The organism is Nodosilinea sp. FACHB-131 (genome assembly GCF_014695395.1).
In the GTDB taxonomy this organism is placed as follows: domain Bacteria; phylum Cyanobacteriota; class Cyanobacteriia; order Phormidesmidales; family Phormidesmidaceae; genus Nodosilinea.
In genome coordinates this window covers 57,672-148,908 of the sequence record NZ_JACJOF010000003.1, presented here as the reverse complement: position 1 = coordinate 148,908, position 91,237 = coordinate 57,672, and the positions used below count along the sequence as shown (strand labels likewise).

General features: G+C 56.5%; 95 protein-coding genes, 1 tRNA gene, 1 rRNA gene and 1 pseudogene (1 of these 98 running past the window's edge). 41 read left to right on the top strand and 57 right to left on the bottom strand.

Annotation, left to right across the window (positions count from 1 at the left end):
• A 5S ribosomal RNA gene (gene rrf, locus H6F75_RS00900) occupies nt 1–106 on the top strand; the annotation flags it as partial.
• A gap of 438 nt (nt 107–544) precedes the next feature.
• On the opposite strand, the gene H6F75_RS00895 is transcribed toward rrf, so the two are convergent.
• Complete coding sequence (locus tag H6F75_RS00895; RefSeq protein ID WP_190748314.1) at nt 545–952, bottom strand: hypothetical protein; 408 nt, start codon at nt 950–952, stop codon at nt 545–547.
• Nucleotides 953–1,213: 261 nt separating this feature from the next.
• Here H6F75_RS00895 and H6F75_RS00890 point away from each other — a divergent pair, with 261 nt between their 5' ends.
• The gene (locus tag H6F75_RS00890) at nt 1,214–3,388 is read left to right on the top strand and encodes a pentapeptide repeat-containing protein (RefSeq protein WP_190748312.1); all 2,175 of its coding nucleotides are present in this window, start codon (nt 1,214–1,216) and stop codon (nt 3,386–3,388) included.
• A 71-nt stretch (nt 3,389–3,459) separates the two neighbouring features.
• Nucleotides 3,460–3,813: a DUF565 domain-containing protein gene (locus H6F75_RS00885; protein ID WP_190748310.1), complete on the top strand. Its 354-nt coding sequence runs from the start codon at nt 3,460–3,462 to the stop codon at nt 3,811–3,813.
• On the opposite strand, the gene H6F75_RS00880 is transcribed toward H6F75_RS00885, so the two are convergent.
• From H6F75_RS00880 to H6F75_RS00860, 5 genes are all read right to left on the bottom strand, one after another.
• A complete protein-coding gene (locus H6F75_RS00880; protein WP_190748308.1) occupies nt 3,810–4,460 on the bottom strand; it encodes a bifunctional 4-hydroxy-2-oxoglutarate aldolase/2-dehydro-3-deoxy-phosphogluconate aldolase in 651 nt (216 codons plus the stop codon). The two genes, H6F75_RS00885 and H6F75_RS00880, sit on opposite strands and share 4 nt — an antisense overlap.
• A gap of 62 nt (nt 4,461–4,522) precedes the next feature.
• On the bottom strand, nt 4,523–5,338 hold the full coding sequence (locus tag H6F75_RS00875; RefSeq protein ID WP_190748306.1) for an ABC transporter permease: 816 nt from the start codon (nt 5,336–5,338) through the stop codon (nt 4,523–4,525).
• Nucleotides 5,339–5,506: 168 nt separating this feature from the next.
• Complete coding sequence (locus H6F75_RS00870) at nt 5,507–6,361, bottom strand: ABC transporter permease (RefSeq protein ID WP_190748304.1); 855 nt, start codon at nt 6,359–6,361, stop codon at nt 5,507–5,509.
• Nucleotides 6,362–6,494: 133 nt separating this feature from the next.
• Complete coding sequence (locus H6F75_RS00865) at nt 6,495–7,799, bottom strand: extracellular solute-binding protein (RefSeq protein WP_190748303.1); 1,305 nt, start codon at nt 7,797–7,799, stop codon at nt 6,495–6,497.
• Nucleotides 7,800–7,872: 73 nt separating this feature from the next.
• Nucleotides 7,873–9,048 (bottom strand): ABC transporter ATP-binding protein, encoded by a 1,176-nt coding sequence (locus tag H6F75_RS00860; RefSeq protein WP_190748301.1) that lies wholly within the window; start codon nt 9,046–9,048, stop codon nt 7,873–7,875.
• Between the two features lie 467 nt (nt 9,049–9,515).
• Here H6F75_RS00860 and ptsP point away from each other — a divergent pair, with 467 nt between their 5' ends.
• From ptsP to H6F75_RS00770, 18 genes and pseudogenes are all read left to right on the top strand, one after another.
• A complete protein-coding gene (ptsP, locus tag H6F75_RS00855; protein ID WP_190748299.1) occupies nt 9,516–11,966 on the top strand; it encodes a phosphoenolpyruvate--protein phosphotransferase in 2,451 nt (816 codons plus the stop codon).
• Nucleotides 11,963–12,919 (top strand): 1-phosphofructokinase, encoded by a 957-nt coding sequence (pfkB, locus tag H6F75_RS00850; RefSeq protein ID WP_190748297.1) that lies wholly within the window; start codon nt 11,963–11,965, stop codon nt 12,917–12,919. The genes ptsP and pfkB overlap by 4 nt, the downstream gene beginning before the upstream one ends.
• A 190-nt stretch (nt 12,920–13,109) precedes the next feature.
• Entirely contained in the window at nt 13,110–14,939 is a 1,830-nt protein-coding gene (locus H6F75_RS00845; RefSeq protein WP_190748295.1) for a PTS fructose-like transporter subunit IIB, read from the top strand.
• A 238-nt stretch (nt 14,940–15,177) separates the two neighbouring features.
• Nucleotides 15,178–15,327: pseudogene (locus H6F75_RS00840) on the top strand (SulP family inorganic anion transporter); the annotation flags it as partial.
• A 216-nt stretch (nt 15,328–15,543) separates the two neighbouring features.
• Entirely contained in the window at nt 15,544–16,905 is a 1,362-nt protein-coding gene (locus H6F75_RS00835; RefSeq protein WP_242019564.1) for a cation:proton antiporter, read from the top strand.
• A 264-nt stretch (nt 16,906–17,169) separates the two neighbouring features.
• Entirely contained in the window at nt 17,170–17,505 is a 336-nt protein-coding gene (locus H6F75_RS00830; protein WP_073611014.1) for a cation:proton antiporter subunit C, read from the top strand.
• Nucleotides 17,502–18,935 (top strand): cation:proton antiporter, encoded by a 1,434-nt coding sequence (locus tag H6F75_RS00825; protein ID WP_190748289.1) that lies wholly within the window; start codon nt 17,502–17,504, stop codon nt 18,933–18,935. The genes H6F75_RS00830 and H6F75_RS00825 overlap by 4 nt, the downstream gene beginning before the upstream one ends.
• Nucleotides 18,932–19,321 carry a cation:proton antiporter gene (locus H6F75_RS00820; RefSeq protein ID WP_190748286.1) on the top strand — a complete coding sequence of 130 codons (390 nt, stop codon included), beginning with the start codon at nt 18,932–18,934 and terminating at the stop codon, nt 19,319–19,321. Before H6F75_RS00825 ends, H6F75_RS00820 begins: the two co-directional genes overlap by 4 nt.
• A complete protein-coding gene (locus H6F75_RS00815) occupies nt 19,318–19,578 on the top strand; it encodes a hypothetical protein (RefSeq protein ID WP_190748285.1) in 261 nt (86 codons plus the stop codon). Before H6F75_RS00820 ends, H6F75_RS00815 begins: the two co-directional genes overlap by 4 nt.
• A 64-nt stretch (nt 19,579–19,642) precedes the next feature.
• Nucleotides 19,643–20,146, top strand: coding sequence for a hypothetical protein (locus H6F75_RS00810; protein ID WP_190748283.1), 504 nt, complete (start codon nt 19,643–19,645; stop codon nt 20,144–20,146).
• Between the two features lie 83 nt (nt 20,147–20,229).
• Nucleotides 20,230–20,523, top strand: coding sequence for a monovalent cation/H(+) antiporter subunit G (locus H6F75_RS00805; RefSeq protein ID WP_190748281.1), 294 nt, complete (start codon nt 20,230–20,232; stop codon nt 20,521–20,523).
• Nucleotides 20,513–21,109: a hydrogenase subunit MbhD domain-containing protein gene (locus tag H6F75_RS00800; protein WP_190748279.1), complete on the top strand. Its 597-nt coding sequence runs from the start codon at nt 20,513–20,515 to the stop codon at nt 21,107–21,109. Before H6F75_RS00805 ends, H6F75_RS00800 begins: the two co-directional genes overlap by 11 nt.
• Nucleotides 21,106–21,771, top strand: a complete 666-nt coding sequence (locus H6F75_RS00795; RefSeq protein ID WP_190748277.1) for a Na(+)/H(+) antiporter subunit B — start codon at nt 21,106–21,108, stop codon at nt 21,769–21,771. The genes H6F75_RS00800 and H6F75_RS00795 overlap by 4 nt, the downstream gene beginning before the upstream one ends.
• A gap of 636 nt (nt 21,772–22,407) precedes the next feature.
• The gene (locus H6F75_RS00790) at nt 22,408–24,096 is read left to right on the top strand and encodes a SulP family inorganic anion transporter (protein ID WP_190748275.1); all 1,689 of its coding nucleotides are present in this window, start codon (nt 22,408–22,410) and stop codon (nt 24,094–24,096) included.
• Between the two features lie 357 nt (nt 24,097–24,453).
• Nucleotides 24,454–24,648 carry a hypothetical protein gene (locus H6F75_RS00785; RefSeq protein ID WP_190748273.1) on the top strand — a complete coding sequence of 65 codons (195 nt, stop codon included), beginning with the start codon at nt 24,454–24,456 and terminating at the stop codon, nt 24,646–24,648.
• Nucleotides 24,649–24,665: 17 nt separating this feature from the next.
• The gene (locus H6F75_RS00780) at nt 24,666–25,400 is read left to right on the top strand and encodes an N-methyl-D-aspartate receptor NMDAR2C subunit (RefSeq protein ID WP_190748271.1); all 735 of its coding nucleotides are present in this window, start codon (nt 24,666–24,668) and stop codon (nt 25,398–25,400) included.
• A gap of 69 nt (nt 25,401–25,469) precedes the next feature.
• Nucleotides 25,470–25,886, top strand: coding sequence for a VOC family protein (locus H6F75_RS00775; protein WP_190748268.1), 417 nt, complete (start codon nt 25,470–25,472; stop codon nt 25,884–25,886).
• A gap of 87 nt (nt 25,887–25,973) precedes the next feature.
• Nucleotides 25,974–26,408, top strand: a complete 435-nt coding sequence (locus H6F75_RS00770) for a VOC family protein (protein WP_190748266.1) — start codon at nt 25,974–25,976, stop codon at nt 26,406–26,408.
• Between the two features lie 133 nt (nt 26,409–26,541).
• Here the strand turns inward: H6F75_RS00770 and H6F75_RS00765 are convergent, their stop codons facing one another.
• Nucleotides 26,542–27,849: an ATP-binding protein gene (locus H6F75_RS00765; RefSeq protein ID WP_190748264.1), complete on the bottom strand. Its 1,308-nt coding sequence runs from the start codon at nt 27,847–27,849 to the stop codon at nt 26,542–26,544.
• A 191-nt stretch (nt 27,850–28,040) separates the two neighbouring features.
• Nucleotides 28,041–28,358 (bottom strand): DUF1825 family protein, encoded by a 318-nt coding sequence (locus tag H6F75_RS00760; protein ID WP_190631724.1) that lies wholly within the window; start codon nt 28,356–28,358, stop codon nt 28,041–28,043.
• A 435-nt stretch (nt 28,359–28,793) separates the two neighbouring features.
• Between H6F75_RS00760 and H6F75_RS00755 the strand changes: the two genes are divergently transcribed.
• From H6F75_RS00755 to H6F75_RS00725, 7 genes are all read left to right on the top strand, one after another.
• Nucleotides 28,794–29,138 (top strand): YbaB/EbfC family nucleoid-associated protein, encoded by a 345-nt coding sequence (locus tag H6F75_RS00755; protein WP_073611026.1) that lies wholly within the window; start codon nt 28,794–28,796, stop codon nt 29,136–29,138.
• A gap of 18 nt (nt 29,139–29,156) precedes the next feature.
• Nucleotides 29,157–29,645, top strand: a complete 489-nt coding sequence (locus tag H6F75_RS00750; RefSeq protein ID WP_190748262.1) for a low molecular weight protein-tyrosine-phosphatase — start codon at nt 29,157–29,159, stop codon at nt 29,643–29,645.
• Between the two features lie 38 nt (nt 29,646–29,683).
• Nucleotides 29,684–31,432, top strand: coding sequence for an alpha/beta hydrolase (locus tag H6F75_RS00745; protein ID WP_206754657.1), 1,749 nt, complete (start codon nt 29,684–29,686; stop codon nt 31,430–31,432).
• A gap of 41 nt (nt 31,433–31,473) precedes the next feature.
• Nucleotides 31,474–31,965: an ATP-dependent zinc protease gene (locus H6F75_RS00740; protein ID WP_190748258.1), complete on the top strand. Its 492-nt coding sequence runs from the start codon at nt 31,474–31,476 to the stop codon at nt 31,963–31,965.
• Between the two features lie 14 nt (nt 31,966–31,979).
• Complete coding sequence (gene rimK, locus H6F75_RS00735) at nt 31,980–32,900, top strand: 30S ribosomal protein S6--L-glutamate ligase (protein ID WP_190748256.1); 921 nt, start codon at nt 31,980–31,982, stop codon at nt 32,898–32,900.
• A gap of 204 nt (nt 32,901–33,104) precedes the next feature.
• The gene (locus H6F75_RS00730) at nt 33,105–34,412 is read left to right on the top strand and encodes an HhoA/HhoB/HtrA family serine endopeptidase (RefSeq protein WP_242019555.1); all 1,308 of its coding nucleotides are present in this window, start codon (nt 33,105–33,107) and stop codon (nt 34,410–34,412) included.
• Between the two features lie 253 nt (nt 34,413–34,665).
• Complete coding sequence (locus H6F75_RS00725) at nt 34,666–35,316, top strand: TIGR04282 family arsenosugar biosynthesis glycosyltransferase (RefSeq protein WP_190748255.1); 651 nt, start codon at nt 34,666–34,668, stop codon at nt 35,314–35,316.
• On the opposite strand, the gene H6F75_RS00720 is transcribed toward H6F75_RS00725, so the two are convergent.
• The gene (locus H6F75_RS00720) at nt 35,313–35,837 is read right to left on the bottom strand and encodes a rhodanese-like domain-containing protein (RefSeq protein WP_190748253.1); all 525 of its coding nucleotides are present in this window, start codon (nt 35,835–35,837) and stop codon (nt 35,313–35,315) included. The two genes, H6F75_RS00725 and H6F75_RS00720, sit on opposite strands and share 4 nt — an antisense overlap.
• Nucleotides 35,838–35,878: 41 nt before the next feature.
• Here H6F75_RS00720 and H6F75_RS00715 point away from each other — a divergent pair, with 41 nt between their 5' ends.
• Entirely contained in the window at nt 35,879–36,586 is a 708-nt protein-coding gene (locus H6F75_RS00715) for a DUF547 domain-containing protein (RefSeq protein WP_190748251.1), read from the top strand.
• Here H6F75_RS00715 and H6F75_RS00710 read toward each other — a convergent pair.
• The 6 genes from H6F75_RS00710 to H6F75_RS00685 form a co-directional block, all read right to left on the bottom strand.
• Nucleotides 36,576–36,857, bottom strand: coding sequence for a hypothetical protein (locus tag H6F75_RS00710; RefSeq protein WP_190748249.1), 282 nt, complete (start codon nt 36,855–36,857; stop codon nt 36,576–36,578). The two genes, H6F75_RS00715 and H6F75_RS00710, sit on opposite strands and share 11 nt — an antisense overlap.
• Before the next feature lie 75 nt (nt 36,858–36,932).
• Entirely contained in the window at nt 36,933–38,420 is a 1,488-nt protein-coding gene (locus H6F75_RS00705) for a sulfite exporter TauE/SafE family protein (RefSeq protein ID WP_190748247.1), read from the bottom strand.
• Nucleotides 38,420–39,760, bottom strand: coding sequence for a tetratricopeptide repeat protein (locus H6F75_RS00700; protein WP_190748245.1), 1,341 nt, complete (start codon nt 39,758–39,760; stop codon nt 38,420–38,422). The genes H6F75_RS00705 and H6F75_RS00700 overlap by 1 nt, the downstream gene beginning before the upstream one ends.
• Before the next feature lie 165 nt (nt 39,761–39,925).
• A complete protein-coding gene (locus tag H6F75_RS00695; protein WP_190748243.1) occupies nt 39,926–41,149 on the bottom strand; it encodes a DUF4331 domain-containing protein in 1,224 nt (407 codons plus the stop codon).
• Between the two features lie 111 nt (nt 41,150–41,260).
• Nucleotides 41,261–43,063 carry a DUF4394 domain-containing protein gene (locus tag H6F75_RS00690; protein WP_190748241.1) on the bottom strand — a complete coding sequence of 601 codons (1,803 nt, stop codon included), beginning with the start codon at nt 43,061–43,063 and terminating at the stop codon, nt 41,261–41,263.
• Between the two features lie 383 nt (nt 43,064–43,446).
• Nucleotides 43,447–44,187 carry a TIGR04283 family arsenosugar biosynthesis glycosyltransferase gene (locus H6F75_RS00685; protein WP_190748239.1) on the bottom strand — a complete coding sequence of 247 codons (741 nt, stop codon included), beginning with the start codon at nt 44,185–44,187 and terminating at the stop codon, nt 43,447–43,449.
• A gap of 215 nt (nt 44,188–44,402) precedes the next feature.
• Here H6F75_RS00685 and H6F75_RS00680 point away from each other — a divergent pair.
• Nucleotides 44,403–44,475: transfer RNA gene (locus tag H6F75_RS00680), tRNA-His, on the top strand.
• 59 nt (nt 44,476–44,534) lie between these two features.
• Here the strand turns inward: H6F75_RS00680 and H6F75_RS00675 are convergent.
• Together H6F75_RS00675 and H6F75_RS00670 are read right to left on the bottom strand one after the other, a co-directional pair.
• The gene (locus H6F75_RS00675; protein ID WP_190748237.1) at nt 44,535–45,908 is read right to left on the bottom strand and encodes an EAL domain-containing protein; all 1,374 of its coding nucleotides are present in this window, start codon (nt 45,906–45,908) and stop codon (nt 44,535–44,537) included.
• Entirely contained in the window at nt 45,905–46,261 is a 357-nt protein-coding gene (locus tag H6F75_RS00670) for a hypothetical protein (protein WP_190748235.1), read from the bottom strand. Before H6F75_RS00670 ends, H6F75_RS00675 begins: the two co-directional genes overlap by 4 nt.
• Nucleotides 46,262–46,565: 304 nt before the next feature.
• On the opposite strand from H6F75_RS00670, the gene H6F75_RS00665 reads away from it, so the two are divergent.
• Both H6F75_RS00665 and H6F75_RS00660 read left to right on the top strand, forming a co-directional pair.
• Nucleotides 46,566–47,099: a hypothetical protein gene (locus tag H6F75_RS00665; protein WP_190748233.1), complete on the top strand. Its 534-nt coding sequence runs from the start codon at nt 46,566–46,568 to the stop codon at nt 47,097–47,099.
• A 10-nt stretch (nt 47,100–47,109) separates the two neighbouring features.
• Nucleotides 47,110–47,697 (top strand): hypothetical protein, encoded by a 588-nt coding sequence (locus H6F75_RS00660; protein ID WP_190748231.1) that lies wholly within the window; start codon nt 47,110–47,112, stop codon nt 47,695–47,697.
• Nucleotides 47,698–47,880: 183 nt separating this feature from the next.
• Here H6F75_RS00660 and H6F75_RS00655 read toward each other — a convergent pair whose 3' ends face one another.
• The gene (locus H6F75_RS00655; RefSeq protein ID WP_190748230.1) at nt 47,881–48,606 is read right to left on the bottom strand and encodes a D-Ala-D-Ala carboxypeptidase family metallohydrolase; all 726 of its coding nucleotides are present in this window, start codon (nt 48,604–48,606) and stop codon (nt 47,881–47,883) included.
• A gap of 54 nt (nt 48,607–48,660) precedes the next feature.
• Nucleotides 48,661–49,008, bottom strand: a complete 348-nt coding sequence (locus H6F75_RS00650) for a hypothetical protein (protein ID WP_190748228.1) — start codon at nt 49,006–49,008, stop codon at nt 48,661–48,663.
• Between the two features lie 391 nt (nt 49,009–49,399).
• Between H6F75_RS00650 and H6F75_RS00645 the strand changes: the two genes are divergently transcribed.
• The 6 genes from H6F75_RS00645 to H6F75_RS00620 all read left to right on the top strand — a co-directional run bounded on the left by H6F75_RS00645 (nt 49,400) and on the right by H6F75_RS00620 (nt 54,208).
• A complete protein-coding gene (locus H6F75_RS00645; RefSeq protein WP_190748226.1) occupies nt 49,400–49,843 on the top strand; it encodes a hypothetical protein in 444 nt (147 codons plus the stop codon).
• Between the two features lie 221 nt (nt 49,844–50,064).
• Complete coding sequence (locus tag H6F75_RS00640) at nt 50,065–50,595, top strand: hypothetical protein (RefSeq protein ID WP_190748224.1); 531 nt, start codon at nt 50,065–50,067, stop codon at nt 50,593–50,595.
• Complete coding sequence (locus H6F75_RS00635) at nt 50,592–51,545, top strand: hypothetical protein (RefSeq protein WP_190748222.1); 954 nt, start codon at nt 50,592–50,594, stop codon at nt 51,543–51,545. The genes H6F75_RS00640 and H6F75_RS00635 overlap by 4 nt, the downstream gene beginning before the upstream one ends.
• 9 nt (nt 51,546–51,554) lie before the next feature.
• Complete coding sequence (locus H6F75_RS00630) at nt 51,555–53,447, top strand: hypothetical protein (protein WP_190748220.1); 1,893 nt, start codon at nt 51,555–51,557, stop codon at nt 53,445–53,447.
• A gap of 3 nt (nt 53,448–53,450) precedes the next feature.
• Nucleotides 53,451–53,654: a hypothetical protein gene (locus tag H6F75_RS00625; RefSeq protein ID WP_190748219.1), complete on the top strand. Its 204-nt coding sequence runs from the start codon at nt 53,451–53,453 to the stop codon at nt 53,652–53,654.
• A gap of 140 nt (nt 53,655–53,794) precedes the next feature.
• Complete coding sequence (locus H6F75_RS00620) at nt 53,795–54,208, top strand: DUF2227 family putative metal-binding protein (RefSeq protein ID WP_190748217.1); 414 nt, start codon at nt 53,795–53,797, stop codon at nt 54,206–54,208.
• Between the two features lie 52 nt (nt 54,209–54,260).
• Here H6F75_RS00620 and H6F75_RS00615 read toward each other — a convergent pair whose 3' ends face one another.
• The 13 genes from H6F75_RS00615 to H6F75_RS00560 all read right to left on the bottom strand — a co-directional run bounded on the left by H6F75_RS00615 (nt 54,261) and on the right by H6F75_RS00560 (nt 64,731).
• Nucleotides 54,261–54,599, bottom strand: a complete 339-nt coding sequence (locus tag H6F75_RS00615; RefSeq protein WP_190748215.1) for a hypothetical protein — start codon at nt 54,597–54,599, stop codon at nt 54,261–54,263.
• Entirely contained in the window at nt 54,596–54,724 is a 129-nt protein-coding gene (locus H6F75_RS28375) for a hypothetical protein (RefSeq protein ID WP_277874208.1), read from the bottom strand. Before H6F75_RS28375 ends, H6F75_RS00615 begins: the two co-directional genes overlap by 4 nt.
• A 2-nt stretch (nt 54,725–54,726) precedes the next feature.
• Nucleotides 54,727–55,128 carry a hypothetical protein gene (locus H6F75_RS00610; RefSeq protein ID WP_190748213.1) on the bottom strand — a complete coding sequence of 134 codons (402 nt, stop codon included), beginning with the start codon at nt 55,126–55,128 and terminating at the stop codon, nt 54,727–54,729.
• Entirely contained in the window at nt 55,128–56,792 is a 1,665-nt protein-coding gene (locus H6F75_RS00605) for a hypothetical protein (RefSeq protein WP_190748210.1), read from the bottom strand. The genes H6F75_RS00610 and H6F75_RS00605 overlap by 1 nt, the downstream gene beginning before the upstream one ends.
• The gene (locus tag H6F75_RS00600; protein WP_190748208.1) at nt 56,789–57,733 is read right to left on the bottom strand and encodes a hypothetical protein; all 945 of its coding nucleotides are present in this window, start codon (nt 57,731–57,733) and stop codon (nt 56,789–56,791) included. Before H6F75_RS00600 ends, H6F75_RS00605 begins: the two co-directional genes overlap by 4 nt.
• The gene (locus H6F75_RS00595) at nt 57,733–58,923 is read right to left on the bottom strand and encodes a hypothetical protein (RefSeq protein ID WP_190748206.1); all 1,191 of its coding nucleotides are present in this window, start codon (nt 58,921–58,923) and stop codon (nt 57,733–57,735) included. The genes H6F75_RS00600 and H6F75_RS00595 overlap by 1 nt, the downstream gene beginning before the upstream one ends.
• A 2-nt stretch (nt 58,924–58,925) precedes the next feature.
• A complete protein-coding gene (locus H6F75_RS00590; RefSeq protein ID WP_190748204.1) occupies nt 58,926–59,345 on the bottom strand; it encodes a hypothetical protein in 420 nt (139 codons plus the stop codon).
• Between the two features lie 18 nt (nt 59,346–59,363).
• A complete protein-coding gene (locus H6F75_RS00585; protein WP_190748202.1) occupies nt 59,364–60,251 on the bottom strand; it encodes a hypothetical protein in 888 nt (295 codons plus the stop codon).
• Nucleotides 60,242–60,403: a hypothetical protein gene (locus H6F75_RS00580; RefSeq protein ID WP_190748200.1), complete on the bottom strand. Its 162-nt coding sequence runs from the start codon at nt 60,401–60,403 to the stop codon at nt 60,242–60,244. The genes H6F75_RS00585 and H6F75_RS00580 overlap by 10 nt, the downstream gene beginning before the upstream one ends.
• Nucleotides 60,404–60,528: 125 nt before the next feature.
• Nucleotides 60,529–60,975 (bottom strand): phage protein Gp36 family protein, encoded by a 447-nt coding sequence (locus H6F75_RS00575; RefSeq protein WP_190748198.1) that lies wholly within the window; start codon nt 60,973–60,975, stop codon nt 60,529–60,531.
• Between the two features lie 200 nt (nt 60,976–61,175).
• On the bottom strand, nt 61,176–62,306 hold the full coding sequence (locus H6F75_RS00570) for a hypothetical protein (RefSeq protein ID WP_190748196.1): 1,131 nt from the start codon (nt 62,304–62,306) through the stop codon (nt 61,176–61,178).
• Nucleotides 62,307–62,350: 44 nt separating this feature from the next.
• Nucleotides 62,351–63,235, bottom strand: a complete 885-nt coding sequence (locus tag H6F75_RS00565; protein ID WP_190748195.1) for a hypothetical protein — start codon at nt 63,233–63,235, stop codon at nt 62,351–62,353.
• A 59-nt stretch (nt 63,236–63,294) separates the two neighbouring features.
• The gene (locus tag H6F75_RS00560) at nt 63,295–64,731 is read right to left on the bottom strand and encodes a hypothetical protein (RefSeq protein ID WP_190748193.1); all 1,437 of its coding nucleotides are present in this window, start codon (nt 64,729–64,731) and stop codon (nt 63,295–63,297) included.
• Between the two features lie 126 nt (nt 64,732–64,857).
• Here H6F75_RS00560 and H6F75_RS00555 point away from each other — a divergent pair, with 126 nt between their 5' ends.
• A complete protein-coding gene (locus H6F75_RS00555) occupies nt 64,858–65,106 on the top strand; it encodes a hypothetical protein (protein WP_190748191.1) in 249 nt (82 codons plus the stop codon).
• 16 nt (nt 65,107–65,122) lie between these two features.
• Here H6F75_RS00555 and H6F75_RS00550 read toward each other — a convergent pair whose 3' ends face one another.
• The 3 genes from H6F75_RS00550 to H6F75_RS00540 form a co-directional block, all read right to left on the bottom strand.
• A complete protein-coding gene (locus H6F75_RS00550; RefSeq protein WP_190748189.1) occupies nt 65,123–65,413 on the bottom strand; it encodes a hypothetical protein in 291 nt (96 codons plus the stop codon).
• Nucleotides 65,406–68,027, bottom strand: a complete 2,622-nt coding sequence (locus H6F75_RS00545) for a minor capsid protein (RefSeq protein ID WP_206754656.1) — start codon at nt 68,025–68,027, stop codon at nt 65,406–65,408. Before H6F75_RS00545 ends, H6F75_RS00550 begins: the two co-directional genes overlap by 8 nt.
• A 255-nt stretch (nt 68,028–68,282) precedes the next feature.
• Nucleotides 68,283–68,783, bottom strand: a complete 501-nt coding sequence (locus H6F75_RS00540; RefSeq protein WP_190748185.1) for a hypothetical protein — start codon at nt 68,781–68,783, stop codon at nt 68,283–68,285.
• Nucleotides 68,784–68,904: 121 nt separating this feature from the next.
• Between H6F75_RS00540 and H6F75_RS00535 the strand changes: the two genes are divergently transcribed.
• Complete coding sequence (locus H6F75_RS00535; protein ID WP_190748183.1) at nt 68,905–69,129, top strand: helix-turn-helix transcriptional regulator; 225 nt, start codon at nt 68,905–68,907, stop codon at nt 69,127–69,129.
• Between the two features lie 376 nt (nt 69,130–69,505).
• A complete protein-coding gene (locus H6F75_RS00530) occupies nt 69,506–70,144 on the top strand; it encodes a hypothetical protein (protein WP_190748181.1) in 639 nt (212 codons plus the stop codon).
• Between the two features lie 65 nt (nt 70,145–70,209).
• On the opposite strand, the gene H6F75_RS00525 is transcribed toward H6F75_RS00530, so the two are convergent.
• The 22 genes from H6F75_RS00525 to H6F75_RS00425 form a co-directional block, all read right to left on the bottom strand.
• The gene (locus H6F75_RS00525) at nt 70,210–70,617 is read right to left on the bottom strand and encodes a hypothetical protein (protein WP_190748180.1); all 408 of its coding nucleotides are present in this window, start codon (nt 70,615–70,617) and stop codon (nt 70,210–70,212) included.
• Between the two features lie 301 nt (nt 70,618–70,918).
• Nucleotides 70,919–71,425, bottom strand: coding sequence for a hypothetical protein (locus H6F75_RS00520; protein WP_190748178.1), 507 nt, complete (start codon nt 71,423–71,425; stop codon nt 70,919–70,921).
• 3 nt (nt 71,426–71,428) lie between these two features.
• Nucleotides 71,429–72,568: a hypothetical protein gene (locus tag H6F75_RS00515; protein ID WP_190748176.1), complete on the bottom strand. Its 1,140-nt coding sequence runs from the start codon at nt 72,566–72,568 to the stop codon at nt 71,429–71,431.
• Nucleotides 72,565–73,341, bottom strand: coding sequence for an acyltransferase family protein (locus H6F75_RS00510; protein ID WP_190748174.1), 777 nt, complete (start codon nt 73,339–73,341; stop codon nt 72,565–72,567). The genes H6F75_RS00515 and H6F75_RS00510 overlap by 4 nt, the downstream gene beginning before the upstream one ends.
• Before the next feature lie 2 nt (nt 73,342–73,343).
• Nucleotides 73,344–74,150, bottom strand: a complete 807-nt coding sequence (locus tag H6F75_RS00505) for a hypothetical protein (protein ID WP_190748173.1) — start codon at nt 74,148–74,150, stop codon at nt 73,344–73,346.
• A 5-nt stretch (nt 74,151–74,155) separates the two neighbouring features.
• Nucleotides 74,156–77,092: a collagen-like protein gene (locus H6F75_RS00500; protein WP_190748171.1), complete on the bottom strand. Its 2,937-nt coding sequence runs from the start codon at nt 77,090–77,092 to the stop codon at nt 74,156–74,158.
• Between the two features lie 244 nt (nt 77,093–77,336).
• Nucleotides 77,337–77,495: a hypothetical protein gene (locus H6F75_RS00495; RefSeq protein ID WP_190748169.1), complete on the bottom strand. Its 159-nt coding sequence runs from the start codon at nt 77,493–77,495 to the stop codon at nt 77,337–77,339.
• A gap of 2 nt (nt 77,496–77,497) precedes the next feature.
• Nucleotides 77,498–77,947: a hypothetical protein gene (locus H6F75_RS00490; protein WP_190748167.1), complete on the bottom strand. Its 450-nt coding sequence runs from the start codon at nt 77,945–77,947 to the stop codon at nt 77,498–77,500.
• An 85-nt stretch (nt 77,948–78,032) separates the two neighbouring features.
• Nucleotides 78,033–78,212, bottom strand: coding sequence for a hypothetical protein (locus H6F75_RS00485; RefSeq protein WP_190748165.1), 180 nt, complete (start codon nt 78,210–78,212; stop codon nt 78,033–78,035).
• Nucleotides 78,213–78,410: 198 nt separating this feature from the next.
• Nucleotides 78,411–78,605 carry a hypothetical protein gene (locus H6F75_RS00480; RefSeq protein WP_190748163.1) on the bottom strand — a complete coding sequence of 65 codons (195 nt, stop codon included), beginning with the start codon at nt 78,603–78,605 and terminating at the stop codon, nt 78,411–78,413.
• Nucleotides 78,606–79,270: 665 nt separating this feature from the next.
• Nucleotides 79,271–79,438 (bottom strand): hypothetical protein, encoded by a 168-nt coding sequence (locus H6F75_RS00475; RefSeq protein ID WP_190748161.1) that lies wholly within the window; start codon nt 79,436–79,438, stop codon nt 79,271–79,273.
• 259 nt (nt 79,439–79,697) lie between these two features.
• Entirely contained in the window at nt 79,698–82,430 is a 2,733-nt protein-coding gene (locus H6F75_RS00470; protein WP_190748159.1) for a hypothetical protein, read from the bottom strand.
• Between the two features lie 5 nt (nt 82,431–82,435).
• On the bottom strand, nt 82,436–82,705 hold the full coding sequence (locus tag H6F75_RS00465) for a hypothetical protein (RefSeq protein WP_190748157.1): 270 nt from the start codon (nt 82,703–82,705) through the stop codon (nt 82,436–82,438).
• 2 nt (nt 82,706–82,707) lie between these two features.
• Nucleotides 82,708–83,259, bottom strand: a complete 552-nt coding sequence (locus H6F75_RS00460; RefSeq protein ID WP_190748155.1) for a hypothetical protein — start codon at nt 83,257–83,259, stop codon at nt 82,708–82,710.
• 330 nt (nt 83,260–83,589) lie between these two features.
• Nucleotides 83,590–84,048 carry a hypothetical protein gene (locus tag H6F75_RS00455; protein ID WP_190748153.1) on the bottom strand — a complete coding sequence of 153 codons (459 nt, stop codon included), beginning with the start codon at nt 84,046–84,048 and terminating at the stop codon, nt 83,590–83,592.
• Between the two features lie 3 nt (nt 84,049–84,051).
• Nucleotides 84,052–84,351 carry a hypothetical protein gene (locus tag H6F75_RS00450; RefSeq protein WP_190748151.1) on the bottom strand — a complete coding sequence of 100 codons (300 nt, stop codon included), beginning with the start codon at nt 84,349–84,351 and terminating at the stop codon, nt 84,052–84,054.
• A 26-nt stretch (nt 84,352–84,377) separates the two neighbouring features.
• Nucleotides 84,378–85,418 (bottom strand): hypothetical protein, encoded by a 1,041-nt coding sequence (locus H6F75_RS00445; protein WP_190748149.1) that lies wholly within the window; start codon nt 85,416–85,418, stop codon nt 84,378–84,380.
• A 65-nt stretch (nt 85,419–85,483) separates the two neighbouring features.
• Nucleotides 85,484–85,633, bottom strand: a complete 150-nt coding sequence (locus H6F75_RS00440; RefSeq protein WP_190748147.1) for a hypothetical protein — start codon at nt 85,631–85,633, stop codon at nt 85,484–85,486.
• Between the two features lie 6 nt (nt 85,634–85,639).
• Nucleotides 85,640–85,891 carry a hypothetical protein gene (locus H6F75_RS27885; protein WP_206754655.1) on the bottom strand — a complete coding sequence of 84 codons (252 nt, stop codon included), beginning with the start codon at nt 85,889–85,891 and terminating at the stop codon, nt 85,640–85,642.
• An 89-nt stretch (nt 85,892–85,980) separates the two neighbouring features.
• The gene (locus tag H6F75_RS00435) at nt 85,981–89,454 is read right to left on the bottom strand and encodes a tape measure protein (RefSeq protein WP_190748145.1); all 3,474 of its coding nucleotides are present in this window, start codon (nt 89,452–89,454) and stop codon (nt 85,981–85,983) included.
• A gap of 571 nt (nt 89,455–90,025) precedes the next feature.
• On the bottom strand, nt 90,026–90,727 hold the full coding sequence (locus tag H6F75_RS00430; protein ID WP_190748143.1) for a hypothetical protein: 702 nt from the start codon (nt 90,725–90,727) through the stop codon (nt 90,026–90,028).
• Nucleotides 90,728–90,750: 23 nt separating this feature from the next.
• Nucleotides 90,751–91,237: the 3' portion of an HNH endonuclease signature motif containing protein gene (locus tag H6F75_RS00425; protein ID WP_190748141.1), read on the bottom strand. The gene runs 254 nt beyond the window's last position; 487 of the gene's 741 nt are visible here — the last part of the coding sequence; the start codon falls outside the window, past its right edge; it ends in the stop codon at nt 90,751–90,753.

Here is a 91,237-nt window from a genome sequence, read left to right as displayed (position 1 = left end):
TGGCGCTGTGGTCCCACTCTGACCCATCCCGAACTCAGTCGTGAAACGCAGCTGCGGCGAAGATAGTGAGGGGGTTGCCCCTTGTCAAAATAGCTCGATGCCAGGTCCTTACTCTAACCCCTACCATCACTCCTCGGAGAAATGGTAGGGGTTTTTAATTGATACATGCTATTCTCAGCCTCTGGCTCATCGATTTGCGAGAAAGGGTTACTGACGCCATGAACTTGATGGCAAGAGGAAGAAAGGAGCCAGTGCCGTCTTTAGGATTAGCCACAACACTATCAACTTGTGGTTAAAGCGTAAAGTCGCTAATGGCAACTTAGGCCTTCTAGGTTGATTCAGTGCATCCCATCCGCAACGGATTATGGAATGGATTGAGACACATTTCGTAATTTTGGTTCTGAAGGTAGTCGCGCTTTTTCTTCTGCTTCTGTGACCTACCTTCATTAATGCGAATTTTTGTTTGCTCCTCATTCACACAACCAAGACCGCCTGAATCAACTCAATTAACTCAGGCAGTTTTGGTTGTGTTTGGGTAGCGAAATTAATTTTCTCGGATGGTGAGGTTATAGCTAGTGGGGGTAGGGCCACTATTGCCAATGAAGAAGGAGTAGGTACCCTGATTTAGCAGCCCCGGTGCATTAATGGTACCGCCACCGCCAGTGTGGCATTCGCTGAAGCCATTGCTGCCTTGAATAAGCAAGGTGAGACCGCTAGTGCCATTTACGGCAATATCAACGGCGGCAAAGTCTTGATTGACCTGCAAAATTTGGACTGCACTATCGCCCAGAACACCACAACTGGAGGAGCGGCTAGGATTGACAGAACCGCTGGTTTGTATGGGCTGACTGAGAGGAGTTTGGGCAACGGACTGGGCTGAGGCCACGCCTGTGCCCAAAGCCAAAGCAAGGGCGGCGGCGGGCAGAGAAAAGGATTTAAGCATATTTTTCATGGCGTGTCCTCCAATTAGGAGCATTTGTCTATATCTCTATAATATTCAGAGATATAGGCGGATGTGACGGTAAATGTGCCAGATTTTAAGGTGCCTAGGCTCTATATAAATGGTTGAAATGTCGAGAGTTAAAATCCGCCGAAATGGGAGGCCTTCGCTATTATGAAGGGCAATTGTGGTGGAAAACTAGGGCCAGTTTTCGGGCGTCGCTTGCTTAGTATTCCTTAGTAAATTCAAAACCTGGATTGTATCGGGCTCTCTATGGCACAGCCTTCTCGTTCTCAGCCGATCTCAGCGCAGGTGTCTGTCGCTCGGGTACAAGGGCGGTTATCGGTAGCCCACAGTTTATCTCTGCGGCGACTGGCGGCTTGGAGCCTAGAGGTGGGGTTGCTGGTGGGGAGTATAGCGCTCCCCTGGGGTGCAGGAGAGCTTGTCCGGCGGCATTCTACCTCAGAGTTAGTGCCTGTAAATTCGGCGGTAGTGGTTGCCGAGAGTTTGATTGCGCGTCCATTGGGGCAACCGCGCCAACGGTTGGTGACGGAGGTGCCACCCCTAACCAATGTGCTGTGGTTTGGCACCTTGGTGTTGCCAGGGGTCTTTGTGGGTAGTCAACTTTATGGTCTGGCAACCCGGGGCAAAACCTGGCCGAAGGGTTGGTTGGGAATACAGGTGGTGGCAAGCGATCGCCCACTACCTAGTGCCCGCAAGGTTTTGGTGAGAGAGCTGGGTCGTTGGGGGTTGCCCACAGTAGTGGCCTATGGAATTTGGCTGGGTAGCGGAGCGTTTCCGAGTTTGCCGTGGCTAGGTGGGCTCGCTCTCGCCTGTGGATTGGGGGCAGGGACTATAGGGCAGACAAGTCGTTCTCGATGGACCTGGTATGACAATCTGGCAGGCACTCGGGTTGTGCTATTACGGGGCGGGCAGATACTAAGTCGGTACCATCCTGCAGCTGACAGTCAGAGTAATGTTTCCTTCAACGGAGATGCTTCAGCTTCGCTAACTTCGTCACTGCTAGCGAGATTGACCCCAGAAGAATATAGCGGGCTTAGGGCCATTGCGATGTCTCCAGCTGAGTCAGCGATGTTAGGGCTGCGGGGTTGGCGGCAACATTTGCCTGTGATTAGCGCTTTGGCTGGAGTGGTTATGCTGGGTGGCCTAGGAGCTGTGTGGCTAGATCGACGGCTGCCCCAGGCTAATCAAAAGGATGCGCTGTTTTTGGCCTTAGTAGAAAATCTTAGCCGCAATGCCACCTCCTTCAGCGATCGCCAAGCGGCTGCTCTAGCGCTAGCCAGCAGTCAGGATGTTCGCGCTATACCACTACTAGTGGATATGCTAGCTCAGACCAGTGACCATAGCTTGCTCGATACCCTACAGCAGGCTCTGGTTACCCTGGGACCTCCGGCTATCCCTTATCTGCAGCGGCTCAATTTGGCTCTGGCCAATGATTTGCTGGCCCTACCCCCCGAGCAAAGGCTAATTTCACAGTTGCGGCAGCGCACGGTGAAACAAACCTTGACTAAAATTTTGGTGTTGCACAGCGGCAATCTTAATCAGGTTGACCTCAGCGGCACCAATTTGAGCTACATAATCGAGAGTCCCGACGCGTTTACTATGGTGTTGGAGCAGCAGAATTTGGCGGGAATTACCTGGCGCAATGCCGTGCTGTCAGGGGCGCGAATGCGTAAAGCCAAGCTTTTTGATGCGGGGGCAGATGGTCACGAGGACACCTTTGATGATTGGACGACTGACTTTAGTGGATCAGACTTAACAGAAGTTAGTCTGGTGGCTGCCCATCTGCGCTATACGGTGTTTCGAAATACCAGTCTGCTGCGGGCCAACCTGAGTAATTCCTTTGCAACCTATGCAGATTTCTCTGGGGCCAATGCCAGCAGCGCCTGGTTTATTGCTGCTGATGTTAGCCACGGCAAGTTTGACCGTACCAGTCTGGTGGGGGCAGATTTGACTGACGCTAATTTGACTCAGACCAGCCTTGTAGATGCCCGCCTGCGGCAGGCGTATCTGGCTGGGGCGACTCTGACCTCTGCGGATCTAACTCGCGCGGATTTGGCGGACGCCAACTTAAGCGAGGCGAACTTAACGTCAGCTAACCTGCGGCAAGCTAATATCACCCATAGCTCTTTGCAAGGGGCTGATCTTAGCCAAGCAAACTTGGAGGGAGCAAACCTGGAGGGCGCTAATCTGGAGGGGGCAGTATTGGCGAAAGCAAACTTGGCTGGGGTAAACCTAGCTGGGGCACGATTTTTTACGCCGGAGCGATCGCAGGAAGATGCGTTTGTGACCACCATTGTGGCGCCAGAAACTACCGAACTGCTGGTGGGAGTAGACTTTTCTCAGGCGTTAAATCTTGAGGGCGAGCAGCTAGAGTATATCTGTGGTCAGGGGGGCATTCACCCTGCGTGCCGGGTTGAGTTTTAGTTTTTGTAGAACGGCAAAACATTGCTTGTGAGTGGTCCCATATGGCAGAGGCATTTTAAGGGGAAAAACCTATGCAGCGCACCCGCTTAAGTACCCTGATTGACGACCTCGGTGATCAGTTTAGTCAGTGGCTAATCAACCCATGGCGGCGGGTATCACTAGTGTTGCTGAGCCTGCTGCTGGGCTATTTTTTTACGGTGTCTCTGGCGGCGATCGCCGGTCAAGCCGCTGCGCAAGATACCGTTGTCTCAGCGTTTCTAGTGCTGGTGGCAGAGCTGATCAGCTGGCTTGTGTATAGTCGTCGCTGGCGTGACCCAGCCTTGACAAATACGGTGCCAAAACCGGTTTGGCTAGACTGCATCAACAGCTTCAAGATTGGGGTTATTTACGCCGTGAGTGTGGAGGCCTTTAAGCTAGCCAGCTAGAACGAGGAATCCACAATGGTTAGGTTATCTACCAACTGAGTAGCCAGGGCCGTTACGGCTGTCCAGTTTTGCTCAGCTACGGCAGTTTTGGGAAACAGGCTGGTGGAGAGGCCCACGGCGATCGCCCCGGCCTTCAGCATATCCCCGGCATTCTCAACGGTTACCCCACCGGTAGGAATGAGAGGAATGTGAGCCAGCGGCCCCTGAAGGCTACGGATATAGCTGGCTCCACCCACAGCGTTAACCGGAAACACCTTAACGGCTGTTGCTCCAGCTTGCCAGGCGGCGACCACTTCGTTAGGCGTTAAAGCACCGGGCACGATAGGGATTTCAACCTTTTGGGCCAGCCTAGTAATGGACAGATCGATGTGAGGGCAAAAGCAAAACTGCGCTCCAGCCCCAGCAGCATCTCTGAGGTCGGCTTTAGATAGGATAGTGCCAACGCCGATGGTGCAGTAGGGCAATCGGTGCCTGAGCTTGCTGACCAGATCCTCGGGATGCCAGCTATTCCAGGTAATCTCAATCAGGTGAATACCACCGGCGGCAGCAGCTTCTGCCATGGCAAGTCCCTGATTGAGATTAGGGGCGCGGATAACGGCGATCGCCCGGTGCTGTCGCAGCAGGACCAAAAAAGCATCTCTGTCCATTGGCCCATCCTAAAAGGTGTCGGCAGAGGATGGGGCGGGGGCAGCACCTTTTGTAACGTAGCCTAGGCTTTACCCCGCTGACGCCTGACCACAGCATTGTAGGCAAAGAAAGCAATCAAAATCAGCGACGCCGAGAACAGGGTTGTCAACGTGCCCAGAGCGTAAAGGGCGGGCGAAGTAACGTTGGTGGTCATACCAAAGATTTCCAGCGGCAGAGTGTTGCTCTGGCCAGACACCAGTGATGTGCGGGTAAATTCGTCGTAGGAGAGGGTAAAGGTGAGCAGCCCTACCCCCAGCAAGCTGGGAGCGATCAAGGGCATGACAATTTCCCAGAAGGTTTTAGAGTCGGTGGCCCCCAGATCACGGGCGGCCTCCTCGTAGGAAGGGTTAAAGCGGTTGAAAATGCCCAGCATGATCAAAAAGGCAATGGGCAGAGTCCAGGTCAGGTGAGCCCCTAGGCCGGAAGTGAACCAGTTGGTGGGCCAACCCATTACCTGAAACACAACCCCGATGCCCAGAGAAACCAGGATGCTCGGCACAATTAGACTGGCAATGGTCATGTAGAAAATCACTGTGGAGCCCTTAAACCGCTGGCGAAACCCCATGCTAGCTAGCACTGAGGCGGCAATGGTAATAGCCATGACGGCAGCGCCTAGAATGAGCGATCGCACAAACGGCTCAATGAAATTACCCACCCGCTGCTCTTGAAACACCTGCCCTAGCCAATAGAAGCTAAAGCCTCGCATGGGGAAGGTTAATCCACCATCCGGGCCCTGCATGGACAGCATAAAAATGGTGATCATCGGGCCGTAGAGAAACAGCACGAACAGGCAGAAGAATGCCAGCAGTAGGTAATAGGTCAGTGAGCGTTTTTGCATAGGTAATGGCTGGGGATTAACTGTAGGATTTTCTGTCGATTTCGCCTAGGGAACGCAACTGACCTAGCCTGACTTCCACGGAACTTTAATCAGGAGAAATTTCGTTGGTTTTTCCCTTCTAGAAACTCAAGGTAAATAACTCCGTTCAGGTAGGGAAATTGTTTGTACCTATAACTCCTTACGGATATCTAGCACTCGTAGAATTGAGATAATAATCAGCATCGTCACGGCCAGCAGCACGATTGCATTAGCCGCTGCTAAAGGATATTGCAAACTACCGATCTGCGTCTGAATTAGCTTGCCAACGGACGCCGATTGCCCTCCTCCCATTAGACGAACGGTGACAAACTCGCCCATGACCAACGTGACAATGAAGATCGAGCCAATCGCAATACCCGGTGCCGACAGGGGCAAAATCACTTCCCTAAAAACCTGTAGGCCAGAAGCGCCAAGGTCTTCAGCGGCGGTTACTAGGGAGCGCTCAATTCGCATCAGGCTGTTAAAAATGGGCGCAATCATAAAAATGATGTAGAGGTGCACCATGCCCAGCACCACCGCAAAATCGGAGTAGAGCAAAAACTCCATCGGCTGCTGGATCAAACCAACGCCCATAAACATTTGGTTGACCAATCCCTCCCGCCCCAGCAGCGGCACCCACGAGATCATGCGAATGATATTTGAAGTCCAAAACGGAATTGTGCAGACTAAGAACAGCAAAATTTGCCACTCTAGCTTGGGCACATGAAACGCTAAGAAATAGGCCACTGGGTAGCCAATCAAGAGCGTAGCCAGCCACACCATCCCTAAAAACTTAAACGTATTTAGATAGGTCTTAAACGTAACATCGGTCAAAATACCCTGGTAGTTAGCCAGGGTAAATGCCGGAGTCATCGAGTAGCCGTTGAACTCCCAAAAACTCACTACCCCAATCATGAGAATGGGGAACACCAAAAACAGTAGAAATACCAATGTCTGCGGCGTAATCAACGCGTAAGGCTTGAGGGTTTTCCAAGTTTCAGACATAGGAGAGGGGGAGAGTAATGGAGTAGGGGAGTGACGAGGACGGGAAGGTAGAGAGGATAGGGAAGGTTGGGGAGATGGGGGAGACTAAAGCTTCCCTATCTTCCCCATCTCCCCTATTCCCTTCGCTCTCTTCCTAGGACGCAATAAACTCGTTCCACTTCTGCACCAGGTAGGTGTTTTCTTCCATAGTCGAGTTCCAGCAGACGATGTTGCCAAAGCGCTCGTCAAAGGAGCCGCCGTCGCGGCTGACACCAGACTTAGCCAGGGTTTTGCCAAAGGGGTCAACGATGTCTTCGGCAGCGGGCTTGCCTTCGTACCAGAAATCCCACTCGGAGGTAGACATGAATTTGCGGGCAGTTTCGGGGGCGGCGCTGTAGTAGCCCTGGCGCCCGAGGAATGCGCCGACCCAGCCGTCGAGCATCCAGTTGATGTACTCGTAGGCGGCATCGAGGTTAACCCCCTCCAGGTTTTTGGAAAGGCCAATGCCGCCGCCCCAGCCTCGATAGCCTTCCTTGAGGGGAGCGTAGATGCACTCAGTGCCCTGGGACTGCACCGCCGTCACCGCCGGTGACCACATGGATTGCAGCACGACTTCCCCAGAGCTCATCAGGTTAACCGACTCGTCAAAGGTCTTCCAAAAAGCGCGGAACTGGCCGTTGGCCTTTTGCTCTTTGAGAATCTCGATGATCTGGTCAATTTCGGCCTTGGTCATGTTGCCTTTGTCCGCAAAGGTCATTAGACCTAGCGACTCGGCCACCATGGCCGCATCCATAATGCCGATTTGCGGAATGTCGAGAATGGAGGTTTTGCCCTTAAACTCCTCGTTGAACAGTTCGCCCCAGCTCTCAATAGGGCGACCGACTAGGTCGGGACGGTAGCCCAGGGTGTCGGCGTTGTACTGAAAGGGAATCAGGGTGGCGTAGTCGGTGGGGGTGGCCGAAAACTCCTTGGAGTCGGCGCCCGTGAGGTACTGCACCTTGAAGGGAGCGGTACCCTGAGATTTTTCGACCGGCATGCCCTTGAACTCGCCGGTTCTAAAGAAGGAGACAATCTTGTCGTAGTTGGTGATGCGCTTAATATCGATGGGCTGAAGATTGCCCGAGGGCACCACTAGAGGCAGGCTGAAGTATTCACCATCAAAGATGTCGTACTGGCCAGGCTGGGTAATGGCGATCTGGTTGTTTTCTTCGGTACTGAGGGCTCGCATGTCGAACTTAAAGCCCAAGTCTTCCTGGGCTTTGTCGCGGATGTCGTTGATTTGCGACACGCCAGTGCCAATTAGCCGCAGAGTGACATCTTTACTTTGGTTGGTGTTGACCTGAGGGCCAGAGGCAGGGTTGTTGGGGGTGCCTGAGGGGGCGGCACAGCGGGTGGCGGTCAGGAAAGCTCCGGCAGCGAGGCTGGTGCGAATCACTTGGCGGCGAGAAAACTTACCCATGGTTAGCAATTCAGTAACAACGAATGGTTGAGAACATGGTGGGAGGAGAATGCTGTATTCATCCGGCCCAAAACTAGTGAGGCAGAAAAACGCAGTCGGTGGCGGCCCAGTCGAGCACCACCACCTGTCCTTCTGCAAAGGTGGTGGTGAGCCAGTCGGGGGTACGGGCTTTGTACAACACTTCCACGCCGCTGCGCTCGAGCACTAGCGAAACGCGGGTGACGTAGCCCGTAAACTCTACGGCGGTAATGCGAGCGGTGAGGCGGTTGGTGGCCGGGCCGCAGACCGATGTTTCGGCATCGGCGAGGGATTTGATCTGCATCAGGTCAGCGCGAATACAGCAGGCGGCTTCAGTTCCCACCTGGGCGTAGTCACCGAGGCACAGCAGAGTGCCGAGGGCGGGGATATCGAGCTGAATCAGCTGGCCGTTGGTGTCTTGCACGGCGCTGGTGACGGTACCTGGGAAAATGTTGTTGTCGCCGGTAAAGCGGGCCACAAACTTTGACAGGGGTTTAGAGAAGATCTCAGCGGGGGTGCCGACTTGATCGACGCGGCCGTGATCCATCACCACAATTTGGTCGGAGAGGGAGTAGGCCTCGTCTTGGTTGTGGGTGACTTGAATAAAGGTCATGCCAAACTGGCGCTGGAGCTTGCGCAACTCGCCGCGGGTTTTGACTCGCAGCGATTCGTCGAGGGCGCTGAGGGGTTCGTCGAGCATGAGCACCTGGGGCCGAGTGACGAGGGCGCGAGCGAGGGCAACCCGCTGTTGTTGGCCGCCGCTGAGCTGAGCGGGTTTGCGATCGCTAAAACTGCTTAACCCCACCACCTCTAGCATTTCGCCTACGCGATAGTGCCGGTCTGCTTTAGTCATGCCGCGCATTTTGAGGCCAAAATCGACGTTATCCCACACGGTTTTGTGGGGAAACAGCGCATAATTTTGGAACATCATGGCGGTGTTGCGCTGGGTAGCAGGAATGTCGTTGATACGCGTTTCGCCAATATAAATGTCGCCCTCAGAAATGTCTTCGTGGCCCGCGATCATGCGCATGGTGGTAGTTTTGCCGCAGCCGCTGGGGCCGAGCAAGCAGGTATATGAACCGGCTGGAATATCAAGCGTGATGTTTTGAACCGCTGCAAACGAGCCATATTTCTTCGTCACATCCCGCAGGGAAACACCCTTAGCGTCTGCCTGAAGCTCCTCAGGCACCGCCTCAACGGTAAGCACGGGTTCGATCTGAATATCTTGCATAGTGGGACCGTGATTTAGAGCGGAATGGAGCGGAAAAATAGCTCAATAAAGACAACTTCACCTCAGCGGTAGTTAGCCCCACTTATAAAATTCTCTCCGAACGTATACTGTATGCAGGGATACAATATTGTCAGGAGAGTAGCAGGTTGGGGAGTTGTTTTGTGCCGGTGTCATATTCCCAAGGAAGGGTTTGTGGCCAAATTATAGGGCCAATGAAGCTGATTTTTGTGAACCTCGACGGGCTGGCTCTTAGGCAATACAAATCTTTAAGCAATGTCTAAGGAAATATGACAAAGCTCTCCCAGGTCGCCTTTGGTCTTGAACAATTAAGACATTAGAAAACGTCTTGCAGGTATTGATCCCTGACCCGGAATGTCGAGATTCTGGATAGGTTTTGTGCGTTTTAAGCTTGCTCAATTAGCCGCTTGAATTTCTTTATAGATAACCCCCATAGAGAGATGATTTGAATGATCAACCTAACGCCGGAGGATGTGCGGCTTAAGGCCACCGCCAACAGCAAAGAAGACGCAATTCGACAGGCAGGAGAACTGCTGGTTGCCAGTGGTCGCATTCAGCCGGGCTACATCCACAGCATGCTGGCACGGGAGACCCAGGCCAACACCTACCTGGGCAACAGCATCGCCATTCCCCACGGCCAGCCCGCTCAGCGCGACTTGATTGTGACAACGGGCATTGCGGTGCTGCAAATTCCCGCCGGGGTGGAGTGGAACCCAGGCGAGGTGGTGCGGCTGGTAGTGGGTATTGCGGCGAAATCGGATGAGCACTTGCAAATTCTCACCAACCTGACCCACGTACTGGATGATCCTGCCGCTGTGCAGGCGTTGGTAGATACGGAGGACGCGCAGGTAATTTGCGATCGCCTCACCGGCAAGTCATCTTCCAGCAGCAAAGGACTCGACACCGAGGGCTTTGACCAGTTTTTCGATGTCACCATCGACGCGCCAACGGGGCTGCACGCTCGCCCCGCTACCGTGTTTGCGGATTTGGCGAAATCTTTTAGTGCCGAGGTGCGGGTGCGCTACGGCGACCAGGTGGCCAACGGCAAAAGCCTGATGTCGCTGCTGAAACTGGGGGTCGAGCGAGATGGCATGGTGCGGGTGCTGGCTAGGGGCAGTGACGCCACCCAGGCGCTCAATGCTCTGCAACAGGCGGTGGAGGACGGGCTGGAGGAAGAAGAGGAAGCGGCGGCAAGTCCGGCTTTGAAACTGCCGGCGCTGAACCTGGAAAGTCTTGCTCTGTCTGGGGTGGCAGCATCCCCTGGGCTGGCGATCGCGCCCCTGTACCGCTTCCGCCATACCAAACTAGAGTTTGCCGAAACCGCCAGCGACCCCACCGCAGAGCAGGATCGGCTGAGGGATGCGATCGCCCTGGCCGATATTGATCTAACCGACCTCTACACCACCATTAAAGAACGCTCCGGCAAAGCTAAGGCCGCGATCTTTCAAGCCCACCGGGAGTTCTTAGCCGATCCAGAGCTACAGCAGGAGGCGCTGAACCGGATTCCGCCTAACCACAGTGCGCCCTGGGCCTGGCAGCAGGTGATCGAGGCCAAAGCGAAGGAATTAGAAGCGCTAGCCGATCCGGTCCTGTCGGGCCGAGCGGCGGATGTGCGCGATGTAGGGCAGCGGGTGCTGGCGCGGCTGGTGGGTGGGGGTAACGCGGGGGCGGGCCTACCGGATCATCCCGTGATTCTGATTGCCGACGATCTGGCTCCCTCGGATACAGCGGGGCTAGATCCAGCCAAAATTCACGGGTTCTGCACGGCGGCGGGTGGGGCGACCTCGCACACGGCGATCATTGCGCGATCGCTCAACATTCCCGCGATCGCCGGTGCTGGGACAGGCATTCTGGATCTGCCGGAGGGAGCAACGGCCATTCTAGACGGCGATCAGGGTCAGCTCTACGCCAACCCAACTGAGGCGGATCTGGCGAAGGCAAGACAGGCGATGGGCGATCGCGCCCAGCTCCGCGATGTCGAGCAGCAAACCCGTTTCCAGCCCGCTATCACCACCGATGGCCACCGCATTGAGGTAGTGGCTAACATCGGTGCCCCAACAGAAGCTGCCCCAGCGGTCAATGCCGGGGCGGAAGGGGTCGGCCTGCTGCGCACAGAATTCCTTTTCCTGAACCGTAGCTCTGCTCCTACCGAAGACGAGCAGTATGCTGCCCTCAGCCAGATGACCCAGGCCCTCAACGGCCTGCCGCTGATCGTGCGCACGCTGGATATTGGCGGCGACAAGCATGTGCCCTACCTCAACCAGCCCGCCGAAGAAAATCCCTTCCTCGGCATTCGCGGTGTACGTCTGTGTCTGGAGCGCACCGATCTGTTTGAGACTCAGCTGAGGGCGATTCTGCGGGCGGCTCGTGGTGGCTACATCCGCATCATGTTCCCCATGATCGCTACTCTGGAAGATATTCGCGCTGCCAAGACGGTGCTGGAGTCGGTGCGGGTGGCGATCGATGGGCCACCCGTAGAAATCGGCATGATGGTCGAGGTGCCCAGCGCCGTGCTGATGGCGGCGGAATTTGCCCAGGAAGTCGACTTCTTCTCGGTGGGTACCAACGACCTGACTCAATACCTTTTGGCGATGGATCGGGGCCACCCCACTTTGGCCAAACAAGCTGATGCCCTGCATCCTGCCGTGCTGCGGGCAATTTATCAGACCGTGCAGGGGGCCAAACTGTCCGGTAAGTGGGTCGGTGTCTGCGGTGGTTTAGCCGGAGAACCTCAGGGCGCGATGATTCTCGCCGGGCTGGGGGTGAAAGAGCTGAGCATGGATATCCCCAGCATCCCGAAAGTGAAGGCGCGGCTGCGGGGAGCTTCGATGAAGCAGATGAAGCGGCTGGCTCAAAAAGCGATCGCCTGTCGCACCGCTGAGGAGGTCAGAGCGCTATGACCCACCCCCCCAAAGCGCAACGGATTGCGACAGTGACGCTCAACCCGGCGATCGACCAAACCGTCTCGATTCCAAACTTTCGGGCCGATGCGGTGAACCGGGTCGATTGGAAGCAGGACGATGCCGGCGGCAAAGGCGTGAACGTGGCCTCGTTTTTGGCAGAGGCAGGCCATAGGGTCAGCGTTAGTGGCTTTTTGGGTTGGGAGAATGACGCCTTATTCAAAACACTTTTTCACCAAAAGGGTATTGACGACCACTTTGTCTATCTGCCCGGCGAAACCCGCGTCAACATCAAAATTGTGGACGATGCCCAGGGACAAGTCACCGACATTAACTACCCTGGCCAGTCGCCCACCCACCAGGATGTCGATGGTTTAAGAAAAGCAGTCCATGCTTTGGCCGAGAGCTGCGACTGGTTTGTCTTCTCGGGCAGCGTGCCAGCGGGGCTGTCCACCGACATTTACGACGAGCTGATCGGCCCCCTAAAGGCCCAGGGCAAAACCGTGATTCTCGACACCAGCGGCGACGCGCTGCGCTTTGGCCTGCCTGCCAAGCCCGACCTAATCAAGCCCAACCGGGTGGAACTGGAGGAGGTGCTGAACACCCGTTTGGAGAGCCACAGTGCGATCGTTGCGGCTGCCCGCGAATTGATTGAATCCGGCATTCGCTATGTAGTGGTGTCGATGGGGGGTGAGGGGGCGTTGTTTATCGATCGCACCCAAGCCTTTCACGCTCAGCCCCCGGCGGTTGAGATCAAAAGCACCGTCGGTGCTGGCGACGCCATGGTGGCGGGTACGGTGGCGGGATTGTTGGGGGGGGAATCATTGCGAGAGTGCGCCACCATGGCTACGGCCTTTTCGATGGGGGCGCTGAGCCGGATCGGCCCACGACTGCCGCCGATGGAACAGATTCAGGCCATGCGGCAGCTCGTGACCGTGCGGGAGGTGAAGTGACCTCCTAGGTAGGGTGGGCATTGCCCACCACCCACCTTGCAAAAGGCATTACCGACCATTCGCTCAGAAGCAGCACAGTCCTACCCACTTGAACTAGGAACTGTTGCCGAACTTAAAAGGTGGGCATTGCCCACCCTACGCCTCTTAAAAAAGCTTTTGAATCAGGTATTCACAGACCAGTAGGAAACCTATGACAAAAATTGTTGCCGTTACTGCTAGCACCGCTGGCGAGGCCCATACCCAGATGGCGGCGGAGGCCCTCAAGCGCACGGCCCAAGCAATGGGCCACGAGATTGTGACCGAGGCCCAGGGTGGCGCTGTCGTCACAGCCCTCAGCCCCAACGACATCCAGCAAGCCGATGTGGTGATTGTGGGGGCCGACGGGGCGGTGGAGCGCGATCGCTTTGCCGGCAAACCCGTTTACGCCGTCTCCACCAGCGAAGCGATTCGCAACACCGAGATGGTAGTGCAGAGTGCTGTGGCCTTGGTGGGGCAAGTCCCTAGCCTGGGGGCGATCAGAACTACGCCCCACCCCCACGACCCATTGCCAGGGGAACTGCTCACCGTTGATAGGGGAGTTGAGACAGGATCCGTAGCTACCCCAGTAGCCGCCCCGGCCAGCAAGTTCTTTGTGGGCATTACCTCTTGCCCCACGGGCATCGCCCACACCTTTATGGCCGCTGAAGCCTTGAAACAGGGAGCCCTTAAGCTGGGTCACGACATTAAGGTCGAAACCCAGGGTTCCGTTGGGTCGCAAAATGCCCTCACTGATGACGAAATCGCCCGCGCTGAGGCGGTGATTATTGCCGCTGATACCCACGTCGATCTGTCGCGCTTTGGTGGTAAGCGTCTGTACGAAACCTCAACTAAAGCGGCAATTCACAACGGGGCAGACGTCGTGACTGCGGCGATGGATGCGCCCGTGGCTGGCGGGGGCAAAGGCGGGGGCAGCTACGTTGACGAGGTGAACCGGGCCAAGGCCGATCGCTCCGAAAGCCGCTCTGGCCCCTACAAGCACCTGCTGACGGGGGTGAGCTATATGCTGCCGGTGATTGTGGCCGGCGGCTTGATCATCGCCCTGTCCTTTGTGTTTGGGATTAACCCTGCAGAGGGCACCTTTGGCGACGCGCTGATGCAGATCGGCGGCGGGGCAGCCTTCTCGCTGATTGTGCCGGTGCTGTCGGGCTTTATTGCGTTTTCCATTGCCGATCGCCCCGGCATTGCCCCTGGCCTGATCGGCGGTATGCTGGCCGCCAACCTGGGGATGGGTTTTCTGGGCGGCATTCTCTCGGGTTTTCTGGCCGGTTATGTCGCCAAGTTTGTGCGCGATAAGGTGAATCTGCCCGCTAACTTTGAGGGGCTCAAGCCGGTGCTAGTGATACCTCTGCTCGCCACGCTAGTGGTGGGGCTGCTGCTGGTCTACGTCTTTGGGGGTCCGGTGCGGTTCATTATGGAGGGTATGACCGCCTACCTGGAAGGGTTAACCGGCACCAACGCCCTGCTGCTGGGCCTGATTCTCGGCGCAATGATGGCGGTCGATATGGGCGGTCCGGTCAACAAAGCCGCCTATACCTTTGCGGTGGGCCTACTAGCTAGCAACCTTTACGCGCCGATGGCGGCGGTGATGGCGGCTGGCATGACCCCGCCTCTGGGCTTGGCCCTGGCCACCTTTGTCTCTAAAAAGCACTTCAACCAGGCGGAGCAGGAGGCTGGGAAAGTGGCTTCGGTGCTGGGTATCTCCTTTATTACTGAAGGGGCGATTCCCTTTGCGGCCAACGATCCGCTGCGGATTTTGCCCGCCTGCATCGCCGGGTCGGCGGTGACGGGGGCGCTATCGATGGTCTTTGGCTGCACTCTGCGGGCTCCCCACGGCGGCATTTTTGTGCTGGCGATACCCAACGCAGTGGAGCATGTGGGACTGTATATTGTGGCGATCGCCGCCGGCACCCTGGTCACCGCCCTAGCGACTGTGCAGCTCAAACACTTCTTTCCCCGTAAAAAGGTCGCTGCCGCAGCCTAGGCTAGCTCAAATTCTCAATACGCCATAGAGCCAGGGAGTGGATGAGTTATCCGTCTGTTCCCTGGCTCTATCTATAGCTGACGAGGCTCTAACCCTGCCTTGTCAGTGCTATTAGAAAAACCAATCACACCCTTGATGAGATTCTGAAGCAAAAATGATACAGTTCTTCCATAGACTTTTCTCGATGCCAAATTCTTAATCATTTATCTAACTCAATAAAGGAAATTAAGTGTTGGTGATGGGCATCACAAATCGGATCAACTTCCGCTGTATGCGCGGAGACATGTTTGGGGGCGTTACCGCTGCGGTAATTACCCTGCCATTGGCCCTGGCCTTTGGGGTGGTCTCGTGTGCTGGAGCGGCCTTAGGCCTCTACGGAGCGGTCATTGACTGACCAATTTTCTTGCTCTTAACTCATCTCTCGCTTTCGGTTAAAACACGCCGTTAAACCATGTCCAGAGGCCCTGTCTCTAGACGGGTGGAACCGCCTACCCACACTCGGTTGAATCTGTCGTAATCGTCTTTGACGCAAGGTTGGGAAGTATCTATGCTGTTGTCTCATGCTGTTTCTGCACCCTGGCTGCTTTGGTCAGGATCTTCATGGATGGCGCCTCTGGTGGCGGCGACCCCAGAAGCCGAGATCGGCTCTATGGTCTTGGCCGGGGTACTGCTCAGCTTGGTGGTCATTTACGTGGCCAGCAAGCTAGGGGGCGAAATTTCTAAGCTGTTAGACCTGCCTCCGGTGCTGGGAGAACTGGTGGCCGGTGTGGTGGTCGGTACGTCAGCCTTACATCTGATTGTGTTCCCTGAAAGTGGGGCGATCGCAGCGGATTCTCAGCTGATGGGGCTGTTGCAGTGGCTGGGCGGGCTCACCCCTGAGGCTGTGACTGAGGTGTTTCGCAGCCAGAGCGAGGTGGTCTCGGTGCTGGCCGAGCTGGGGGTGATCATTCTGCTGTTTGAGATTGGTCTGGAGTCTGACCTGCGAGAACTACAAAAGGTGGGCTACCAGGCGGCGATCGTGGCAGTGGTCGGGGTGGCTGCTCCCTTTGGCCTGGGCACGGCGGGGTTAATGCTGCTGTTCCATGTGCCGACGATTCCGGCAATTTTTGCCGGGGCGGCGCTGACGGCGACCAGCATTGGCATCACCTCGAAGGTGCTGTCGGAGATTGGTCAGCTGAAGTCGGCGGAGGGACAGATTATTGTCGGGGCGGCGGTGATTGACGATGTGCTGGGCATCATCGTGCTGGCGGTAGTAGCTAGTCTGGCCAAGACCGGCGAAGTGGATGTGATGAATGTGGTGTATCTGATCATCAGCGCCACGGGGTTTTTGTTGGGGGCAATTTTCTTAGGCAAGTTTTTTAATAGCTCGTTTGTGGCGATCGCAGACAAGCTGCAAACCCGCGGCAACCTGGTGATTCCGGCGATTACCTTCGCGTTTTTGATGGCCTTTTTCGCCAATGTGATTCACCTAGAGGCGATTTTGGGGGCCTTTGCGGCGGGCCTAGTGCTCGATGAAACCGACAAGCGCAAGGAACTCGATCGCCAGGTCATGCCCATTGCCGATATTTTGGTGCCGATCTTCTTTGTGACGGTGGGGGCCAAGGCGGATCTGGGTGTGCTCAACCCCGCTGTTGCGGCCAACCGGGAAGGGTTGGTGATTGCGGTGTTTTTGCTGGCGGTAGCGATCGTGGGCAAGGTGATCACGGGCTGGACGACGTTTGGGCAGCCGCTGAACCGTCTGGCGATCGGCATTGGTATGGTGCCGCGGGGTGAGGTAGGGCTAGTGTTTGCAGGCATCGGCTCGGCCAGTGGGGTGCTGACAAAGCCTTTGGAGGCGGCGATTATCATCATGGTGATTGCGACGACGTTTTTGGCTCCGCCGTTTTTGCGGATTGCATTTAAGGGCAGTGAGGTGGATACGATCGCGGAGGTGGCTGCGCCTGAACCGGCTGATGTGGCGTCTTAGCATTTATCCCGTAGTTGTTGCCTAGGGGTTGGGCGGCGCACAGTTGGGGGTTAAGCCAAATCTGCTGCTGGGGCCATTTTGCTGGCCCCAGACCCCCATCAACCAGGACGTTCCGTCGTCCTGGACCTCACGGAAAGGATTGATTGATCATCGGTTTAAACCCCTGTTCTGCGAATGGGCCTTTTTGCTGCTGCGATCGGCCTCATGCACTTTCCCACACCCTCCTACCCTTCTACTTCCCACCCTCCTACTCTCCTCAGACCCATGCTCTACGCCTGTGTTTACGCCACCATTCTTTTAGGTTTCTTTGGCATTTTGCTGAAGGAAAATTTGGTGATGAAAATTATCGCGATGGATGTGATGAGCACTGGGGTGATTGCCCTGTTTTTGCTGGTTGCGGCTCACGATGGTACCTACACGCCTATTGTCAACGGTGCGCCTCCAGCAGCCTACGCTGATCCGGTGCCTCAGGCGGTGATTTTGACGGCGATCGTGATTGGCTTTTCGATTCAAGCGCTGATGCTGGTGGGGGTGATGAAGCTGGCGCGGGATAACCCGACGCTGGAGACCCGCGCGATTGAGCAGGAGTATCGGCCATGACGCTCTGGACAATGCTGTGGATGGCGCTGCCGTTTTTTGTGGGCTTTAGCATTTATTTGCTGCCCCAATGCGATCGCATCCTTTCTCTAGGGGTTGCTCTGGTGTCTCTGGCCTATGCGATCGCACTGTTTTGGCTGGCTGCGCCGTTCAATTGGCAGCTGCTCGACAGCTTTGGCGTTACGCTGATGGCCGACCAGCTCAGCGCTTTTTTCATTCTCACCAATGCCCTGGTGACGGCGGCGGTGATTCTTTACTGCTGGTACAGCGGCAAAACTACCTTTTTTTATACCCAGGTCATCATCCTTCACGGCAGCGTCAATGCTGCGTTTATCTGCGCCGATTTGATTAGCCTGTACGTGGCGCTGGAGGTGATCGGCATTGCGGCATTTTTGCTGATTGCCTATCCGCGCAGCGATCGCAGCTTATGGGTAGCCCTGCGTTACCTGTTTGTCAGCAATACTGCCATGCTGCTCTATCTGATAGGCGCGGCGCTGGTCTACCAAACTAACCAATCCTTTGCGTTTTCGGCGCTGGGAGGGGCTCCGACCGAAGCCCTAGCCCTAATTTTCTTGGGTCTGCTGACCAAGGGGGGCATCTTTATCTCGGGGCTGTGGCTGCCCCTTACCCACTCCGAGTCAGAAACGCCGGTTTCGGCGCTAATGTCGGGTGTGGTGATCAAGGCGGGGGTGTTCCCCCTAGTGCGCATCGCTTTGATGCTGGAGGAACTCGACCCGATCGTGCGGATTTTTGGTGCTGCTACGGCGCTGCTGGGGGTCGCCTACGCTGTGTTTGAAAAGGACACCAAGCGTATGCTGGCCTTTCATACCGTGTCGCAGATGGGGTTTGTGCTGGCAGCCCCCGAGGTCGGTGGTTTCTACGCGCTCACCCACGGTCTGGTGAAAGCAGCCTTGTTTCTGATTGCCGGAGCTTTGCCGAGCCGCAACTTTAAGCTGCTGCACAGTCAACCCATCCGCACCCCGATTTGGGTGGCTCTCGTGATCGCTAGCTTTTCAATTTCTGGCTTTCCGCTGCTCTCAGGCTTTGGGGCCAAGGTGCTGACCATGAAAAACCTGCTGCCCTGGCAGGTGATTGCCATGAATATTGCCGCCCTGGGCACCGCCATTTCCTTTGCCAAGTTTATCTTTTTGCCCCAAGGCCCAGACCCAACCCAAACGGTGAAGCGAGGGTTTTGGCCAGCGGTGCTGCTGCTGCTGGCGGGGCTGGTGGTGGCCAATGTGGCTTATTACGATGCCTATTCGTTAACGAATATTGTTAAACCTCTGGCGACCATTGGGCTGGGCTGGCTGGCCTACCGGCTGATCTTTCAGCGAGTGGTGGTGAAGCTGCCCCAGGTGCTAGAAGAGTTCGAGCATTTGATCGGAATCATGAGTTTGATGCTGATGGTGTTGTTTGGCATGGTGTTTGCATGACCGGCTACCTAAACATAATTTTGCGGTTGACCATGTGGTTTTTGCTCACCGCCGACCTCAGCTGGGCCAACATTTTAATTGGGGTGAGCATCGCCCTGTTGCTGCCCCATCGAGAAAAACATCCTGGCCTGCTGAAGGATTGGTTGCGCACGCTTTGGGAGGTGGTCGTGGCAATTCCTCAGTCCTATAAAGAAGCGTTTGAGATCATGCTCTACCCGCACCATCGAGAAACTGTCACCGTAGAGCGGGCTAAACCTCGGCGCACCCCTAGCCTGATTTTCCTGGATATTTTTCTGATTACCTTTACGCCCAAAACAATTGTGCAGCGCTACCACAATCACGGCTGGTACGAAGTTCACCACATTCAGCGGGGGAAACTGCCATGACCCTGGTGCTGATTGCGATGATTGGAGCGCTGTTGATTCCCATGATTGAAGCGCTGCGCGATGAGGATATTTGGCAGCGAATGCTGGCCTTTGCCAGCATTGCCACCAAAACCTCGGTGATGATTTTGGTGATTGCGGTCTTGCAGGATGACTGGATGATCGGCGTGGTGGGTGTGCTAATTCTCAGCGTGGGCAATGCGGCGCTGATGCTGCTGGCCCACATTATTAAACGCCTCAGCGATGCCATAGAGGGATAATACAAAAGTATTTAGTGCTATTCCATGATTTTAATTTACTAATTAAGTTGCTGGAGAAATTGAGATGGGCGACGATGCAGAGTATTGGATTGAGCAACAAGCGGAAGAATTAACTTTTGAAAAGTTTGAAAATCCTAATTCTGGCCTCAAAAGCTTGGTTTGCTGGCTGGACGACGTCGAAACTGAAATATGGAATTGGGCTCCAGGATGCCGAGTACCTGAATGGGTTTATCTACTTTATAAAGATCTGAAAGTTGGCGGTGATTTTTTTCTGGCTAAAAGCATTCAGGCTGACACTGATCAAGATGTTCATCCTCCCGCCCAAAATCCTTTCCGGGCAATCAATGGCATCGTCTATGAATTATCCAATGACAATACAGAGGCGCATTTTGAGGTCATTGTAATTTCTCGCCAAGAACTAAGCAAGATCAAAGAAACTGCGGAGAGACTGAAAAGTCAGGCAAGCAACTTGAAAGAAGAGTGCTTTGCGGAAATGGTAGATGAAATTGCTGTTTTCATAGAGGAAGAGTCATATATTGAGTCTTTCGTTTTGCACATGGAAATATAGTTTGAAGATGAATTAGATAGATTTGAAAGACAGCTAATGTCTGGTTGATTGTTTAGGAAAATTTGAATAACTAGGAGTTGAATATGATAAATACCCTCAGCTATATCTGTATTGTCATTGGCCTAGTGTTTTGGTTTTGGGGCACTTGGCCGCTGTTGGGGCGGCGATCGGTGCTCTACAAGCTGCACGGGCTGTCGGTGGCCGATACTCTGGGGTCGATGGCGATCGTGGTAGGGCTACTGCTGCGCATTCCCCACGAGTGGCCGCTGCTGGTGTTGGCCCTGCTGTCTCTGGCGATTTGGAACACGGTGTTGGGCTATGTGTTGGCCTATTGCGCTACCGATGAGACGGGGCGGGAGGTCAGCGGTGGACAATAGCTATGTCTACGCGATTGTGCTGCTGCTGCCGCTGTCGGCGGCGATGGTGGTTTTCCAGGCGAACCCTTACCAGGCGCTGATCATGCGGGGCATTTTGGGATCTCTGGCCGCGCTGATCTATGCCATGTTGGGCGGGGCCGATGTGGCTTTGACCGAGGCGCTGGTGGGCACCATGCTAGCGGTCACCCTCTATGCGGTGGCGGTGCGATCGTCCTTGGTGATGCGGCTAGGGGTACTACAGGAGGAGGGCATGAAGCCCAGTCTTCAGGGGCAACCGCTGCTCGATTACCTGCGATCGCTGCTCAAGCGCTATCAACTGCGTCTAGAGCTAGTGTCCTACACCGATCAGCGCACTCTGCACCAGGCTTTAGCGGCTAAGGAGGTTCACGGTATCTGTCTACCGTCTGCTGTAGAGCAAACCTACGACAGCGATGGGGATGCTCCCTGCATCTTGCTCCGGGTGCCGCGGCTGTACGAAATTTTTGCGGCTGAGCTGCCGGGGGCGATCGCCGAGAGCCGCCTTTATAGCCCTGAGGATGCCGCGCCTTTGCCCAAAACCCCAACTCTAACGGAGGAGCACGGATGATCTGGGTTTATCTGGTGGCGGGGGTACTGTTCTTTATCAAGGTGCTGATTTTGCCCGACCCGGTGGTAGCTGGGGTGGACTTGGCGGTGGTGGATGCGATCGCCGCCGATACCGGCATTCCCAACGCAGTGTCGGGGATTATTTTTCGCAATCGTCTCTACGACACCATTTTTGAAGTGGTGGTATTTACCATCGCCATCATGGGAGGCAAGTATCTGCTAGCCAATGAAACTCCTGTAGCTACGTTTCACCGGTTTACCGATCGGCCCTCCATTGTGTTGGCCAGGCTGGGGGCGACGATCGCCGCTCTGGTGGGCATAGAGTTAGCGATTCGCGGCCATCTTAGCCCGGGGGGTGGGTTTGCGGCAGGGGTAGCAGGGGGTACAGCAATTGGCCTGGTTGCGATTACGGCGGCCTCACCCGAATTGATGCAGGCTATCTACGAACGCTGGCACGCCGCCGCCTGGGAAAAGGTGTCAGTGCTATTTTTTATCGTGCTGGCAGTGCTGACCCTGGTGGGGATTGAGCTGCCCCCTGGCCAGTTTGGCACCCTGCTCAGCGGCGGCGTCATTCCCCTGATGAATATTTTGGTGGCGCTTAAGGTAGCTCTAGGATCTTGGGCCATAACGCTGCTGTTTATTCGCTATCGAGGGTTGTTGTAGAAAGAAACCACTTTCAGTCAGCCAGTGCATATTGGCCTAATGGTTCTATGGATGATCTCGTCTTAATGGTCTAGGGAGGGGGGTAAGACTGTGTATTGCATCTGGGCAACAAACCCAACTCCTAGGCTGTCAAAGCGCGATGCTTGAGGTGTGGGCAATGAATCGGTATATTGCTGCTTGAGATGAGTTCGGAGATTGTATAGATTGCCTGGCTGTGGATACACCTTATGCTCTAACTATTTGACCGTAAATAGCTATTTTGGTTATCTACGGTCAGACATTTTTTGTCCTAAGCCTTTGTTCAGCTCTAGAACCCAGGACTCCTTTGAGATTGCTAAGCTCTTTTGACAATCTCAAGGGAAAACTATGGTTTTAAGCATAAATCAAGTCCACATTGAGAACCGTGGTTCTGCCCCTCATCCCCACCTCTCTCGCCTTCTAGGAAAGAGGTAGGGATGAGGGGCAGTTTCGGTCTTCAAGTAGGCAAGGTTGCCAGAACTTTTCACCGCTTTCGGAAAGATTAATTGCGCCTCGATCGCTTTCTAACATAGAGATGCTATTGTTCTTCCATAGATTTTGTCCCATGAAAAAAGTCTTTAATATTTGCAAAAGTAAATGAAAAAATTAGGTGCTGCGATGGGCATCACAAATCACATTCACTTTCGTAATGTGCGAGGAGATATTTTTGGCGGCGTCACCGCTGCGGTGATTGCTCTGCCCCTGGCCTTAGCCTTTGGGGTGGCCTCGGGGGCAGGAGCGGCTTCGGGCCTATACGGAGCTGTGATCGTGGGTTTCTTTGCGGCGCTGTTTGGGGGCACGCCGACGCTAATTTCAGAGCCCACTGGGCCAGTGACCGTGGTGTTTACCGCCGTCATTGCTCAGCTAATCGCCGCTGACCCCCAAAACGGCATGGCGATGGCCTTTACCGTAGTGATGCTGGCCGGGGCGTTCCAAATTCTGTTTGGCTTTCTCAAGCTGGGCCGCTACATCACGATCATGCCCTACACCGTCATCTCTGGCTTTATGTCGGGGATTGGCATTCTTCTGATCATTCTGCAACTGGGGCCGTTGTTGGGCCACGCCACCCCTAGGGGCGGCGTGGTTAATACCTTGGCTAACTTGCCGACGATGGTGAGCACCCTCAACCCGCCGGAGGTGGCCCTGGGAGTGTTGGCCCTGGCGGTGCTATTTCTCATGCCCAAGCGGTCTAAGCGTTGGGTGCCACCGCAACTGGTGGTCTTGGTCGGTGGCACGCTGCTAGCGCTGGTGCTATTCCCCAACGCTGGGCTGCGGTTAATTGGCGAACTTCCTACTGGGCCGCCGACCCTGCGATGGCCCACCTTTCAGCCTAGTCAGGTGCAAACCATTTTGGTGAATGGTCTGGCGCTCGGCATGCTGGGCTGTATCGACACCCTGCTGACCGCCATGATCGCCGACAGCATTACCCGTACCCAGCACGACTCCAACAAAGAGTTGGTCGGCCAGGGCATTGGCAACCTGATGTCGGGCTTTTTGGGGGGCATGCCTGGGGCCGGAGCTACCATGGGCACGGTGGTAAATATTCAGGCTGGCGGCAAAACGGCGCTGTCGGGCATGGTGCGCGCGGGCCTTTTGCTGGTGGTGGTGCTGTGGGCCGCGCCCTTGACCAAAGTTATTCCTCTGGTGGTGCTGGCGGCGATCGCGGTTAAAGTCGGCTTCGACATTTTGGACTGGAGCTTTTTGAAGCGAGCCCACCAGGTCTCGTGGAAGGGGACGGCCATTATGTATGGCGTGATGTTTCTCACCGTATTTGTGGATTTGATTGTGGCGGTGGGGGTCGGTGTGTTTATTGCCAATATTCTCACCATCGATCGACTCAGCAAGCTTCAGTCTGATGTGAGGACTATTACCGACTTTGACGACGACCTGACCATGACCCCCGAAGAGCAGGCGCTGATGGATCAGGCTAAGGGGAGAATTCTAGTGTTTCACCTCAGCGGCCCAATGATCTTTGGCGTGGCACGGGCCATTTCTCAAGAGCAGATGGCCATGGCTAACCACGATGTGCTCATTCTTGACTTACAGGATGTGCCTCACCTAGGAGTGACGGCGGCATTGGCCCTAGAAAGCGCTATTCAGAATGCTCAATACGCCGGACGGTCAGTATTTTTGGTGGGGGCGCGGGGCAAAACTTTGAGCCGATTGCAAAAACTCGGAGCGCTCCAATCCGTGCCTGCTGCCCACCAGGTTGACACTCGCACCGAAGCCCTCAAGTTATCCCTGCTGCTGCTGGGTGCGATCGACAGGGGAGACTTTGTGCCAACTCGGACTGTGATGCCTTCGTAGCCGTGTGCCTATGGTGCTGCATAGCTAGAGATTATGCTTTGAGCACTGGACCCAGGGGCTAGGAGTTTTTTGTCGCGTTGGGGATGTTGTCATATCCTCACTTCAAATGTTTTGGCTGCTCCCAAAGTTACGCTGGGGTCGTGACCCATCACGCTTCTTTTATTTGATATCAAGGTTTTATTTAGGGCTCAAATGCACTGAGCACAATACTTTTGAATGGGTTTAAAGCCTTCAAAACGAGTTGATCCCCGGTTGATCTCTCTCTGTGGAGTTACCTTACCCCTATCTCTAGGGAGATCAAATTTAAGGTCTGGTCTGACTAATATGCATACATAACTTCATTGGGAGAACGCCACTATGGCTAATACTGAAAACGATCAAAAGACTCAAGCTCCTGAGTCCAGCGATGGGTATAACACCCCCATTGATGAAAGCCAACGTCATACCGGCATGTACCAAGCCACCGACGCCGGAGAAAACGCGAAGCCTGAAAGCGGCACCAGTGCCACTGGCCCAGAGGGTGCGCCTAACCAGGGCACCGAAAAGCGCTAAGGCTGAGCCTCTGAGGCTTGCTCCTGGCTAAGGCGCAGGGGGCGATCGCAGCTAGCGCGATCGCCCCTTTTACGTTTTTAGGTACAGACAGTTGGGCTAAACTGGGCCTAGGTCTGCTGAGAACTGTGATATCGGCTCGTTGGTCTGCCCTCTGGCACAAGCTAAATTTGCCTGTACCCAAACCGACGGTGCTTTCGGGGTTGTGCGATCGCTACAGCGAACCCCAGCGCGCTTACCACACCCTTCAACACCTGATCGAATGCCTTGACTGGTGCGATCAAACTGGCGATCTGGCCGAAAACTCAGCAGTGGTAGAGCTTGCCCTCTGGTTTCACGATGCCGTTTACGAAACGCACAGAGCAGATAACGAGCAGCAAAGCGCTGATCTTGCTGTGCAGGTAATCGATAGTGTGGGCGGTGAAGACTTACTCCAGCGATCTGTCCATGACTTAATTCTGGCCACAAAGCACGACGCTATACCAAGCACAGTAGATATGGGCTTGGTCGTGGACATTGATCTGGCTGTTCTAGGAGCGGAAGTGGATCGCTTTGCACAGTACGACGCTCAGATTCGGCAAGAGTATGCTTGGGTGCCTGAGGATGTGTTTTGTCAAAAGCGGGCTGAGATTCTTCAGAGCTTTCTCAATCGACCTGCAATTTTTACCACCAACTTTTTTCAGGAACGGTTAGAGCACCAGGCTCAGCGCAATCTGCATCGGTCGTTGACCGTTTTGATGAAAGGCTCTGGCTAATTTTGAGCTGTCCAATCCCAGGGCTCACCTACTAAGAGCGCATTCTACTGATGTATGAGTGATCCAGCTATGGACGTTTTGATCAATATAGATGTTAACGATCTGGCCGCTGCAGAAAAATTTTATGGCGATGCCTTTGACCTGAAGCCCAGCCGTCGCCTAGGTGACACCATCGTGGAGCTGGTGGGCGGCACATCGAGCATCTTTCTGCTGCAAAAAGAAGCGGGCTCCCAGACGTCGCCGCAGACCAGCGAACAGCGCCGATTTGAGCGCCATTGGACCCCGGTGCATTTAGATTTTGTGGTCGAGAACATCGAAGCGACGACAACCCGCGCCGTGGAGGCAGGAGCGGTACAGGAGTCACCCATTCAGCAAACTGCCTGGGGCAAAATTGCGCCTATGTCCGATCCCTTTGGCAATGGCTTTTGCATCATTCAATTTGTGGGGCAAGGGTACGACGCTATCTGCGATCGCTGCTCCGACTAAACCTTCAACGTTAATTAACTTCAGAAAGAGATTGGTATGCCTGAACTATTATGGTGACTTGCTACCGCAGAATTCTGAGGTTTTCCTATGGCGACCGATAGCCCGAGCATTCTGTCTCACATTTCCCTTGGCACCAACGATTTTGAAAAGGCAGTGGCCTTCTACGATCGCATTTTGCCCACCCTGGGCTGCAAGCGCATTATGGAGCACCCTGGAGCGATCGCCTATGGCAAGGTCTATCCCGAATTTTGGATCGGGGTGCCCCACGACAACCAGACCGCTACCGTGGGCAACGGCACCCATATCGGGTTCATCGCCCCCACGAAAGAATCGGTGCATGCTTTCTATGAGGCAGCGATCGCTGCCGGAGCCCAAGATGATGGTCCCCCTGGTCCCCGGCCCGACTACGGCGAGCCTTACTACGGCTGCTTTGTGCGCGACCTCGACGGCCACAAGATTGAGGCCTCCTACTGGGATCTGGCGCTGATTGAAGAACTCTATGGGGTGCCTGCTCCGAGTTGAGGAGTGGATGGGTAAGGGGGTGGATGGGTGGATGGGTGAGGCGCTGGGGCCACTTACTAAGACCTACCGCTGTTGAGTTGTACTGCGTTTCACCCAATCCATAGGATTCTTAGCTCTTTGATTTGATCAGGGCCTAAGGCGATCGCTTACTCAAACTTAGATCTGCGGTGAGCCAGTCGATAAACTGCCGCGCCGTGCGGCCGGATCGCCCGTTGTGGCGGGTGGCCCACTGGAGGGCGCGGGCGGTGAGGTCTGCCTCGGTGAGAGAAATGTTGGCCTGCTGAGCCAGGTGGTGGACGATGGCAAGATAGGTGGGCTGGTCGGCGGGTTCAAAGGTGAGGGTAAGGCCGAAGCGATCGCTGAAAGAGAGCTTTTCTTGCATCGTATCCCACGACTGCACTTCGTCTTGGTCTTTGGGGCGGGGGCGATCGCTGAAGAATTCGCGCACCAGATGGCGGCGGTTGGAGGTGGCGTAGACCACCACGTTGGCGGGGCGGGCAGTGGTGCTGCCCTCTAGCACTACCTTGAGCGCTTTGAAGGTGTCGTCGTCGTCCTCAAAGGAGAGGTCATCGACGAAGATGATAAATTTTTGGGGACGCGATCGCACCTCGCCTACAATCTGCGGCAGGGCTTGCAGGTTGGCCTTGGCCACCTCCACTAATCGCAGCCCCTGGTCGGCGTACTCGTTCACCAGAGCTTTGACCAGGGACGATTTGCCCACGCCGCGACTGCCGTAGAGCAGCACGTTAAGCGCTGGGTAGCCTTTGAGCAGCGCCAGGGTGTTTTGCACCAGCTGCTGTCGGGGGTGATCGTAGGCGGTGAGGTTCCCTAAGCGAATGGGGTCGGGGTCAGTAATGCCGCAGAGCTGGTCCTGGTGCCAGGTAAAGGCGCGGTACTGGGCCAGCAATCCTGCACCATGGCGGCGATAGTGGGCAGCCAGTGAGGCGACGGCATCGGCCCAGGGCTCGTCTTGAGGAAGCGTCAGCGGCGGTGGAATGATCTCATTTATGGCCCAGGCTACCGGGGCATGAGGGACTTGGGCGATCGCCTGCACCCACCCTGCCACGGTGTCGCCACCAAGCTGATAGAGCGCCTGAAGGGCGCTCAAATCATGGCGGGCGGCCTCTGCCAAAGGACCAGGCAACTGGGCAAAATCCGTGCGCTGGGATTGAAGCGTAAATGGGTTCTCGGCGTAGGCGATCTGCCGCAGCAGATAGCTACTCCAACTGGCTTCGCTAGCGGCCAGCGCCTGAAACCAAGTGCCGTAGGCGCGCAAGCTAAGGGCTGCATTCCCCGACTCTAAAGCTTTCAGCAGCGCCAGAAAGGTCGCTCCCACGGGTGGATCGAACACCGACCGATAGAGCAGTAGCCCGTCGATCAGCTGGCTATATTGCTGCACCTCACTCTGGATGGTGGCTAACTCTGAGGTGCGATCGCGCATTCCAACCATGCTTTGCGTGAATAACTTTTTTGGAAAAGCTCGCCTAACGGAGAACTTTAAACTCCAGCTTTCCTCAGGATATAGATTCCGGGCAGGTTGCGCGAGGCCCAAGCTAAGCGGCTTATCATACCGGCGTAGCGGCGCTAGATGCTCCAGCCGCCAGTCTCAATAAAGATGGACTTAGCTGGGGGCTATGTCCCGATCTCAGCCTTCATGCGCTCTAGGGTCTGCTGCATTTGCTGAAACATCATGTCAGGGGTCATGCCAAACTGGCCCAGCTGGGTCTTGAGTTGTTCGACTGTCATTTGGGCCTGAAAGTCTTCGGAGAGCTCAAAGCGCTTCATAAAGATGTGGTAGCGCTCCATCATGGCTTCCATCTGGGCAATGTACATCTTCTTGCCCTCGCGATCGAACTTACCGTAGCCGCTCCCTAGCTGCACCAGCGACTGATAGTCCTGAAACAGCTGCATAGCCTCTTGTTGAACAATCTCTGAGTCAAAAAATCCCATGGTTCTGCGCTTAGCCCTAGCGTGAGCAACTGCGACACACTCGCGGGCTACCGAATGTATCTCTACTTATAAAGCCTAAGGTTTAGCTCAACCCCCGGCCAAGGGTAGATAACCCTACTTAGAGGGTTTCAGGTTCACAACCTGTCTCAAACCCGATACCTCAAATCCTAAACCCTTCAGGCGCTAGAGCTTACCACAATCCAGCTTGGTCAAATACCAGGCTCGCAAGCGCCCCAATCAGCTGACGCTTACTCTACCTATCTGTAGTTTCGACGCAGCTAGCCCGTTGGGCCGAGCCACGTCTCTCAACAGGAGGTTTTTTTAGACGAAATACTCTCAAACTCTAAGATTTTGCCGCTGGGCGCTAGAATCTAATAGCTGATTGGCACCACAGGATTCACGCCGCCAGCGCGCTGTACGTTTGAGAGAAACTCCATGTCACAAGGTCAAGGATTTGGGTTTGGGTTAGGCAAGATGAAGGAACTCACTGAGGCCTTCAAGAAAGCCCAGCAGATTCAAGAAGGGGCCAAGCAGCTGCAAGAAGAGCTGGAACAAATGGAGATCCAAGGAGAGTCGGGCGGTGGCCTGGTCAAGGTCACCATGAGCGGTAACCAGGAACCAAAGGGCGTGACCATTGCCCCCGAAGCCCTCAATGAAGGAGCGGAGGTGCTCTCTGACCTGGTGGCCACAGCCATGAAAGACGCCTATGAAAAGTCGACGGCCACCATGCGCGATCGCATGGAGGTGCTGACCGGCGGCCTCAACCTGCCCGGTCTGTAAAGCTCGGCGGCCAGTGCTATGACAACGCGCCTTTTATTCGTGTGCCTGGGCAACATTTGTAGGTCGCCCTCGGCAGAAAACATTATGAATCACCTGATTGAGCAGCGGCAGCTGAGCGATCGGGTGATGTGTGACTCGGCAGGCACCGCCAGCTACCATGTGGGCAGTGCCCCCGATCGCCGCATGACCCAAGCTGCCAAAGCCTACGGCCTTGACCTGGTGGGTCGCGCTCGCCAGTTTGACACCGTTGACTTTGACCGCTTTGACTACATTTTGGCGATGGATCGCCAAAATTACCGCGATATTTTGGCCCTCGACCCCGCTGGCCAACATCGCGATCGGGTGCGGTTGATGTGTGACTTTTGCCGCACCCACCCCGACAAAGACGTTCCTGATCCCTACTATGGTGGCCCTGAAGGGTTTACCTACGTCATTGAGCTCCTGCTAGATGCCTGCGAAGGGCTGCTTGACCACATTTCAGCACAGCCTGTGGCTATTCTCCATTAGCGGCTTCTCTGCGCACCGTGACCTGCAAAGGCCCTGCCATGCTTTCTTTTATGAAAACCGCGCGCCCCTGGCGACGGCTTGGGCTGTCTTGGGCTCTAGGGCTTTTAGGGGCACTGGCGACGGCCCTGCCGAGCGCCGCTGCCGAAAACCTGATTGTGACCTTCGGCATTTTGCAGCGCTCCATTCCGATCGCTGATTTAGAACGGTTTGCGGCCACGGGCGAACTCACGCCTCAGCTGCAAGCCTATCGACGACAGCTTCAGATATCGGATGAGCAGCTCGGCCAAATTCGAGAGGTGTTGAGCACCCCAGCGGGGCTGAGCCCGGTGGCGGTGGCCCAGTTTCTCTACACCGAGCAGGGGGTGCTGCTGCTGGAGCAGATTGGTCGGGTGGTGCAAACCCCCGTGCGCCAAGCTAACGTGCAGGCCCTGCGCGGGGCTCTGATCTTGGCCGCTGCTGACCCCGAGGGCGGCTTTACCCTGGTCAACGTGCTCAAGACCTACCCCACCGAGGCCATGCGCATCGACCTGATCGAGGGGCTGGCGATCGCCCAGGAGATCAACCAGACAATTTTGCAGTCGGAGGCGGCCTTTAACCAAGTGCAGGCGATCGCCACCGCCGAGGCCGCTGCCAACCCAGTCGATGTCAACGCGCTGCTGCAACTGGTGCAGAGCGAGCGTCAGTACGGCGTCGATCGCATTCAGGTCGTGGTGCCGGGGTTGCCCAGCCCGGTGCAGCTCTACCTGCCCGAGGTGCTGCCGGGGCGAGCAGGGGTACCGGCCACAGGGTTTCCCCTGGTGGTGATCTCCCACGGGCTGGGGGGCACCCTGAACAGCTACAGCTATCTGGCGGAATATTTGGCTGCTGGGGGCATTGCGGTGGCTACCCTGGAGCACCCCGGCAGCAACGATCAGCAACTCTATGCCCTGCTGGCGGGGCGCTCAGACGCGGTGGTGCAGGACGAAGAGTTTTTGCGTCGGCCGCGGGATGTGTCGCTGACCCTCAACACTCTGGATCGGCTCAACCAGAGCCCCTCCCCCATTCGCAGGCGGCTCGATCTAGATCGAGTGGGGGTGATTGGTCAGTCCTTTGGGGGCTATACGGCCCTGGCCCTGACCGGAGCGAGCTTTGATGAGGCGGGGCTGGCAACGGCCTGCCCCCCCAGCACGCTGTCGTTTAATCCGTCGCTGCTGTTGCAGTGTCAGGCGGCGCGGTTGAGCAACCCGGGCAGCAGTTTGGGCGATCCCCGCGTCAAGTCGGTGTTTGTGATGAACCCCATCGGCAGCGCTCTGTTTGGGCCCACTGGCTACGGCCAGATCGAGGTGCCGATCATGGTGGTAGCGGGCACGGCTGATACGGTGGCACCCGCCTTTCCAGAACAGATCGAGCCCTTTACCTGGCTGACCGCCCGCGATCGCTACCTGCTGCTGATCAATCGAGGCACTCATTTCTCGACGATTGGGGATATCGCCCAGAGCGATCAGCCGCTCACGATTCCGCCAGAGCTTGTCGGACTCAATCCCGAGCTGGTGTGGTCCTACATGCAGGTGTTGGGATTGGCCTATTTCAAGCTCACCCTGGAGGGCGATCAGCGTTTTCAGCCCGCTCTGACTCCCGCCTTTGCGGCGGCTCTCGGCGGTGAGCCCTACCTGCTGAGCTTGCTGGCTACTCTCACCCCCGAGAGCCTGCAAAATTTACCCGATCGCAATCCTGAACCGGCGAGCGACTCCCCAGACCCGCTGCCAGACCAGCCTTTGACCCCTCTTCCCCAGACGGGGAGCCCCTAGGCTAAAACCGTCCCCTGTCCTGTTATGCTCTCAGAGGTGGTATGCGTTCTGGTGCTGCAACGGCTGCAATTATTGGTTGGCGAGAGTGGATAGCCCTGCCGACGCTGGGAGTTCAGGTCATCAAAGCTAAGATTGATACCGGAGCGCGGTCATCGGCTCTCCATGCCTTTGCTGTGGAGCGCTTTGAGCAGGCAGGCAGGGCTATGGTGCGCTTTCACGCCCATCCCATCCAGCGCAATGACGACTATATTGTTACCGCCGAGGCCACTCTGCTAGAGGAGCGCATGGTGCGCAACTCAGGAGGGCAGGAAGAGCTGCGACCGGTGATTGAAACCCTGGTGCAGGTAGGCGGCGCGGTATGGGCAATTGAGCTGACGCTGACCAATCGCGACGACATGGGCTTTCGCATGCTGCTGGGTCGCCAGGCGGTGCGCCGTCGCTATTTGGTGGATCCGGGGCGATCGTACCTGCAACCCCTGCCCGAACAAACCCCTTTGCCGACATCTACCCCCAAGCACAACCCCCAAGGATGACTCCTAGAAGCGTCATGAAAATTGCGATTTTATCCAGGGATGCCACCCTCTACTCGACGCGGCGACTGAAGCAGGCGGGGGAAGAACGTGGCCACGAAGTACAGGTGATTGACCACCTGCGCTGCTACATGAACATCACCTCCCACCAGCCCAAAGTGATGTATCAAAGCCAACCCCTAATTGATATTGATGCGGTGATTCCCCGCATCGGAGCGTCAAACACGTTCTACGGCACGGCGGTGGTGCGCCAGTTTGAAATTATGGGGGTGTTTACGGCCAACACCTCTATGGCAATCTCCAGATCACGCGACAAGCTCAGATCGCTGCAAATTATGGCCCGTCGAGGCATTGGCCTACCGGTGACCGGCTTTGCCCACTCCACCAAAGACATTGACGGCCTCGTCGATATCGTCGGCGGTGCTCCCCTGGTGATCAAGCTGCTGGAAGGCACTCAGGGCATTGGCGTGGTGCTGGCCGAAACCCAGCAGGCGGCCAAGTCGGTGATTGAGGCCTTTCGCGGCCTCGACGCCAACATTTTGGTGCAGGAATTTATCAAAGAAGCGGGCGGCATGGATATTCGCTGCTTTGTGATCGGCGACAAGGTAGTGGCCGCCATGAAGCGCCAGGGGGCGCCAGGGGAGTTTCGCTCCAACCTGCACCGGGGTGGATCGGCCAGCCGCGTGCGCCTCACCCCCGAGGAACGCAGCACCGCCATTCGCGCCGCCAAGGCCATGGGCCTGCGGGTGGCTGGGGTAGATCTGCTGCGCTCCAACCACGGCCCCGTGGTGATGGAGGTCAACTCGTCGCCCGGCCTAGAGGGGATCGAAAAGGCTACCGACATAGATGTGGCGGGCAAGATTATTGATTTTGTAGCCAAACATTCCGCGCCCAACGTGCCCAAAAAGGATAAGGACCGCGACGGCATCAAATACTAGAGGGCTTGGGGCAAGGTTTAAGGTCTAGGGTCTAAGGCTATTCCCTAACCCCTACACCCTCAACCCTATACCCCATACCCCCTACGCCAAATCGTCACAGCCAAACGGGCCAAAGTGTCACAGCTTCGCCACCCGCCCGCCATTGCCGCGCCATACCATAACTCTATTGTTGTAAACATGCGAGATATAAACGAGGTAACAGCAATGGAGAAGGATGGTTCTGAGCGTTCTGAGCGGGGTTCTGGGCGCAGTGTGCGGCCCGCCGCGAAGTCGTTAGCCCTGGTGATGTTGGGGGCAGGAATTGCCACTGTCGGCGGCCAGGCCATCAGCGCCCTGGTGCAGCCTTCGAGCAACAGCCAGCCGACCACGACCGATGTCTTTTGGGATAACGGCTTCTGGAACAGCGATCGCGATTCAGCTGCCCCTGAGGCAGAGGCTCAAGAAAGCCAACCCCGGAGCAGTGTTGCTCAGAACGGTCTGGCGATCGCGCCCTCGGTGTCTAACCCCAACGTCATCGCCGACATCGTGCGTCAGGTAGAACCCTCGGTTGTTCGCATTAACGCGACCCGCACGGTGCAAACCAACCTGCCGCCGATGTTCCAAGACCCGTTCTTCCGGCAGTTCTTTGGCAACATGCAGATGCCGCAAGGAGAGCAAGTGCAGCGGGGCGTGGGCTCTGGCTTCATTACCTCTGCCGACGGACAAATTATCACTAACGCCCACGTGGTGGCTGGGGCCGACGAGGTGCAGGTCACCCTGACGGACGGTCGTAGCTTCACCGGCGAGGTGCTGGGGGCCGATCAGGTGACTGACGTGGCCGTGATCAAAATTGAGGCTGACAACCTGCCCACCGTATCCATTAGCGACTCAGATCAGCTGCAGACGGGCGAGTGGGCGATCGCCATTGGCAACCCGCTGGGCCTCGACAGTACAGTTACCGCTGGGATCATCAGCGCCACTGGTCGCTCTAGCCGCGAGGTGGGCGTGCCCGACAAGCGGGTTGAATTTATTCAAACCGACGCCGCCATTAACCCCGGCAACTCCGGCGGTCCTTTGCTCAACCTCAACGGCGAGGTAATTGGCGTCAACACCGCCATCATTCAAGGAGCGCAGGGTATTGGTTTTGCCATTCCCATTAACACTGTGCAGCGGATCAGCGCCCAGCTGATCGAAACCGGCCGGGTGGAGCATGCCTACCTTGGCATTCAAATGGCGAATCTGTCGCCTGAGGTGAAGGAAAACATCAACAATAGCCCCGACCGGCCTTTCACTGTGGAGGAAGAGGAAGGCGTACTGATTGTGCAGGTGATGCCTAACTCCCCCGCAGCCCGAGGTGGCCTGCGCGAAGGTGATGTGATTGTGGCGGTGGAAGGCCAGCCCGTCAAGGAAAGTGCCGCTGTCCAGCAGGCGGTGGAGGGCTCGACCGTTGGCCAGGATTTGGCTTTGACTCTGCGACGCGACGGTCGCGAGCAAACCATCACGGTGCGTCCCGGCAACGTGCCGACTCGCTAATGCATCTACCAGGTTCCCCTCGTTACGGTGGAACCGATGCATCAAGGCGCGACCTCGGTCGCGCCTTTTTGTTGGTGTACATCAGGGCGCTGGTCTGCTGCCGCTACTCGACCGGTTAAGGCTTGTTCTATAGATTAGTTATTGGGTTACGAAAAACTATTGATAGCGCGTCACCTGCGATCGCCCCAGGTTGGCGCCTGGAACAATAGTGGCCCATGATAAATAGCACCAATACCGCAGGGGCAGGTTCACCATGGCTCGACCACAGGCCAGCGCTGGAGAGAGGCCCTTTGGCCTGCTGATGTTTACTCGCTACCCAGAGCCCGGACTCACCAAAACTCGCCTAATTCCTCATTTGGGGCCGGAGGGGGCCGCGACGCTGCAGCGCCAGATGACTGAGCATGTGCTCACCCAGGTGACGGCAGCGACCCAGCGTTTGCCCCTGGCGGTGGAGGTTCACTTTGCTGGGGGAAATCTGGCGCAGATGCAGGACTGGTTGGGCAGTGCCGTTACCTATTGCGCCCAAAGCTCAGGTTCCCTGGGCGATCGCCTGATCGCCGCTTTTGGCCAAAGCTTTGCGCTGGGCCGCCCTGGGGCGATCGCCATTGGCAGCGACTGCCCCGCTCTGGGTGTCGATCACTTAGCCGCCGCTCTCCAGGCGCTAGAGCGGGTCGATGTGACGATTGGCCCCGCCACCGACGGCGGCTACTACCTGATTGGGCTGCGGCAGCTAGAGACTGCCCTATTCCAGGACATCGACTGGGGCACCGATCGGGTACTGGAGCAAACTTTGGCGATCGCCACTGCCCAAGGTCTCACCGTGGAACTGCTGACCCCCCTCACCGACATTGACTATCCCGCCGACCTACCCCAGTGGGAGCGCATCGTCAGCAGGGGCGTTTAGAGAACGCTGTCATCCCTGGACTGTTCCCCATCTCTGGCTAGGGGGGAGGCAAGACCAGGCTTGAGCAATACTCCCCAAATGGCGTTGTAGGGATGCACTTGGGGCTCGGGCTGGCTTTGGCTAACCAGCGATCGCCCCTCATTAGCCCACTTAAAGATAGACCCCGCCAAGTTATAGACCTCGGTGTAACCCAGTCCTTGCAGTTGGTTCACTAGTCGGGCCGAGCGATAGCCCACCGAACAGTAGGCCACGATGGGCTGGCCTCGGTCTAACCCCAGAGCCAGTGCCGCCTCTAGACTGGCGACGCGGTGGGCTTCCGGCAAGTGACTAACGGCAAACTCGTCGTCTCCGCGCACATCGAGCAGAATAGGGAAAGGTGCTCTGCCCTGGCTTAACCATTCGGCTAGCTGTTGAGTCGTCAGAGTTGGCACTCCCGGAAACGCCCGCTGCACCCAGCGGCTTACGGCCCACCAGGCCAAGGCTTGCGCTAGGGTCCGCAGTGGCACCGTCGGGGTTGGCATTGAGAACATAAGGCATTACGCGTCAGGCGCAGGAGATGGGCATGGTGAATTTTACCCCCTGGAATACGCTGCTTCAGACCTACGTCGATGACCAGGGTCGGGTTAACTACGCCCGCTGGCAGCGCGAGGCTGCTCCCGATCTGGACGCCTGGCTGACTTCGTTGCCCGACAGCCGCGATGGCCTGACCTCTGAAGAATCGTTGGCTCTGATCATCAACCTCTACAACGCCCTCGCCATTCAGCAGGTGCTGGCGCGCTACCCCATCGACTCGATTTTACCCAAGGTGCTGGGGATCCCCAACTGGCTGGCTTTCTGGCGATTTTTCAGCCGCGCTCTCTACGGGCTCGACGGCAAATCCGTCAGCTTGAACAATCTGGAACACGACCTGCTGCGCCCCCAGTTCAAAGAGCCACGCACGCACTTTGCCCTGGTCTGTGCCTCGGGGGGTTGCCCGATTCTGCGCAATGAAGCCTACTGGCCCGATATTGTAGAAGCCCAACTCGAAACCGACGCCCACCGCTTCATCCACAATCCCGACAAGGTGCGCTACGACGCCGAGACCGGAGTGCTCTACTGCAGCATGATCTTTAAGTGGTACGGCGAAGACTTCTTACGGGTTGCCCCCTCGGTGCCTGACTACATCGGCACGTACCTGAGCCCGAGTTCACCCCTGTCGGCTCTGACCGAAATCCGCTACCTGCCCTACGACTGGAGCCTAAACGATCAGGCCAATAGCGCTAATTGCTAAAGACGGGTCTACCCGTTGCCGTGCAGGGTTTGCCATCGCTGTCTAAGAAATAGCAGGGCTCGGTGTTTTGAACCACTGGTTGAGGGGTGGCATTCGTAGAGCTGCCGCAGAGCGATGACAGGTCGCGCACCTGGCCGTTAGTGGTGACCATGTAGCAAAAGAGCGACACGACGGATTCGGCCTGCCGGGGGGCTGCCGGATTGGCCAGGGCGGGCGAGACAAAGGCGATCGCCAAGGGCAGGGTCATTGTCCAGCGCAGGAGAGTTGGCATGGTGTGCATCCTGTAATTGAAAGGGGCAAATCGGGCGGTGAGCAAAAACATTGACGGTGAAACTTTGGTCAGGCGCTAGAGCAGCTGCATGAGCGATCGGGCTGAAATGCCCAAACCGATGATGGTGATACCCACCGCGCTGGCCAGCGGTAGCCACTGCAAGGACTGAAGGCGAGGCACGGGCACCTGCTTAAACACTCGTTTGGCCGAGACCAGCAGCAGGCCCAAACCCGCTAAAACACTGGCTAGTCCTAAGCTAAAGGCCACCACTAGCAGCAACCCTGAAACCGGGTTACCAAAGGCGATCGCCCCCAGCAGCAGCACTAGGGCCGCTGGACAGGGCACTAGCCCCGCCGACACCCCCAGCATGAGCAACCCGCGCCAGGATATGGCAGTGCCGTCGGGCATCACAGGCAAGTGACTATGGGGTTCGCCGTGGTGGTGATGAGTGGAGTCGTGGGCATGGGTATGATGCTCGGAGCCGTGAGTGTGATGCTCGGCACGGGAGTGATGCCTATGGGAATGGTGAGGGCGGTCGTGGGTGTGGGGCGAGCGATCGCGGTCGCGGAAGTTTTTGTGGGCATGGGCGTGAGCCAGTTCACTGGGAGAGTGGGCGTGGGCATGGGCCAATTCATTAGGGGCGTGAGCATGGGCGCTGTGGTGATGACTAGGGCGCTGCCGCCGCTGAGCAATCAGATTGGCACCGATGTAGACAATCATGGCCCCCGAGAGCAGGCTCAGCCAGGGGTAAATTTGCTCGGGCAGCACATAGCGGGCTGCCGCCAGGGTGATGAAACCTAGGGCAAAGACGCCAAGAGTGTGGGTGACGGTGGTCGTCAGCGCCAAAAACAAGGCGTGGCGAGAGGTGGCCCGTTCGCCCACCAGATAGGCTCCCACCAAGGTTTTGCCGTGTCCCGGCGACAGCGAATGCACCGCCCCCCACAAGAATGCGCCGAGCAGCGTGACAAACCAGGCTTTGCTGCCCAAAGCGGCTGAGCCTGCGGGTCTCACAGTGAAGGTGGGGTCTTCAGGGGTGAAGACATGGTTGGTGACCTGCCCGTTTTGGGCAATGGTAGCCAGGCAGCTGGCCTCGGGCGCATCGGGCGGGAACAAGGTGTAGGCGATCGCCAACCCCGAGGGTGGCTCTGCCCAGGCGTACAACAGTTGCAGCGTGGTGTGGCTGCCGGGGGCAATTCTGGCATTGGCAGAGGCACTGTCTACGGCGGGCTGGAGGGTCAGCCGGGGTGACTGGTTACGGCTATCTCTGAGAGCGATCGCGGACTCAAGCTGCCGCGTCAATGCCTCTTGATGGCGAATCAGTTCACTGGGAGAGAGCTGTCCGCTGCCGTCGTCGTCGGCAAAGGCGGTCAACCCAGTTGGGTAGGTTAGGGCAATGCGCGTTTCTGTCCCCTCTGTGGCAATTTCAGCGGCGGCCAAATCTCCCCAATGGGCGGCGGCGGGCTGGGCGACCACAATGCAGCTGAGGGCGACCAACAGCCCCAAGACAACGTACCAGCGGCAACGAAGGCGGCGCAAACACGAGTGAAACTGCTGGGTAATCATCACTTCTCCTGTTTGGTTAGGCCTAACCGCTGCTGGGTTGGGGGGGTAAACGTGGGGTCTATCTCGGTCGCCTGGCGAAAAAATTCTTTCGCTTGGACGGGATGATTGAGAGCTAATTCAATCTCCCCCGCTCGGTAAGCGATCGCCGCACTGCGCACTCCCTGATTCAATGCTTCCTGGAGCGCCTGCTGGGCCTCGGGCAGTCGGCCCGCCGACCCCAGCGCCCAGGCCAACGTGTCGAGGGTTTGGGCATCGCGGCGGTTGGCGGTTTCGGTTTCCATCAGCGCCACCGCCTCCGCCACATCGGCGGGGTCACCCCGTTCCAGCAGCAAATGGGCCAAATCGCGCCGATGCCCCAGGGCATTGCCCTCAACGTTTCGCCGCAGCTCAGTTTCAGCAGCCTGCCAGGCCTCGGCTGCCGATCGCCCCTGCAAGGCTTGTAGCCGAGCCAGGCCGTGCAGAGCCGTTGCTCCTCCGACCGCTTGGTAGTGATATTTGGCAGTGCGGTACCGGCCTCTCACTGTGGCCAACTCAGCTAGCTGGAGATGGGCCAGCGGGTAGTCGGGGACGATCCGCAGCGCTTCCCGGTAGAGGGCTTCGGCTTTTCTATGCTCGCCCCGCTGAGCGTAAAATCGCCCCAAAAACACGCGAACCTGGGCCGAACCGGCGGGGTTGTCGGGTTCTTCCGCTGCGATCGCCTGCTGAAAAGCCGTTAGGGCCTGGTCATCCTGCCCCTGGGCTTCGTGGGCCAACGCCTTGAGCGTTAGGCTCCCTAGCGATGGGTACTGGTCCGCTAGCTGGTTTGCCACAGCAGCGGCATCTTCAACCTGTCCGATCGCGAGCTGGGCTGTGACTACGAGCCCCAGGGCGTCGGGCTGGCCCACACTTTGGGCTAGACGAATGGCGGTTGTGAAGTCATGCTGGGCCTCAGCAATCTGAGCCAGGGCCAAGACGGCTCCCTGGTTGTTAAAGGGCAAATTGGCCAGCGACTGCTGGGCCGATTTTTCTGCCAGCAAATACCAGCTGTCGTGACGCGTGGCGCGGGCCATCTGAATGTATAGATTGGCCAGCGTCGCCTGATCGAGTCCGTCCGTTGGGTTCTTTTGTACTTGGCCCTGGTAGAACGAAATCGACTGCTCTAGGGTTTGCTGACCCTGGCGATCGAGGAAGCCAGGAAATGTATATCTGTGGGCAGTTTGAGGTCCGAACCCCGGCCATTGCCAGTTTGGAACCTGCGTCAGGGCAACTGCCCCAAGGGCGAGCAGACCCAGGCCCAACACCCGAGACGCAGATGTTCGCTTTGAGGCTGACGTAGACGTAATTGATTTGATGGGTACCATTGCGATCGCGTCCTGCGCTGGTCATGTCAGGTTAGAGCCGGTTAAACAGGAAGAATCTAAATACAGGAGGGCGTGAGTTTGAACCTTTCAGCCTGTCAGCCAGATTGACAGACAGGCTTTTCTGTCAATCTGGGGTAGATTTGCCAACTGACTAGCGGGCGAGCACTAGTTAGCAGGAGCCAGGTAGGGGAAAGAGGCCTCTAGGGGATCGTGGCCCTGGGCGGGGTTGCCGGGCGTGCCGCTATAGGAAACGTTGTCGCTTGTAACTGCGCCGTTGGTGAGCACGGCGAGGGTGATATCAACTACGTCATCCGTCAGCAGTCGCCCCGCAATGGGACTGCCCTTAGCATTGAGGGCGTTGGCATAGCCGCTAGGCCCGGTCGTGTCGATGCGCATGACATCGGGCAGAAATGCCTGGAGCAGGGCATCGGCTCTGGCATCGCTATTGCCGAGCGCCAGCAGCGTTTGTTTCGCCTCGCCGACAATAGGGCCGGCAGCACTGGCCGCTGGTTCCTGACCCGCCAGGGCTGCGGCCTCAAAGGCTGGGTCGACGCTGTTAAGGGTATTCAAAAAGTCATTGGTGACGATCAGGCCTTCATTCACGGCGGGGCGAGCCAGGCGCTCGACCTGACTAAACTTTTTGCTCCCCGGCAGCGACACTGTCATCCACACATCAAAAGTGGTGGCATTGCTTGAGTCCTGCAATAGCGCGATCGGCAGCTGAACGGCGATCGCATTGACGTTATACCCCTTGGTAAAGTCCACTGCCTCCTCTGGAGGGCGAAACCCAACCGCAGGCCCTTTGCCCAGCGCCCCAGCCCTCACCCGAAAGAATTGCTCCACATCAAAAAAGAACGGATCTTCCCGCAGCCCTGCAAAGACTTTAACTTTTGAGCCATCGACGGTGCCTTCATTCAGGACTGGGGTTTCCTTCAGTGCGGTTGTCTCTCCTTCAATCACGTCTTTGCTGCCGTCTCTTGTGACCGTCAGCTTGTAGTTCTGGCGATTGTTGCCCTTCGGCGGACCAAATTCAAACTCTAGGACAACATCAGATAGCCCCGTTGGCGTAGCATCATTGTTGCTAACTCGGGAAATATTGAACTTGTACTTCGCGCGGGTGCTGAAATAATACTGCTGCCCCGCCACAGAGCGGGGGTTAGTATTCATGATCAAAACCAAGTTTTCTGGAGAAGCGTTGGTGTTTTGATCCACTTCCCGAAACACATACAAGTCGGTCAAATTTAGATTGCGCCCCTTGATTTCAGACTCCCCGTCATCGTGGTCAGACGCGTTGACAAACACAGCGCCTGCGCCAATGGTGGTTGCCAGTCCTAGCACTAGCCCAGCGGCACACAGGGCTTTTTTGAAAGCTTTGTTCGTGGTCTTCATGGCAGAAATAACCCTTGATTGTGAATAGGAATTACGAGGCTTGAGCCTAGGTATCTAATTTGTAGATTCCCAGGCTTATTCAGTTGAGCAAGCTACTTTTGGCGCGGTCGCCTAGGCGATCGCACTAACCTCAGGAGTAAGCGTCACGACGAGGTCGTTAAAGTCAAAATCCCCGGCATCTTCGAATAGCCACGTATTGCCTTCACGCTTAATGCGCGTCTGCCCTAGGGCCGCGTCACCCACGGTCGCCAAGCTTTGTAGGCTGCCGTCAATTAGCAACGCCGGTGCATAGTACGTTCCGCCTGGGAGGTTCAGCGTCACGTCAATGCTTTGATTGTTGCCAACCATCAATTCGATGCCGTCCAGCAAGTTGACGGCAACGGCCGCCTCATAGCCAGCGTCTCCGGGCAGCAGACCATCCACCTGTCCCTGCGCATCGGTCTCGTAAAAAGCCAGCACGTTGTCAAAGAAGGCCTCGCGGAACAGCTTTTGAATCACGTTTACCGCCACGTTGCCATCAAAACCGGTCAGGTCGAACAGTTCAGGCAATGGTTCAACGTCGGCAACCAAAGGCGCAGCCGTCAATCCCTGAAAATTGACCGTGTCGTCGGTGCCGATCGCCCCCAGGCTAGTCGCCACCCCAGACTCAAGATCGAGGGCATACAGGGTCGCCTCAGACACCACAAACGCCGTGTTGTCTCCTGCCGAGGAGGCCACAATCTCGAATCCCCCCAGACTGTCGAGGTCGAAACCCAGCTCGCCTATCGTTCGTAAGGTGCCATCGTTGGGCGGGTTTTGCAGCACAAGAGTATTTAACTCAGCGTCAAGGTCAAAGAGCTGCGTCGCTGTGGTGCCCGCGAAGGAGTTGGTGTAGGCCGCCCCAGTCACCCTGGGGTTGGCTCCAGCATTGGCATCCCCAGGGCCAAAGGCGAGGGTGCCGTCGACAATCACCGCGCCGGTATCGACATTGATGCGGAAGCTTTGATCGTTCTCGCCCACTAGACGCAGGCGATCGGCCACGGGGTTAAAGTCAAAGCCGGCAACGGCTCCGCCTTCAAAGGGCTGAGATAGGGTGCTGACCAGCGTTGCTTCGGCCACGTTGCCCTTGAGGGCCAGGGTGTAGAGCTGGTTAGTGGTTGTGAGGCCGTAGAGCAATCCGTTGGCCGGACGCACATCAATGCCGATGAGGCTGCCCTCGATGCCAGTTACAGACAACGGAGTTGCTTGGGCCAGATTTCCGGTGGAAAACGACACGAGCTGATTGTCGTCGGTTAGTCCCAACAGGTCAAAGGTGGGGGGCGGCGGAGTCGGCGCGACGGTTTGAGCACCGGTAAGGGCAATGGTGTAGGCACCGCTAGGGGTACCCTCTCCAGCAAACCCCACTAGCGGGGAGCCTGCACCCAGTCCGGCGGGTAACAAAACGCCATCAAAGGATTCGTCGGGAAAGATTTCCCCGCCGGCGCTAACGGGGTCGTAATCAAATCCTGAAATGGCCAGGTAGTAAATGCCCGGAGTGAGCAAGCCCGTCCTTGAGGGCAAGGTTGCCTGGGCCGAGCCAAACAGATCGTCGTTGCCGTAGACGCCCTTGCCTGCGGCATCGAACAGAAATAGCTGAGGATCTTCCAGCAGGCTGGTGGGAATCCCTAGCGCATTGTCGATGGGCAGGCCGAGCAGGGTTCCTGCATTCAGCGTTGTTGCGGAGAAGGGCTGCTCGCCCGAGATGAAGATTTGAAAGAGATCGGCATCTCCAGAAAGACTTCCAGAGATTGATGCCAGGGGCTGTAGCAGATCAGAAACGATGGAAAAGGCTCCATCGGGCTGTTCTCCAGCATCATTGGCTTCGACAAAGGCAAGGGGCTGAGTAGGGGCTGGGGGTGTCTCAGAAGCGGGGGCTTCAGCATCAAGGGGGCTCATGCAAACGCTCCTATGCCGGGCACTTGAACGAGGTTCAAGTCAACCCTGCTGGGTAAGGTTTTCATGCCAACTACGCATAACTTTGTGAAGCAGATTTAAATCCGGAAATGCGTTAAAAAACTTTACGTATCTCCAGCAAAAAAGTTCTTTCGCGTTAGCCAAGCCGTGGAAATGGTTGTATGGCGGTTGATTTCAGGCCTGGCGAATTAGAAATTTGTGGTCGCCAGAGCGAGGACGGTCTGTCTTACTTTCGATCGCGATCGCCATACACCATGCACCACCTTGATTCTTGCCGGTTGGATTGATCGGTGGCTCAAGTGCAGTGGCTATTGAATGAAGCTGTTTTATACAAACGGCTTGAAGGGTCTACTCGTTCGCCAACCTTAGCGAACCTCCTCATAAAATCGCTTTAGGGTGGTAGCGGGCACCCCGATGCCCCACAGCACCCCGATCATTAAGTAGATGGCATTGGCTTTTAAAGTTCCCCAGGCCGCTACCCGCCGGTCTGAGGAGTGAACAACTCGACTAAGCTGGCACAGGCGGCCCCGGCGGCAAAGCTTTAGGCACAGGTCAGCTTCTTCCATAATCGGCAAGGCAGGGTCGAACCCGCCACAGGTAATAAAATCGACCCGGCGGCAGAATATGACCTGGTCACCAAACAGCAGGCGCAGCCCGCGTATAAATAAATGAGGCCGAAACAGCAGCGGCGCGTAGTAAGTTTTGAGGGCATTGTGCAGCGAAATGCCCCAGCGGGTTTTTTGCGGCCCGGCCATCAAAGAAATAAATCCGCCGCCTGCCACCTTCGGGTTGGCCAGGGTGCTTTCTACTACCTGTACTAGGTCGTCGGGGATGAGGGTGTCAGCGTGAAGAAAGCAGAGCACGTCGCCCTTGGCAGCAGCAGCGCCCCAGTTCATCTGCACCGATCGCCCCCGCGCAGGAGCCTGGAGCACTATCAACGGCAAGCGATCGGCCCAGGCATGGGCGATCGCTAGGGTGCGATCGCGGCTGCCCCCATCCACCAATAAGATTTCGCGTGGGGGTGGGTTAAGACCCTGCAACACATTTAGAGTACGGCCCAGACAGGCCGCTTCATTCCAGGTGGGGATGATGATTGAAACCGGCATGGCAAACCCCAAAGACAGATAAACCCCAATACGGCACAACCTTGCTGCCTAAATGCAAAAACAGCCACCCTCCCAGGAGGGAATACCACTCTCCCCAGGTGCTTCTAAGTGGCTTTACGCTACGGTCTCTCAGCTTTGGAAACCTTCAAAACAAAAGTTAGCCCAGGCGTGGCATTGAGGTAATCATCGATGCTATATTAAGTATCGCGAATACGGCGGGTGTAGCCAAGTGGTTAAGGCAGTGGATTGTGATTCCACCATTCGTGGGTTCGAGCCCCATCATCCGCCCTTCTTTCAGCAGTTAGTCAAAAGTTGTTGCCTAAATCTGGGCCTAAATCAGGTCAAGATTATTTCAGCGGCACAGCCTTAGACCAGTAAAACCCCTGCCCATACTGCACGCCTGCGCTGCCCAGCCATTGCGCCGTCGCAGCATCCTCCACGCCCTCGGCCACAATCTCAAGGCCGAACGATCCAGCCAGGACCACAATCGTTTTTACAATATCCTGATCTTGAGAATTGGTCAGCAAGTTAGTTATAAAACTGCGATCGATCTTGAGCTGGTCTGCCGGGTAATCTCTCAGGGTCATAATGTTGCTGACCCCAGTGCCGAAGTCATCAATCGAGATGCCGTGGCCAATTTGCCGCAGCCGCTGCACCTTGAAAATAACCGGCTCTTCAAGCGCGTCCCGTTCGGTAATCTCTAACCGCAGCTGCTGCCGTCTAATCACAAAGCGATCGAGCACCGAGTTAAACCTACTCTCGAAGTCCACCTCTCCCACCGTCAAGGGCGATAGGTTGATCGCCATGTGCAGGCCCTCGCGATCGGTCCCTGCCCACGACTGCAATTCTTCGCAGGCCAGCTCGGCCACCAGGTAACACAGCGCTGGCATCAAGGCAGTCCGCTCGATCGCCCCTAGGAACTCGTCAGGATAGCGTATGGTGCCGTCTTGACCAAGCCAGCGAACCAAAGCTTCGTACCCCGCGATCGCGCCCGTACTCAGATCGATGATGGGTTGATAGTGCAGCACGAACTCTCGCTCCAGAATCGCCCGCTGGATCTCGTTGAGGAACAGCTGCGCCTCAAGGCTCACCCGCTCGTCGCTGATATCGGCCCATGCGATCAGCGCCTGCCCTGGGCCAGCGGGCAGTGCCTTGACCCTGTACCAGCCTTCGATGCCATCACCAGGGTAATAGGCGTCGAATTCCTCTACCGCGCCTCGCTGGGCCACGTCGATGTAGGTGTCGAGCAGCGATCGCCCTTCACCCTGCGACGTCTTGTGGCTGGGTAGCGCCTCGCCCAATAGCTGCCCCGTCATGTCGCGCCCAAGGCCTGCAACTGCGGCGGGGTTCTGGTAGGCCACCCGTAAATCATCAGCCTCCACCTGCACCAAAACCAGGGGCTGAGCCATGGAATCGAGGATGGTTTCATTGAGGTTGTCAGCCGCCGCCACCTTGGCCAGGTAGGGGCGATAGCGGCTGATTATGGCGGCACTGCTCAGACTCACCACGGCTGTGACAGGGTGCCATGCCATTGCCCAAGGGTTATTTGTCGCCTCAAGGAAGTGTCCAAAGCCGCAGCTAAGGATGAATGCCGCCATCACCCAATAAATCAGCCTAAAGCCAGGACGGTACAGCTGCGACGATAGCAGGAGCAGCACGCCGCCGATCCATAGGTAGGACAGTGCGATCGCGCCGTTGCTGACGAAATGTAGAGGGATCAATCGCCTTTGTCCTTATAGTCACTTTTATCCTTCAGATGCTCCCTCACCGTGATCCACAAACCTACGCCTGCCCCCAAGGTCGCGATCGCCTCAGCCGAAATTCCAGGCCAGTTATACAGCACCCCACCCACCGTGATGCTCTGCGGCGAAATAACTAGTGCCAGCGCGATCACAGTCAAGGCTGAGGTGACCACCAGGGCGATCTTAGTGGCAGACCGCACCGGGATAATCAGCGGCACCGGCACCCGCTTTCTCATCGCCAGATAGCTGTGCTCCAGGTCGTTGACGCGATCGGCCATGGCCCTGAAATCTTGTTCAAGTCGCTCGATCATCTGGCGCAGTTCGTCGGGCATTGCGATCAGGGGTGACACCCCTTAAGTGTATCGGTCTTGGAATAATTGCACTCAGTATTCAGCATGGGTGCAGGGGGTGCGGGGAGTGCAGGGGTCGAAATGCGATTTTTTTCGTGTGATCGCATTCCATTTTTTTGGAGTGCGATCACCCACTTTTTTTGAGTTTTTTTGGCCTGCACCCCTCGCACCCCCTGCACCCTCCACCAAGACAGCGCGATCGCACCGCTACCTGGCACAGCGCCCGTGTTCATGCGGTGGGCAGCGACTAGAATCTAAGAATCATTCCACGCACGGCACAGCCCCAATGAGTCATCCCAGTTATAGGCACTTCATCGGGGTTCTGCACGGGATGCTCTCGGCTAAGGCGGCGTGGCTGGCCGATGAGTCGCAGCAGCTCAGCGCGGCGTTGCGGGACTATGGCGCGATCATTCACGTCGAAGACCACAGCCTGCGCGATTTGGAGGTGGCGGCGTACCTCAAGAACATGGGGGCACTGTACCTGTCAGGTGACGTGCTGGCTCAGCGTACAGACAGGCCTACCGAATTGGGTGCGATCAAAGTGTGGCAGCTACTCAGCGCCCGCATTGCTCGCCACAGCGGCATGGATCAGGTTGCATTAATTCTCGACGGCTACTACCAGCGATCGATCCCTGAAGACCAACTCACTTCCCTATTCCAGGTGGTGAATTGTTGGGTGAGTTGCAGAACTCAAAAGGGGTATCGCCTGCCTATGAGCCTCGTTGACGCCAGGATGACCTTGGAGCAGCGGGCCAATATGTGCTGGTCTGAACCGGCATTAGTCGAGCATTTTTTATCTCACTACCCTGACGCCCAGTGAGGCACCGCCCGTGCTCTTGAATAGAATCCTCACAGCGATCCAGCAGTGGATCGTGTCTGTAGGCTGGTATCACGAAGGCGAGGTTAAGCAGAAGCCCTACGAAACGATCCACACTCACCGGGTCGAGGGTAAGGGCATCATTCTGCTAGTGAAGCGCAACCCTGATCAATGCCCCAGGGATGTAGGCACGATCATCTGGCTGCCGGTGCGTGGCGTTGGGACAGACACCCAGGACTGTCACATTTGTGTCGATCACTTGGAGGGGATGGCCCGCACCAAAGAACGGCATACTCACCAGGTGACCATTGCCGCTGCCAGCCATTGGCCCGATCGCAATGGCCTATTCGACTACGACACACTCTATGCCGCGACCGCCGACCTACAAGGGCAACAATCCCGCCGCGATCTGAACGTGCGCAAGGTGCTGACAGTGCTGGCTCAACCGCTCGCCTATCAAAGCGCGATCGATGTGAATTGGGAACTGCAACTTGGGATCGCGATGAAATCTGCCGGGCTGTCTGCGCCTAAGGTGCATGGGACGGTGGTGGCGCGATCGTTGGATGGTGGCCCAGGTGTGAGGATTAATCTGGATGGGTAGATAAAACAAAGCCCCAGGTGCGCTAACACCCAGGGCCTGTCAGTTTTTTTAGTTGAACCGCCCGGTTTCCTCTCTCCAAACTTTCCTAGGGCCAGGAAGAGGTAACGCGGGATAGCCAAACAAGGAGAGGCTCGTGCTTAGCCTCGTAATGATTCTACCATCTCGATCGCAGCTTGGCTCAGCCTAGTACGACCATACCGAGCGAAAATTTCTCGCGTCTAGGTGCACGAAACCCTTATGCGCCCCAGTGCCGATGCCTCCGTGCCAATTGGCCACGCACCATTCCTGAAAATCGTGAACGTTGCCATTGACCGGCGCAATGTCTACGGCATGCCCCCGCAGGTGCATCGACTGCGACGCCCCACCCACGGCCCTGTTCACCTGCGGAGGTCGATACCAGGAGGTCAAGCGCATCGGCCCAAACTTCTCGCGCACCGGCTTCAACTTCAGCGCGATCGCCTCAATGCCATTCACCACTGCGATCGACTCAGGAATGCGGCTGCCATTGGCTGTGGCCTCAGCCCATGTCAGAAATGGCGACTGCGACTGTATCGGCGCGCTGAGGGCGATAATGCCACGACCCGGCACTTTGATCACTGGCCCCCGCAGCGGCACCACAGGCGTATCGGTCGGCGCGGGCCTGTTATCCTCCAACACTTCCCACTGGCTGGGGTGAGCGTAGACATAAAAGGTGTTGTAGCTGGCGCTGCCGTCCTCGACCTCGATGTTGCGATCGAGCGTGACCAGGAAATGGCCCTGCTGTAGGGTGTCGCTCACGGCTTTGATCCGTAGCTCCGTATTGGCGGGCAGCAGCACCTTTGCATTGTCGCCGAGGTCGCTAGAGTTAGCCGTCGATTTCTTAAGGTAGGTCTGCTGCCGTGTGCGAATGATGCCAGCGATCGAGGTCATGAGCGGAACACCTAGGCGATGTTCCTATTGTATCGATCGCGGTATGGGGTGGCGTTATTCGCTCAGCCAAAGCCTGAGCGCTGCGATCGCAGCTTGCAGCTCTCCGATCGAGGTTGCTTCATTGAGGGACACCTCAAGCTTTCGTATTGCCTCAACTGCCCCGCCTCGCTTTGCCTTGAGTCGTTCATTGACCAGATATTTATTCTCATAGCTCAGGTCAGCCGTGCGCCGCTCTCGTTCAGCCGATACCCCCAGCGTTACGACTCGCCGATAGACCTCCGATAATTTCTCCCCATTGGCTGCGGCAAATTCTTCGCAGGCTTGCCACAGCGCGGGCGGCAATGCTACGGAACGCTTCTCTAGGTTGTCGGCGTTGCTAGCAGGAGGCATAAGTTCGGCCATTCAGGGACTCCAAAATCATACGGTACGACCGTAATTCTATCCTAACCACCCGGAGTAGATTCCACTTGGGTTGCAAATGGAATACTTTATGGGCTATAACTAGTCTCATGAAAGCCTCGTGAAAACTCGTGAAAGGTCATGAAAACATTTGATACCCCCGCAACAATCGCCAGAAGCACTGCCATTAGGCAGCTTTCGGCACTTCGTTACCCAGGGGCCATGAAAACAATCTCGATTCCTACGATGTGGCGCTGGTGCAAACTCGCGGGCATCGAATCGGGGCTGAAAGAGTTCACGGAGCATCAATGTTTTCGCCTTGCGCAGGTCGCTCAATGGATGCGGCAGGGCTACTCAGTCAACGAAATCGAACTATTTCTAGGAGTGCAGACCAATGACACAAGCAACCGACCGCAGCAACCCCAGCAACAGCAAGGGTTTTGGCAACAGCCCCAAGGCAACAACCCCTACACAGGCTGGTTCGGGGGATGACCGGGCCTACCGGGCTCAGGTAGCAGCTGAAATTGCCCAGCTACGAAGCCAAGTAAATCAAGCTGTTCAGGGGCAGACAGCGGGTATCAACGCGATCGCCACCGAGTATGAGCAATCCATCCAGCCCCTGGTAGATGAGGCTTCCCAGCTTATCTACGACATGCTTTCTGGCCGCACCGCCTTCACCCAGATTGGGCAGAACGTTGGGGCTTTGATGTCTCAGCACCCTATGGGGGAGAAGGCCAGCCTGGGGGAGCCGATGTTGAAGCGCTTATCGTTGAAGCCCTTACAACCGGCGACTCAACCCAGCTACTTGAGCGGTGCCGCAGACGCGACGGAGCGCTAGTCCTAGGGGTTCTTAAGCAGCTTTTTGACGCTACTCAGAATCCTTTGACACGAGCGCTGGGGTGGGGAAAAAGTTTTGACGACCTCCACCCCAGTCATAAAGCGCCAAAGCTAAGCGCAGCAAGCCGTCAAAACTTTAATGGTGCATTGACGACCGACCTCATTGACGGCATTGACACCCCCGCAAAGCACTTAGCCCCTCCCTTTTCATCGTCAAAAAACATGACTTTTATCACCACTCACTCTCGATTCTGGCCCCGTGTTGCTGTCCTATCTACCCTCGGTCTTCTCGCCGTGGTGGGCTTTGCTGGGGCCGCCAATACCATCGCAGTGTGGAACGAGGACAGCACTGCAAAGCTCGACCACGAGGATCGCATTGAGGCGGAACACCGGGCTGCTATCCAAGCGATTGAGGCGAAGACAGCAGAGATCGAGGGCGAGGTGAAGGTAGCCGAGAAGTATTCAGAGTTGGGACTGCGGCAACCCAACTGTCAGGGCGACACCCTCCAGGGGTTCAGCTTTGCGGCGGGGATGCCAGTAGCGGATCAACTCAACCTATTCGGCTTTGACTGGGGCGCGCCTCGATACAACAGCGATCGTTGGTATCCGCTGTTTGATAGCTCGGGTCTACTGTTTGCCGCTATCCGGGTTGACCCTGGCACAGGTCAGCAAGTCTTAGCCCAAGCCGACCAACAGGCACTGCATCACGCAAGCATCTGCAACCTTAATCAATTATCGGAGACTCAACCATGACGCAGAAATCGCAGGCAGATCAATTTGCAGACCACATACTGGCGCAGATGCAAGCCCAAGGCTACGTGATGGGCCAAATCCCACAAGCACAAGTAATGCCTCCCCAAGGGCAACAGCAACAACAAAAACCCCAAGCCCAACAGCAGGGGCAGGGCAAGCAAAAGCAAACTCAGGGTAAGCAGCCAATGAAATCAGCATCACCAAGACCGTTTGGAGCTAACCTCTTCGCCCCTGCCGAATGGGCGGCAAAGTCGATCGCATGGTTAACCAACCCCACAGCACGGGGCGGGCTTAAGTTTGTGGCCTACACCATGTCGGTCGGCTGCATGATTCTCTCAACCGAAACGGTCTACACCGCGCTGCCGCTAAGCCAGTCAGCGCAGACCCACGGCATTGAGAACCCTAGGGCGCTGCCCAAGCCAGGCATCCCCGACGGGGCCGACATTGCCCAGCTCAACCCTATCCCCATGGCGCTCACCACGATGGGGGCGACAGCCAACTTTGCAACCGGGTGGCTACCCTTTGGAACCAACTTCAAGCCAAACAAGCAGTGGACAGTTTGGGGCGACCCAAACTGGTATGCGGCCCTTGCGATCGCGCTGGCTATTGGAGGCGTTGAAGCCATGGCAATTCGCCGGATGCAAGGAACGTGGGAAAAGCGTTATGCCAAATTCCAAAAGCTCAACAGCCGCAAGGTGCCTGACCTAAGCCCGTCGGCAGTGATTGCCGCCCGTGCTGCCCGCGCTGAGCTACAGCTAGAAGGCACTGACGGATACGTTGGAGTATTCCTGCTGATCATCATGGTCTACGGGGTTGAGTTCTACGCTTTCTTCCGCAGCATCTCAGGGCTTCAGCTTCCGTTTTTCACAATGGCAGTCTATGCCTTGATTAATGTGTTCGGGTTCGAGCTGGCATGGTCGATCGCTCAGCAAGCCGACGAAAAAGAGTAGAGGCACATCATGGAAAGCATCATCGACAGCAAAGCCTATAACACTCTGATCGACTACTTAAACCACCTCGATAGTGAGGCTCAGCAGTCGAAGGCGTTTAGCGGTCTATTCAAACTTACTGGGCTAAGTGGCCTTGGCCTTGGCACTCTGACTATGTTCTCCCTTACTGGTTGGGGGGCGCTGGTCCTGGCCGGTTCAGGGCTGGGTTACCTAGGCGCTTTGATTGCTGAAGGCCGCAAAACTGGACGGGTGATGCCGCTGCCATTCTTGCCCGTGGGGCTGGATGCAGTAGCTCGAAGTGTGGCCAAGGTCGGCGGCGGCGATGATAGCGATGGGGTTATCCCCTACCACTATCTCGACTCGCACCAAAAGAGCGACTATGCTTTGCTGTCGATGATTCTCCCTGAGATTGCCGCCGCTCTTGAGTCGATGCCTAGCGATGCGGTACGCCGTGCGGCCTGGTCTAGGATGTCGCGGCGATTCCACCAAACTTACTCGCGAGAGCTAAAGGACAACCCCGACGCAATCGCCGAAGGAGCACCCCGAGAGGACTTGGTGCGGTTTATCTTGGCCGATGCCGACGAACTGCGGCGGATTGCACTCACCGCACCCCCTGTCCCCCAGGAACTACCCTCCACCGTCGGCCCTACCACCCAACTCACAGCGGTGGATGTTCCCGCTGTGACGGTGCAAGATCCTTGGGTTGAGCCTGCGGTGAGCCTGCCTAGCCAGGCAATGCCCGCAGCCCAGTATGCCGCGCAGGTGCCTGTGGTTGAGCAACCTTTAGCCGCCACCCTCTCGGTGGTGCCCAAGACAGCACTTGCTCAAATCCTACAATCGCCCTACCGCTCCCGCATTTTCTTTGGGGCACAACGTTCGGGCAAGTCTATGCTCGTCGCCATCGCTTCAAAGCAGATGACCGATCGCGGCACCAAAGCCTACCATCTCAACCTACTGAGCTATGCCAAACAAGGGCTAGACGAGGATGCCAAATACACCCAGCACTGCGTCAAGTCGGTGCGCGGTGACATCTCGAAAATGGCAGAGCCCGAGGTGCGGGTACTGGTCGGCGATGCGATCGCGCTGGTCAACGAATGGTGGGAGCAGGAAGACGCCATTCTGATTGTGGATGAATGGGCTTACCTTGCCGCCAAAGATTGCCAGTATGCCAACTTGCTGCAAGCCTTAATCGGGCTCATCGCTGGCAAGATGTCGGCCCTCACCAGCAGCGGCATGAAGCGCACCCTGGCTGTCTGGGCAGTGGCCCCTAAAATGGTGGCCGACAACCTGACCCCTAGCGGTAAGGCCATCAAGTCAATGGAGGTTGTCTATGTGTCAGTGCCCCCCGGCAAGAATGTTGAATGGCAGGGGCAGGGGGTGGGGTTTGACGAACAGCTGTTTGAGCAGGTCGGCTACAACTACACCATCACTCGCCCTGGGATTGCCGAGATTGGCCACGACCGCATTGCCTTTGTTGGCGATCGCTGGCTACCCCTAGGCACCACCCCCGACATGTTGGCCGAGCCCCTAGCCCAACCCCGGCAGCTCGCCATGCCTGAAATGGCCCAAGGTGCGGTCGCCGTGGCTGAGCCCATTGTGGCGGTGGAGGTTGCCCCCCTGTCGCTGTTCTCTGCCCCTACCTCATACCCCCGCATTGACAGCCTGATCGCATCCAGCGACGAGCTAAATGCTGCTGTGCTGTTGTGGTTGAAGGAGTTGGGCGACGGTGGCGAGGTGACCACGTCAAAGGCTGCTACCTCTGCATGGGCGGCAAAAGCCCGCAGGCAGGGCAAACTACCCAACGCCAAAAACGAGACGCTGCGCCCCATTATGGCAACGCTTCAGGGCATGGGGTTGCTGGCCCCGGTTGATGAGAAGACATGGACTATCACACTGAGCTAACCCATGCCCGACGCACCCCCGCCCAAGCGCGACAAAGACAACCTCGGCGCGATCGCCCGGATACTCGGCTACGTCTGCATCATCACTTTTGGGTGGGGTGCCCTTGGATTTGATGACCCCAGAACCCCTGACCAATACTTCAGCCCACTGCACTGGGGGCGACGGGCAAATCAGAGCATTGCTAACTTCTTTGGAGAGACACGATGAGCTACCAACACCCGCCGATGCCTCAGAACTGCCCTGTCTGCAATTCTCGCCATCTTCGCGGAACGATAAAAGGCAGCACAGAAATTTGGCAATGCCGCACCTGCAATCACCAATGGCAACCAGGCCAGGAGAACTAACTCATGACCACACCCCTACGCCTCATCTTCGGCGGCAGCAATCGCCAACACCACCTGCGGATGTCCATGACCCTGACCAGCGCGATCGCAGCCACGGGCTATTACTACGCCTACGACCTATGGCCTTTGTGGTTGACCACCGCAGCAGCCTGTTACGGGCAAGAAGCTTGGGCTACGGCAGACCGTGACGTTGAGCCTAGCCGCAAGCCGCCATGCCTCTACTGGCTACCCTATGGCCACATAGTGAAGCACAGAGGCTTGCTCAGCCATGGCCTAGTGATTGGCACGGTGGTGCGCTTAGCCTATGGTTGGTGGCCCATGCTCTGGTTGCTGTGGAATCTGTTGCCAGCGCTGGCTGTGGCGTGGTGTGTGGGGGCGCTGATTAATGACCTGGGCCACCTAGCGCTAGACCTCTGACCTCCCAACTTTGACCAGCAAGAAGCCTCGATCGCATAGGTCGAGGCTTTCCCTATGCCGCCCCCGGCACCGCCACAATCTCCAACCCCGTCCCATGCCCCACCACGCCGCGCAATTTCAATGCGGGCGCAGCGTCCACAGGCTCTACATAGACCGAATAATCAAAGTTCCCTGCCTCGGCCAGCTCGATCGCAGTGAACGGAATCGACAACAGGTTACCGACGGCGGTGCAGAAGACACTGAACGATGGCACGTCCGCCCCCGGCACCCTGGCGTAGAGCGTAATCGGCACCGCCACGGCAATATCATCGCCGCCGAACTCAGAGAACAGCGCAATCTGCTTTATTTCAGGGCTGTACTGATAGAGTACTAATCGAACTTCAGGGATCATGAGCACACCTTTTTGGCTTTGAGAATGCGATCGACCCTTACCGCTTTGACAGGTGGTGCGACCACGACGGTTTGACCTGGCCCTGGCCCTTGCCCCTGCTTATACCAAAGGAAATTCCAGGCCATGACTAGACGTGCTCCACAAGGTCGATATTTTCGTCGCCGGTTTGGGTGACGTCTTTGTCGAGGATAACGTTAGTGGTGCCCGCCTCAAGTTTTTGGTAGCGATTGGGCCTGATACGCTCGTCGGCTTGGAGCAATTTCTGGGCAGTTTCGGCAGCGAGTTTTGCAGCGGCAAGGTCTGCGATCGAGCTGGGGCCAAAGCTGAAGTGAGCGTCAGCAATTAGCGACCCCACCGTGTCGTAAACCTGGGCCACGTCAAACTCATCAGCAACTGTCCCCCGGTAAAGCCCATCACTTCCCGACACCTCGATTAAGGGCGACGGACTACTGAAGTCGTCGCCAGCGAAGGTGCGGACCGTGAGCCCGGTTATTCCTGGGGTGCCTATGGATAAGTAAAGGGTTGCCATTATCCGATCCCCCGCATCAAAAAGTTTAGCCCGCGCCCTCTAGCTTCGTTGCGCTGAATGGGTTTGAACGTTCCCTGCGGCCCCTGCGCGTGACCTTTGGGAAGATCGACATAGGCCACCCCCATTTTCGTAGGACTGCGGGAAACGCTGTAGTAAACATAAAGAGTATCTTTTGTAGGGTTTGAGGTTTCCACAAAAATGCCGCAGCATCCAATATTGTCGCTAGCCCCTTCCCAGGATTGGTACTCTGGCGATGTTGGGGAGGTGTCAATGATGCTCACCGAACCTGGCCTCGGCCCCGTCATGCCTGAGTTCATTTTGAATAGGCGTAACTCCCCTCGGACATCGAACTGCCCCGCCCCGACTTGCTCAACCGCAGAGGAAATCACATAGGGTTCGTTTTTGTAAATTAGCGGCTGGCCCGAAGTGTAGAACTTTCCGGCTTCAGTGCCAGGCTCTTCTTCTTCTGCCCACAGTTTCCAGACCGTGAAGTCGGGCGAAATCTTCCACACTCCTCGCCTACCCGCCTCTCTAAATGCGCCATTGCCACCCGTCCTGGTGCCGAGGTAGCCGTTACCCCACCAATAGCCGCTGGAGTCTCTGCCGTAGAACTTGAAGTAACCTGTGTGGCCGCGATCTCTGATGTTGTCGTTGATGGAGGGCGGCAACACTAATCCGGCAAAACTGAATACCTGGTTACTGCCTGCGCGTGCCATCAAACTGCCCTGGCTCACCCCCGAAAAATTGCTACCCAGAGCTTGGTGGATCATAATCAAATCCCCGGTGATCGGGTCCTTGATCACCACAGGTGTTTCACACTGCTGGTAGCCCGCATCGGGGGGCGCGTAGTACGGTGTCGTTGCTGACCCGAACCGAGTCCAAGGCCCCAGCGGTGTCGGGGCTGTGGCAACGAACGTCCCCCCTTTCTCCGTGCCTGCTGCGTGGTCTTTGCTGTAGTAGGCTTGGTAGGGCTGACCAGCAACTAAGGGCGTGATGCCCAGGTCGGTGCATTTGATTACGCTGAAGTTCAAAAACGCGTCAAAGCCGACCTGGGCCGCTCCCGAAAATATAGGGTTGCTTGGATGCTTAGTTAGCTTTGGGAATTCAGGGTTCCAAAAATCATTATTCGTTGATCTAGCAGTAGACACAGAAAAGCTTGTGAATCTACCAAAAAGATCACTGCCTGCCAAAGTGCGAAACCCTACATAAGACCCGTACTGATTCATTGCTGTCCTGAAGTTCAGTTGCAGAACACCGTTAACGTAAGCTTCAATGAATCGCCCACGGGCAACTAATTTCAATACATAGGCTGTGTCTGCATTGAACGTAAAACTTTTTGAGTCTACAGTGATTTCTGAAGTGCGCCTGTCGTCAAACCTAAGCGACACTGTATCGGCACCTGAATCGACACGCATCGCTATGTAATCATCGTCGCTTGCGCCTGTGTAGTTTCGGCAAAATAATTGAACGATTGAACTGCCCAGAGCAGGTGTCCAGGTCACTTGTACCGCGTAACTTCTTTGCTTTGCGTTGTAAGCAATTCCTTTCGACGCAGACGTAAAATAAACCTGCCCACCCATAACGTTAGTGCTTGCCAGATCACCGACGAATGGAGCACCCACAGGGCCACCATTAAACGCAGTGAAGTCTGTGGAATAGATCATCTCAAGATCTCCAATCGCCAGTTCAAAACTCTATCCACAGCAGCCCGAGTTCTAAACCCAGCAACCCTGTTGATGTTGGCAAAATTCTCTGCGGTGTAGGTTATATAAGCTGTTCCACCAAATCGATACACAGCCCCACTTGCACTTAGTTCTAGCACTCCGGTAACGGTGGTGTTGATGTTAGTACTTGGAGCCGCGCCCGTGGCCACAACGGTTACGGCACCAGCAACGATAGTGCGCAGCTGGACTGTGCCGTCTCTTGTTTGAGTAACTTCTCTATAGTTGTTGGCGTCGATATAGTCAAAGAATATTCCGATGGGGATGGTAGTTGAAGTAAGTCGCCATTGCATCCCCTGAGTAATCTTGATCGCCTTGGCTTCTGGATACGCGATGACAGCGAAAAAGGAAGAGTTTGCCGCCGCTGAATTGGTTGCGCCAAAATAGCCGTTGAACGCTGACACCGTGGCATCAGCGTTTACATTTGTCCATGTAGTACCAGCGCTGGTCGTGTCGGGGGTTCTGCCCTGGATAAGTCCTGTCCCCGCAGCCTGGTCTTGGATGGTCATTGTGTAGGTGGGTAGAATCTTTGTCACCACACACAAAGTAGGGCTCAGGAACCGCAGCACAACATACTGCCAGCGGCCTGGGATCTGAGCTAAACCGCCTAAAGGGTAAGTAAGCAACGTCAGTCCAGACTCAGCGGTAAAACTTACCGTGCCCGTGCCACTTTGCAGCAACAGAATCTGGTCTTGGCTGCTAAAGGTTGAGTTAGGTATTGTGATCGCGCAGGTGGACGAAACATCGAGGACTTTCCCCAAGTCTGACCCGCTCAGCAAGTAGGTTGCAGCGGCAATGTTCACGACCTCAGGTGCCAGATTCACCTTAGGTCGAATCAGCCGCCGATGGGCGATCGCTGGTACTAAGAACGAGTTTCTAGCCATTAGACGACCCCTAAACGACCACCCACCACAAACTCCTCACTGCCCCGGTGAAAGACTGTAATCGTGGCATAGCGGCCCTCAGTCCTTGCCACGTAGTTAGTCGTCGGTGAGTTGGGGTGGGTGGGGATTCTTAGGGTTGCCCCAGTGCCCGCTACTAGCGTGGCCTTGCCCGTGTTGATCTGCATAATCTGCACGGTCTCGCGGGCCGCAATTGTTGCGATCGGGATGGTGATGTTCCCGTCCGCGACGTTGTCGTAGTAGATGATGGCCCCGGCGTCGGTGGCCTGGAGGTTGGCTGTCGTCGTGTTGATCGTGCGACCTTCAGGGGCAGCGCTGGAGACCAAAACGGTAAGTGCGGCGGCTCTTAGCTGTGCGTCGGTTAACGGTTGAGCTAGGCCAGTGCTCACGGTGCCACTCACTGGTAGCGGCGTGGCCCTAAGCTGGGCGTCTGTAAGGGGTTGATTTAGTCCTGTACTGACCGTGCCACTGACAGGGATCGGTGTCGCTCTGAGTTGAGCATCAGTCAATGGCTGGGTTAACCCCGTGCTCACAGTGCCACTGACGGGCAACGGAGTCGCCCTGAGCTGTGTATCGGTCAAAGGCTGGCTTAGCCCGGTGTTGGCCGTCACCGTCCCGCTTACAGGCAATGGCGTGGCCCTGGCTTGAGCGTCGGTCAAGGGCTGAGACAAGCCAGTGCTGACAGTGCCGCTGATGGGTAATGGTGTGGCCCGTATCTGGGTATCAGTCAGGGGTTGAGCCAGCCCGGTATTCGCTGTCACATTGCCTGAGACTGGAACAGGCGTGGCTCTTAGCTCTGTGTTTGTCAAAGGCCCACTAACAGCAAGCGTAGAGGCATTAACAATATCAACCTGTACCCTACCCCCAGCAACGGCCCCCGCTAGCGGCTGGATCAACTTAACTAGCCACCGCAACAGGAATGCGCGACTATACTTCAGCGTGGCATTACCTGTCGTGTTAGCCGTAGGGTCAGCCGATAGCGCCTCCGCAACAGTGTCAACTACTCTTAGATCTCCATCGGTGGCAGTCGTAGTAGAAGCTAACCCTGCCTCTACATCAAGTATTACCGATCGCCCCGCATTCGCCGATGTAGTATCGTCCTTACCATTGCCCAATACGTCGGCTTCGTTTAACCGATAGGCGTCTGTTGCACTATTAATTCGTGTGGTCATAATTAGTACGCAAGATTAAAGACACCAGTTGCCGCAAACTGAACCGTAATGTCGCCACCATTAGCGACGACATCGACTCCATCTAAGAACGCCAATACTGGGCTGGCTGCATCGTTTGTAATAAACTTGTAGACAATGGCAGCGGCTGCGGTTTGCCCTCCTGCAACAGCTGTAAACGTAACGTCGGCGGCGTCAAAAATCCATTTGTCGGTGCCATTATCAGCACTTGTTTTGGTTCCTAAAGTTTGTCGAGCGTAGGAGCCGCCTGATAGTTCATTGGCTACAACGGCACTCACAAACCCGTGGGTTCTGTTGTAACTTCCAGACGCATTAACTAGAAGAATTCTAATAGTGTCTGCTGTCCAGTTGAGAGTTCCTGCATTCAGGAGTTCTATAGCTTTTGGATAAACTTTACTTGCCATTGTTTCACCTTGAATTAGTTAAAGAGTTTGAGTTGCAACCATGACTGGAGCTACCCAAACATTTCCATCTCCCACAGTGGCAAGCACTATGTCATCAGCCGAGGTAGAAGCCAAGGCAGAATTAGCAACGAAATCAATCGCCCCAGGGACAAATGCTGGGTCTATCGAAGATGTGATTGATTCAGCCGAATCAACCTGTAACGCAACCCCTCCAGATGTAAAGAATGGGTCACTAGATTGAGCAGAGGCCGCCGCAGAATCAGGCAAAAAGCCTAAGACACCAGATCCAAGGAATGGGTCATCACTTAAAGCCGATCCAGTGGCCGAGTTAACCCCAAAAGCCACAAAACTGGGCGCAAAATTAATCGCATCAGATGCGGCAATTGCGATCGCGGAACCAATATCTAGAGAAGTTCTACTGGCAAAAACAACATCGTTGGCGACTGATTGTGATCCCGCAATGTCAGCCAAGAACGTTGCCGCACCTGACACAAAGGTAATTGCGTCAGACTGAATCAGCAGCGCGGCGCTATCAACTGGGATTATCCCCGGCACTCCACTGCTACCGCTGGTCGTCGCGGTAATCTTGGTGACAGCGGTGTATTGCCCCGCTGCATTTTTGCCTGCAAAGTAGAAATCGTAAGTAGTGCCCGCTGATAGCCCGGTAAAACCTATCGAGGCGATCGCACTTCCCGATGTCACTGCCACCGCCCCAGTCCCCGCCTCAACCGCTGCCCCCGTCGGCGTGCTGCTAGGGCTGAGGAACGCCGCACCATAGACAGTGAAGGCTGCTTGGGTAAACGTGGCGCTTGTCTCTGCGGGGGTGACTTGGCCATCGAGGGCAAAGCTGGAACCGCCGCCGACGATGGTTACGCCTGGGATGAGCCGAGCTACAACTACCGCCATCTGATGTCCCTCAGCTCAACCCAGCGCGATCGCACTTTCTGCGCCACAAACCGGGGATAGTGCAGCACGCGAGTTAGACGCCACCGCCACCCGCCAAGGGGCTGTAGCCGCCGCTTTTCTTCCTCGCTCTGTGGCCCTGGGGTAAAACTCATGGGCGCATCTGCCTCCGACCACTGCCAGACCTTTTCTGCTTCGCCAAAGCAATGCGCCTCAGTTCAAAAATTGAATAGGCGATCGCAACACCCACAAAAAACAGCGCCTCACGTCGAGTCATCGCCTACCACACCACCGTTTGCGTCGGATCGTTCCTTGGCCCCGACTGGATGCTGCCCCACTCCAAGCCCTTCTGATTCGCAGTCGGGTCTGCCAGCAGCTCGCCATCCAGCGCGATCATCTCTAGCAACTTCAGATCGCGGCGGTAATCAGCGCACACGGCTCCATCACCTGTCGGTGATTCAGACGGCGATTGCCCCACGAAATACTGGGCCAACAACTGACAGGCACAACCCTTTTCGACAATGCCCGCGAGAAATGGGTGGGTGCCCGCGAGTGGCAGTTGATATCGTCGGCGCAGCAGTCCGTCGATCAAGTCCTCGACCTGCTCGACGACCTGGATCACCAGATCGCCGGTGATCGTGGTCTCGCCCAAGCTGCTGACGTTGCCGCCAATCTTCAGGCGACCGTCAAGGCGTCGGTTCAGTTCGTCGATCGTCGTGTACTTCACTTATGCGCCTCTGCCGTGTTGGTTTTGGTGCCACTGACTCTACGAGTGCCGTCTTGATTGCCAGATGCCCCGAGGTGACGTAGGGGCCATATAGCGCAGGGTTGCCCCGGATCGCGGTTCCCACTTCACGGTAGCGGCTGCCCAGTATTGGGCGACCCACACCCGCTGCCGTCACCTCGTAATCAACTGGGTCTGGGAGTTTAGGCGTCACCATCGATCTTCTGAGCGCTCAAGTAACGACCATCGCGGACAAAGGGCACACCCGCCGACATCCCGGCAAGGCGCTCACGCAGGGGCGCGTCGTCTAGCTGCTTGGTCGCAACGTAGATGCCAGGGGCAAAGTTGTTTTCCTTAAACGGCACGCGTGCGCGCTCGTACATGCCCATCTCATCGCCAAAGCAGATATAGTGCTCAGGTAGGTAATACTCGGTCCGCTTGATCCCAGCTTTGGTCGTTTCGGCGTATTTAGCGTCAACGATCAGCACTCGAGACACCCCGGTGCGCGCCTGGATCAGTTCGAGCAATGGCCCTGGGGCAAGCTCCAGTGAATTGCGATCGTACGAAACGGCGAGGTACAGAGAGTTGTTTTGGTCTGACTGCGTGCCACTCATTGCGCCCAAGGCTTGCTTAGTAAAAGCCTGGTTGGCCAAATTGCGGAGGTCGTCGTAGTGGGCCAGCATCCATGTCGGCTTTGAACCGTGAATGTCGCGCCACTCTTCGCTGAGGTTGTCTAGATCGGTCAACCCCGTAGCCGTGGTGGGCTGGCTCCATCGAGCAGTGCCGGTGAGTGCCGCAGGAAACAAGTCAGCGACGCGATCCTGGTAAGTCATTTCTACCCGCAGTTCAGTCAGCGGGTCTGTGTACTCACAACGGCCCGTGGTCATCACCTGCATCAGCAGGATCAGATGCTTGGCATTGATCGCAGCGGGCATGTCTGCTGCAAGGCCATAGAGATATTTCTCATATGCCGTAACAACCGCCGCGCCCTGCGCCCCGCCGGCTGCCAAGTAAACCCGCATCTTCTCGAGGCCTTCGTATTCCTTGTCTAGAAACACATGCTGTTTACCGATCAAAGTACGACCCAACAGCTCTTCGGTTAGGGTGAAATTGCCGTCATCGTTAGGCAATTCCTGGTCTGGAGCTACGATTGAAGCCACCGTGATATTGCCCTGCATTTTCAGCAGCAGCAATTCGGTGCTCTGGTATGAAGTGATAGGGAACAAGGCATCTAGGGGCGCGGTACTCTCCATGAGTTCGCGATCGGTATTATTGACCGCAGCACCCACAAGGCGAGTGTTTCGAGTATAAAAATCGACAAACGAAGAAACCATCAAAGCCTCCAATCAAAAGTAGAGAACGTGGCCGAAAGGAGGCCCTAAACGAAATAAATTTGGCCTAAGGACTTAGCGATATCGCTATCCCAATAGGGAAGCCGATCGCCGTAGACCGCAGCGCCTGTGAACCCGGCAATATCGTTGTCGAACTTGCCAGCGTCATGAGCTTCAAGAATCAGCCCCCAGGGCTTGCCCTCAGCGACACCAACAGGAGCGCCGATAGGCAGACTCACCGCAGCTGCTGCGGCCAGAGTGACGAGGCCAGTAGTAGCATTCACCCCGTTTGCGTCGATCGTGCCGACGGTTGCCCCGCCAGGTGTGACCGCCGATGCCGTAACCGTGCCCGCGCCGTCATCGGTCGCTAAGACCTCGAAAGCTTCTAGGGTGCGGCTGAACAAACTAACTACTGCACCGGCTGCGATCGCCTCGACAACAGTGCTCAGTGCCCCATCGCCATTGATAGCGGTGGCAACATTGGTTGCGATCGTGGCGAGGGTGGTAGACCCGGCAATGATGACTTTTGATTGACCGTTCACGGTGACGGTGATCTCGTCGTCAGCGGCCCAAGTGCCTGCGAGGGTAAGGGTGGCGTAAGGTCGCAGCACCTTGATCACGTCACCGGGTGCAAAGTATTGAGCGGCTTTGGTCTTGTAAGAGATGCCAATCTCGCCCAAGTTCAGCGCCGTGGTTGCGCCAGATGTGACCGCCGCCGCAAGCTTGGCCCGCAGACCCACGCGGTGCTTTGTCGCGCCTTCAATTTTGTAGAGAATGGTGCCAGGGCGAATAATCTTTTTGCCGCCAGCATCGGCTGCGATCTTGTCAGGGTCTACGGTCAACCCGCGTCGCGACAATAGCCCAGCGTCGGAGGCCACGATCACATCCTCTTGGGCAAAGCTGCCAGTCGATTGAATCAAATTAACGGCCACAGTTTCAGCCTCCTACGGCAAAGTCATTCATTGGTCAGGGAAAAGGGCGATCGCTCGGTCTAGTAGTAGCGCTTAGCGGCGGCGGATTTCACGACGGCATTAACTTTGGCCTGGTCAGCCTCGCTAATTTCGTCTTTATCGCGCAGGGGATTGTCGCCGATCGCCTGCTGGCCCATGAAGCTACCAAAGCGAACCGGCTCAGCATATTTGTCGGCGTATTTCAGCGCGGCTTCAATTTCGTCGAGCGGATCGCCCTGGGTTTCTTCAGACTGGATCGCTTGGCTAAAGCGCACCACGGCATCGGCGGTCGATTCGGTTTCAGGGAACCATTCGGCAAAGGCAGCGGGCTTGATCTTGCCAACGCTCAAAAGCTTCTGTGCTTTGGCGTAAAGGCGGGTGACGCGATCGCTCACCTTGCGCTCAAACTTCAGCGACTCGCCCTCGGCTTTGAGGTGTGCCACTACTTGCTCGGCTTCCTCAGCACGGTTCTCCTGCTGCTTGGCCTTAGCCTCTAGCTCATCAATGCGCTTCATCAGCCCCGCAATGTCTACGGTTTCAGCCTTGGGCGGCTCGGTCGTGGTAGCTTCGTTCTTGGGCTTGTTGTCTTCGGTGGCTTTGTTATCGGTAGTCATGGCGGTGGTTCCCTCCTGGATAAATTTACTCAGTGTCACAGGCGGCAATTCTGGCGCTGCAACTCCCAACATTTCAGTCAGCTTTGCGCTCAGATCCGCGATCGCCTGCCGGGTCAAGCCGTCGCGCGATCGGCCCTGCAACTCGTCATCCGTGGTGTTGCGAATGTTTCTCAGGACATCGTTGAAAACCATCAACGCCTGCCCCGTTCTTTCATCCATCGGGTCGTCGTAACGACCCTTGCTCTCGGCCATTGCGCCGTCAAGCGTCAGAGCAAAACGGGCGACAGATTCCTCGGGAAAGTATTTAGAGAAAAACATCGCGCCACGCACCGCTCCCCAGGGCACTGCTGACACCTCAAACACAGACCATTTGTTGCCGTTGGTGCGACCGCCGCTGGGGTCAAATGCGATCGATAGGGGCTTGATAAGTTTCTGGCTGTAGCGCTGCACCGCGTCAGTGCGAGTGATCAAGCCGTTGCCGAAAATGCCGTAGCGACCCACAAGGTCAGTAAGCCGTGGGTCAGGCAAATTCTCGGTGGTGATCTGGTCAACCGACAACCCTTCGTCTACGGCTAGCTTGCCGATCTTGTCGGCGTTTCTGTACCCACCGCCGCCTAGGTCGTGGTTGCTTTCGAAGATGGGGATGTCGTCGCCAGCGCTGTAATACTTGCGGGTCGCGCGCACGATGCGATCGAGGTCTGTCTTGGTGTATTTTCCTGGCTTGCCCGTAGCATCGACAAAATCGCCTTCGGTGAACAGCAGGGCAGGGACCAAAACCCCGTCGTCAACCTGTTCGGCTTCCGTCTTTAGATAAAGGAATGCGTCCTCATTGCGACGGGGTTCTGTGGCGAGTGCAGTAGGCATCTATAGAACACACAAGGGTTTCTACCCCCAAGCCTACCCGTGCCATTCCATGCACGGAACGCATTGGCCCAATTTGGGTACAGTAATTATTCATTGAGGTAAACTAGACACAAAACATATCTGCCCATGACCGCCCAGCCCCCAGAACTCGATCCAATTCAGCGACTGCGCCAGGCTCAACTTGATCGCGGCATCAGCGACGAAGCGCTAGCCAATCGACTCAACATATCAAGCAAAGCGTTGCGGCGAACAGTCTACGGCAGGCGATCGTATAGGGAAACTCGCGGCAAGCAGTTCCGCGAATCTCTTGAGATACTGGCAGCCATGCGCCGGGAACTGAAGCTGCAATGGGATGAAATATTCCCAGAGGATTAGGTCTGTAAAAAACTTCCTATATTATTGAGCCGTCGGGCAACTCTGACTGTGGCAAGGGCGGCGCAGACCCTTCAACCAATCGGGATTCGGTGTACCCACGATTTGCCATCAATATTGAGTGCAATGCTACGGGGGTATCAATATCAGGGTTAAAGAATCGACCATTTGGGCCATACTGCCCCGCCAAAAATTGCTTTATTTTGTCAATTTCGTTATTTGGGCCAGTCCAATCAAGTCTTGCGGGGGTATTCGGTGTAGGGCTATCAATGGTGACCACGACATCTTGAGCCAATTGATATTTAATCATCCGCAAAAATCCCCATCGTGATAAAAAAATGCTCTTTATCCTCTAAATAAAGCCGCCACATATCTTGCGGAGAGGTAAAGTGCTGTAAGCCCATAGAATAAACCTCTGTACTCTTATCAGAGTACGACTTAGCAGTGTACGCGCTGCTCCAGTGGTTAGGGAAGGCTACCTCTCCCTTTTCGTACCCCGGCAATTGTTGTGGGGCTTCTGCTGTTGAGCGGGATCTGATGATGGCGTTAGCTCTGTCCCTAAGAGTTTTTGACTCAAACTCAACGTGATGCCCCATCTCATGAAACATAACAGGACGATCAACCCCATTGGAGCTGGCCCCAACGTTCAAATATCCGTTCTGGCTGGCTGAAGCGCGATCGCCTGTATAAGCAACCTTCTTAAGGCTACGGCCACCCCTGCCATTAGTTAGTTGAACAAACTCGTTGAATGTATCCGCAAAATCTTGCTGTAGTGGTTTCAGTCTAGACGGCAGATCAAAGCTTGGATTTACGACTTGCCCCGTCCCTCGTCGTAGCAGTTGATCTCTCAGATCTGCCATTGCGGCTATTCCATCTTTGTCGCCAAACCTTAGCTTGTTCTCAGTGATCAATTCATTCATTCGGCTACGTCTAGCGATACGGCCTTCCACATCGCCACCGCCAAATCCATCTCGATCAATGGACAATGCTATCTCTAGTTCAAGTCTTTTGATTTCAGCTTGAGCTTCGGCTGCATCCTTTCTCACGGCGCGATCACGCTTTTCTAGCGTAGATCTTATCTTGGCAGGAATAGACCCAACCCCAGCAAGGATGCCTTCAGAAGCTGTGCCATCGTTGCTAATCTTTTCAATTCGCTTCTCTAACTCGGTGCGCTCTGCATAAAGCTTCTCACCCTCCTTTGCTATAGGGGAATTAAGGCGTTCTTCCCGCGATAACCCCGGATTATTGGCCCTGAATTCATCGTATCTAACCCTGTGATCTTCAATCACAGAATCTAACCTATCAAGCTCTTGATCAATGATGGGCAACTCTGTGTCCATCATTGCCTTACGCCGCTTAGCTCTTGTGATGATGCCACTCGCAGCTTGCGGTCCCGGCCTATCAGTCCACGAATCAAACTGAACATCTTTTTTGCTCCCTTGACTTTGCTGGGCTGCCTTGCCCTGAATCAACGCTTGCACCTCTTCAGGGCTAAGTTCCAACGCCCCTTCGCTAACCTTCCTCATCCCCATGCGTTCGTAAAACCCAATCGCATCAGGTACAGGCGCGACAACGAGGCCCTTCCCCTCCCTGGCTGCGTATTCCGCCACCTGCCGAAACAGCGCACGCCCTGAGCCTGGCTGCGTGCCGTCTGTGCCAAGGTTCTCGATTTCTACCTCACGCCGCCCCGCCTTAAAGCTCAAGAACCCGGTGTATTCGCCCGCGTCGTTGCGGGTAGCGGCTAGACCCACCTTGGGGTTCTGGGCATCGCTAAGGGCATTAAGTGCGCCCATCTTGCCCTTCACAGTGCGATCGTCGTCGCCATCCCCCGGCTTTAGCCGCCCTGTCGCGAGTTTGTCGTAGAGTTTCCCAACCTGCTGCTGTCGTTTCTCAGCTTGCTGGGCAGCCCCTGGGGCCCTGCGATCAATGGGGCTCATGATATTGGCCTTGATCGCCTTGGGCTCTGTCTGTGCCGTTACCCTCCCGCTGGCCTCAGATTTAATTGCCTCGCCAGTCGTGCGCCATCCCTTCGGCAAAGGCGCGATCGCACGGTTCGCCGGGTCATTTGCCGGGTCTGCGACCATCGCCTTGAACCGCGACAACTGCGACATCACCGCCCCAATGGTGGTTCGGCAGCGGTAGTGCCACGGAGGCGGGCCCCCAATCGTCGCCAGTTCACCCTTGGGCACGACCAACCCGTCTCTGGACTGGCACACGTCAGAGGTGCGCCGGTCACGAATTGCGATCACGCGCACGTAGTCAACGAGCTCCGAGTCGTTGAAACTCGCCATGCGCCCCGTGTTGTAGGCATAGGTTGTCTCGGTGCGTGCGATCGTCGTGGCCCTGCCCTTTGCCACGCCCAAGGTGCTCTGAATCCGCCGCAGCAACTCTGGCCGCGCGATCGGTTCGCCCGTCCCAGGCTGAGGCACGATCGCAGCAGTCAGATCACCCTTCAACCTCGTAAACACATCGTCGCTGAAATCACCCGCCAGCAAGTTCGCCCTGCCCACCACGGCGTCTACTGCATCGCTGTTGACTAACTGCTGTGGCTCCAGTGTCAGCACCCGCCGCGCGTCATCAGCCAGGGCAAAGCGGTGCACGAACGATCGCACCTCCTCCACCGCCGCACGCATCTCCTCAAGCCCCTGCCTCGCGCCCGCGTCAAAGCCACCGCCCCATAGCCCCACGATCGCTCGCGCTAGCCGCCCCGCCAGTGGCCATCGCGCCATGTTGATCGCACCCACATCGCCGTCGAGTAGCGCCTGCTCAACCCGCTGCAATAGCCCCTGGGTCTCCTCCTCAATGGCCGCCATGATCGCGGCGGTGGCTGAGTCCTCTACTTGCTGCTGCGCGGCTTCAATCTCTGCGATCGGGATGAGTAGCTCGTCGGCAAAGCGTAGATGCGGGGTAAATACAGAGTCCATATCGATCGCGGTACGGTGCCCCAATCATACCGCCGTATCGTGGGTGCGAGGGGTGCATGGGGTGCGACCCTTGAAACGCAAAAAAAAGGGAGTGTGTGCGAGCGAAAAAAATGGAATGCGATCACTCGAAAAAAATCGCATTTCGACCCCTGCACCCCTCGCACCCCCTGCACCCTATGGCCAATAAAAAGCCGCCATGGGTAGGCGGCACTAAAGTTCAAAAGAGTCACAATTCAATCACAGCAAGGATATTGATTAGCTGCCAACCCCATACTTGCTTTCTAGATCTATAAACTCAAAATCTATTTGCACTGTAGGGAATGATAGAGCCGTCTGCGGGTTGCCCCTGGTCACTGTCAAATATCCCAGGGTCGATCGCAGCACCGACATGTCAACAATGATGCAGGGCTCTTCAGCGTCCTGATACAAGTCAAGAATATCAACCATAGATTTCTCTACCCAGTAAAGGTAGTGCTGTTGCTCAGACTGCTGGTTGGTAGCCATCGGCATGTGCCAGCGCAGCTCACCCCGCCACCTATCCTCGCTCACGTTCACCCGCCCGGTGCGGTAGCAGCTGATCAGTGGATAGACCTTAGTGCTCAGCAAATCGGGGCGATAGGGTACCGCTACCCGGCAGGCATCCTCCCTGGGCTGATCGGCCTCGTCGAAGATGGCCCACAGGCGATCGTTCAGTGATGCCTTCAAGTGCTCGGCCAGTGCCTCCATCGGGCGATCACGCAGGGCATTGGGCAGCATGGCATTCCGTGGGAGTAACGATGCCCCAATCATACCGCCGTATCATTCAAGAGATAATTTGCGACCATTCCGAGATTAATGCTACTATTAGCATGATAGTAATGCCGAGGAAGGCCATGGAATGGCGGTAAAAAACAGGATCAAGGAGTTCGTTGATGCTCGAGGTATTACGCCGTACAAGTTTAGACAGGATGTTGGGATCGCCCAGCGCACCGCCTACGACCTGTACAACAAGCCTGAACAGTTGCCGCGATCATCGGTGCTTGACAAGATTTGCAATGCCTACGAAGTGCAGCCAGGAGAGCTGCTGGAGTGGGTAGGGCAAAGTGTTGATGTCAGTAGTTAGTGGAGGCGATCGCTGCCCTCGAAAGCAAAGCGATCGCCTTAGACCTATCCCCGTAGTAAACACAAAGGAAAGCCTGATGGAATTTTCGCATGATTTGGCGTTGGCACTGGTTCAATCTGAAGACCAGTTTCCTGTGGATATTGACGATGCTTGGCAGTGGCTCGGTTACTGTACTAAGCAAAAGGCCACAGAGAAGCTAAAAAACAATTTTGAGAGTGGTTTTGATTTCCTACCCAAAGGGGTAAAAAGCTCTACTGGTGGGCGTCCTAGCGAACACATCATTCTGACTGTTGACTGTTTCAAGTCACTGGGCATGATGGCAGGCACAGACAAGGGCAGGGAGATTCGCAAATACTTCCTAGAGTGTGAGCGACAGATGCAACAATCACTTCCCGCCCATCGTGATGACCTAGCGCCTTTCTGCCTAGAGCTAGAACTATCGCGATCTAGAGAACGATCCTTAGACCTTGCCTACAAACTCGCGTTGATTGACCCGGCGCTGGTGTCAGCGGCGCTTGGACATAGCAGTCCACCGATCGCCGCGGCCCCGCAGCCCGAGACAGTGCCGACGCCTAAGCCCGATGTCAGCAGCACTTGGGCATTCATTGACGAGTGCTTGAAGCCTGCCGACATCAAGGGGGCACGGCAACCTGTGCCGATCGATTGGCTGTATTCCTGCTACAAAGCATACTGCGTGGCGATCGGACGACTGCCCATTGGCGAAAACAACTGGAAAAGCGAAGTCAAATCAATATTGCCCTTTAACGTGGTGCGGCGTCGGCATGTTGGCGGCGAGATGGTTCCAATTGAATGGGTATGGATTGATGTACGGTTTGGCCTGTTCTGCTTTGACAATGGAGCACCCAAAATCATCCCTACTCGACTAGATGATGGCGGAGTCGCTGAGTTCCAGCAGTGGGCTAGGCAGTACGGACCACTCTACCCTTACGATCGCCGCACATTAGACAGCGATTTAGCGGCAATGGAATCTAGCTCAATGAATGCTCAGGGCTAATCCTTCTAAAGCAAAGCCCCTGGTAGAACAACTCTGCCAGGGGCTTTGCTTTGAGTCCGCGGTCGCTAACGGTAGGCTCGGCCAACAGCATTCATTGCCCGCACATGCAGAGGGAATAGCTTATCTTCGACGCTCTGCCCTGATGCGGCTACTGCGTCCCTGCCATCTCTAACCCGCAAAAGCGACTCGTAGCGCTCCCGGCGTTCTTCCTCAGTTTCATTGTCTAGCTGAGGGAACTCGCTGTAGATCATCTCGATCCTGACGTTGGTGTCAAACAGTTCGTTATAGATGGCATTGGCCTGTCCAACGTTGCGACGGCTAGCACCCAGCACCGTGATGTAGTCCATGTCCAAGCACTCGCCATTGGGCAGCACCATCACAGACATGCCGCAGTCAGTGACCTGGGCATGAGCTGGCAACACGGCGGCGGTTGTGGCGGCTAAGGCTAGAGGCAAGATCAATCGCTTCAACATAGTTAGACCTTTAATAATTCCAATAGTTACATCGCAGCCTTCTAGGTTCCGAATGCTTTGCTCAGCATTCATCGAACCATCATCATTCGGGCACTGCTGCCCACATCAGGAATATGCCCGCCACCGGCTACGCGATCGCACGGTCTTGTCACTGTCCCTTAATAGGGTGCAAAGGGTGCAGGGGGTGCAGGCCAAAAAAGCTCAAAAAAAAGGGGTGTGTGCTCTCCAAAAAAATGGAATGCGATCACACGAAAAAAATCGCATTTCGACCCCTGCACCCCTCGCACTCCCTGCACCCTTCCTACGACTTCCGCTGCAACCTATCAAAGGCCAGCGCGATCGCCTCCACTACGTCATCAGCTAGAGCATCGTGCACGAACAGGATCGGTCTAGCCAGATCAGGTTTCGACACACCCCAGAACACCCCACCGTGCAGCCCGCGCGCCTTGGGTAGGGAGGTTCCCACCACTACCTCATCAGCGCCTGACTGGAACACCGCCCCATTACCTGTGAATGATTGCTCTAGCTCACCGGTATCGCGCAGCAGTTGTCCGCCCGATCGCTCTGGTCTCCGAGCCAAATAGCTAGGGCTCAGCGGCGGCCAGTACACCCCGCCGTAGACCACGCCGCCTGACTCCACCGAGGGTGCCGAGGCAAAGCGCTCATCAACATCAGCGAGCACCACCTGCCGAATCTCACGGGCGATCGCGGGCTGCCCAATGTCGATCGCGGTTTGGTTGAGCTGGCGCACAATGCTGGCAAGTTCTTTTTCGTCGATTTGGACGCCGAGGCTGCGATCGTTTGCCATGGGTTACTCTTCTATGAATTCACATTTGGCGATTTGGATACTATGTCCGTCTGGAACGACAGGCAGTTGCACCGGGATAACGGCAATACGCTCGATCGAGGGGATTGTCGTATTGATGCCGAAAATGGTGACGGCGTTATTGGCAAACAGGTAAATGCGATCGCCCTGCCAATTGGTGCTGCCCGATGTGCCAAGTGCATCAATCCCGGGAACGTTAGCACCTCGGATCAAGTCGCGATGGCTGCCGTCGTAGTATTTACCTTCTAGGCCATCTAGAGAATAGATAGCGGCTGATAGATCGTTTTTGCAAATCAGCGATCGACCGTTTACGGTTACAGTGCTTTCACCAGGTTGCAGCCGCACCGTTGGGAGGATGTAGCTTCTTACTGGATTGCCTGAAATCGCTGAGCCTTCGGGGTTATCTGCCGTGCTCACGCTGACAATGCCAGAGGCATCAAAGCTTTGGATTTGGAAATCGTTCAGGTCTAAACCCCCAAACGAAAACGCAGCTTGGCCCCATGCCCCTTCGTGCAGCCAAAAGCCCCCCGGAGTGACGTTGTTGTTGGAAAAATTGGCGGCAAAGTCACTGTTTAATATTTCGGACGTGGCCACACTCTCGGGGTATATCCCTTCAAAAAATCGCGCCTCAAATGGCTCGATAGCCGATGTGACTGCGCCCACAGAAAATGCAGGGTCTTGATACGCCACCGTTAGCACGATTGCACTACCTGCCACGCTGCCGCCCAAATCTTGCATCATTTCAGCCGCGATCGGTGCCCGGTCCCCAATATCCAGGCCCTTAGCCAGGAATAGCCTGTTATCGCTATTTCGGCGAATAATGAAGCTAAAGATGATCATCTTAACGGGCACACTGCCGCCCCGTCGTTGCCTAGACTCGACCTCGCGCACGCCCAGTAACCGAGTTGCTGCCACAGGCATGCAAGCCCAACCCGTCGTCGTAAGCACTGCGACCACTGGTCCAGGCGCGATCGCACTGAGGCACCGCGCCTGGAATGGTCGCCCGTTGAACCGTAGCGAGATGGTGGTGCCCGCATTCCCACCGCTAGGAGCAGATGACTGCCGCACTGTGGAGGCTTGCTGTACTAGATCCGTTAGTTCTTTGGCAGTGCGATCAAGCGTCATAGAATCAATAAGTTCCAGACTATGGGATGAAGTAAATAGATCTGGTAGCTATATTTGCCTAGGATATCGGCGGGCGATCGCCACTTCACCAAGGCTGCCACCAGGCCACACCCCGCCACAATGAGTAGAGGCCGCAGCCAGGAGATAGCCCAAGGCGTCGGCACTAGCAGACACAGCGCCAGCCACGACAAAGGCCATACCCAGCTAGCGCTCAGACGAGGCACCAGCAGGGCACCAGCGAAGAATGCCGAGGCCTGCACCGTGGGATTGATCCACGCCGCCCACTGCACCGCCAGTGTGTAGTCAGGGCTCAGCATGGCCCAACCAATAGCCACAGACGCCGCCACGATCGCCCAGCCCGTCCACTGGCTAAAGCCACCTAGCCCCCACAGCCAAAACCAGGCATAAAACAGTGCCTCACAGCCGATCGCCCATGCCCCGGTAGCGATATAGCCACGCAGGTCAACGATGGGCCACAGTAGGATAAGGTTGAGAACCAGCGATCGCAGGCTAGGCCATCCTGCTAGCAGCACCGTGGCGATCGTGGCTACCCAAAACCAAGGCAAGATGCGCTGTGCCCGCCTTCTCCAAAATCGCCGCCAATTCACTGGGACTTGGTAGCCCTGGGCTAGACCATAGCCGCTCATCGTAAAGAACAGCACCACCCCAAATTGCGCCAGATTTACGGCCCAGTCGGCGGGCTGCCCAATGCCCCAAGCCCAATAATGGTAGGCGGCAATGAACACCGCGATCGCGCCTTTAAGTGATGCCAAGATTAGATCCCAAGCTCTGCTATCCAATAATCTTCGATCGCTTCCACCTCAGTATCGGTCAATCGTCGGTTGAATAGCGCCTTGAATGGCATTTCGCCGGTCAGATAAAACAAGTTACTGCCGGTTCGAGCCAGGTTGAGAGGAAATGTACTATCGCCGTTCGATGCAACTCCAAAATTGTTGCTATCAAAGGCTATAACTTGCGTGCCGTCTACATTGGCTCTAAGAGATGACGATCCATCAAACCGAACCACAATGACATGTGGCCCTGTGCCAAAAAGCCTCCCGTCTAACGATTGCCTGTCCTGCAATGGTTCGCCCGAGACACCCCGGCCAATAAAGATTCGGAGACGATCGACCGCAGGCACCACGGCTCGGTTGTCATAGAAAATAGTGAGCCCAATGTTGGCTGATGAAATGCCCACTGTGTCTAGCAATGTCATCAGCACATTACCGGGATTGCTGAGGTTTTTCTTAAACGCCAGTACCGCAGTAAAGCCATTGGTGTTATGCAGGAAGTTCCAATCGTTGTTGTCGCCTACCTGAAAGAAGTCGCCGCCATCATAACTCAGGCTGGGCTTGGCATTGACCAAGCTTGCCGTCGGTCTAGCCGCACTGGTCAGTTGCTCAACATTGATCGCGCTACTGCCTCGCGTAATGATGTAGCCCACTGGGTTGCCCGTGCCTGACGCCGCGCCGCCATTGCTTTGGAATATTTCATAGTTAGCGTTGGCGTACCAGTACAGATCGGGCGTGGCCAAAATCGGATCGCCAAGTGCAGGGATAGCTGCTGCTGCTCCATAAGCCATAGGGATCATGCTGCTAAATCTCCAAATAACCACCAGGTGTTGGTGTCAATCTTGACGAGTGTTGCCGCTGAGTACTGGCCCGACAGCTTGAGGTAGCTCGACTTGCTTTGAATGATTACCCCACTTGCCGCTATCACTGAAATTTGCCCCGCACCACCCTGCCTGATGACAATTTGAGTGCCCACAGGGAAAGCGACGGTGGCGTTAGTGGGCACCGTCAGCGTGATCACCCCCGCGCTGGAAAGCGTCACCAGCTTATATTCATCGGTCAGCGCCAGAACGTAGTTGTTCGTTTGAAAATTGATCTGAATGTTGGTGTAGGGGATGCGCCGCTCATTCCCTAAGTCATCAAGAAAATGTAAGAAATTATCAGTCTTGGCGTAAAAGGTGACATTGCCGCTGGCAGGCGTGCTTGGTGTGCTGCCTTGCTCTGCCAAAATAATTGTGGACGCTGATGATACTGACCCCGTTGCCCCGTCTGCCCCATCCTCGCCAGCCTCCGCTAGCAGCTGCCAAAAGCTGGTGTTTGTGGGCAGGTTGCCAGTTGTAGGCGCGATCGCAATGTAGCTGCTGCCCAAATAGCTCACCGAGTCTGCCACAGCGTAGGCAGTTGAGCCGTTGTATGCGCCCCTAGGGTTGATGCCCGCCCCTGGATCGCCCTGTGGCCCCGTCGCCCCCGGCGGCCCCGCTGGTCCGATCGCGCCTGTAGCTCCGGTAGGTCCCGCTGGCCCTGTTGCCCCCGGCGTCCCCGCAAAGACAAAGCCCACGACCACATCGCTCGACAGCATGCCGCTACTGCTGATGGCAGAAACCGCGATCGCATAGTAGCCCGCTTCCTCCGACACAAAATCCACGTCGTAGAAAACGTGGCCGCCATTGTCGAAGCGATTGGCGATCAACACCTTAGCCGCAGGTTGCAGCTGCTCCAGAAATGAGGTTGCGTCTATGCCGTTCTGGGCTGTGGTGCTGACATAAATCTCAAAGGCATCACCCGGCACCGGATCATTGAATGACACCTCAGCCGCCCCAGGTGGTGCCGTCGTTGCCGAACTCAGACGGTAGAGCAGTTGAGTGCCGCCCGCGCCTGCCCCTGCTGCAAGCTCCGCCAAAGTCACATCGACCTCGCGCAGCCAATCCCCCACAGGCGACTCGGGTTCATGCTGGATCGCAGTCACCTGTCCGCCGTCGTAGACATAGGCGAAGCGCACCCGGTAGCTGCCCGCCGTCAGGTCGCTAGTGCCAGCAGGCGATGCAAGCGACGCATCGCCTGGGGCAAACAGCGAGTAATTGGCAGATGGCGCAACCGGGATTGACGCGGGCATAGCATCGGCACTGGCCAACGACGCGATCGTCACCTCCTGCGTGGCCGTATCCGTCACAGGGAACAGGTACTCCCACAACTCGCCATCAGACTGTCGTTCCAAGTACACAGCCATTTGCGGCGGCGTGAAGGTGCCATCGCTACTGCCCGCCAGCACCGACGTGGCCCCACTCGGCTCGGGATAGTCCGATCGCACCACCCTGCCGTGGTTCACCGTCACCGTGAGGGTATCGCCCGCCCCCACCACCGCATAGCTGCTCGCAGCCCCCGCAGCCGATCGCCCCGCTGCCGTCGACACCTTGGCCCTGATCGCCTCCTGCTGCCCCGGAGCGCCGTCGTCTACATAAGCGATGCTATTGCCATTGACGTGCACGAACTGCCCCGCCGTGTTCTCCGCGAGGCCCACCACCTGCTGCTCACCCACCACAGGAAATGCTAGGGTGCCTACCGCAGCTGCACCGCTCAAGACTTTGACGCCGCTGCCGTCGGGCACCACCCGCAGGCGATCACCCTCAGGCGCGATCGCATTGCCAAAGAACCCCGGCAGTGGGTTGACGCTACCTGCCTGGGTGTAGGCCCGCAGCTTCACCGAAATCTTTGCCCCCTGCACCAAGTCTGCGGCCTCTGCCAGCGAAAAGTCAGGGGCCACAGCAAACTCTGCTGCCTCACCCGACGGAAGATCTTTCTCCAGTACATGTGACCCTGCCTTGCCATATGTGTAGGTCTGCTCAGCCCCGACCGTCATGCCGGAGGTGTCGATCGTGCCATCACTCGGATCGACATAGCCCGTGAAGCGATACTTCAACAGCCCATCGAACTGGGCCGATCGCTCCACACCCCCGTCGTAAACCAACAACCCCACCCGCGTGCCTTCTGCCGTTGCTGGCCCTCCACCGGTGCGGCTGCCGAAGAACCAATACCTAACCGCTGTCCCTGTGCTGCCGTCTACGGCATAGGGCGGCGGTGCGATCACTTTGTCGAGGTCTAGGGCACTGAGAGCGCGATCGCATCCTCCTGCCGCCAAGGTATCGGTGATGTAGGTGCTGAACCCCTGGATCGCGTGCCACCGTCCGATCGCTGCTGGGAATACGGTATCGCTGTCTGCTGTGGCGATTGACTCGGCCCGATACTCAAGAATACGCCCGGTGCTATCGCCAATGTTCAGCACCTCGCGCACCATGCCGTTGATCAGCGCATCGCTCACAGGCAATGCCGCCAACGTCGCCACCTGCTGCCCAGTGCCCACAACAATGTGCTCGGGCTCGTCTAGATAAATGGTGGCGGGTAAGCTACGGGGCGTGATTTGATCGCTGTCGTAGGCCTGCACGATCGCGATCTGTCTAATGCTGTTAGCCGTGCCGGGCGTTGCTGCGATCGAGATGGTCCACTCGTGAATGTCCTCCCCCGCTGCCCGTGCCGTGGCTGGAATGGTGATGCTGATCCGTTGTCCTGCGGTGTAACTGACGCTCTGTAGGGCGGTGGGGAGGTTCCAGCCTGCGCGGTTGCGGCCCTGGTACGTAAGCTCAATAGTGCCGCTGCCGCTGAGATTGCCGCCGCTGACTGCTGCGATCGTCGGGGCGGGCAACGTCTGGCGAAGGGCGGCGTATTGTACGTGGCTCATGGGGCGATCGCGCTGGGTGGAATGCCCCTATTGTACGCGCGGAACGCTGAGCATCATTCGTATTCAGCGCCAAAGTGAATCATGAAGCACAGCCAGCGAAAGAAAACCCAGCAATCGTAGGACAATGCTGCTTCGCCTGCGCGGTAATGGGGCATCCATTGCCAATTGAAAACATTGATGGCCAGCTTAAACCTGATGCCCGCTATTTTTCGACCGTTGTATTTACCTTTAGGCCATTTCATTGTCAGAATATTTCATCCATAACAGCCTCGATCGCACCCAAGGCCACCACATCCGGCACGGGTTGCGCCAGGATGCGACGGCGATCGCGGGCTAGGTCGGTCGCCATGATCGCGGCGGGATCGGGGCGCATCTTGCGGGTGAGAGCGTTGCGGCGGGTCATGGTTAAAACGGTGGTACAGCTATTTTGACGCGATTGTCTCCTGCCTCAACAGCTTCTAACAATTCCCAATCTTCTTCCCAATGGAATGAGCGGCTAACCGTTACAGCCACCGACTGTACATAACAGTCCTCTCCATAGCTCCAATACTTTTCGCCGTCGGTGTAGAAGCTGCAAGGTATTTCGACAATGACATCGTCGGCAATCATTGCCTCCTGCACCTCATCGTCGGCCCATTGCTGAGCCATGCGCCAGGCCAGTAGCCCCAGAATGAGGCAATGCCCCACAATTTCGCCGATGAGTCGGTAGCGCTGTTGTGCATTTGCACTAAAGAATGCCTCGTAGTACCACTCAGCCCCCAGCACACCCCAGCGGGCGGCAGTTAAAGCGTAGGCGATGGCGGTGTCGCCAATAGATTGGGCAATGCCATGAGCAAAACAGTTGGTGTTGAACATGATCGTAATTCCCGAATAGTGGTTTGTAGTGCCCGTGAAGTGGTGGGCGGTGTGGGCAGTTTTGCGCCGTGCCCAGGGCGTGGAATTAGAGGCCTAGGGCGGCTCTGAAGCGGGCGAGGTCGTCATCTTCGAGGGTGTAGTCCTTGCCGCTGGCGGTGGTCACTTCCCAGGAGTCGTCGTTGGTGCGATCGATGTCGGAGATCTGCATCAGGTTGATCGTGTACTGGGCCGTTTCGTCTCCTTGGAAAATGTCGAATAGTTGCATGGTGGAATTCCTCGGTGGGTGGGGCAGCGGTGTAGTGGGTGCTGCATGTAATCAATTTATATCCGATTGAGTGTTACGTCAATACCGATCTCGAAATATCTGGCACACCACGCTGGCACAGTTGTTTTGTTCAAGGAATGTAATGTTTATTTCGTTCGGGATACCGTGTTAGCCCCGGCGTGAACCGGGGCATCGGTGCTAGCTGTGCGCGGCGACCAACTCGTTTGCAGCCTCGAAAAGCCCCAGAGTGGCAGCGGCGGCCTCGTCGAGTCGGTTGGCCGCTGTCCCCAGTGCGTCGCCGTAGTCGTTAAACATCCGGTTGAGCAGTGCGGTAGCGGTTGCCTCGTCGCCAGCGTTAACAGCGTTCAGGTAAGCGGTAGAAATCGCATCCATGGTCGTCATCTCCGTGGTGAGTACAACTGCGGGCTATTTTGCCCCTCCCTAGGGGTGGTGTGCCCTGTGGCCCCCGTCGTGGGCTCTTCCCCCACTGCCCTTGCGGTTTTCTCCCCGCCGGGCATGTATTTAATTTATATCCGATTGAGTGTTACGTCAATATCGCGGGCGGAATATCTGGCACATAATGCTGGCACACTATTCCGCGCTTTTGTTCTTTTTGCGATCGCGGGCCTCATTCCCAGTCTTGCCAGTACGTGCACGACTTGCCCTAGTCCGCTCTTTCTCTGCTGTGCCGCCCCTGGTGCCGTGACGATAGCCGCCCTTCGGTTTTGGGTTTTTGACCAGTTGTTTGCCGCACTCACGGCACCGCCAGCGCTTGCCAGCGGAATTCATAGGTGAATGCCCACAGGCGGGGCATTGAGGCGCATCGGGGTTTGTCATGGGGTCACCATAGGGTAGAAACAGAAAACCCCGGCACTATTGCAGCCGGGGTTCCGTGCCTGAGTTCGCGTCACTGGCCGGAGGTGGCGGAATTTGTATACCGGGGATCCCGCCCGGTTGTTATCAATGTAGCGCCTACTGACTGTTACGTCAATACCGATCGCGGAATATCTGGCACACCCCACCGGCACATCACCTCAGCACGATCGCGACACACTGCCCTATCGCGCCTGAACCCCTCTGCCGCCCGTGCTTCGCTGTTCCAGATTCACCACCTGAGTCGTGCGCCCCTGGGTGATCTCCAGTGTCGTGGCGGTCGCCTTGAATTTGGGCTGCTGCGCCTTGAGCAATGCGGCGAGCTGTGCGGCGGTTTCTGCGATCGTGCTCATGATTTGCTCTATCAGGTAAATTACTGCCGTCTAAAGTGAACGTTCAGTCCCAGCAAAGTTAAGCGAAATTCTCGCCAATCCCTTTTCCAATAACAAAGGCGGGGATGAATCGAAAACGAAATTTTCCATCCAGAACCGTAGAGAAACTTAGACGACACCCATCGGAACAGCAATAGGCGGCTGTCGCCTGGATTGTTGTATTTTCTGCCCTGTGTATTGATCTGGAGCTGATTCATGAAAGTACCTTTCTTAAAGTTCACTAATAATTCCCCCTAGTCCTACTCTTCACTGCCAACGGCAACAGACCCCCCAGCGTCGTCAACCGATCAAACCGATTCCCCACCACCAGATCGCCGCCCCCATCTGCACCGCCCCCGCCACCCGACGCAGGCAGATCGATCGCACTAAACGACAGCAGCGTCCCGGCATCGACCCATCGCGCTAGACTCAGCACCACCACGCCCCGCATCCCATCGCGATCGAACTCGGGCTGCCACTCGCAGGACTGCACCCACCGCCGCCGCACCTCCCCGGCATCCTCGTAGATAAACATGTCGCCAGGCCTGATCGCATCGTTCCAGGCGATCGTCACCTGCTCTGACGTGCCCTGCTCCAAGTTCTCCAGCGTCGCGTCTGTCCGTGCCGCCGTTAGCCCCTGCTCCAGCGTCGCCGCCCGTGGGTAGTTGAGTTGCTGCCCTAGAGTCTGCGTCGGTGCCCCTGAGTTCAGTAGGTAGAGCCGTTGCCCTGCTGCCTCATCATCGCCCGCTGTGCTACCCTCGTTGCCCTCTGGCGGTGCCTCTTGCGTGTACTCATGTGGCAAGCGATCTGCCTCGCCAGGTCGCCCCTCGTAGTCCTGAAACTGCGTATTCTCCAGAGAATTGTCGTACTGCCCATCTTGGGCCGTAAAGCCAGACGAATAATCGGTGTAGCGATCAGGGGTGCGATCGCCCGGTTGCTCGGCCCCACCAATCCTGATGCGACGCTTTCGCCCTGGCTCCAACTGCCTGGCCATGCGGCTGAATTCTTCGCGCCCACTGATCAGCGGTGGCAGCGGTGCATCATCGGCACTGTCTGGGTTAGGCGTCGAGATGAACGCGATCATCTCCCGGCTATGCGAGGCCACGAACATAGGCTCGGCATAGTTTGGATTGCGCAGGTAAGTGCTGGCCTGGGTGCCATCGGGCAGGGTGTACTGCACGACCTCGCCCTGCTGATCGCGCACGTCGATGTTGTCGTAGTAGTCACGGTGCTGGCGCAGCAGTTCTCGCTCTCGTTCAGCGATCGGCACCTGCTGAAATTGGTACAGCTTCAACTCAGGATCGCCCGAGCCCAGGCCCAGTGTTTCGGGATTCGTCGCTGTCTCTTGCTTGAAGCGCCCCAGCCGCCAGCCTGTGGTGTTCCAGCCGTAGGCGTAGCCCGTGTTTGCCCGATCGATCGCACGTTCCTTGCGGGTATATTCCACAACCTTCCACCACGCCGACGGCACACCCCGCAACTCGCCGTCATCGTTCGTGGCCTGCGCAGCCGTGAACGCATAGCCGTAGCGCCATTGCTCGACCAGCACGATGAAGCCATCTTCCTTGCGCGTGCGGGTGAGCGTCTTGGTAGGGCCGCTCTGATCGAAGTTCAACGACACATCCCTCACCGCGATCGCGCCCGCAGGCGGCAACGTCGGGTCAGGATCACCCTCGCCCAGCACGGTCACCTCGCGGCGATTCTTGACCCAGCGCGATCGCCCGTCGCCATCGGCTAGTGTGCCCTCGCTTTCGTCTGCCTCAGCCACCTCGCTGAACTCGCCAGTGAGCTGCACATTTTCCCACTCAATTATTACTCCGCTGCCCGATTCCTCGCGCAGGGTGTAAGGCGCGATCGCACCGGGCAACGACGGCAGTCCCGGCACTGGCTCAGGCATCAGCAACGACTCGCTAGGCATGAACTGCGAAGGCGTCGACACGGCCCCCACGTCCTGAACCAGGGTGTCGCCAATCAGCGCCGCGCCTCGATAGTCCCAGACACGGCCACCTGCGATCGGCTTCATTCTGATCGCATCGGCACTGCTGTAGTCAATAACTGAGGCATTAATGCGGGTGAAATCGCCTACCTCCTGGGCAAAAGTTGTAGACTCACCCGGCCCTGCATTCTCCGGCACTGGCACCACACCCGCAGGCCCCTGGTACACCGCACCGATCACATCTGCGATTTCTACGAGGCTAACCGAGGCGGCGACCACTTCATCGCCCACGGCTGCGTCTGCCTGGCCCGCGCTGAACTGCCCCAGCTTGCGCCAGGGGTAAGGTTCTTCGACGTAATTCTGCCACTTGCCTTCAAGGCCAATGCTAACAACGTGCAGACCCACAGGAAAGTCACGGCGCGATGCTGTAGCGATCCGCATCTGCCCGCATCTGAAGCCGATGCCGTAGAGTGAAAACTCAGTGCCCTTACTCAATAGTGACTTGACGGCGGGAAGTGTGACATCGTTGGCCTGAATCTCGAGCGATCCGCCGGGGTGTTCCTCCACCGACACACCCCACGACAGAGCCCGCAGCTGCACCTGCCTGGCAAAAGGCGGCACCACCTGCACCAGGTCAGTGGTCAGCACCGATGCCGCCGCGATCACGCTCACCGCCTGCCCCGGCACTAGCTCAAACCCCTCGCCCAGGGTCAACTCGATCGCGCCTGTGTAAGGGTTGAAAACAAACTCACCCGGCTCTGGTGCCTCGACATCTACCGCCGGACGCCACACCGCGCCCCCACTGCTGCCCACCGCAAAGACCGCCACGGCATCGGTCGTCACGGTGTAGGTGCTGCCCGCGATCGTGCCCGTCGTGGCGATCGTCGTGGGGTGTTGCTGCGCGATCGGTGGGGCGTAGTCTACGGTAGCGAGGGGCCCGCCGCCGTTGGTTCCGCCTGCGATCGTGCTGAGCAAGCCCCCTGGTGATGTGGTGGGGGTGGCAATGGTGGGGAGATAAGGGTTGGCGAGAGTCCAGGGCATTGGGGTTAATACGTTTGATAGTCGAGATCTTCAGGTTTAACTTCCTGGCTTGTTCCCGGGGCAATGATCTCTTGCTGCAAAGCGTCATCGTCAACGCTGTCTAGCAACTCGGCATACCGATCAAAGTCACCGTCAACGATCGCAGCCTGCAATGGGTTAATTTGCTTGAGCCATCGGGGTGCGACTTCATACCGCTGCATCGCCCTAACGGTGCTCTCTTCAAACTTCTTACGGTATCGTTTTTGGTCTTTGGCCGATAGCTGGTGAAACTGCACGGCTAACTCACCTGCCTAAACGTTATCGTCACCGGCCCCTGCTCCGACCACGGCCCGATCGCACGACCCACCACCGCGCCCATCTCCCCTAGCTCGATCGCACCATGCCGCACTGTTACGGGCTCGGTATTGCCCGCGATCGCCGTGGCCCAGTCCGCTAAGTCTGGCCTGCAATAATCGTACAGCGTCACCAGGGACGCAGCGCCACCACTCATGCCCGAGGTCGCGTGCAGCTCATACACCGCCTGCAATACCCGCACTGTGGCCGCGTTGACTATCGCTGTGATCTCTATGTCCACGTCCTTGCCAGGGGTGTAAGGCGTGAATGTGGCGCGATCGTAGTTGAACCGTAGCCCCTTGTTTTCCCGGTTGCGCTCTCGTCGCTTATAGCCGTCAGGGGTAGGAAACACCCGCAGCAGATCATAAACAACGCCCCCGATCGTCACAGTGCCATCAAAGGCATCGGCGGGAGCGTCGTAGGTAGTTTTCAATGTCTGGGGTGCCGCGATCAAGATGCGCTTGCGGGTGCGGCGGCTGATGTCACAGGGAGGCATGGCAAGGGTGCGATCGGGCTGAGTCTATTGTAGCTGTGGGTTATTCATTACCAACCCCAAGCCAAATAGCTTTACCTGCAATAGTCACCGTTCACGTTTCGCCCTATCAGATTCCATCTTCTCTCTTAACCGTTTCATAGAGCTCGCTATCCTATCATCTATAGCTGCCAACTGCTCATCCATCTTACGCAGCTCTGCTCGATGGCGACTGTAGGCAAAGGCTTGCGAGGCTAAGGAGCCTACTACTACCGAACCCAACACAATCGCTGCCTGTGCTGTATCTGAATCCATAACTAACTCACCTGCCTAAAAAAACTACATTTAAGCCCATTACCGCACTATCCCCACGCCTACTCCAGCCGATCGCTCATCCGTCCGATGCAACTCCCCCTCGTGCCCGCGCAATGCCTTCGCGCGATCGAGGTCTGTCCCACCATAGCCCGCATAAACTGCGTCACCAGTAGGGGGCCACAACTCCATGCACCACGCAACCTCCGGCAACGACTGATCGCACAGTTCCACAAACTGCGCCCAGGTCTCAGCATCGAATCCTAGCCGCGCGATCGCCCTGTCCCGTGCATCGCTCGTCGCGCGGTACATAGTGCACCAATGTAGGCACTGGGCTATCTGCACGGCGGCGGTGTCTTGGTCGATGACAGCGCGGCGGCGGGGCACCTGCACTTGGATCGAGCACACCTGCTCGACGTCGGCACCGAAGAAATAGGCTTCGTAAAGCAACGGGGTGCCCCAGGTGCGATCGTGCTGTCTGCGGCGTTTAGCTTGGCCCATTGTTTAATCCCCCTCGGCATATCCATCATTCCACCGCTCCCACTGATCAGAGAATTCTTCACGATCCCAAGGGTTTGGCCCTGGTTCTAATCCGCATCCCGTTCTGTAACCATGAGTCCAAGGATTAAGCTTGAAATACGCTTCTTTGTAGCTAGACGGGACTTGTTTACCGTCAATACATTCGTCCAACGTATCGCAATCTTCGTCTTGAAAACCTTCAATAACTTTTAGCCAAAACTGAACTTGAATAGAGTGATCTAACCTAATTTGAAGCGGTTTGTACGCTTCAATGATTTGGGACATTAACATAGATCCTGATGACCAACCCATCACTTACTCTCCTTTTGTAGAACACCGATCGCAGTCAATAGCGCAGTTCTCTCATTCTCCAATTGCTGCGTCTCAGCAGCATGGGCCAATGCCTCGCTGTTGCGCTTATTTAGCACCACATCCAAGTCACGCACTTTACCCACCAGCACCTCAATGGGCGACGGCAGTATCGCAGCGGGCTCGGGCGATCGCGCTTTCAGTTCAGCGTTCTCTGCCTGCAATACCGCCAGCCGTCGCTCAAGATCTGCGATCGTGCCGTCGTTGCTAGGCGTAGGCACGGGCGGTAGTTCACTTTTGACAATGGAGTCGGCCACCACATCGAGCCACTGATCCATGCCCTGCCAGTCCGCCGCCGTCATGCATCGGATCGCCACGTCTACAGCGTCATGCACGACCACCCATCGACCGATCGCCCCTGAGGAAATGTGGGCTAGATGGCACCATGTCGTGCGGCTAAACGGTTTACCTGCCTCTATCAGCGAAGCCCATGCCTCGATCGCACGTTGGTTAGGTTTCTTCTTGGGAACCTTAACCCGAGTCACCGCCACAGGCTGCGCGATCGCCTTGGCAGCTGCGGACATTGGCGCAACCTTGTCCACCGCAGCAACCTCAGCCTTAGCCACCGCAACGGGCAGCAGCGAGGGTGGCAGCTTAATGTCCACTATCTCGGCTTCCTTCTCCTTAGGCTGCGTCGTGGGTTTGGCCCGTGCGATCGCTGGGTCAATCACCGATGGGTCGCGCCAGGTCACCACAGGCGGGCCTTGGTGGTCTTGAAATAGAGGCTTGGCAGGGCGGTCGGGCAGGCGCACGCGGGGTGCATTGTAGATGGGGCGATCGTCTAGAACTACCTCGCCCTTGGACACCATGTCGTCGATTACCGCAGCGAAGATGTCTGACAGGCGATGCTGCTCCCCATGCGATCCTTTGCGGTAGATTCTGGTTTCACCGCATGACTGCGCCAACGATTTCTTGGTGGGAGCTTCTTTTGCTACATTGACCTTTTCTAGAATTTTTACCCTTAATTCTTCGCGCTTATTCATAGCGTTTTACCTGCTAAAAATGCTTGCCCTGGTGCAGATGCCTGGGCAGTACCCCCTACCTCGCTTTAAGTGCAAACAATGCCGCCGTCCCGCCCCGGTGCGCACATCTTTTCGGGGAATGAACCGCGATCGCTTGCTATTGCTGCACCTGCTCCTAGAAATACCTGCAATGCGATCAGCGCGATCGCAATATTCCGACCCGATCCTCTATCCATGACTGACTATCCTTGTGGTAACTGTTGCTCTAATTTCTGCACCCGCCAGCCACGCACAAATGCCTTCGCGAACTCATGCGATGAACCCACAACCGGCACCTGTCGCACGCGCTCCCCACACTGCACCGTTGCCATGCGAGGTAACTTGGCATTGCCTACCGCTGCCCACGCTCGCCCGGCTGCAAAACACGCCTGCTCATCAGCCTCGTAATAGGCAGGGAGTGTAGGTGTTCCGAAAGAGGCTGCGTAGGTGTCCATGGCGATCGTTCCGTGACTGTATCCGTATCGTATCACGCACGATACAGCAGCAGCAACGGTGGCAATGTATTGAATTAGTGAAGCGCGATCTAGCCGAGTAGTGATTGGGTGCGGCTGATCACGCGGCTGAGGCCTGCGAACACCTGGTCCTCGACGTTCTGCGCCAGGCCACCGTCGGCAGTGTCGGCCCCGGTGATGTTGATCGTCACGTCGTTGGTGATGTTAGTGCCACCTGCTGCCCCGCCCATTTGCCCTGTAGCCTGCTGTACTCTTGAGGCGATCTCTTGTTCAATACTTGCTCTATCCTGAGCCCGTTGCGCCGGGTCTACAGGGCGATCGCCGAACTGAATACCCGCCTCTTCGTACATTGCCTTGATGCCAGCAAAAACACCCTCAGCGTTACGCTGCGACGCTTCTAGGTTTTGCTTGGCCCCATCCAGAAAGCGTTGAGCACCAGCATCATCTAGCCCGGTAGGTACAACGGTTCTGCCACCGCCCAACGGCCCAGTCGGTGCCCCGCCCCCGCCGTTTAACATAGGCACGCCATTCATGCGATCGGCAAATTGGTTCAGGCCTGAAACAGCATCTTGGAATGCTGATGCCTCGCCACCGCCAAAGAATTGAATATCCTGCTGTGTCTGTCGTTGTAGTCGGTTGTTCTGCCCTTGCAGCTGCTCACGTTCACGCTCAATTTCTCGGCGCTCACGACCACTGCGGGCATTGGCCTCGCGATCGTCTAGAGCCTGAAACCGGCGATCGAGTTCTTGCGTGTCAAAGGTGGTTAACGCACTGCGCTGGGATGCTTGGATGCCCTGACGCTCAATGCCTCCTAGCTCCTGAATCAGCCCACTCTGCTGAATGGTGGCGGCAAATTGTTGGGCCAATGCCTCGCCCGACTGCCTAGACGCTTGTAGGTCGAGCTGGGCCGCCTGCACCTGTTCCGCGCTGGCCCCCTCCGCCTGTAGCGTGGCGATATTGGCCTGTGCTCTGGCCTGCGCCGCCTGGTTCTCTGCGATCGCGCCTCGAATGCGGGCCTGTTCGATCTGGTTCTCTATTTGCAGCTGCTTCTGTCTAAGGTCGAAAGTCAGCAGTTCCAGTGCCTGCGATCGTTCCAGGGATGCGCGACGGGCAGTGGCGGCTTGCTTCTCCAGGTTGTCGCGCTCCTTTGTCAGTCGGGTGCGATCCTTCTCTTTTTTGGCATTGGCGATGTCTTGGTTAAGGAGGGTGACGCCATTGTTGAACGAGTCACTGAGGGCACTGCCTAGGGTGTTGAGGAGGTTGGTACGGGCGCTGAGCAGTTGGGCCTGGCGATCGTATGCGCCGTTGATGGCCTCTAGTGCGGTGGCCACTTGCTCTAGGCTCAGCACCTCGGCTTGGGCAGAGTTTTCGGCGGCTTGAGCTTGAGCCTCGATCGCCTCTTTACGCTTTTCTAGCTCAGCCTCGATTGTTTTGGTGGCCTCTTCCTCTGCCTCAATCTCTGACTCAATCAGCTCAAGAGTCAAGGAGTTGATGCGCTGGCGAGATGCGGTCTTATCATCCTCGTCGGCCCCGGCTGCGTTCTTCAGCGCGGCAAATTTTGCTTGCTCCGCTGCAAGTTCAGCCTTAATGCGATCGCGCCCTGCATTGGTCAACTGCTCCTGATACTCTTCCTCGCCGATCACCCCATCGCGCCGCAGCTTGGCCAGTTCGATCTGACGCTGTTGCTCTCCTTCGGTGGCGACGTTGTTGGCCTTCTCTGCGGCTTCCTCGATCGCCTCCAATGCTTTTTTCTCGGCGGCTTCCCTCGCGGCGGCGGCGGCTTCGGCAATTTTGAGGCGATCGCTTGCCAGGTCCTGGTCAAGCTTCAGTAAGTCGTCTCTAAGTTTGGCCTGCCCTTTTTCGTCAAGGGCGTTGGCGTTAACCGCCCTGAGTTCATTAGCTTTTTGCTGGTTTAGGTCAATGCGCTTTTGCAGAAACTTCTGTTCCTCTGCCGCGATCTTCTCCTGAGTTGCGCCGCTTCTGACCAGCGCGGCAATTTGCTTCGACTCTTCAATGTCGATTGTCGCTGTGAGTCCTTTATATTTATCTTCGATCGCGCTTAGGTCAGGAGGCTTGGGCTTTTCCGGTTCTTTTGGCTTTTGGTTTTGGCTAGTTTTTTGGACATTTTTTAGGGCTGTATCTAGCGCTGCACTTACATTAGCTCCAGCTCCAGCTAGTGCCTTCCCGGTACTAGCACCTAATCCCTCAAACTCATTGCGCACGCCCAGCAGGTTATCTTTGAGCCTTTCAGCGCGATCGCGCAGTTCACCTAGCCCCTGCACTGCACCGGGGAACCCTTGCACGGCCAACAATGGGGCCAGTACCAAGTTAAGCGCTTGGCCCACAATCGGAATATCACCCGCCTTGTCTATAAGTCCCGTGATTGCGTCGCGCAATTCCAGCAACTTACCCGCGCCTGCCGCCGCAAAGTTGATGCTAATGGCCACGCCCTCGATCGCCTCGGCCAATCCGTCAATGTTCTCTTGGTTCTCAGCAAACCCAGCGGCCGCCTCAATCAGCGACGCCAATTGCTCTACGCCCTCGTTAGCCAGCGTCCCTAATGCCTCACCCAAGCGCTTAGCAATCTCTGGGTTTTCGCTCAGCACCTTATTGAGCCTTTCCCCCGCAGCCGCCAATGGGCCGAACCCGTCAAAGTTTTTCCCGGTTTCGTTCAGCGTGGCCTGAAACGTGGTGAGTACTGCCGCAGTCGCTGGGCCAAGGGCTTTGAAGATAGCCTCTTGCAACCGAATAAAGCTGTCTTGAATGTTGCTGACCTGGCCTGGAATAGTTTTGGCCTGCGCCGCCATCAGCCCGCCAAATTTCCCGCCCTCGCTGGTCATGCCAATGAAAGCTTTCTCTAACTCAGGGAACCCAATCTTTCCCTGTTCAACCAGTATTTTGACCTGGCTCTCGGCCACCCCAAATTGCTTGGCAAACTCTTGAATAATTGGGATGCCTCGCTCGGTCAGCTGGTTCACATCCTCGGCATAGAGACGTCCTGCTACCTTCGCCTTTCCGTAAATGGTAGCCAACTCCCCAAAGTCAGTATTCACCCCTGCCGCCACGTCGCCTAATCGAGTCAAGTTCTCTGTGAGCGCCTCAGGCACAAAACCAAATGCAAGCAGCTGCTGCCCCGCCGCCCTTACCCCTGGCAAGTCAAACGGAGTTGTGGCTGCGAAGTCGCTCAGTTCACTCAATACCGCTTGGGCCTTTTCTGCGCTGCCTAGCATTGTCGTAAATGCCACGTCAGCCTGCTGCGCCGCGCCACCGACCTGGAACGTGCTAGAGACAAAACCCAGCACCGCCGCACCTGCCGACTGCAACGCATTTGTCAGGAGGTCGATCGCCGCGAAGGATGCGCCTGCCGCCAAGCCTGCGATCGCGCCACTGAATCCTTTTGTGGACCCTCCCGCATCCTCTAGTTTTCGAGCCGCACCCAGTGCTTTTTCGCCCAGCCGGTCTACAGCATCCGCACCAGCCAGTGCCGCCCTCTCCAGCCCCGCATCCTTGCCAACAAACTTAATCGTCAACTCGCGATCGGTCATGCACAGGGCCTAAGAACACTGCCCCCATTCTATGCCAGCGTTCCACGGGCGATACGACCTACCAACCGGGTGCAGGGGGTGCAGGAGGTGCGACCCTCAAAACGTCAAAAAAAGTGGGTGTGCGTTCTCCAAAAAAACGGAATGCGATCACACGAAAAAAATCGCATTTTGACCCCTGCACCCCTCGCACGCCCTGCACTAAACGCCTATTTATATATCTGTACCTATAGAAGAATAAATATATATAGGGTTTAATAAATGGATGTAGCTAAGAAAAAGCCGCCCCAGGCGGCGGGCGGCGGGTGGGTGCAGGGGTGCGATCAGTCTTCGGCGGTAGTGCCAGCCTCGATCCGTCGCAGCACCGCCATGGGGTCAGCAGGGCGATCGCTCACTACAACCATGTCCTCAGTCACCCCTAGGGCAGCCAACCGTGCGCCCTCGTCGTTGCCAAAGTGTTCATCGACGCAGCGCTTGAGGTAGTCGTCGAGGCGGCGCTCTGGGTCTTGGCGTAGTTGATTGCTGGTGTAGATGAGCCCGTCGAGGGTATCGGCGTCGAGGGTGTAGTAGAGCGTTAAGCCGACTTCGCCAAAGCCGTTGATGAGGTTGGCAATAGTGTCGGCTTCAGCGTTTCCTGATGGCTCGATGGGGACGTCTGCGGCGGTGAGTTCTCGGGTTGGAGCCTCGCCCGGCGTAACTCGTCCGCCAGTACCAGCTTTTTTCTGGGGGTTACCTCATGCAGCCGCCACAGTGCGCAGCCCTGGAATGCGTCTAGGTCAAAAGTAGCCATCGAGCCCTGCCAGGCCGCCGTCGGATCGCCAAAGAATATCTGTTGCAGCTGCTCATAGTCGCTGGCGAGCTTGTCTAGGCTGGCAGGGCTCAGGCAGGCCTCTGGAGTGGCTGCGATCGGCAGCATTCCCCACAATGCCTTAACCAGCGCCCACGCATCTTCGCGGGCTAGGGTGTCACCCGTTGAGAATTCTTCCTCAATCCACAGGCTTTGCAGCTCTAGCAGCTTTTGGCTGAGGAGGCTGAGCTGCGATCGCGGCACCGGGCGAATGGTCACCAATTCGTCGCCGATGCGAATGTCGAGGGTCTTCATGGGGTGCGATCGTGCCGAGAGTGGAATGAAACTATTGTAGGCGAGGTACGGTGAGCGGTGATAGAATGCGATCGCGCCAACGTCCTGAACTGCACTCTCGGGGCATTGGCGCTTTGAGCTTTTAGGCGATCGCACTCCCACAAAAAAGCGAGGCCGCAGATAGCCTCGCCCCATGACACTACTCAGCGCACCAAGCTTTAGATCAATGGGAGTTGATTAGCCTCAGTTTTCCCCAATTGTTTAAGTAACGCACTCCATTTTCGCTTTGTCGCAAACGGCTGAGCGAAATACCATGCCTCAGGATCGCGGTCTTTCTTGCTATTGTTGCAGAATCGGCAGGCTAGCACTAAATTTCCAAGCGTGTCACAACCACCTTTGGATAGCGGTATGAAATGATCCCAGCTATGGGTGTTTTCAGTTGTCACAGTCTTAGCGCAGTAAACACATTTGCTGTCAAACTCGGACAGTCGCGATCGCAAGTCTTTCCTGCTATACGGCACGCTGTGGTTACCTGCTTTTGCCGCCCGCCGCTTGTTTTCATTCTTCTTCTTGAGAAGCTTACCCTTTTCGGATGCCCGATAACGCCGTAAAGTTTCGCGGTAGGACTCTGCTGACTCTATTCTCCATTGTAAGTTTCGCTCTATGTGCTTACGGCGATGCTCTTTTAGTCGATCGCCGCCTTCA

What these genes read in the sequence shown, in the direction of transcription:
- H6F75_RS00585 (WP_190748202.1), bottom strand. Translation starts at nt 60,251, where the DNA reads ATGGCGGTAGTTGTAGCTCGGCTCATCCCAGGCGTAACCATCGTCGGC.
- H6F75_RS00535 (WP_190748183.1), top strand. Translation starts at nt 68,905, where the DNA reads ATGGCGGTAAAAAACAGGATCAAGGAGTTCGTTGATGCTCGAGGTATT.
- H6F75_RS00625 (WP_190748219.1), top strand. Translation starts at nt 53,451, where the DNA reads ATGCCCGACGCACCCCCGCCCAAGCGCGACAAAGACAACCTCGGCGCG.
- H6F75_RS00475 (WP_190748161.1), bottom strand. Translation starts at nt 79,438, where the DNA reads ATGAGCACGATCGCAGAAACCGCCGCACAGCTCGCCGCATTGCTCAAG.
- H6F75_RS00640 (WP_190748224.1), top strand. Translation starts at nt 50,065, where the DNA reads ATGACTTTTATCACCACTCACTCTCGATTCTGGCCCCGTGTTGCTGTC.
- H6F75_RS00455 (WP_190748153.1), bottom strand. Translation starts at nt 84,048, where the DNA reads ATGGGCCAAGCTAAACGCCGCAGACAGCACGATCGCACCTGGGGCACC.
- H6F75_RS00665 (WP_190748233.1), top strand. Translation starts at nt 46,566, where the DNA reads ATGAGTCATCCCAGTTATAGGCACTTCATCGGGGTTCTGCACGGGATG.
- H6F75_RS00655 (WP_190748230.1), bottom strand. Translation starts at nt 48,606, where the DNA reads ATGACCTCGATCGCTGGCATCATTCGCACACGGCAGCAGACCTACCTT.
- H6F75_RS00515 (WP_190748176.1), bottom strand. Translation starts at nt 72,568, where the DNA reads ATGACGCTTGATCGCACTGCCAAAGAACTAACGGATCTAGTACAGCAA.
- H6F75_RS00505 (WP_190748173.1), bottom strand. Translation starts at nt 74,150, where the DNA reads ATGGCTTATGGAGCAGCAGCAGCTATCCCTGCACTTGGCGATCCGATT.
- H6F75_RS00755 (WP_073611026.1), top strand. Translation starts at nt 28,794, where the DNA reads ATGTCACAAGGTCAAGGATTTGGGTTTGGGTTAGGCAAGATGAAGGAA.
- H6F75_RS00560 (WP_190748193.1), bottom strand. Translation starts at nt 64,731, where the DNA reads ATGCCTACTGCACTCGCCACAGAACCCCGTCGCAATGAGGACGCATTC.
- H6F75_RS00430 (WP_190748143.1), bottom strand. Translation starts at nt 90,727, where the DNA reads ATGGGGCGAGGCTATCTGCGGCCTCGCTTTTTTGTGGGAGTGCGATCG.
- H6F75_RS00845 (WP_190748295.1), top strand. Translation starts at nt 13,110, where the DNA reads ATGACAAAAATTGTTGCCGTTACTGCTAGCACCGCTGGCGAGGCCCAT.
- H6F75_RS00550 (WP_190748189.1), bottom strand. Translation starts at nt 65,413, where the DNA reads ATGATTAAATATCAATTGGCTCAAGATGTCGTGGTCACCATTGATAGC.
- H6F75_RS00895 (WP_190748314.1), bottom strand. Translation starts at nt 952, where the DNA reads ATGAAAAATATGCTTAAATCCTTTTCTCTGCCCGCCGCCGCCCTTGCT.
- H6F75_RS00880 (WP_190748308.1), bottom strand. Translation starts at nt 4,460, where the DNA reads ATGGACAGAGATGCTTTTTTGGTCCTGCTGCGACAGCACCGGGCGATC.
- H6F75_RS00740 (WP_190748258.1), top strand. Translation starts at nt 31,474, where the DNA reads ATGCGTTCTGGTGCTGCAACGGCTGCAATTATTGGTTGGCGAGAGTGG.
- H6F75_RS00730 (WP_242019555.1), top strand. Translation starts at nt 33,105, where the DNA reads ATGGAGAAGGATGGTTCTGAGCGTTCTGAGCGGGGTTCTGGGCGCAGT.
- H6F75_RS00860 (WP_190748301.1), bottom strand. Translation starts at nt 9,048, where the DNA reads ATGCAAGATATTCAGATCGAACCCGTGCTTACCGTTGAGGCGGTGCCT.
- H6F75_RS00720 (WP_190748253.1), bottom strand. Translation starts at nt 35,837, where the DNA reads ATGCCAACCCCGACGGTGCCACTGCGGACCCTAGCGCAAGCCTTGGCC.
- H6F75_RS00670 (WP_190748235.1), bottom strand. Translation starts at nt 46,261, where the DNA reads ATGCCCGACGAACTGCGCCAGATGATCGAGCGACTTGAACAAGATTTC.
- H6F75_RS00500 (WP_190748171.1), bottom strand. Translation starts at nt 77,092, where the DNA reads ATGAGCCACGTACAATACGCCGCCCTTCGCCAGACGTTGCCCGCCCCG.
- H6F75_RS00775 (WP_190748268.1), top strand. Translation starts at nt 25,470, where the DNA reads ATGGACGTTTTGATCAATATAGATGTTAACGATCTGGCCGCTGCAGAA.
- H6F75_RS00580 (WP_190748200.1), bottom strand. Translation starts at nt 60,403, where the DNA reads ATGAGTTTTACCCCAGGGCCACAGAGCGAGGAAGAAAAGCGGCGGCTA.
- H6F75_RS00685 (WP_190748239.1), bottom strand. Translation starts at nt 44,187, where the DNA reads ATGCCGGTTTCAATCATCATCCCCACCTGGAATGAAGCGGCCTGTCTG.
- H6F75_RS00830 (WP_073611014.1), top strand. Translation starts at nt 17,170, where the DNA reads ATGCTCTACGCCTGTGTTTACGCCACCATTCTTTTAGGTTTCTTTGGC.
- H6F75_RS00745 (WP_206754657.1), top strand. Translation starts at nt 29,684, where the DNA reads ATGCTTTCTTTTATGAAAACCGCGCGCCCCTGGCGACGGCTTGGGCTG.
- H6F75_RS00600 (WP_190748208.1), bottom strand. Translation starts at nt 57,733, where the DNA reads ATGGCTAGAAACTCGTTCTTAGTACCAGCGATCGCCCATCGGCGGCTG.
- H6F75_RS00530 (WP_190748181.1), top strand. Translation starts at nt 69,506, where the DNA reads ATGCAACAATCACTTCCCGCCCATCGTGATGACCTAGCGCCTTTCTGC.
- H6F75_RS00705 (WP_190748247.1), bottom strand. Translation starts at nt 38,420, where the DNA reads ATGATTACCCAGCAGTTTCACTCGTGTTTGCGCCGCCTTCGTTGCCGC.
- H6F75_RS00645 (WP_190748226.1), top strand. Translation starts at nt 49,400, where the DNA reads ATGACACAAGCAACCGACCGCAGCAACCCCAGCAACAGCAAGGGTTTT.
- H6F75_RS00650 (WP_190748228.1), bottom strand. Translation starts at nt 49,008, where the DNA reads ATGGCCGAACTTATGCCTCCTGCTAGCAACGCCGACAACCTAGAGAAG.
- H6F75_RS00555 (WP_190748191.1), top strand. Translation starts at nt 64,858, where the DNA reads ATGACCGCCCAGCCCCCAGAACTCGATCCAATTCAGCGACTGCGCCAG.
- H6F75_RS00815 (WP_190748285.1), top strand. Translation starts at nt 19,318, where the DNA reads ATGACCCTGGTGCTGATTGCGATGATTGGAGCGCTGTTGATTCCCATG.
- H6F75_RS00590 (WP_190748204.1), bottom strand. Translation starts at nt 59,345, where the DNA reads ATGGCAAGTAAAGTTTATCCAAAAGCTATAGAACTCCTGAATGCAGGA.
- H6F75_RS00525 (WP_190748180.1), bottom strand. Translation starts at nt 70,617, where the DNA reads ATGTTGAAGCGATTGATCTTGCCTCTAGCCTTAGCCGCCACAACCGCC.
- ptsP (WP_190748299.1), top strand. Translation starts at nt 9,516, where the DNA reads ATGATCAACCTAACGCCGGAGGATGTGCGGCTTAAGGCCACCGCCAAC.
- H6F75_RS00485 (WP_190748165.1), bottom strand. Translation starts at nt 78,212, where the DNA reads ATGCAACTATTCGACATTTTCCAAGGAGACGAAACGGCCCAGTACACG.
- H6F75_RS00820 (WP_190748286.1), top strand. Translation starts at nt 18,932, where the DNA reads ATGACCGGCTACCTAAACATAATTTTGCGGTTGACCATGTGGTTTTTG.
- H6F75_RS00810 (WP_190748283.1), top strand. Translation starts at nt 19,643, where the DNA reads ATGGGCGACGATGCAGAGTATTGGATTGAGCAACAAGCGGAAGAATTA.
- H6F75_RS00835 (WP_242019564.1), top strand. Translation starts at nt 15,544, where the DNA reads ATGGCGCCTCTGGTGGCGGCGACCCCAGAAGCCGAGATCGGCTCTATG.
- H6F75_RS00435 (WP_190748145.1), bottom strand. Translation starts at nt 89,454, where the DNA reads ATGACCGATCGCGAGTTGACGATTAAGTTTGTTGGCAAGGATGCGGGG.
- H6F75_RS00520 (WP_190748178.1), bottom strand. Translation starts at nt 71,425, where the DNA reads ATGGCAAACGATCGCAGCCTCGGCGTCCAAATCGACGAAAAAGAACTT.
- H6F75_RS00870 (WP_190748304.1), bottom strand. Translation starts at nt 6,361, where the DNA reads ATGTCTGAAACTTGGAAAACCCTCAAGCCTTACGCGTTGATTACGCCG.
- H6F75_RS00715 (WP_190748251.1), top strand. Translation starts at nt 35,879, where the DNA reads ATGGTGAATTTTACCCCCTGGAATACGCTGCTTCAGACCTACGTCGAT.
- H6F75_RS00690 (WP_190748241.1), bottom strand. Translation starts at nt 43,063, where the DNA reads ATGAGCCCCCTTGATGCTGAAGCCCCCGCTTCTGAGACACCCCCAGCC.
- H6F75_RS00805 (WP_190748281.1), top strand. Translation starts at nt 20,230, where the DNA reads ATGATAAATACCCTCAGCTATATCTGTATTGTCATTGGCCTAGTGTTT.
- H6F75_RS00825 (WP_190748289.1), top strand. Translation starts at nt 17,502, where the DNA reads ATGACGCTCTGGACAATGCTGTGGATGGCGCTGCCGTTTTTTGTGGGC.
- H6F75_RS00495 (WP_190748169.1), bottom strand. Translation starts at nt 77,495, where the DNA reads ATGACCCGCCGCAACGCTCTCACCCGCAAGATGCGCCCCGATCCCGCC.
- H6F75_RS00445 (WP_190748149.1), bottom strand. Translation starts at nt 85,418, where the DNA reads ATGAATAAGCGCGAAGAATTAAGGGTAAAAATTCTAGAAAAGGTCAAT.
- H6F75_RS00480 (WP_190748163.1), bottom strand. Translation starts at nt 78,605, where the DNA reads ATGGATGCGATTTCTACCGCTTACCTGAACGCTGTTAACGCTGGCGAC.
- rimK (WP_190748256.1), top strand. Translation starts at nt 31,980, where the DNA reads ATGAAAATTGCGATTTTATCCAGGGATGCCACCCTCTACTCGACGCGG.
- H6F75_RS00615 (WP_190748215.1), bottom strand. Translation starts at nt 54,599, where the DNA reads ATGATCCCTGAAGTTCGATTAGTACTCTATCAGTACAGCCCTGAAATA.
- H6F75_RS00875 (WP_190748306.1), bottom strand. Translation starts at nt 5,338, where the DNA reads ATGCAAAAACGCTCACTGACCTATTACCTACTGCTGGCATTCTTCTGC.
- H6F75_RS00795 (WP_190748277.1), top strand. Translation starts at nt 21,106, where the DNA reads ATGATCTGGGTTTATCTGGTGGCGGGGGTACTGTTCTTTATCAAGGTG.
- H6F75_RS00635 (WP_190748222.1), top strand. Translation starts at nt 50,592, where the DNA reads ATGACGCAGAAATCGCAGGCAGATCAATTTGCAGACCACATACTGGCG.
- H6F75_RS00785 (WP_190748273.1), top strand. Translation starts at nt 24,454, where the DNA reads ATGGCTAATACTGAAAACGATCAAAAGACTCAAGCTCCTGAGTCCAGC.
- H6F75_RS00570 (WP_190748196.1), bottom strand. Translation starts at nt 62,306, where the DNA reads ATGGTTTCTTCGTTTGTCGATTTTTATACTCGAAACACTCGCCTTGTG.
- H6F75_RS00540 (WP_190748185.1), bottom strand. Translation starts at nt 68,783, where the DNA reads ATGCTGCCCAATGCCCTGCGTGATCGCCCGATGGAGGCACTGGCCGAG.
- H6F75_RS00700 (WP_190748245.1), bottom strand. Translation starts at nt 39,760, where the DNA reads ATGGTACCCATCAAATCAATTACGTCTACGTCAGCCTCAAAGCGAACA.
- H6F75_RS27885 (WP_206754655.1), bottom strand. Translation starts at nt 85,891, where the DNA reads ATGGACACCTACGCAGCCTCTTTCGGAACACCTACACTCCCTGCCTAT.
- H6F75_RS00620 (WP_190748217.1), top strand. Translation starts at nt 53,795, where the DNA reads ATGACCACACCCCTACGCCTCATCTTCGGCGGCAGCAATCGCCAACAC.
- H6F75_RS00605 (WP_190748210.1), bottom strand. Translation starts at nt 56,792, where the DNA reads ATGATCTATTCCACAGACTTCACTGCGTTTAATGGTGGCCCTGTGGGT.
- H6F75_RS00760 (WP_190631724.1), bottom strand. Translation starts at nt 28,358, where the DNA reads ATGGGATTTTTTGACTCAGAGATTGTTCAACAAGAGGCTATGCAGCTG.
- H6F75_RS00865 (WP_190748303.1), bottom strand. Translation starts at nt 7,799, where the DNA reads ATGGGTAAGTTTTCTCGCCGCCAAGTGATTCGCACCAGCCTCGCTGCC.
- H6F75_RS00630 (WP_190748220.1), top strand. Translation starts at nt 51,555, where the DNA reads ATGGAAAGCATCATCGACAGCAAAGCCTATAACACTCTGATCGACTAC.
- H6F75_RS00450 (WP_190748151.1), bottom strand. Translation starts at nt 84,351, where the DNA reads ATGTCCCAAATCATTGAAGCGTACAAACCGCTTCAAATTAGGTTAGAT.
- H6F75_RS00460 (WP_190748155.1), bottom strand. Translation starts at nt 83,259, where the DNA reads ATGCCTCCCTGTGACATCAGCCGCCGCACCCGCAAGCGCATCTTGATC.
- H6F75_RS00890 (WP_190748312.1), top strand. Translation starts at nt 1,214, where the DNA reads ATGGCACAGCCTTCTCGTTCTCAGCCGATCTCAGCGCAGGTGTCTGTC.
- H6F75_RS00765 (WP_190748264.1), bottom strand. Translation starts at nt 27,849, where the DNA reads ATGCGCGATCGCACCTCAGAGTTAGCCACCATCCAGAGTGAGGTGCAG.
- pfkB (WP_190748297.1), top strand. Translation starts at nt 11,963, where the DNA reads ATGACCCACCCCCCCAAAGCGCAACGGATTGCGACAGTGACGCTCAAC.
- H6F75_RS00710 (WP_190748249.1), bottom strand. Translation starts at nt 36,857, where the DNA reads ATGCCAACTCTCCTGCGCTGGACAATGACCCTGCCCTTGGCGATCGCC.
- H6F75_RS00695 (WP_190748243.1), bottom strand. Translation starts at nt 41,149, where the DNA reads ATGAAGACCACGAACAAAGCTTTCAAAAAAGCCCTGTGTGCCGCTGGG.
- H6F75_RS00470 (WP_190748159.1), bottom strand. Translation starts at nt 82,430, where the DNA reads ATGCCCTGGACTCTCGCCAACCCTTATCTCCCCACCATTGCCACCCCC.
- H6F75_RS00595 (WP_190748206.1), bottom strand. Translation starts at nt 58,923, where the DNA reads ATGACCACACGAATTAATAGTGCAACAGACGCCTATCGGTTAAACGAA.
- H6F75_RS00440 (WP_190748147.1), bottom strand. Translation starts at nt 85,633, where the DNA reads ATGGATAGAGGATCGGGTCGGAATATTGCGATCGCGCTGATCGCATTG.
- H6F75_RS28375 (WP_277874208.1), bottom strand. Translation starts at nt 54,724, where the DNA reads ATGGCCTGGAATTTCCTTTGGTATAAGCAGGGGCAAGGGCCAGGGCCA.
- H6F75_RS00610 (WP_190748213.1), bottom strand. Translation starts at nt 55,128, where the DNA reads ATGGCAACCCTTTACTTATCCATAGGCACCCCAGGAATAACCGGGCTC.
- H6F75_RS00750 (WP_190748262.1), top strand. Translation starts at nt 29,157, where the DNA reads ATGACAACGCGCCTTTTATTCGTGTGCCTGGGCAACATTTGTAGGTCG.
- H6F75_RS00725 (WP_190748255.1), top strand. Translation starts at nt 34,666, where the DNA reads ATGGCTCGACCACAGGCCAGCGCTGGAGAGAGGCCCTTTGGCCTGCTG.
- H6F75_RS00790 (WP_190748275.1), top strand. Translation starts at nt 22,408, where the DNA reads ATGGGCATCACAAATCACATTCACTTTCGTAATGTGCGAGGAGATATT.
- H6F75_RS00490 (WP_190748167.1), bottom strand. Translation starts at nt 77,947, where the DNA reads ATGTTCAACACCAACTGTTTTGCTCATGGCATTGCCCAATCTATTGGC.
- H6F75_RS00545 (WP_206754656.1), bottom strand. Translation starts at nt 68,027, where the DNA reads ATGGACTCTGTATTTACCCCGCATCTACGCTTTGCCGACGAGCTACTC.
- H6F75_RS00770 (WP_190748266.1), top strand. Translation starts at nt 25,974, where the DNA reads ATGGCGACCGATAGCCCGAGCATTCTGTCTCACATTTCCCTTGGCACC.
- H6F75_RS00885 (WP_190748310.1), top strand. Translation starts at nt 3,460, where the DNA reads ATGCAGCGCACCCGCTTAAGTACCCTGATTGACGACCTCGGTGATCAG.